Here is a 115343-nt window from a genome sequence, read left to right as displayed (position 1 = left end):
AGGAATGTAAGGCCTGTCACAGCTATGCCAGTATGCAGTTTGACAAGATGAGGCCAACGTCGCGCTTCCAAATGCAGCACGCGGCGCAAACCGATCAAAGCTGTATCGATTGCCATAAAGGGATTGCTCACGAACTGCCTGCAGAAATGGACTCAACCGGTGGCTTGCTCGGTAAGTTGATTTCCCGCTCTCACAGCACTGATTTCAACAAAGGCGCGCCGATTTACAGCATCAACTTTCTGGAAATGTACGTCGATAAAGATCTCAAACAGGATGGTGGCGTGCTCGAGCCCGCATCTATGGTGACCATTTTGGAAGAGGACGACAAGGCGGCGAAAGTCACCCTCACTGGCTGGCGAAAGATGAAAGGTTTTGGCCGTGTGATCTATGAAGACTTTGGCCTGAATATCGCCTCCGCCGCTTTGTCGAAAGAGGTGGCACAGAGCCAGACCGATATCCGCACATTTGAAACCAAAGAAGACGACCTGACGGGCCTGACCTGGCAACGTGTAGAAGTGGATCTTTGGGTGAAAAAAGCAGATTTCCTCGACACTATCGACCCCATCTGGACCGAAGCAAAACAGGCTTACGACACCAACTGTAGCCTTTGTCATACCCAACCTGATGTGGCGCACTTTGATGCCAACACCTGGCCGGGCATGTTCGATGGCATGATGGGCTTCGTTAACTTTGATCAGGCGACTCAGGCATTGGTGCTCAAGTACCTGCAGAAACATTCCAGCACCTTTGTAGAACACTGAGAGGGAAAACAGCATGACAATCAATAGACGAACTTTCCTTAAAGGCATGTTGTCTGTCAGTGCAACGGCTGTCATTGGTCCCAGCCTTCTCGTTGCTACAGACGCACACGCCAGTTCAGAATTGCTGGAGGGCACTTGGCGCACCTCTGGTTCTCACTGGGGCGCATTCCGCGCCCGCATCGTCGGCGGTGAAGTCGCCGAGGTCGTGGCGTTCGATCACGACAAACACCCGACCGAAATGCTCGAAGGGGTGAAGGGCCTTATCTACAACCCATCCCGTGTACGTTACCCCATGGTGCGCCTTGATTGGTTGAAACGCGCCGAAGGCTGGAACACCACACGCGGTGATAACCGTTTTGTTCGCGTGACCTGGGACCAGGCGCTTGATCTCTTCTATAGCGAACTTGAGCGCGTGCAGAAGACTTATGGTCCGTCAGGCGTGCTGGCAGGACAAACCGGCTGGCGTCAGACAGGTCAGTTCCATAGTTGTACGACTCATATGCAGCGTGCGATGGCGATGCACGGCTTCTTCGTGAAGAAAATCGGGGATTACTCGACGGGTGCCGGACAAACCATCATGCCTTATGTGCTCGGTTCAACCGAAGTATACGCGCAGCAAACCTCGTGGCAGTTGGTGCTGGATAACGCCAAGCAAATTGTGATTTGGGCGAATGATCCGGTGAAAAACGCACAGGTTGGCTGGCAGTGTCCAACCCATGATGTGTATGGCTACTTCGATCAACTGAAAGACAAAGTCGCCAGCGGTGATATCAAGGTGATCTCGGTTGATCCTGTGGTCAGCAAAACCCAGAAATTCCTTGGTTGCGAGCATCAGTACATCAACCCTCAAACTGATGTGCCGTTTATGCTGGCCTTGGCGCACACCCTCTATACAGAGGATTTGTACGACAAAGAATTTATCAAGATTTACTGCCTCGGCTTTGAACCTTTCATCGATTACGTCATGGGTAAAACCAAAGACAAGGTCGAGAAAACGCCTGAATGGGCGTCCAAGATATGCGGCGTAGAAGCTGATCGCATCCGCGAATTTGCCCGCATGTTAGCGAGTGAGCGCACGCAATTGATGTTTGGCTGGTGTGTGCAGCGCCAGCAACACGGCGAGCAGCCATATTGGATGGGGGCTGTACTGGCAAGTATGCTCGGCGGTATTGGCCTACCGGGCGCAGGTGTTTCTTACGCGCACCACTACAGTGGGATTGGTGAGCCAGCAACAGGCGCTGCCGGTCCTGGTGGCTTCCCTCGAAACCTCGACCCTGGTATGGAGCCGAAATACAACAACAGCGACTTCAAAGGCTATGCGAGCACCATTCCGGTGGCACGTTGGATAGAGGCGATTGAAGAGCCGGGCAAAGTGATCAACTACAACGGCAGCAAAGTGAAATTGCCGCCGATCAAAATGGTCGTGGTGAGTGGTAACAACCCATGGCACCATCATCAGGATCACAACCGGATGAAGAAGGCCTACCACAACATTGAAACGGCCATCACCATCGACTTTGCGTGGACAGCGACCTGCCGCTTCTCTGACATTGTGTTGCCAGCCTGTACACAATTTGAGCGTAACGACATTGACCTCTACGGTGCGTATTCAGCAACGGGTGTACTTGCTATGCACAAGTTGGTGGATCCACTCTATCAATCCCGCACAGACTTCGAGATTTTCAAGGGTTTGACTGCCCGCTTTGGTCTGAATAAAGACAAAGAGTACGCGCAGGAAATGACTGAGATGCAGTGGGTTGAGAAGCTCTACAACGAGTGTGTAACGGCCAACAAAGGCAACTTTGAAATGCCTGACTTTGAATCCTTCTGGAAAGAGGGTTATGTCGGCTTTGGTAAGGGCAGTACTTTTGTCCGTCACGCTTTATTCCGTGAAGATCCTGAGCTCAATCCATTGGGTACGCCTTCTGGCTTTATCGAAATCACCAGTCGCAAAATCGGCGGATTTGGTTACGAATATTGTCAGGAACACCCTATGTGGTTTGAGAAAGCCGAGCGTTCTCACGGTGGCCCGGGGTCAGAGAAATTCCCGATGTGGCTGCAATCTTGTCACCCGGACAAGCGCCTGCACTCACAGATGTGTGAATCACCAGCGCTTCGTGAAACCTACACAGTGCAGGGGCGAGAGCCTGCCTACATCAACCCTGAAGATGCCAAAGCGCGTGGCGTGAAAGATGGCGATCTGATCCGCGTGTTTAACGACCGTGGACAACTGATTGCCGGCGCCGTGGTGTCGGATGATTACCCACCGGGTGTTATCCGTATTCAGGAAGGGGCTTGGTATGGCCCAACAGGCTCTGAAATTGGCGCCATTGACACCTATGGTGACCCGAATACGGTGACACTGGATGTCGGTACCTCTGAGCTTGCACAGGCTTGTAGTGCATACACCTGTTTGGTGGATTACGAGAAATTCAAGGGCGAGGCGCCAGCCGTGAATGCGTTCTCAGGCCCAGAGATTGTTTCTTTGTAACGCTGTGATCAAAACTGTCTTAAGAGCCGCAATTGCGGCTCTTTTTTTGGGTATACACTTTATTGAATATCGAAAGGTAAAGGATATGCCATGTGCGGACGCTTTAACGTCACCGATGATCCTTACATGCATGCGCTGTTGGATAGCTTAGGCGTGAATTTAGGCCGGCTTCCGATTAGGACGAGCAACGACATTGCGCCAACTGATACGGTCAGTATTGTGGTGTCGAACGGGAAAGAGACGGTATTGAAAGACGCCTGCTGGTGGCTACTTATGCACCATGAAGACGGACGCATTCGCCCACTCACCAAATACGCCAGCTTCAATACCCGTAGCGATAAACTCAATGTTAAAGGCAGCGCGGGTTTTGACGCTTTTCGCAAGACGCGCTGTATTATTCCGGCGTCAGGTTTCGTGGAAACCCAACAAGGCAACGCCTATGCGATGGATCCTGTCGGGAGTGCCATTGCGTTTGGCGGTTTGTTTCGTCACTGGATTGATGGAACAACCGGACAAGAAGTCCTGTCATGCTCAATCGTTACTTTGCCACCTCACCCTAAAATCGCGCCTTACCATGCGAAGTCGATGCCGTTAATACTGCCGCTCAATCCTGAAGTGCAGAGGAAATGGCTAGACTGTCCAGCCGCAAATGTGGGGGAATTAGAAGAGATGCTCTCACCGCAATTACCGCTGCCAATAAGTGTGACGCCTATTGAAAAGGCGTCAGTAAGAAATGCGATAGGTGAAAGCGTTCACTTGGCGGCCGATTAAGCCGCCATTTTTGATTTCATGGTGTCTGCCACTATGTGTAACAGTGCCACCCAAGCGGCGCGAACTTCTGGCGTATATTCATCGCCCAGACCGACTTTCAGGGTATGCAGCAGTGCATTACCGACAGGGGTGAAATGGCTCTTTTTCACCCCATAGCCTTCGTGACGCTCAGCCAATTGGTGCAGCACGGGAACCAGAGAGTCCAAGTCATTCAATCCATTCACAGCGGCGCTCAGCATTGCCATCAGTTTTCTTCCTTGCAGCTTCATGTCGCTTTTGAACAGTGGCTTCAGCGTTGGGTCATAAGAAAACAGGGTGTCATAGAAAATCTCTGCAGCTTTGAGAGAGATAGGTTCCACCTTGCTAAAACTGGTTTGGATCAGTGTGATTTGTTGTTGTGTCAGCGACATTGCAGTATCCCCAAGGTTAACAGACCCAAAGTTCTGTTGACCTTCAATAGTGATGGTGCATTTTGTATGGATCTTTATTCATATAAACAAGCGTAGAAAAGCCTGCTCACATGTCCAATTGATAACTATCTCAATGAATTTGATCGCCAACAAAATGAAACATGATGCGCATTTGGGTGGGAAAACACAGTTTACTGCTGATAATAATCAATAATAACGTTTTCTGTTGGCTATCCTTTTAGGGCTGCGGTAGCTTGAGTATTAGGGTCTGTTGACTCTGGAACATACAAAAAGAAAAGACTGCGTAAACGCGGCGACATGAAAAAGGAGAGACATGTTAAAGCTTGAAGATATTTGCTTGCGACCCGCCCGGAATGATGAACGCGATCATCTGTGGCATTTCATTTATGTTCAAAACGAGTGGAAGGCTCACGATGCGCCCTATTTTCCGCTCGAACACCAATCTCGCTTTCAATTCCGGCGCCATCTTTTCAAGCGCCTCAAAGAAGCGCAAACCGCGATGGTGATTGACTACAACGGCGAAGCTATTGGGTATCTCTCTTGTTACTGGGAAGACCAATCTACCCGCTGGTTGGAAGTCGGAATCACGCTTTTCACCTCCCAATACTGGGGAAAAAAACTCGGACGCAAAGCGCTGACCCTTTGGATTACCCATCTTTTTGAGCGTTATGATGTTGCCCGTATTGGCCTGACAACCTGGTCAGGCAACCCCCGTATGATGAAGTGCGCCGAAGCACTGGGTATGCAGGAAGAAGGTAGGATTCGAAGCGTACGTTTCTTTGAAGGGAAATATTACGATTCGCTTCGCTATGGCGTGCTTCGCGAAGAGTGGCAGGCGCAAAGTAAAGACGATAATACACTTCGGTGTGTTAGTTAGCTTTACACTGTAAACATGGAATCTCATATTCACTATCTGCGTAAAGGTCAGGGGCGGCCGCTCCTGCTTCTTCATGGCTTGGGTTCGAGCAGTGAAGATTGGCAGCATCAAATCGATGCATTCAGCGACCGGTTTGATGTGATTGCGCCCGACTTCCCGCTGCACGGTGCCTCACCGGGCGATATTGATACCTTCAGTTTGCCGCACTGCGCGGTCATTATTGCTTCACTGATTGAGACACTGGAACTTCGCGAAGTGTTGGTCGTGGGGGTTTCAATGGGCGGTATGGTCGGTATTGAGTTAGCAACCCGATTTCCTAAGTATGTTGCGGGGCTATGTGTGGTGAATGCGCTCGCAGAGTGTCGTCCAAGAAAGCTCAATGAGTGGTGGATGCTCGGCTCCCGCCGCTTCCTGCTTAAGTTTGTCAGTGTGGAAAACATTGCCAAGCTGATGGCAAAGCAACTCCTACCGGGTGATGCTCTTGCTCAAACCCGGGATGAGGTGATCAGTCGCTGGTCGAAAAACCACAGGGAAAGCTACATTGCGGCCTTTAATGCCGTGGTGAACTGGGACGCATTGAACAAACTTTCCAAGCTGAAATGTCCGCTGTTTATGCTTACCTCAGAGTTTGATTACACCCCAGTCGCCTCGAAAAAAGTGCTCGCTTACCTTTATCCTGATGGGGAATTTGCTTGTCTTCCTAATGCAAGACATCTTGTTCCGCTTGAAAAGCCAACTGAGTTCAATGAATTACTCAGTCATTGGTTGGTTGAACGAACCTAGCGCACCTTTCTCACCCCTTTAGATTGTTCTGCTTCACTCAACTGCTAGAATTCTCGCAACGCATTTCAAAGAAAGTGCGATATATATCCAAACGATCTGAATGCTGCATCTTCACGTTGTTTGGATATCTACCCAAACAAAAAAGAAACCAAGAGAGTCACCATGAAATTGGAAGCAGTCGACTTCAACGCGCCAGACGCGGCTGAACGTTTTGTTGAATCCCTACGCTCAACAGGGTTTGGCGTCCTGAAAAATCACCCAATCAGTCAGGATCTGGTGTCGTCAGTGTATGAAAACTGGCAAGGCTTTTTCGATAGCGAAGAGAAAATGCAATATCGATTCAAGCCAGAAACACAGGACGGATTGTTCCCGGCCGAGGTGTCTGAGGTGGCGAAAGGCCACAAGAAGAGAGACATCAAAGAGTTTTTCCATTACTACCCTTGGGGTCAGTGTCCGGATGACCTGAGAGAACAGCTGCAAGGCTACTACGACGAAGCGAACGGTCTGGCGAAAATCCTGCTGGGCTGGGTAGAAGCGCACTCGCCGGAAAACGTGTCGTCACTATACTCGCAATCCCTCTCGAGTATGGTGGATTGCAGCGAGCAGACTTTGCTTCGCGTGCTGCACTACCCACCAATGAAAGGCGATGAAGATCCGGGCGCTATTCGTGCTGCGGCTCATGAAGACATCAACCTGCTGACAATCCTTCCTGCGGCCAATGAGCCTGGCCTGCAAGTATTGGGTAAAGATGGCGAGTGGCTGGATGTGCCTTGTGATTTTGGCTACCTGATTGTCAACATTGGCGACATGCTGCAAGAGGCATCTGGCGGCTACTTCCCATCAACCACGCACCGCGTGGTCAACCCAGAAGGGGCTGACATGACCAAGTCCCGCATTTCCTTGCCTTTGTTCCTGCATCCAAAGCCAGAAGTGGTGCTGTCTGAGCGCTATACGGCCAATAGCTATCTGATGGAACGTCTGCGCGAGTTGGGTCTGATCTAACGCTTCAATTCCAAGCTAAATTTATATACCCAAACTCGCTGAATCCTGCATCTTCAGGTTGTTTGGGTATAAGCCGGTGACACGATTCGTGCACCGGCTTTTTTATTGCTCCAGCTCGGGCTGCTTTCTCCCAGAAACCATTAAGTTAGCTTTTTCGATCAATTGCGTGTCTCAACAGGAATAATGGGATTTTTCAACTAGTATTCTATGAGAGGAACAGGAGTCTCAAAAATGCAAAACTCTTTCATGTCACCACTGAAACGAGCCATAAGCAGTATTTTTGGCTTCGATGCAGAACTCGAGTCGGAGGCGAACGCCAAGATCGCCGCCTTGGATAAGTCTCTCGCCATCATCGAATTTGATACCAAAGGGAATATTCTCTCGGCCAACGAGAATTTTCTGAAAGTTATGGGTTATACCCCGGACGAAATCATCGGCAAACACCATTCCCTGTTCGTAGAAAAGGCATTCGTTAATTCCAGCGAGTACAGAGATTTTTGGGCAAGATTAGCAAACGGTAAGTCTGTGTCCGGTGAGTTCAAGCGAATTGGAAAAAACGGTATCGATGTCTGGATTCAGGCAACGTACAACCCTGTGTATTCGCCTCAGGGTGGCGTAAAGAAAGTGGTAAAATTCGCGACTGATATTACTCAGGACAAAAACAAAAATCTCGATACATCTGGGCAAATTAAGGCCATCAACCGCAGTCAGGCGGTGATTGAGTTTGACCTCAAAGGCAATATTCTTCGCGCGAATGAAAACTTCCTTGGTGCCATGGGTTACGACGAGAACGAAGTGGTGGGCAAGCACCATTCTATTTTCGTTGAGCCTGCAATGGCGCAGTCAGGTGAATACAAAGCATTTTGGGAGAAATTGGCTAAGGGTGAATACCAAAGTGCCGTTTACAAGCGCGTCGCCAAAGGTGGCCGAGAGATTTGGATCAGTGCATCGTACAATCCGATTTTCGATGACAACGGCAAGCCATTTAAAGTCGTGAAATTCGCGACTGACGTGACCGAACAGAAAATGCGTAATGCCGATTTCGCGGGTCAAATACGGGCCATCGGTAAGTCGCAGGCAGTGATTGAGTTTGAATTGGATGGCACCATTCGTACCGCCAACGAAAACTTCCTGAATACCGTCGGCTATACCCTCGAAGAAGTGAAGGGCAAGCATCACTCCATGTTTGCCACGACAGAGCTGAAAAACTCACGTGAATACAAAGAATTCTGGAAATCGCTTGCGGCGGGTGAATTCTTTTCCGGGGAATTCGAGCGCGTCGGAAAAGGCGGCCGCCAAATCTGGATTCAGGCTTCTTACAATCCCATTCTGGATCTCAACGGTAAGCCATTCAAAGTCGTGAAATACGCCTCCGATATCACTGATCAAAAACTGAAAAATGCTGACTACGAAGGGCAGATTGAAGCGATTGGTAAATCTCAGGCAGTGATTGAATTCAATATGGACGGCACTATTCGCCAGGCTAATGACAACTTCCTGAATGCCATGGGCTACTCATTGAGCGAAGTGAAAGGGCGCCATCATTCGATTTTTGTCGACCCCGATTACAAAAACTCAGCGGAGTACAAAGCCTTCTGGGAGAAGCTGAATCGCGGTGAATTTGAGTCTGCGGAATTCTTACGATTTGCCAAAGGTGGTCGCGAGGTCTGGATTCAGGCGTCCTACAACCCTATTTGTGATGCAAACGGCAAACCGTTCAAAGTGGTGAAATACGCAACAGACATAACGGCGAAAAAACGCGCTGTAGCAAAAATCAGTGAATGTCTGGTGTCACTGTCCAAAGGGGACTTGAGTGTTGCGCTGACAGAGAGGCTGGATGATGAATTTGAGCCGGTAAGACAGGCGATGAATTCCACCATCGAGCGATTGAATGAGTTGGTGGTGGATATCAACCGCACGGCGACGTCTGTCAGTAACGCTGCCCGTGAGATCAAAACGGGCACCAGTGATTTGAGCGACCGCACTGAAACTCAAGCCAGTAGTCTGGAAGAAACAGCGGCCAGCATGCAGGAAATGACGTCGACTGTTCAACAAAATGCCGATACTTCGCAAAGCGCAGTAAAGCAGGCGAGCGAAGCGACTAAGAAGGCTGAGCGTGGAGGCACTGTAGTGGTTGAAGCGGTCAACTCGATGGCGGAAATCGAAGAGTCCAGCAAGCAGATATCAGACATCATTGGCGTGATTAATGAGATTGCTTTCCAGACCAACCTACTGGCGCTGAATGCGGCGGTAGAGGCAGCGCGAGCGGGAGAGCAAGGGCGTGGCTTCGCGGTAGTGGCGGGTGAAGTCCGCAATCTGGCCCAGCGAAGTGCGAAAGCATCAGTGGAGATCAAAGATCTCATCAATGCCAGCGTCAACAAGGTGAAAGATGGTACCCAGTTGGTGCGCGAGTCGGGTGAAAACCTGGTAGAGATTGTCGATTCGATTCGCAGTGTCTCTTCCATGATTGATGATATGAGCACAGCGACGCAGGAACAGTCGCAGGGTATCGGTGAAATCAATCGCGCAATCACCGAAATGGATAACATGACCCAGCAGAATGCTGGCCTAGCTGAAGAGGCGACGGCTGCCAGCGAAAATATGCTGGTGGAAGCGGAAAACTTACAGGAGCTGGTTAGCTTCTTTAAAACCCGCACAGCCTGACCTTTCATTAACAACTAATAAAAAGCCGGACTCATGTCCGGCTTTTTATTAGTTGTGCAGTTGATTGACGGGCTCAGCTTGTCGATGCTCTCTGCACCTAGTCGTCCCAACGTCTACTTGTGGTTATCGCCATCATAGAACTCGAATTCAATGTCGTCGTCATCGTCTTCCACATCGTCTTTTGTCTTTGATGCGAACTGGAACTTTGGTTTTGAAGGTGGGCTTTGCGTCTCGATGTCGTCATCCAGTTCGCGATAGCTGTCATCGCTGAATTCCAGGAAGTCATCGTCATCAAGATCTTGAGAAGTATCTCGCGCGATGACGTCGGTGTCGTCTTGCTCAGGAAGGTTAAAGAAGGCCACCATTTCTGTCATGTCCTGAGAAAGGCTCCACATTCCTTCACTGGCGGTGGTGACCTCTTCGACCAACGCGGCGTTTTTCTGGGTGACTGTGTCCATCTTGGTGATGGAGAGGTTTACCTGCTCAATGCCAATGCTTTGCTCCTGAGCCGCGTCGGAAATTTCAGCCATTTTTCCACCCATCTCTTCAACCATGGATACAATCTCGGACAGCGTTTTACCTGAATTACTGACATATTCCGCACCGACAGCTACTTTCTTGTTACTGGCTTCAATCAGCTCCTTGATCTCTTTCGCAGCGCTGGCTGAGCGTTGGGCGAGGCTTCTGACTTCCCCAGCGACGACGGCAAAGCCACGACCCTGTTCACCCGCACGTGCGGCCTCAACGGCGGCATTCAGGGCAAGCAGATTGGTCTGGAATGCTATTTCGTCTATCACGCCAATGATTTCCCCAATCTCGCTGCTGGCCGTGCTGATATCTTCCATGGCGTTGATAGTGCGTGTAATGGCTTCGCCACCTTCTCTGGCTTTTGCCCGTGCTTTCATGCTAACCAATTTGGTAGAGAAGGCGTTTTCGGCGCTCTGCTTCACGGTACTGGTCATCTCCTCCATGCTGGTTGCAGTGGCTTGCAGCGACGCTGCCTGCTCGTCAGTGCGCATGCTGAGGTCTTGATTGCCGGATACGATTTCTCTTGAAGAGACAGAGACAGTCGAGGCGGTTTCTCGGATTCGGCGGATAACGTCTGTCAACTTCTCTATGGTCTGGTTGGTGTCCTGCTTGAGAAGGCCCAACCTGCCAGCGTAGTTTTTCTCCATGCGTTCGGTCAGATCTCCTTTTGCCATGGCAGCGAGGATACGCTGCATGTCTGCCAGAGAATGATCGATGTTGCTGGTCAGCGTATTTAACCCCTCAGCGAGGTTGTAGAAGAATCCCTGCTTTCCTGACATTTCTATACGAGCACTGAAATCGCCGCGGGCGGCGGAGGAAATCACGTTATCGATTTCCCGTTCAATGGCCACTTCATCAGTGCGATCTGTCCATTCAATGACCGTGCCAATTCGCTCCCCCTCATCATCAAACATCGGCTGGGCATTGATTGCCATGACCTTGTTGCCGACGAAAAACTCGCTGGTGAATGATTCTGTCACGTTCTCCAGTATCTGACGCTGGTGGTGAGGGTCTTTATGGAACAAATCGATAGAGTGGCCGACCACATCTTCTGGATCGAAGTGGGGCAGTTCCTGTTTGAAATCGTCCTTCGCGTCTATCAGCATCTCTTGCGCCGCGTTGTTGATGTAGATCACCTGATGCTCACTATTGGCCATCATGATGTTGTTGGAAACGCAATCCAAAGCCTGTCTGACACGGGCATTTTCCTCAGCCACCCTTCGCGCTTCGTTTTCGAAAGACTGCTTCACATACTCAGCCTTTTCGGCATTGATGAGAGAGGCATTTGTAGCCTCTTTAATCGACAGCAGATCGCCCTTGTAATCGCCGTTGATACGAAGGCTAAGGTCACCCTCTGCAATACGCTCCATGACCTGGTTGATCTCGTTGAGCGCGTTTTGGGTTTCTGACATCAGGTTGTTGAAAGCAATGGCTGACTGACACACTTCATCAGACCCCCTCACGGGGAGGCGGATGGAATAGTCACCTTCCCGCGCGACACTTTTGAGGCTGCGTGTCATCCCGATCATAGGGCGTGTCACCGAACGGGTAATGGTGAAGGCAATAAACACACCCACGATGATGCCGACAATACCGGTGAGCTTCAGCACTTGGGCGATGGAGGCGTTCATTTCATCTAGCTGAGCCACTTCTTTTTTCAGTTGTGCGCGTTGCAGGGCATCAAGGTCCTGAACCAATTGCAGTGACAAAACAGAAAGGGGTGCAGCCTTGGTGCCAAGGAGGTATTGCGACATGTTCCAGCGTTTGGACTCCCTGACTTTAAACATTTTTTCGACTTCGTTCGAAAAGCGATCGCGCATCAATGAATAGCTGTCAAAGAGTTCGCGTTGCTCGCGCGTCAGAAGGTGGCGCTTGCTTTCTATTTCATAAAATGTGCTGCTGTTGGTGGTCCAATGCTGAAAGTAGGTTGCTTTGTAGTTCTCATCCCCCCCGATCAGATAAGAGCGCGCAGAGGCCAAGCCAAGCGAGAGGGAAGCGCTGGAGTTGGCAAACACGCCCAGAAGTTTTTTCCGCTCAGGTGTGGCGGGGAGAGATTGTTCTAATTGAGCGAGTTGATTGATGTCTTGCAGCAGGTTCATCACGATAGGGGCAATGTCTTGTTTGTACATTTTCATTGCCGGTTGCTCGTCTTCGGTGTGGGCAACCTGTTCAGCTTCATCCTGTGCGCTCCGATACTGCTTCAAGCTGACATCCAACGCCGAGAGCTTTTCTGCATAACCCACAATGTGTTGATTGTTCAGTTGGTTTTCTTTGAGAACCACCATTTGGTTATCGATGTTTTCCCACACATCCTGACGCTGCGTGATCAACTCTTCGTCACCAAGCACCAGATAGCCACGTAATATCGCCAGTGATTTGTTGATTTCGCCCACCAGTTCACTCGCAGCCAGCGTGGAAGGAAAAGTGGAGTTGACCAGTTCAAGCTCCAGCTTTTGAAGATCCCGCAACCTGTCATTGGAGATAACCACTGCCGTGACAAGAATGGCGAGGATAAGCCCGAAGCCGAACGCCAGGCGTTTACCTATGGTGATGCGAAATATTTTGTGTTTCATCTGTGCTCACTCTATCTGCTGCACTTGTTCACCAAGCAAAACAATCAGTTTCCGATCAATCAAATCGACCAAGGCATAGACATCTGACGGTGTTTTCGGACGGCGATAGGTCCGGTTGTTATAGAAATCGCCAAAGCTGTTTTCTGGCTCCATCACTGAAAGAATATGAGCCAGGGTATCCAGACAAGAGCCTGCCAGCAGGAAAACCTCTGCCGGAATGGCTTTGTTTTGCTCTCTCACTACGCTTTGTACTTTCGGAACGCCGTAGTCATCGGCCAACACATTGAGTCTTTTTGATAAGCCAGTAAGCGCGATAAACACGCGATCAGGGGTATAACCCTGAACAGGAATAATCTTTCTGGGCAGGGAACTCGCTAATTCAGGTTTATAGCGATAGGCGTAATGCATCACGATGGCATCAAGGTTTTTAACCAGTGAGAAGACTTCTGTGGGGGTCAGCTCGCCGTAACGATCGGAATAACCATATGCCTTGGCATCGTGTGTCTGTGCGTGCACTGGAGAGGACGTAAGGAAAATGAGCGCGAGTAAACCCGCCGTTGCCAGTGACGTTTTCGACCTTCGGGGCGACAGCATGTCACCGGACTTTGAAATAAATAAGCGCCAAGCTTCCTTCACGACGGCAATTACCCTGATTCAATAACGAGACGAAATGAGTGAAATCGTGATTTTGACTCATATTTAAGTCTAGACCGATATAGCGAAACGTGTGGCAGCGGGTGAATACCTAACTACCTGTTTCAGAATGGTTCGAGGATTGGTGAGAGGGAAGTGAACAAGATGAGAGGGAGGAGTATAGAAGCCGCACTAAAAAGCGGCTTCGTCGGCAGCGGCAATTTGCTGTAGCCAGCGCCCCAGTTTCAAGATTTCTGGCTGTCTTGCGCGGTGTTTTTTGTAGACGAAATAGAGGCTATCTCCGGTAGGAATTTCATGCAGAGGAATTCGAACCAATTGCTCGCGGTCTATCTCGTTCATGAAGTAGTGGTTGAGCAGGGTGACGCCATGGGAATAGCGCGCCGCTTCTGTGGCGAGCAACATATGGCTGAAGGTGTGAATTTTTACGTCTCTTGGTAGCGAGTAGCCTCCGACTTTACACCACTCTTTCCAGTCGTTTTCCATCAAGGATCTTACAGACAGCAAAGGATATTCCCAAAGCGCTTCAGGCAAGGGTTTATCTTTGATTTGTTGCCAGATTTTGGTGCTGCATACTGGGTAAATGTATTCGGTGTACAAAAGCTCGTATTCGTAGTTTTTACCGGGCGCAAAGTCGGTGATAAAGCAGTCGCCCATTTTGTCTGAGAGATCCGGGCGGTGAGCGTACATCTCAAGAGAAAGGTCGATTTCAGGGTGCTTAGTGCGAAAATCTGAAAGCTGGGGCATGAGCCACTTCACCGCAAGCGAGCTGAAAACTGCAAGACGAAGGTTGCCTGAAACCCCTTCACGAACCTGAAGACTGGCGCGGGCAATGGCTTGGAGCGGGTCGCCAATATCATCATAGTAACGCTGCCCCACCGGGGTTAAATGCAAGTTCCGACCCTGACGTTCAAACAGGGACTCTCCCAGAAAATCTTCCAATAAACGGATCTGGTGGCTGACGGCACTTTGGGTCACGTTCAAAGATTCTGCTGCGCGCGAGAAGCTGTTTAAGCGGGCAGTGGCTTCGAAATATTGAACGGCTCGGAGTGGTGGAAGTTTCATTATCTAAAAAACTCATAGAACCCGAATAATCATCATTATACGTCATGAAAAAGTGCCGCTACTATGAGGATTCTGTGAGCTATGTTGCTTTTTCTCGCTTAAAGGAGGCCTTAGGTATGCGCAATATCTCAGTAGGTTTCGCCATGACGTTGTTGGTGATAGGAAACCTCAGCGCAACGTTTTCCGATGCGCTGGTTAAAACCATGGAAGGAGGGCCAGACGGTGCCATCTTCCAGTTCGCGCTGTTTCGTCAGGTATCTGCCGTGCTCATTTTGCTGCCTTTCTGTTTTACGGCACCTGTGAAGAATTTGACGTTGGGACTGAAATGGCACGCACTGCGCGCGCACATTTGGTTGCTTGGTGTGTTTTTCTCAGTGATCGCGTTGACCACGATGCCCTTGGCGACAGCGAATGCGATTTTCTATGCAGCACCCTTGATCATGCTTCCGCTTGCAGCGATCTTTCTGCGTGAGAAGCTTTCTGCGCCGTCGATCGTGGCTGCGGTAGTGGGCTTTATTGGTGTATTAATTCTGGTGCGTCCAACCGAGTTTAGCTGGGCGGCGATGTCCGCACTGATTGTGGCGGTGACACTGGCCATCAACAACCTGTTGATCCCGAAAATCCCGCGCATTCAGACGGTGCCACAAACGCTGCTTCTGCATAACCTGATTGGTATTCCAGTCGCGTTTGCATTGGCACTTTATGAGGGCATGCCTTTCAGCCTGGACTTGTTCTGGCGCGCCGCTGGCTCGACCGCATTTATTCTGGTCTACGCTGCGACTTGTGTGATCGCATATCGCGCCGCGGAGAGCAACAAGATTGCCAGCGCCGAATACAGTGGCTTGGTGTGTGCTGTTGGTGTGGGTTTGGTGTTGTTCGGTGAAGTGCCGGATATGCTGATGGTGGTGGGCACGACCCTGATTGTTGTTCCACTGCTGTGGCTGGCAGGATGCGAGAAACGAAAGTCCCGCAAAGCCAAAGCGGCTGCACTGGAAAAAACGCCAGAAGAGATTGCTGAGCCAGCATAACTGAACGAAGAACAGCGAACCCAAAACGCTCCCCCGCTTGCAAAAGTGGGGGAGTTTTTTTATATCCAGCCGCAAATTCGCATGCATTTTTCTTAATTTGAATACTGGAAGGCGAAATGCCGGGCAGATTGGTTGAACTGTCTGTAAGCAGTCAATAAAGTGAGGCAAAACAAAAGAAAAGTGAGGGCAGGGATAACCCCTTCACATGGTTGGCAAAGGAATCTCTCATGTACAAATACGTCTTCGCAGCTCTGCTGCCAGTGATCATCGCTGGCTGTTCGTCTTCAGAAAAACCGACCTTTGATATCGCGGCTCAGCAGGAGAAAGAGCAGGAAGCTGCGAAAAAGGGCGAGGTGCTACCGGAGCCGGCTTCTCTGTATTTTGTGGGGAGCAACGACTCACAAGATTACGATCCTGAATGGGACGACACGCAAAAAACCAATCAACAGAAGCTTTTCATTGCTAACGGCGATCACGAAGTCACCCTCTTTACCGATCACCTTGAATGTACAGACCCGATGGGGCTGAACATGGAAAGTCTGGGCACCAAGAGCATGACCATGCCTCGGAGCGAGAAAGTAACGCTGAATGTGTCTTTTCACGCCAACAGCTTTGCCGCGGGTGGTGCGTCTTGTGTAAACACCTTTACCTTCAACGTCGATGAAGGGAAAAGCTACACAGTGAACCATAAATTCAGCTTGGAAGACGGCCTATGTACTGTGTCGGTGTTTGACGATGAAGCCAAATCTGAGATTGATGTGTTTGCCCGCAAAGGCCCTTACCTTTGTACGCCTGAAGATCTGAATGAAGACAACGCAGCCCAACGCATTGAACTCAATGCCGGCCGCTTCTAATCCTTTAATTTCGTCGGAACGTTAGCGACCAGGTAACTGATGAGCGCTTTCAGTCTGGCGGGTTGGTGCCGGTCTCTGTGATACAACAGATAGAGCGGCACCTTATCCACCTTCCATTCTGTAAACACCGACTCGAGTTTTCCTTCCGCTTCGTAAGACGTGCAATACAGCGCGGGCAAGCGACAAATCCCATTCCCCTGAAGGGCCGCATTTAAAAGCACATGACCGTTTTTACATTGTAAATGGCCGTGAACTTCCACATCGGTATGCTGTTCTGGGTCGTCGGACTTCACGTATCGCCACTTGGTAACAGACCCAGTCAGGCAGTCATGCTGCTGTAACTCTTTGGGATGTGATGGCCTGCCTTTGCGCGCGAAATAGTCTGGTGAAGCGTAGGTGCCTATCTTGATTTCTCCGAGCTCGCGGCCAATCAGAAGGGAATCTGCCAACGCGCCCATTCGAAGAACCAAGTCAAAACGGGACTGCACCAGATCAACCCGTTCTGAGCTGAAATCAAGCTCGATGCTGATCTCCGGGTTTTCGGCACAGAAGGCATGAATCACATCACCAATCAAAGACTCTCCCAAGATACCGCCAACACAGTTCACCGCGATATGGCCGCGCATCTGATCAGCATCGTTGCTGGCTAGAGTAATCGCCTCATCTAGTTGCGAAAGAGCAGCCCGGCAGCGACTAAAGAAGGTTTCTCCTGCCACGGTTAAGCGCTGAGATCGGGTTGTGCGGATGATCAGCTGCACACCCAACCTGGCTTCAAGCTGACTCAACTGGCGCGACATATGAGCGCGGGAAGCATTTAGCGATTCTGCGGCTTTAGAGAAGCTACCGGTTTCTGCAATAGCAACAAAGGCGCGGATGTCACTCAGGCTTTCGCCGAGGATTTCTTTATTGGTGTTCATTTAGTAACACTGAGTTTTATTGTGACATATATATCAACAATGATGACTTATTTAGAATGCAGCCTCAACCAAAACAACAAGGTCTTTGAGGAAGAACATCATGAAAAAGTTGGCTGTTATTACAGGTGCAAGTTCAGGTATCGGCGAAGCGATTGCAAAACAACTGTCTGCACTGGGTCATCCACTGCTGCTGGTGGCTCGCCGTGTTGAACGTTTAGAAGCATTGAACCTGCCAAACACTCTGTGTCGTAAAGTCGATGTGACTGACAAAGCCGCATTCGAAGCGGCAATTAAAGAAGCCGAATCGGAATATGGCGAGGTAGATCTGCTGGTCAATAATGCAGGTGTGATGTTGCTGGGTGATGTCGCGACACAGAACGCAGCAGAGTGGCAAACTATGTTCAACGTGAACGTGGTTGGTTTGCTAAATGGTATGCAGGCAGTGCTTGAACCAATGAAAGCTCGCAACGGCGGCACTATTGTGAATATCAGCTCAGTGGCTGGTCGCAAAACCTTCCCGAATCATGCTGCTTACTGCGGCACTAAATTTGCGGTTCACGCGATTTCTGAAAACGTGCGTGAAGAGGTGGCGGATGCCAATGTTCGTGTCATCACCATCGCTCCTGGCGCGGTAGAAACCGAGCTGCTTTCCCACACCACCAGTGATGAAATCAAAGCAGGTTACGACAGCTGGAAAGACGAAATGGGCGGCGTTCTGGCTGCAGATGATATCGCAAGCACCGTTTGCTATGCGTACTCCTTCCCACAAAACGTGTGTGTGCGTGAGATTGTGATCACCGCGACTCGTCAGCAGCCTTAAGTAACAGAAATGGCTAACAGCTTAAAAAAGCCACCCTTTCGGGTGGCTTCTTTCATCCATAGCCAAGAAAGAGTGTTGGTAAGAACAGTGAAATGCCTGGCACAAAGGTAATGATGAGTAGTGCGCCAATCAGTACGCATACCCAAGGGAGTATCCGACGGGCTATTCGTTCAAAAGGAATCTCCCCGACCTGAGCGGCCATGAATAGATTTGCCCCCAAGGGTGGAGTGACAAAGCCGATGGCAAGCGCCACGATCATCACAATACCAAAGTGCACCAAGTCCACCTGAAGTTTGGTCAATACAGGCAACAACACAGGCGTCAGGATAACAATGGATGCCAGAGTTTCGAGGAAGGTACCGATGATCAGGAGCAATACCAGAATCGCTACCAACACCAGATACTTGTTTTCTGTGATGGAAAGTACGAACTGCGCTAGTTCAGTGGGAATTTTCTCCAGCGCGATGATACGACCAAATGCTACTGATGCGCCGATGATGACCAATACAGCGGATACCAACATCGCTGATTCCAGCATGATTTTGGGTAGTGCTTTGAAGGGTAACTCGCGATAAACCAGGCAGGAGACGACCAAGGCATATACCACCGCGACAGCAGATGATTCTGTCGGCGTAACGATGCCACCGTAGATACCGCCCAGAATCACCACAGGCATGATGAGTGCGAGCTTGGCCTCGTTGAGCACATGAAAGATTTCCTTCCAGGTAGGAGCCGGACGTAATTCCGTCATGCTCGCTTGAGTGGCTTGCTTGCGGTAGAAATAGTTGTAAGTCATCAAGGTTAACGCGATGACCAAACCCGGCAGAATACCCGCCATAAAGAGCGCGGTGACTGATACACCGGCCGCTACGGCATACACAATCATGACTACTGATGGAGGGATCATCACCCCCAACCCGCCGGCGCTGGCGACCATTGCGCCTGCATAAGCGCGGTCATAGCCACGTTTTACCAACGCTGGAATCATCGCCAGTCCAACCGCCGCAACGGTTGCCGAACCTGTGCCTGAAATAGCGGCGAAAAACAGACAAGCCATGATGGTGACCGTGCCCAAGTCCCCCGGTGCACGGCCGAACAGTGTGTCAGCAACTGCAATTAAACGCTTGGAAATACCGCCTTTACTCATCACATTACCTGCCAGTGTAAACAGCACCACAGCAATCAGGGTGAAACTGTTGATGCCACTGACAAGTCCGAGTGCATAAAGGTCGGGTTTTAAAAACGGTATGTATATGATTGCCACGAGAGAGGCTGAGCCCAGCGCAATGCCGATGGGCACGCCAATCAGTAGCATGACAAAGAAGCTAAGAAAGAGGATCAGAGAGGTCATTGTGGCATCTCCTCATTCTGGTACATGGAGATATCGCCACGTACCCCAATCAGATAGAGAGAGTAAAGCAAACGCAGCGCACACAGGAGACCTGAAAAAATGATGGCTGCATAAAGCACAGACGTTGGCCACTGGGTGGCAGATAAGGTTTTACCCCGGGCAATGGCTTGCTGGGTGATCTCGATGCCCAATACGCAGACCGTGATGGAATAAATCAGGAAAATCGACTCACTGACAAGCAAGATCATGCGCTTGAACTTAGGGGGAAACTTATCGACAAAAAACGTCACGCGCATGTGCCTGTGCTCACGAATGGCATAGCTGATGCCAAAGTAGATGAGGTACACAAAACAGATCCTTGCGATTTCGTTGGCAACAACGATGGACGTCGAGAAAGCGAAGCGCGCTATGACGTCCGCAAAAACCATGATGATGATAGTGATCAGGCTGGCGACAATCACCGTGGGCTCAAAGTATTTCTCAAGAGCTCGGAACATACTGCCTTCCTTGTGCTTTTCTTGCTGGGTTTGGGATAGAAGCGGGCTTAAGCCCGCTTTGCTAACTGGGAGGGTTATTGCGGGTTCAGGTTCGACATGAACTCGTCGTAAAAATCGCTACCGACTTTCTGTCGGATATCCTGCTCAATCGCTGCATTCATGGTTGCTCCCAAACGCTCACGATCTGCCAACGGAAGTTCGTTCACCTTGAGCCCTTTTTCTTTCAGAGCGGCCAGCGTTTCGTTGTTGGTTTTCATGGTGAGGTCACGCTCAAGCACGATGGTTTCACGGGCGACTTCGTCGATAAGCTTGCGGTCTTTTTCACTGAGATCGTTGTACCATTCCAGATTCGCCATCCAGAGCTCAGGCCAATAGATGTGGTTGGTCAGGGACACGTAATCCTGCACTTCAAAGAAGCGCTCTACGAGCATGGAAGACAGCGCACTTTCCTGACCGAAAATCAGGTTCTGTTGAAGGGAGGAATAAATTTCACCCCATGCCAGCGCAATCGGCACGGCATCAACAGAGCGCCACGCTTTAATCGCGATAGGGTTGTCTGCTGAACGCATTCGTAGACCTTCAAAGGCTTCGTAGCTGTCGAGCGGGGCGCGGTTGTTCGTAAAGCTTCTAAAGCCCAGTTCCATAAAGCCCATGGATTTGAGACCTTGCTTTTCCATGGCTTTAGCGAGTGACTGCCCGGCCTTTCCGTCGAGTACATTGCGCGCAGTGTCTTCATCTGCAAACAGCAAAAACTGGTCAAGCACAGCAAGCTCGTTAACGGTGGAGGAGAGATGCACTGACGCGCCAGTCGCCATGGTGATATTGCCGGATTGAACCAGCTCGGTCATCTCGCGCACCCCACCAAGCTGGCCGCCTGGGTAGATTTCCACTTCGATCTCGCCGTTAGAGCGCTTTTCGATTTCCTTTTCGAAATACAACAGCGATTGGTGGATGGGTGACACTTCAGGGGTGGCATGGCCTATTCGAATCGTAGTGTCGGCAAAGGATGCGGTAGAGGTGAGTAGCCCGGCTATGACAGTGATCATCAGTGACAACTTCATGGTGTACTCCTTGTGTTTAGCCGTATTGCGTTGATTGTGAGGAAACGGGCAGCAACATGCTACCGTTGGAAATCAGGTACGAACGCGTTCGAACTCTGCCCAAGCCTGCTCAAACCGCTCGAAATCAAAGCCTTCTTCTTTGGCGGCTTGCAGGACAATTTGCTCATTGCGAAGCAAAGTTTCTATCGCGTCTTGAAGCTTGGGAATGATGTCTTTGGGAATGACGACAGCACCGTGTCTGTCTGCGTGGATCAGGTCGCCTTCATTGACGGTCAAGCCAAACACGGAAACGGGTTCGCCAATGGATTCGATGTGCACGAAAGCATGACTTGGACCAATGGAACCTGCCAGAACCGGAAATGCGTCGGGCAAATCGCCCAAATCCCGCATCACGCCATTGGTGAGCACGCCTGAAATGCCAAAGCCCTTGTGCACATTGGTATTAATCTCGCCCCAGAAAGCGCCCACTGCGTTGGGATAATCCAAGTCTTCAATCACAGTGACCGAGGGGAAAGGGCCTTGCGACATGTATTTGTAGTACTGCATGCGCAGGGCTTTCACCTCGTCGGGTGGAAGAGTAGAAGGTTCAATCGCAGCAATCTGTGCGGTTTTGGCATAACCCACCATGGCCTTGCTTTCAGGATCAGAGGCAAGCAGGGTGCTACGGGTGTATTGGTCAAAGCCGCGCTGACCTTGCGCCACTTCGATGGCATTGCAGACAGTGGGTGTGTCGACGCTTAACAAGAGCTTATAGAGTGGTTTATCCATTAACGTTTCAACCAGGCGTTCAGTGCGCGCGTGGTTGCCTCCGGTTTTTCAAGCGTGGGCAGATGCCCGGCAAAAGGAATGACGACAAAGTCTGCATGTGGAATCAGCAACTTCATGGTGTCGTGTCGGTCTCTGGGGCAAAGCTGGTCGTCTTCCCCCATTAAAATGAGTGTAGGGACAGTGACCTTGCTGAGGGTGTCCTGTTGGTCGGGGCGATCCCTCAGCGCCAGGGATTGATTGATAAAGCACTCATCCCCAAGATCTCTTGCCATTTCCATACACAGCTTTTCGATGTCGGGCCGGGGAATGTCGCGGTGAACGTATTTTGGGATCATGATTTCCCGCATGATATCGAGCATTTCCCCCTTGGCGGTTCGCTCAAGGTGAACCTTTCGTCCATCTTTTACTTCTTCGGCTTCTGCCCGCGGATTAGTGTCCATCAGGGCGAGCCGCGAGACACGATCGGGTGCTTGCCGAAACACCTCCATGGCGAGGATGCCGCCCATAGAAAGACCGCCGAGTGAGAATCTTTCGGGAGCCTTTTTCAGCACTTCTTCGGCGAGGATGGACATGCTGTCATGACCATGAATCTTCATGACGATGACTTCACGCTCCTCACCCAGAGAAGCAAGCTGATGCGCGAACAGCCGTTCATCACACATCATGCCGGGAAGCAGGACTAACGGCTCCTTCATGCTTCCTCTCCCGCCCATGTCAGACCTGCTGGGTCATCAGTGCGCGTCACGCGAAAAAGACTGGCTTCACCAGAAGCAGTGACCTTGAGTGAGTAGTTGGTGCCTTCGGGAAGCCAAACTGTATCACCAGGATTGAATATTTCTGTCTTGTCTTGCCAATTGACCGCCCAGTGTCCGCGCATCACCATCAGTACGACGTCTTTTTGTGCTTGAAGTGTTTCGGCGAGCGGAGAATGGCGGGAGAGAAAATCGACTTCAAAACCCGGTTTGTCGATTAATAACCCATGCTCACCAATCACTTTTACGGCTCCCTGAGCAGCCATGGCCATCATATCCCAGTAGCGGGCAACGTAGTGTTTGACGACGGTGGTGGCATCAGGACGCAGCAGGGCATTTAGCCAGTCCTGCTCTGGCAATGGCATCTCGAACTCGCCATCGGGCAGAGCTTCGTCTTTCTTGGTGTCATACAAGCGACCTGTTTCACCCAGCACTAATCCGTGGGCTTGAGCCGCTTCGCGAACGTGCGGCGCCCAAATGACGCCACCACCCGCATCATTACCGCCCAATATGGACATGATCATGCCGTAGTCACTGCCGATATTTTCGAAACCACGGAACAGGCGGGTAGGGATATTGAAGATATCGCCCTCTTCCAACACGACCTCGCCATCTTTCCCTGTTTCTCCCCAGAAGAATCGCCAGCGGCCTTTAAGGACAAAAAAGACTTCGGCGGTGTCATGAGAATGCAGTGAGTTGAAACAACGTGGTGGTTGACCTGCCGCGCCGATATTGAAACCGGGCGTGGCTTTGATGTGTACGTGCTGATCAGGGCTTTCAGAGACGCCACCGCCAATAATGGTGAAATTTTCTTTTTCAGAAGAGCCTGGCGTGTGCGCGTCTATAAATGCTGATCGGCACGGGATCAGTTCGCCAAATCTCACCCATTGTGGCTGTTTCATTGTTCACTCCTTGATGACTGTTATTCGTCGACCGCATTAACCTGTGTGAAGCGCGATCTGTTTCCATATCGCCGTTTCATCAAACAACACGAATTCGCGTCTTATGCCGTAAGGGCCAAACTCCACATGCGCTGCTGCCATCACGTAAACATCTGCACCGCTTGGCTGACCGAAGAGGCCCCAACCCTCATGCTTTCCGTGAAGGGAAAAGCGGACCGCCGCGCGAGGTGGCATCATTGGGTCGTCGCGCCCAATTTGGTGTTCAATCTTGAAGTTGGCATTAGGGAAGCTGGCGCGGAGGCCAATCCAGAATTGGTCGATTGCCCCCCATGAGTTGACTGTCAGCCCACCTGGATATTCCGCCTGACAAGCGCGGTCATAATCATCGGGAATGCAGGAAAACTCTGCATTCATCATGCGGGTTAATACCTCGGCGTAACGCTGTCCCCATTCGTTGTCGTTACCCTTACCGAGATAAGGGCCTTGCTTATCTATCGCGGGCGTGAAGGGACGGGCGCAAAGTTCGTGTCCCCCCTGGTCGGCGATTTGCTGAATAGCGAAAGCTTTGGGGTCGCGCCCTAACTGACGCACGATGGCGCCCAGATCCCGGATGAGCCATTCGTCGTTGATTTGATTGTTGATGGCGTGGCAGTCAGCAATGATGCGGTAACGAAGCTTTTTGCCCGTGGCTACGCCGAATTGTCCATCGCCCATGTGCGTTGCTTCGGACAAAATACGGTGTGATGAGAGCATGCCGTCTTCTGGCGTTCCGCTCCAAATAACATCTTCGCCATATAAGGTTCTGTCTGGGAATTCATTAAGTGTGCCGGCCGTTTGGGCAATCACATCTTTGTTGCCAATGGTCAGTCCTGCAGGGGAGCGGACGACGATGTCTTCACCATAGTAATTATGAAGCGAAGCGAGATTGCGCCCTTCCCAAATTTCATGCGTTATAGAGATGATGTAGTCGGGAAAGTCGACAAACTTTTCATTGAACCCCTTCATGATGTCCACCCCTCTGGAATTTTGGCTGAGCCTCTGACAATCAGTGGCGAGCCTATCGCCACTTTCTGCGCGCCATCGTTTTCATGTCGCACCTGCTGGAGCAGGATGCGTACTGTCTCGCTCACCATGATGTCGGCGCGCTGCGCAAGTGTGGTGAGGTTATAGCTTGGCCAAGTGGCGGCGGGGACATCGTCGTAACCAATCACGGAAACATCCTCTGGAATGCGAAGCTGCAAATCGAAGCGAATGGTATCCATGACTGCCAGTGCCATATGGTCGTTGGCGACAAAGATTGCGTCTGGCGGGTCGGCGTGGAACATCTCCAGCGTTGCCTCCCGCGCTTTTGCCATGTCGAACATGCCTTCGCCACGGGAATGTAGATCCATGCCTGCCTGCTGCAAGCCTGCGCGGAACCCAATTTCCCTGTCGCGTTGGGTCGATGTGGAAGCCAGTCCTGCCATATAGCTGATTTTCTTGTGCCCTCCGGCAATCAGAAATTCCGCTGCTGTCATGCCACCGCTGAAGTTATCTGAGGTAACGGAAGACAAGTCATCGCTTTGTTGCGAGCGGTTAAAAAGCACAATCGGAACGCCAACAGAGCGACAGCGGGCAGCAAGTTCAGAGGACAAATCCACTGAGGCGGCGATGATGCCGTCGACCTGATAATCGAGGATTTCCTCAATCACTTCTTCGATAACGGAATCAGTGTTATTGGCCATGAAGATCAGGACGTGGTAGCCCTGTTCTTGAAGCTGGTTGGAGAGTTTTTCCAGTGCATCCGGATAAAACTGATTGTTAAGGTAGGCGACCACCAAACCAATCACGCGGCTTTTGCCAGAGACCATGGCGCGCGCTAATACGTTGGGCCGGTAGCCCAGCTCCTCAGCGGCCTTCTTCACTTTATCTATGGTTTTCTTCGAGGCAGAGCCGCCCGGTGTAAACACCCGGCTGACCGCTGACTGGCTGACGCCTGCGCGTTTGGCTACATCGGTTGAGGTGACTTTTTCGTTTGCCATTATTCTGCTGTCCAACCTCCGTCAACTTTGATGGACGTACCCGTCACCATGGCTGAAGCATTGGAGGCGAGATACACCACCGCTCCCATTAAGTCTTCCACTTCACCGACGCGATCCAGTTTGATGTGGCTTTCTATCCACGCGCGCTTTTCCGGGTCGTTGAAGGTGGCAGCAGTGAGGTCAGTTTTGATGAAGGTCGGGCAAATGGTATTCACGCGAATGTTCTGTTTGCCCCACTCAATAGCCATTGCTTTGGTGAAGCCTTCAACAGCATGTTTGCTGGCGCAGTAAACGGCGCGATCAAGGCCACCAACGTGCGCCATCTGACTTGAAATAGAAATGAGGCTGCCGGGCCTGCCAGCATCAATGAGCTTTTTGGCCGCAAACTGAAACAGGAAATACGCCGCTTTCACATTGAGACTGAAAACGTGGTCGTAGTCATCGATTTGGGTTTCCAATGCCGGAGAGTGTTTCGCTAAGCCCGCCGAATTTAGCACGACATCAAAGGGCTCTTGCTGATTAATCGCATTCTCCAACGCATCGAGATCTGTCATGTCCAGCGGCAGCGCTTCAGCGTGCAGCCCCTCATCAGACAGTGCTTGTTGCAGGGCATTAAGCTGGTCTGCCCGCCGAGCCACCAAAGTGACATGGGCACCTGCTCTTGCAAGTGCAGTCGCACACGCAAGGCCAATGCCTGATGAAGCGCCCGTGACAAGGGCACGCATTCCCGTTAGGTCAAAAGAAGGGGTTTTAGGCAGCGCAATGGTCATAATTCTTCCTTGGGTAGCTCGACCGCACCGCGCGGTCTGGCTTTGTTGAATTCCTTCAGTCTGCCAAAAACATCGACGCCGAGCTGAGCGTAAAGATCTAAAAGATCAACCAAAACCCAGTTTTCAGCGATCTTCCCATCTTCGATACGCCAGAAGTCCAGACTGCGTAATGTGACGTGTTTTCCAGCAGGCGCGATTCCCAGCCAGCCATCGGCACTGAGTGTCTGGCGCATGTTTGGCCAGCCTGTAACAGCGACATAGTTATCCTGGGCAAACAGGTGCCAGTCAGCATCGCTGTGCTGTTTTCCCCGATCCGGCATGGCGTTGAGAAAAGGAATTTGGTGCCAGTTTCGAAAGCCAGCCAGCCCGCGACAGGTGCCAATACCTGAAGGGCCATACCATGTGAGGTTGCTGTGCCAGTAATCGGGAAGATTCATCACTTTTGGCCCGCCCTGTACGGGGTGGAGCATTAAGTGAGTCAGCATATCGAGCACAATGTGTGTATTGGTGGTGGCTTCTTCCGAACCCGGCAGCACCGAAGAAAGTGTTTTAACGCCATCACAGGTTGCAGGACCCGGCACCAGTCCTTCACGTCCAAGAGACGGTGCCATGGGCCAGGCATTCGCCTGCATCATGACTTCGACCAGATCCCATATCGCTTGAACTTCTGTAATGCGGTTTCTTGATAGTTGATAGAACTCGTGGAAACGCATGTGCGTGAAGTGCCCCGTTGGCGGAATATCGAGAAACGGGTTGAGAAAGGTGCCGCAGTAATACCCGCAGCAACCAATCCATGGCTCGCCATTCTGGTCTTTTCCATGAATGACGATGGTATCCCGACGCTCAAGATCCGGCATGGCTTCAAGCAAAGGTTGATAGCTTTGCGAAATCCATTGCATTGCTCCTGTCATGTCACCAAAGGGGTGGCACATATGGATAACCGCGTTTTCGTCAAACACGCATTGGACTGCTTGCTCAAGCCCGGCCAAGTCGGCCCGTCGCTGGCTATTTCGCCAGTCGGTGAAGGATTCGAAAATGCCAGACTCTACTGCCGTCATCGTCCGTTATCCCCTTGACGCAGCTTCGCCGTATGGCACATCTTTGTGGCCATAGCGTCTGACTCGGATGTTGCATTGCTCAGCGTGTCCGACAAAGCCTTCCAACATACAAAGGCGCGAACCATATTCACCCACCAAGGTTGCGGCTTCATCAGTTAGGATTTTCTGATAGCTGTGTGTTTTCAGGTATTTACCTACCCAAAGGCCGCCTGTGTATCTCCCCGCTTTTTGGGTTGGCAGGGTGTGGTTGGTGCCAATCACCTTGTCGCCGTTGGAGACGTTAGTGCGTGGGCCTAGAAAGAGGCCCCCGTAGCAGGTCATATTGTCGAGGAACCAATCGTCCCGGTCGGTCATCACCTGTACGTGCTCATAGGCCTTTTCTTCTGAGACGGCGAGCATTTCGTCATAGCTGTCACACAGAATGATTTCACCGTAATCGCGCCAACTGGCGCTGGCGGTGTCTGCGGTGGGAAGAATTTTCAGAATACGTTCGATTTCTGCCAGCGTGTCATTGGCGAGCTTTTCGCTGTTGGTAACAAGCGCGGCTGGCGAGTTATAGCCATGTTCAGCTTGACCAAGCAGGTCGGTCGCACACATTTCCGCATCTACCGTGTCATCGGCAATTACCATGGTTTCTGTCGGGCCAGCAAAGAGGTCTATACCCACGCGTCCGAACAACTGGCGCTTCGCTTCAGCCACAAAGGCATTTCCCGGACCTACCAGCAGATGGACAGGCGCAATGGTTTCTGTGCCTAGCGCCATGGCACCCACAGCCTGGATACCGCCCAAAACATAGATTTCGTCGGCACCACCCAAATGCATGGCTGCGACTACCGCAGGGTTAGGCTCGCCATTAAAGGGCGGTGTACAGGCAATCACGCGTGGCACGCCAGCAACTTTGGCGGTAGCGACAGACATGTGCGCTGAGGCCACCATAGGGAATTTTCCACCCGGGACGTAACAGCCCACGCTTTGTACTGGAATGTTTTTGTGTCCAAGAATGACCCCCGGAAGCGTCTCCACTTCCACATCGCTCATTGACGCTAACTGCACTTTAGCGAAATTAGTGACCTGCTCATTGGCAAAGCGGATATCTTCCATGTCTTCCGGCGAGACTTTGGCAATGATGGCTTCGATGTCTTCTTTTGAAAGCAGGAAAGATTCGGGTGCGTAATTGTCGAATTTGATCGCCAGTTCACGCACTGCGGCATCACCTTCTTGCTCAATTTTCTTCAGGGTATCTGCGACGATCTGGACGACTTTTTCATTGTCGCTCTCTCTATCAGATTCCGACTTCCCTGATTTTAAATATCTGACTGTCATGTGTTTTCCCTCTAAAGGCGGTAATGCGTGAGAATTAAGAAGCCGGTGATGGCGGGACTTTTTCGTTGCGATCAAACGCTTCCCATCCTTCGCCGTTAAAAACATCGACGCCGAGTTGGGCGAGTACATAGGGAAAGTCCACCATGACCCAGTTGTCGACGATTTTGCCGTCCTGTACTTTCCAAAAATCCATGTAGCGGATTTCGACTTCTTTTCCGGTCGGTGCCACGCCCATGAATGTGCCGGTATGTTTGGCGGTTTGATGACCAAATGCGGCTGCCCATTCGCCCATGTAAAGTCTCGCTTCGTCTATGCAAACTTTGTCTGAAAAGGCAGCTTGAAAGGGTTTTTGCCAGTTCCTCTGAAATGCTTCCAACCCATGTTTGGTGCCACAACCCTGATTACCGAACCAGCGAAACCCTTGCGAGAAGAATTCGCCGATGTCGGCAATGCGGTGATCGTTAAGGCCGTCCACCATTGATTCGATAACCTGACGGGTTTCATCCGTCTTGTTCATGTCTGTGTCTTTGGTCAGTGCCGCCTGTTCGGGCCTTGAGCCTTTCATTTACGCGGACTCCGGTTGAGAGAGCCGTTCACCAGTTTCTGCGTCGAAAAGGTGGCAAATGCCTGCGGAAATCGTGGCTGAGAAGGGTTGGCCAATGTCGGTGACATACTCCTTATCCGCTTTGATGGCGACAAGTTCATCATTGACCTTTACAGTGATCATGGTGGCATCACCCAACAGCTCGATGGAGAAGACCTTGGCATTAATGCCGCTGGCCGCTTCACTGCCATCAGTGACAACAGCATCTTCGGCACGAAATCCCAGCGTGATGTTGCCGGAAAGGCGCTTATCCAACCCTGTGATGGTGACGTTCTCTGCGGTAAATACTCCGCCTTCAATGGTGCCCTTCATCAGGTTCATGGCTGGTGAGCCGATGAAGCTGGCGACAAAGGTATTGGCGGGATAGTTGTAGATTTCGGTTGGCGTACCGACCTGCTGCACGTTACCTGCGCTCATTACCACCACACGATCTGCCAGTGTCATGGCCTCAATTTGGTCATGGGTGACGTAAATCGTGGTGATTTGCAATTCGTGGGAAAGGTTTTTGATTTGCGCCCGCGTTGAAACGCGTAGCTTTGCATCAAGATTCGAGAGCGGTTCGTCCATCAGGAACACATTGGGCTCGCGGACAATGGCGCGCGCCAAAGCAACACGCTGGCGCTGACCGCCGGACAGATCCGCTGGGCGGCGGTGTAGGAAATTGGTGAGCTCGACCATTTCGGCAGCACGCATGACTTTTTCATCATGGGTTGCTGGGTCAATGTTACGGACCTTGAGAGGAAAGCGGATGTTCTCGTAAACGCTCATGTTGGGGTACAACGCATAGCTTTGAAATACCATGGCGACATCTCTGTCTTTTGGCTCAAGGTCGTTCACCACCTTGCCATCAATCAGTATTTCCCCACTGGTCGCTTCCTCCAGCCCTGCAATCATGCGCATGGTGGTGGTTTTTCCGCAGCCTGATGGTCCAAGTAAGACCAGAAACTCTTTGTCAGGAATGGTCAAATCGAAATCTTTGACGCCGATAAAGTCGCCCCAGCGTTTATCGATATGACGCAACTGCACTTCAGCCATGATTGCTCTCCACGTTGAACGAAACCTGTTGGGTACGTATTCAAAATAAGCAGAGAAATATGAGTTTTAGAATATGAAAAATAGTGATGTTTGAGTGCTGTCACACAAATAAATTTACTTAGCATTCAATCTTAATAATAAGAAAATCAATAAAATCATTGTGTTGTAAATGAATGAAAAATATCATTATTTTAATATATCTTTCACTTATCAATAAGTTAAAAAGAAATATAGCCGCGCAATTTTCACTCAAATTAGAAAGAAAGATTTCTTGCTAAAAAAGAATAAAACTACAAACCTTCTTTTTGCATACGTATCTATTTTGATTCATTGCCAAACTGGCATGTTTGCAAAGGTTGCCGTTAGTTAATGCTTATCGGAAGAAGTAGGAGAGCGACATGAAATGCAGTGTGAAAGGGATAGCCGTAGCGGGCTTGCTCGCTGTCACCCATCAGGCCAGCGCCGCCGAGGGGTGTGGTGCCGGAGAAGGAACCGTAAACATATTGTCGAATGACTTTCCTGCGCTTCATGCTGTTGCCTCCATGGCTGAAGGTTGCGCAACAGACACATTGACCGTGACAAAAAACCAGACCAAAGACCATCGCGATCTGCAAAACGCAGCGTTGAAAGCCAACCCAGCTAAATACTCCACCGCGGTGGTATCTACCAGTTCGATTGTTCCTTTGTTAAATGAAGGTTTGATCCAGCCGCTTGATGATCTGGTTGAGAAGTATGGCCAGAGCCTTCAACCCACCCAATTGATCAAAATCGATAACAAGGTGATGGCAGTCGCTTTTATGGCGAATTCGCAGCACCTCTTTTACCGCAAAGACATCCTTGAAAAAGCCGGTGTCGAGCCACCAAAAACCTTTGATGACATGATTGCGGCAGGTAAGAAGATTCAGGAGATGGGACTGATGAAGTACCCCATTGCCCTGAACACCAAAACTGGGTGGAATTTGGGTGAAGAGTTCATCAACATTTTCAGCGCGACGGGCGAAGGGTTCTTTAAACCGGGTAGCGCAATTCCAAACCTCGATAATGCCAACGGCGTAAAAGCGCTCAACACATTAAAAGCCCTGACAGCGCTTTCCAACCCTGATTTCCTTACCTTCGATTCCAACAGCACTCAGGCACTTTGGGAAGACGGCAAGATTGCATTGGCGTTGATGTGGGGTTCCCGGGCGACCGCCATTTTGGATGACGAAGGGGCAAGTCCAGAGGTGGTTGCTAACACAGTGCTGACCAATACGCCGGCCTTCTCTGACGGAGGCACACCGGGCGCGACACTTTGGTGGGACGGTTGGACGGTTTCGAGCAACCTTTCTGCGCAAGACGCTGAAGCAACATTCAAAGTGATGACCCACGCCATTTCTAAAGAAATGATGCAGGAGAATCAGGAAAAAGCCGTTTGGTTGATTGAAGGTTATCAGCCCGATGCCTCCGCCATGGGGGTGGTTGCCACGGTGCAAGAGCAGGCAACCCCCTACCCAATGCTGCCTTACATGGGTTTGCTGCATACCGCACTGGGTGCGGAGCTGCCTGACTTCCTCTTAGGTAATGAATCTGCAGAACAAGCGCTTAAGGATGTAGAAGCGGCATATATGACTTCTGCACGAGAACAAGGTTTTCTGTAATCACTTAGCTTCTGTCATTACGACGGTTCTCTGGAACAAGGCCCCGGAAGGATTCGGGGCTTACCGAACGAAAGGTGGAGTTCATGCCACATCGCACATTCTTAAAATTCATGTGGCCATCGTTATTGGTCATGTTTTTGCTCATCGCATTGCCGATCGTTTCAGTATTCGTTCAGTCGCTTTATGTGGAACACGAGCAAATTGTGTTGGAAACGGAAAACTGTGGTCCGTTTGGCTGTAAAACCACGGTTGCGGTTGATCGCGAAGCGACAGACAAACTTCGCGAAGAGGAGCCGCTCGGGCGTTTTAACGGCATGGATACCTACACCAACCGAAGCCATCTGGCCTTTCAGGAGTTAGGCGAAGCGTGGGATGCTTCATCTTCCATGGGTGACTTTGTCGACCGCATGATGAATCTGCCGTTTTACAAAGCGCTGGTCTTTACGCTGGCGTATACCTTCATCGTCACGCCTTTGGTGATTGTGCTGGGGCTGGTGGTGGCGCTTTGCGTGAACGCATTACCCAAGTTAGTCAAAGGTCCCACGATCTTCCTCTCGTTGCTCCCCATGATTGTGACGCCATTGATTGGCTCACTGATTCTGTTCTGGATGATCGACGCCGATGGCGTTATCGGGGCGACCCTACAAATCTGGTTTGACGACGACAGTCTGTCATTGAAAGCCTCGCCGACACTGACCTGGATAACACTCTTTATTTACGGCATTTGGTCGTCGGTGCCTTTCTCTTTCATCGTCTTCTACGCCGGACTTCAGACCGTACCGACCGACACACTGGAAGCCTCGATGATTGATGGGGCTTCGCGTTGGGAAACGATTCGCTATGTGGTGATCCCGCATATGGCACCGCTGGTGACTTTCGTCGCCTTGATGCAGCTGATGGATAACTTCAGGGTGTTTGAACCCATTGTCGGCTTTGCCGCTGAAGCGCATGCGACTTCACTCAGTTGGCTTATCTACAACGACTTGCGTGGCACAGACTCCCAGCTCTTTGGCTCTGCTGCATCCACATCCATGCTCACCATTTTGGGTGTGGCAATTCTACTGATGCCTGTTTTCATTCGAACCTGGCGTGATTTCAACCGTAAGTCAGCCTAGGAGGGCATCATGGAAGAAGTACGTAAGAAGCCCATCTGGCTAAAAACCGTCTCGATTGCCTTTGTTATTGTTTGGCTACTCATTGCTGCAGGCCCGTTTCTTTGGACCGCTTGGGGCTCATTCAAAGTGCAGGCAGATTTCTTTTCCAAATCTGATTGGATGAACGCGATTTACGGTGTAAAGACCTTGCTGGAAACGGGTTCCGAGTTCACGGGGCAAGGTTACTACGGCGCGTGGATTGAGCAGGATTTCTGGCTCGCCGCCATCAATACCTTTGTGGTGGTGTTCTCTGTGGTCATCATTTCACTGACCATTGGCACCTTGGGTGGTTACGCGCTCGCCCGCTCGGGTTTTCGTTACTCTTTATGGATTTTGATGATTGCCTTGGTGCTTCGCGCCATGCCGCACATCACCTTGGTTTCGGGTTACATGCTGCCATTTTTCGAGTGGAATCTGTGGGGGCACCTTGGCACCACCATTATTGTGCTGGTGGCCATCAACCAACCCTTCACGCTGTGGATGCTGCACTCCTTCTTCCTCAACATTCCAAAAGACATGGATGAGAGTGCAATGGTAGATGGCTGCACCCGATTCCAAGCCTTTAAGCACGTGATTATCCCGGTGATGTGGCCGGGCGTGATCACCACAGGTTTGTTCAGCTTCCTGCTGGCCTACAACGACTTTGCCGTCACAGGCATGCTGCTCAGTCAGGAAAACCAAACCATGGTGCCGAAGATAGCGAGCTTCCTTGGCACCACGCAGGTGGAAGGTAATGTGATGTTTGCGGTTGCTGCGGTGGTGTCGGCGATGATCCCGCTGTTCTTCCTGGTTCTCTTCTTCCAAAAACAAATTGTGTCCGGCTTAACTGCTGGTGCGGTGAAAGGGTAGGTGGTGTCATCAGTGCTACAACAAGCGAAAGAGAAAGTGTGGTCGTTTTATCAGGCATTGGACGCTGCTACAAATGATCAGCTGGAGGCCGTGTTTGGCGAGTTTTGTGCGCCAGATTACTGTTTTCGGGGCTGTCATCCCTTTAACGAAATCGACAATGCCAGTGATGTCATCAAGACAGTCTGGCAGCCATTGAAAGCTTCCTTCCGTGCTATTCAGCGTCGTCAGGATATTTTCATGGCAGGTGAAAACAGCCTGGATGAGGATGGCAGTATTTGGGTGGTATCGATGGGGCACCTGATGGGCTTGTTCGATCAACATTGGCTCGGCATACCCAGAACTGGTCGTATGGCATTCTTACGCTACTGCGAGTTTACTCAGGTGGTAGATGGCAAGATCGCTCAGTCTGCTTTCTTTGCGGATATCCCCGGTGTGATGGTGCAAGCGGGGGTAAATCCTTTCCCACCTCAGAGTGGGGCGCAGCTTATACAACCCGGCCCGATCACCCATGACGGCATCATGACAACCCTTCAACCTGCACAAGAAGGGGCGAAGACGCTTGATGTCATCAACAAGATGATTTCCGACTTGGGCAATTGGGACAACAAACTGAGTTTGGAAGAAGAGCTGGCGCTCACCTGGCACGACGACATGATTTGGTGGGGACCGACCGGCATCGGCGCGAGTTATACCATCGAACGATATGCCAAGCAGCACTCTGGTATTTTCAGAGCCAGCTTTTCCGACCGCATCTTCAACGGTCATGTCTGTAAGTTCGCCGAAGGGCATTTCGGCGGCTTCTTCGGATGGCCGAATCTCAGCCTGAAACCCTCGGGCGGCTTTATGGGGATGGCGGCGAGTGACAATTACTTCGATATGCGCGTGATTGATATCTATCGCCGTGACGGAGACAAGCTCGCTGAAAACTGGGTGTTTATTGATTTACTTTATTTCTTCTATCAGCAAGGCATCGACATTCTGGCGAGAAACCAACAGCTGAGTGCAGAGAGTCAGAGTGATATGACCAATAGGTTTTACTGATTTCTACGTATTGGCAACACTATGCGTGACGCACCGCCTTTGGAATAGCACAAAGGCCATGCAGGCGAGCAGTAGTGGAATAAGTAGATATTGGACAGAAATGCGTTAGATTTGACGCTCTAAGATACAAGCTTCGCATGAGCTGACTTATGGCTAAATGGATTGTCAGTGTCTGACAAGGATTTATATCTTCCTGACGGCGCTCGCCTGTCATTCTGAGACGGGCGACCTACCTTCCTGTGCGCATCCGAGCAAATTACTAAATAAAGGACGGGTTTGTTCAACACCAAAATAAAGTGTCGGCTGCGCGACACTTATTCATATTTGTTATAGCTGCTTAGTACACGTATGAATAGTGACTGCTGTGCGAGCTATGGGAACTATGCGAGCGGTGAGAGCTATGGCTAGAGTGAGAACGGTGGCTGTAATGTGCCGCTAGTAGGTTCTCACCTTCAGTTGGAGCTAGGTTGATCACGCGAGCTTGGCCTTCTACTTGCAGAGTGGATAGGATAGAACTAGCGTCACTGATTGGTGCACTTGCTGGAGCTGCTGCTGCGCCGAAAGATAGTGTAGCTGCTAGAACGCCGGTAACTAGAGTTTTGATTTTACGAATAGGTGATTTATCACCACTTTTCTTCAGAGATGGTAGTTTCATTATGCCTCCACTGGCACGATATTAATGGTATCTGTTAACAAGAACTTTTCGTTTGTTGATGAGAAGAAACCGGCACATTCCGACTTCATACTGCACAACTCACAAGATGGGTGGTACGCAGTTTTGAAATCACTAATACTTTGACGGCAATGATTCCAAATCGATGGATCGACAAGGCAAAACGGTAGGTTGAAGACAGACACGTTCATACCAAACAGAGTGAGCATCCCAACCACATGGGATAGCTTTGCTTTATACTCAACCGGATCGATCCACAGATCTTTGTAGTTCATCTTCGCAAAACCCATGTTCTCCATCCCCATTAGGGCTATGTGGTTCACGAATGGTAAGTTGCGATGAATAAACTCAACTAATAGGTCCAACTCTTCTACAGTATGTTTGTGAAGAACGACCCGCAATTCTACTTCGATGCCTTGGCGCTTACATTCATAAATACCATTGATAGTTTGCTCAAATGCACCTTTGGCTTGAACAATGTAATCGTGGATATCTGAAGTTGCGCCGAACAGCGGGATACCTACGAACAATTTCTTAGTCGTAGCACCCAGCTCTTTCGTGTAGTCGCGGTAAGCAAAGAAACGACCATTTGATAGCAGTTGGATAACTGTTTCGGGAAATTTCTCTGATGCTTTGCTAATCACCTCGATCAAGCCTTCGCGAATCATCGTCGGCTCACCGCCAGTGATCCCAAGTGACTCTGGTGCATCGCATTCACGAATCAGAGATATAATCTCTAACAAGTAATCAGTACAGTGCTCAATTGAGACCGGCTTAGGTGGCTGCGGACACATAACACAATAGTTATTACACGCGTCCGTAGCGAACAGCGCATTGTTGCCTGACTCTGGATTAAACATCACGCGGATTTTACCACTTGGTGCGATCTGCAGTACTGAACCTTCTACCAAGTGATCGTAATCAATCTTGACCACTGGTAAACTTACTTCGCCTATTGGTTGTTTGGTAACAATAAGGGAAGCCTTCTCCAACATCGTTTGATCTAGCTCACCACCTTTGTAGTAGTACAGTACGTTTTTGCCCTGATAATCGTCAGACCATGAGCATACAGCTAAACCTAGCTGTTCGCCCTGAATACCAGTCGTCTCCGACTTCAGCGCTACTTTGAACTTTTCCACAATTAACCTCGCATCCAACGCAACATGATTGCTTTTGTTTCTGCATCACCATTCAACCACAAGTTAATAATGTGCTGGATGATAGCTTTGTTACGGTAGCAATATGAATCAGTTGGACGGTGGCCAACCACATCACCTTGAGTCTGCAGGCGACGAACCGGCTCCGAACCACAAAACGGTGCGTATGCACAATCGCTACAAGCCGGCAATGCTTCGTTTAAAGCTGCTGACGCGATTAGTTGCATTGGCTCACCAAAGAACATCTGCTCGTAGCTATCTGTCAAGACATTGCCTAAGCAGAAAGTATCATCGCCAGTTTCGGCCATCATGCGGGATTCATCGCTTGGGTAAACCTTGCCGTTGTAGTTGTATAGCGTTACGTTGAAGCCGGTTCCTGTTGGACTCTGTAGATCAACAAAGCCAATGCTCCAAGGTGTCATAAGTTTACGCAGAATCAGACCAGCGAAGCACTCTTCGAAAGGAATACCTTTCTTATTTATTTCAATGATGTAATCCAACATTTCCTTGTAGAAATGTAGAAATTCATCTGTTGTGTAGCCGATCTTACGCGCTGCTTTCTCCGCAAAACCGTAGGGGTTCAGTTCACGGATAAAGACTTGGTGTAGGCCTTGGCGAACGTACTCGTCAATAATCTCTTTCGGGTACTTCAGTGATTCTTTGGTTGTCGTCATAAGTGCAGACAAGCGAAGTTCACCATACATCTCACGAACCATATCAAAGCTACGGATTACTTTTTCGTAGCTGTTGCCGCCCGACGTAGGACGGTTGAGGTTGTGTAGCGCAGCATGGCCATCAAGAGAAGTAGAGATTTCTACGTTATGCTCTTTGAAAAATTCAAGATCTGCGTGCGTAACGTTCGTAAGGTTCGTACAGATAACAAATACGATTTCTTTACTTACGCGCTCATTCTTTTCTTTCGCCAGTAGTACCGCTTTTTTTACCTGACTCAAAGCCAGTAGAGATTCACCGCCTTGAAATTCCATAGTGACGGACATAGATGGACTCTGCAGCATGATGTCGATCGAGCGTTCTAGAACCTCATCGCTCATGTCATAGCAACCTTTGTCCGCATTCTCTGTCTTACGGCTAACCTGGCAGTAAGTACAGCTATGGTTACAACGTAATGTCATACAGAAGATGTGAAGCTTGCTGAAGCCGACAATGAAGTCTTTCTTGGTCTTCAGCTTAGATGCCAAGATCTCCATACCGAGCGTTATGTCACCACTGTAAATGAAGTACTTCGCTTTCAGTTCGCGGTAAAGCTTTGAAGTTGGGTCCAGTTGGTTGTTCACCACCGTTTGTATTGCTTCGTTGCTTAGGATCGTCCATTCGCCAAAGTCATTACTTATAAGGTGCTCTGTTTCCGAGAAGCGTGATAGCTTGAAAGGCATCAAGTGGTAACCTTCCACATCGGTGAATTCGGATAGTGGTAAGAACTTACTCATGTTCGATACTTAACTTTTTAATAGCCGTAGCTTGTAGAACATAGTTAAGAAAAGAACCAATTACTTGTTGCTTCTCTTCAGGGCCGTATTCCTGGTTCACTTGGAAATCAAGAGATACAGTGCCTTGGTTCTTCAGCACATCAACCTTAGTGTGCTCTTTAAATGCTTTGCGTGCGTCGCTGATAGCTGACATGTCGCAAGTTGCCAGAGATAGTGTGAAACTCATAACTAACCTTTCTGAACCAAGATATTTAGCGGATCATCTTTGTACTTATCATTAACGCCAGGTACTTGAGTTGGTTTGTTATAGATGCCCTTAGATGCTTCAGCGAACGCAGCGGATACGATAGCTTCACGAATAGCGCCAGTTTCTTTTAGAACGATCTGGCGAACTGCTTGGTCGCAAACTTCATTCATGAAGCGACCACACGCAGAAACCACATCATCTGCAGATGGATTACGGTTATCAGCAAAAGCGATGTTCACTTCGTAGTTCTCACCGCTCTCACCAATATATACGTAGAATTCGCCAGTGAAGTCATATGCTACTTTTAGCAATGCTTCAATTGGGTATGCAGTTTTGGAAAGAGTAACTTTGCCAGCTTCACCTAGCTCATTGTGAAGAGTTTCAATATTCATTAGTAAAGTCTTACATGTTAAAAATCGGCAGGATTATGTGCCCACTACAGACGCACAATCAATAGTAATCGCCTCATGACTCGCATTAGAAAACCTATCAAAACTCTCGGGAAGATATGGATTCCATTTGCTTTCGCCAACACGAAACGGGGCAAAAGACACTTACGCTAGCGCCCTTATCTTATCAGCACGCAACATGCCATTGCTGTCTGAAATTTTTGGCGGAAATGTAACACAAAGTTCAGAAAAGCAGATTTGATTTCGTTCGCATGGAAAACTGATTGGTTATTGATTAATCAGTCAGTAATTGATGTTATTTGCAAGGTGAATTCGTGAGTGTTAATGCATTAGTATAAATAATGGATGGTTTGTGTTTTTCAAGCTAAGTAAAGAACACCAGTAAATTGAAATGGGGCAAAATCGTGTCAGCTATTGATGGCATCTAGCATTCTAAAAAGCCACGCTTAGGTGGCTTTTCTGTTTTCCGCTAGCGCAAAGAGAGCAACGCCTTCCTCATAATGTCTATCGCTTCTTCGACGATATGATTTTCGACAGTGAGTGGAGGCAGCAATCGGATCGCGTTGCCGAACTGACCACAGGGCAGCAAGATAAGGCCTTTGCTACGGCAGGCTTTGATAAAAGGCGGCACATGGCGGGGTTCTGGTTGTCCATCGACGACGAAATCAAACGCAATCATGGCACCTTTGTGGCGGATATGATCGATAGGCAGCTCAGGGTTCAGTTCTTTTAACTCGGAAAAAGCCTGATGCAGGCGGCTTCCCACAGCCTCGGCACGGTCATTAAGGCATTTGGATTCCAATTCATCCAGCACGGCTAACGCGGCTGCGCATCCCACTGGGCTACCACCATAGGTACCACCAAGGCCGCCCGGCGCTGGGCTGTCCATGATATCGCGCTTGCCGATAATGCCAGAAAGTGGATAGCCACCTGCCAGCGCTTTTGCCACTGTGATCAAATCGGGCTGCACATCAAAATGCTCGCTCGCGAGGGTTTTCCCTGTGCGGCCAAAGCCTGTTTGCACTTCGTCGAAAATCAACACAATGCCGTGTTCATCGCAAAGGGCGCGAAGGTGCTCCATCAGCGCATTTGGCGCGGCATAAAAACCGCCTTCCCCTTGAACAGGTTCCAGCACAATGGCAGCAACCGAGGAAGGAGCGATGTCCGTCTTGAACAGTTTCTCCAGTTGTTGCAGCGAATAGGCGGTATCAATGCCCTGATAAGGAACCGGGAAGGGAATGTGGTAAATGTCATTTGGGAACGGACCGAAGCCCTCTTTGTAAGGGGCAATTTTTCCGGTCATGCCCATGGTCAAAAGCGTGCGGCCATGAAAGCCACCATGGAAGGCAATAACACCGCTTCGTTTGGTGTAATGACGGGCGATTTTTACCGCATTTTCCAATGCCTCAGCACCTGTGGTCATCAGGATGGTTTTGGCATCATCGATCGGGGCGATGGCATTTAAACGTTCGGCTAACTCAATGTAATTCTCGTAGCCTGCGACCTGAAAAGCAGTGTGGCTGAATTTCTCGATTTGCTCAGTGACTGCCTGCGTGACAGCGCGGTTATTATGACCGGTATTAACGACTGCAATTCCCGCCGCGAAGTCGATATAACGGTTGTCTTCCACATCCCAAAATTCTGCATTTTTGGCACGTTTTACAAACAGAGGGGTAGCCGAAGCCACGCCTCTGGGAACCGCCGCATTGCGGCGATCCATCAGTGACTGGTTGTTCATTGTTGGTTCCTGATACTGGTGAGTTACAAGAGTCCGCCAAAGCAGACGTATTTGGTTTCGAGGTACTCTTCGATGCCTTGTCGCGATCCTTCCCGGCCTAAACCGGAGGCTTTCACACCGCCAAAGGGGGCGACTTCATTGGAAATCACGCCTTCATTCACGCCGACCATGCCGTATTCCAACGCTTCGCTGACACGCAAACAGCGTTGGATATCCCGCGAATAGAAATAGGCAGCGAGGCCATATTCCGTGTCGTTGGCCATCGCAATGGCTTGCGCTTCATCTTCAAAGCGGAAAAGGGGAGCGACGGGGCCAAAGGTCTCTTCAGAAGCAATCCGCATGGCAGGGGTAACATCGGCCAATACGGTAGGTTGATAGAAGAGGCCACCCAGCGAATGGCTGGCTCCGCCGGTTAGCCGCCGTGCTCCCAAAACCAGTGCATCGCGTATGTGTGATTCGACTTTATCGAGTGCTGAGCGGTTGATGAGTGGGCCAATCTGGTTTCTGGGCTCAAGCCCTGCGCCGACTTTGAGGTTGCTGACGGCATTGGCAAACTTTTCTGCGAAGGCGTCATAGATGCCGGACTGTACCAAGATGCGGTTTGCGCACACGCAGGTTTGCCCTGCATTCCGGAACTTGGAGGCCAGAGCCCCTTCGACAGCTGCATCGATATCCGCATCATCAAAGACGATAAAAGGTGCATTGCCGCCGAGCTCCATCGACACCCGTTTAACGGTATCGGCACATTGCTTAATCAGCGTTTTGCCAACTGCCGTTGAGCCTGTGAAGGAAAGCTTGCGAACATCCGCGCTGTTGCAGAGCACCTTACCCACCTCGGCGCCGTGAGAAGCGGTCACCACATTAATGACACCATCCGGTATACCGGCTTCCTGCGCCAATGACGCCAGCGCCAACGCGGAAAGGGGGGTCGCTTCTGCCGGTTTGACGACGATGGTGCATCCTGCTGCAAGGGCGGGGGCGACTTTGCGGGTGATCATCGCGATGGGGAAATTCCATGGCGTGATAGCCGCGCAGACACCGACAGGTTGTTTGATGGTTTGCAAACGCCTGTCTATCGCGGTTGTCGGAATAACATCACCATAAGTGCGTTTCCCCTCTTCCGCGAACCATTGGATAAATGAAGCGCCGTAGCCAACTTCACCGATCGACTCAGCCAAAGGCTTGCCCGATTCCTGTGTAATGAGCGCTGCCAAATCGGACTGGTTTTCCATAATGAGGTTAAACCAATTCATCAGCTTTTCTGACCGCTGCTTAGCCGTGGTTGTTCGCCAGTTGCCGAATGCCTTTTGGGCTGCATCAATCGCGGCTTGGGTGTCGCTTTCACCCATCTCAGGGACATGGGCGATGATGTTGGTGTAAGCAGGGTCGAAAACGGGGTAGGTTTTCCCGCTTTCACTGTCGACCCAATCGCCACCAATGAATGCCTTATCTCGAATCAACGTCATCGTGCGGCCCCGCTTTTCTCGATATGCTGTTTGGCATACTTCAACAGCGCGTCATATTCCTTGCGGGCTTTCAGCGCATCTTCCAGCGAGATTTGCACAAACTGGGTCTGTGAATTGGGCTGCATCTGACCGATAAGATCCATGTCCACCGACACCACGGTGCCAATCATGAAGTAGCCTCCGCCTGAAACGGCGTCTCGGTGCAACACAATGGGTTCTTTCCCTGCTGGCACCTGAATTGAGCCATAGGGATAACAGCCGTCGACAATGTTGGAAGGGTCGGATCCTGCGCCAAACGGCTGCTCGCGCTCGACAAACTCTAATGGCGTGCCGTTTTTGAACCGGTAGCCAATGCGGTCTGCTTCTGGCGCTACCTGCCAGGTATCTTCGAAAAATTGCTCGCCAGCCGCTTTGGTGATCCGGTGCCAGTAAAGGCCGGGAACCACCCGCAACTGATTCAACCTTGGTCTGCGTAGAAAGTCGGGTAAATAGCGTTCTTCAAACGGCGCTTCATCGCCGCCGACAGGCAGTTCGTCCCCGGCTTGTAGCAATCTGCCTTCAAATCCGCCCAGCGCACCGAGCGTATAGGTCGAACGGCTTCCCAGTACCTCAGGCACATCAATGCCTCCAGCAATGGCGATATAAATTCGCGCGCCGCCTGTCAGATGTGAGAAGGATAGGGTCTGACCGGCTTTCACCTCAAAGCTTGCCCAATTGACCTGCTCTTCCCCATCAACGATGGGGGTCATATCTGCCCCTGTGACGGCTACGGTGGCGTCCTGATTGAACGTCAGTTTGGGTCCCATAAACACCGCTTCCAACACCGCCGCGTTTTCGTCGTTACCAACCAGCCAGTTGGCGCAGCGACAAGCGAATCTGTCCATCGCACCTGAGACCGGAATGCCAAGATGAAAATACCCTTTGCGGCCCAAATCCTGTACAGAGGTGGCGAGCCCGGGGTGGATAACATTAATGCTCATACAGCGCCTCCTGCATTGCTGCGTTATAGCCCGCCATGTCTTTTTCAAACTCAGACAGTGAGAATCGAACCGATTTTGTGCGAGGTTGGTAGGTACCGTCTTCGACCTGTTTGACGATCTCGTGATACTCATTTTCTGAGATAGGTTTGAACTTCACGATGTCGCCCGGTTGGAAGAACACCAGAAAATCTTTCAGGTGTGCCGCGTTTTGCGCCGGGTCGTAAATAGGGACAGGGGTGACACCGAACATTTGGTAGCCACCGGCGCCCCGCACGGAGTAAATACAGGAGAAACAGCCGCCGTAGCCGACCGTCAGCTTGGGTGTGTCGGTTCTGGGCCTGACGTATTTCGGTACCTGTATTTGCTTGTCGCGTTCAACCATTTGGAACATGAACGGCAGACCGGAAACGAACCCCACCATGGTGACAAACCAGGGGGAACCGGAATGCGCCTCAATAAAGGCTTCAATGGAGTCATAGCCGTTGATTCTGGCTGCGTAAGAGAGATCGGTGCCTTCTGGATCCTGATGGCGATCGCGAAACCGCATCAGGGTTTCATGGGTCCAGGGATCTTGGTAGAAAACCGGCACCTCAACGATGCGGGTATCGATTTCTGCCTTTCCTGCCGCTTGCGCTTTTTCGATGTCCTGAATCGCGGCGAGCATGGTTTCAGGCGCGCAAACGTCGGGATTGTACTTCACCTGAAATGAGGCGTTTGCCGGGCAGATTTCCTCAACGCCGGGCAGGTTCGCTTCACGGATGGCCTGGGTGATCGACAAGCTTTTGAAAAAGGCAGCGAGCGACATTTCTTCGCTGACTTCGACGAAAATATGCTCGTCGCCGCCGTATGAATAGCGTGTTTTCATTGTCCTTCCTTAGCTTGCTTGTGGCAGCGAGCAATCCTTTTTGTTGTCTGACTGACCTTGTTCAGGCTTTGGGGCGTCGAGTGTCTCCAGCCATTGTTCAAGCCACGCCGTGTGGAAATTGCCGTTTATCACATCAGGCGCTTCACACAGCTTTTGAAACAGCGGTTGTGTGGTTTTCACACCTTCAATCGACAGTTCGTCCAGTGCCCTTGCCATGCGGTGAATCGCGCTTTCCCTGTCTTCGTCCCAGACAATCAGCTTGCCGAGTAATGAGTCGTAATAAGGGGGAATGGCGAAGCCGGAGTAGATGAGCCCGTCAAAGCGCACACCGCTGCCCATCGGTGGGGTGAAAGATTTGATGACGCCGGGGAAAGGGAGGAAGCCGTTGAACGGGTCTTCCGCATTCAGGCGAATTTCAATGGCATGGCCGCGACGCTGAATGTCCTCTTGTTTGAGAGAAAGGTGCTGACCCGACGCGATCTGAATCATCTCCCGAATCAGGTCAACACCAGTGATGGCTTCGGTGATCGGGTGCTCGACCTGAATGCGGGTATTCATCTCGATGAAATAGAAAGACTCAGATTCATCATCGTAGAGAAACTCAATGGTGCCCGCGCCTTTGTAGTTGACGCTTTTTGCCAGAGATACCGCAGACTGACACATAGCTTCTCGCACCAAATCCGGCAAGACGGCGCAGGGTGCTTCTTCCCAGACTTTCTGGCGGCGACGTTGCAGCGAGCACTCTCGCTCGAACAGGTGCACCGCATTCAGGCCATCCGCAAGAATTTGTACTTCCACATGGCGGGATTGGCGAATGAATTTTTCGAGATAAAGCGTGCCGTCACCAAACGCCGACTGTGCTTCAGCAGATGCCTGATGGTACTGGGTCAGGAACTCGCTTTCGTCTTCAATCACACGAATGCCGCGTCCACCACCGCCCGCTGACGCTTTGATCATCACTGGAAAACCGATGAGTTTGGCCTGTTGAAGCGCCGCTTCCGGGTTATCAGAGGGCGCACTTCCGGGTACCACGGGTACACCGGCTGCCATCGCGGTTTCACGGGCGCGGGCTTTATCAGCCATCTTAGTCATGGTTTGGCCGGACGGGCCGACAAAGATAATGCCTGCCTTACGCACGTCATCTGAGAAGCTGGCATTTTCAGAGAGAAAGCCATAGCCGGGATGAATAGCATCCGCGCCAGACTGCTCTGCCGCCTTAATGACTTTGTCACCGCAAAGATAAGATTGGTTAGCCATCGGGGCACCGATACAAATGGCTTCATCAGCCAGTTTTACTGCAAGGGACTCTTTGTCCGCCTCGCTGTATACCTGCACGGTATGGATCCCCATTTCCTTGGCCGCGCGGATAATGCGCACGGCTATCTCACCGCGATTGGCGATGAGCAATTTTTCGATTGTCATACTGACTCCTTGTGTGCATTCAGAGCGCTTACTTCAGACGGACAATAGGTTGTCCTGCGTTGACCGGGCTTTCGTTCTCAATCAAAAAGTCGTCAATCACACCGGAAGTTTCCGCTTTAATTTCATGGAAGGATTTCATCACTTCCACCAGTCCAATCACGTCACCCGGTTCGATAGCATCTCCCGGATCTTTGTATCGGGGCTGATCGGGAGAAGCCGAGCGGTAAAAGATGCCAGGTAACGGGCAGATAATTTCTTTGTCAGACATGGTTCACTCCTTCGAACGTCTATTCTTTTTCGGCGATGCAGACATCGCTTTGGCGGGAAAGGTGAGGCTGTAACACCTCATTGACCGCTTTGGCGATATCCACCGCATTCGGGGTATCTGAATGCACACAGATGGTTTGGGCGACAACCGGGATCTCTTGACCGTTGTTGGCCGTGACCTTGCCGTGTTCCACCGCCTTCAGAACGCGCTTGGCGGCATAGACAGGATCAGTGGCGTCATGGGTTTGGGTGATCACCAGATGCCCATCTTGATCGTAGTCGAGGTCGGTAAAAAACTCGGGGGTGAAGCCTGCACCGTGTGCACTGTAAATGGTTTCATGGCAGGTGCCTGACAGCCCAAACACTGGCACCTGATAGTGGTGTGCAATCCGGGCAATCGTTTCAGCGATGTCAGGATCAGATGCTGCCATGCCGTAGAGCGCGCCATGCGGTTTGAGATGGTTCAGCGGCATATCGAGCATATCGAGGAAGCCTTTCAGCGCGCCGATCTGGTACACAATCATGTTGTGCAGCTCGCCTTGGCTGAGATGCATTTTACGGCGTCCAAACCCCTGCAAATCAGGTAGCGAGAAATGCGCCCCGACTTTCACGCCGTATTGCTTGGCAAGCTCTACGGTACGTTTCATATGGTTGGGGTCTGAGGCGTGAAACCCGCAGGCGACATTGGCTTCAGTGATGTAAGGCATCAGCGCTTCATCGTCACTGAGTTTGTAGATGCCAAAGCCTTCACCCATGTCGCTGTTGATGTTGATCATAGTGAGACCTTCCTTTTGAAATGTGTTGGTAAGGCGCATATCAGTGGGCTCCCAGCTTGGCGCGCAATCGAATACGAATTTGGTCGACGATGACGGCAAAAATCAGCAGCGCACCGATCACCACGGTTTGCAGGTAAGATTCCACGCGGGTCAGGTTCATGCCGTTTTGCACCAGACTGATAAACACCGCGCCCAAGACGACATGTTCCACTCGCCCGATCCCACCGCGAAGACTGACACCGGCGATGACGCAGGCTGCAATGGACTCGAGGGGCATGGCTGCGCCTATGTTGGCCTCGCCGGTGTCAAGACGGGCGGTGATCAACATCCCTGCCATGGCTGCGAAGGACGCGCAGAGCAGGTACGCCAGAATCAGCGTTTTGTGGGTGTTGATCCCTGAGAGACGGGCGGCATTGATGTTTCCACCAACTGCATAGAAATAGCGGCCCAGACGGGTACGGTTGACGATGGCCATGGCAAAAATCGTCATCAGCAAGGCAACCAGAATCGGTGTGGGCAAGCCAAAAATGTTGCCAAAGCCAAAGGTGTTGCCGAACTCCATCGGCATGCCATACACCGGCGATCCGCCTGTCATATAAAGGGCGATACCAAAACCAATGGAGGAGATGCCCAGCGTCATCACAAAGGGTGAAACCTGAAAATGCGCGACGCCGATGCCATTGATAAATCCGACGACCAAGCCAACGGCAACACCTGCAGCCATCCCTACAAGAATGGCGAGATACACAGATTCCGGGAAAGCGGCATAGGTTGCTGCCATGGTGGTGGCCCCGACCACGGACGAGAGGGCGATAATGGTGCCGACGGAAAGATCAAACCCTGCGGTTAACAGCACAAACATCTGTCCGATGGAGACCATCACCAGATACGAAGACTGGCGAAGCAGGTTCAGCAGGTTGCGTGCTGTCAGGAAGTTTTCTGATGCCGATGCAAAGATAGCGACGGCGATCACCACAAGGATAGGCAGGACACCCACCTTCACAAATAACCGTGTCATCCGGTTGGCAAATTGCCCTTTGGAAGCGCCCAGATCGGCGCCTTGGGAACTGGCCTTCACTGGCTCACTGTTCATTTTCATACTCCATTGATTCAAAAAAGTGGCTGAGCGCCTTGGTTTCCGTTATCTCTGCTCTCTGAAGGTGGGCGGCGATTTGTCCTTCACGCATCACGTAGAGACGGTGGGAGAGGTGCACGACCTCGGGCAGATCGGAAGAAATGATGACGACTGCTGCCCCTTGCTCGCACAAACCGGCAATAAAGCGATAGATTTCCGCGCGTGTCCCGACATCCACCCCCACGGTGGGTTCGTCGAACACATACAGCGAGACATCGCGGGTCAGGCATTTCGCCAACAGCACTTTCTGTTGATTACCACCGCTGAACTGGCCGACATCGCGCTCGGTTTGCATCGGGTAGAGCTTGAGCCTTGTTGCAAGGCTTTGGGTTTGCTTGCGTTCGTGGGCAAGATTCAGCGCGCCGTGGCGATGGGAAAGGGGATGAGAACCCAAAGAGGGCAAACTGATGTTTTCCCGGCAACTGCGGTTGAGCACCAAACCTTCGTCTTTGCGGTCACGGGAGTTATAGAAAAATCCGCGGTCCAGCATCTCGCGGATGCTAAGCCCTGTGACATTTTCACCGTTGAACACCACGCAACCGGCAGTGACCTTCTCTGCACCAAAACAGGCTCTGAGGGCTTCGGATTTGCCGCAGCCAACCAACCCGGCAAAGCCGACGATCTCCCCGGCTCTGACGTGGAAAGAAAGGTCTTCGACAAGTCGGTTGTCGATGGTGAGGGATTGCACGTCCAACACGGTTTCAGTGGGTAAAAAGGGCACGTGCGGATAGACGTTGTCGATTTCCCTACCCGTCATCATAGTGATGAGGTCTTGCTCCTCGACAGTATCAACCTCACGGGTGCCGATGTATTTTCCATCCCGCAGCACTGTAATCCGGTCTGCAATCTGGCGGATTTCGCCCATGCGGTGAGAGATATAGATGATGCCGACGTCTTGTGCTTTGAGCTGATCAATCAGCGAAAATAACTGCTCGGTTTCCTGATGCGTCAGGGACGCTGTCGGCTCATCAAGGATCAGTACCGACAATTCGCCACGAAGCGCTTTAGCAATTTCCACCATTTGCTTTTCAGCACGGGAAAGCTCGCTGACGGGCAGATGTGCATCAAGGTCAAACCCCATTTTTTCGAGCAGGACCTGCGCTTCGGTGTGCAGGGTGGCATTATCGAGAAAACGTCCGGTCAACGGCTCTTCGCCCAGAAACAGGTTTTGGGCAATGGAGAGGGTGTCGACCAGAGAAAACTCCTGAAACACCGCACTGATGCCTTTTTGCCTCGCGTCGTAAACGCTTTTGAAGCGCACGGTGTCTTCGAAAAAGCGCATCTCTCCGGCCGTTGGCTGGTTGGCGCCGGAGATAATGGAAATCAGCGTTGATTTCCCCGCGCCATTCTCGCCAAACAACACGTGAACTTCGCCGGGCTCAAGGGTGAAGTCCACCCCGTCGAGCGCTTTTACACCGGGATACTGTTTGTGTATCCCGTGTAGGCTGAGAATCGGTGCGTCCATCACTGCGGCTTCACTGTAAACGTGGGTTTAAAGTTCGCTGGCGCGAGGGAGCTGTTACGATCAAAGCTGCTGATGTTGCTGTCATCGATGACATAAAGCTGTGGTCCCACATGTTTGGTGTAGGGTTTGCCTTCGAGAATACGGATAGCTTGATCAATCGCGACACGGCCTTGGATAACCGCCGAGTCTGTTGGCGCAGCAACGATAAGGTTACGTTTGATCCCCTGATAAACGCCGGGTGTGAAGTAGTAGGAAAGGACGCCGATTTGATCAGTGAGACCACGGGCACGGAGTAGGCTGGTGGCGGCTTCTGCGGTCACTGCTGTGCCGACGATGTAATCCAGATCTGGATGCGCTTCGAGGGTGTCTTCCACCAGTTTGAGCTGCACTTCTTTACCAGTATCGCCGTATTTGGTTTCTACTACGTCAATGTTTGAGCCTCCTACGGCAGACTGAAAACCCTTGTTTCCGGCTTCAACCCAACCTGCGCCAGGAGGTCCCGGAAACCAGCCGACTTTAACTCTCTCTTTATCGTTCTGGTGGCGCTCCGCCAGATACTGGCCAATCTTTGCGCCCATCTCGCCAAATGAGACCAGAGACTTCGCCGAGATATCTGGCGATGACATGCCGTTGACGATGTCGATAACCGGCACACCGGACTGGGCGATATTCTTCACCAGATTATTGAGACCATCGTAAGAAATGGCGCCCACTATCACGGCGTCTGCGCCGGAAGCCACACAGTCTTCAATCTGTGAAAGCTGAGTATTGAGGTTGGTGTAACCGCCAGCCTCCACCAACTGCATTTCGACGCCGGCGCGTTTTGCTTCATCCACAACGCCGTAGTTCACTGCGGTCCAATAGGCATCTTTGAGGTGCGGGAAGGAAACGCAGATGTCCCACGCCTTGCTGGCCTTTTCAACGGGCTGATATTGCATCACGTCGCGGGCACTGCTCATGTCGAACGGAGTCGTCCAGACATCAACCGTGTACGGGTACCAGCTTTCGCTGTTTGCAGCGCTGCTTTGAGCCAGCGCCATTGCACCGACCAAGGTTAACCATGGGACAGCAGAAGGTTTGCCGTTCATGTTTCTTCTCCCTGTTACTTCAACCAATGTTTGCAATGGTCATGGCGAGAAACGCCGGATTTGACTATTGCTCGATGTGTTAATAACAGGTTAAATTTGCATCACTGGTATGTAAATTATAGAGTTTTGTCTAGTGTTATTAGAAAAAAAGATAACAAAACGCGCTGTGATATCACCTAGTGAAACTGAGTTATTTCATTGATAGTTAAAGGTTAAATGGAGCTTTAATGTCGTTTTTCAAACCTGTCGACAGGTCTGGATATCAGAAGAATGGATACAAGACTTAAGGAAAACAGAACATGCTTCCAACCATGAAACAGATTCGCTATTTCATCGCGACGGCGGACTCCGGGCAGGTCTCTCAAGCGGCCAATGCCATGCACGTTTCCCAGTCAGCGATTACCACCGCCATCAAACAGTTGGAAGAGATGCTTAATGTGAACCTGTTTGTGCGTCAGCCTCATGGCATGTTACTAACTTATGAAGGGAACCAGTTTTATCAACATGCTACGCACATCGTGAAGGAGCTGGAAGAAGCCATGTTGCTTTCGCACCGCTCCGCCAATCAGGTGGAAGGCACCATTACTGTGGCCATGTCCTACACGGTGGCGGGATACTTTGTACCGCCCTATCTGACACGGTTTCAGCGCAGCTATCCCAATGTGAACCTGAAGCTGGTGGAAGCCACCCGGGGGGATATCGAAGAAGGCGTGGTATCAGGGGAATTTGATGTTGCCTTTATGCTGACCTCCAACCTGATTAACCAGGAAGACATCAGCTTCCAAACCCTGTTGAGTTCGCAGCGTCGACTGTGGCTCAGTTCCAGTCATCCTCTGCTGGAAAACAAAATGGTGACCTTTCACGATGTGGCTCAATATCCCTACATTATGCTAACGGTCGATGAGGCAAGTAACACTGCCCTGCGCTACTGGAACCAAACGCCCTATCAGCCCAATACCATTTTCCGCACCTCTTCCGTGGAATCTGTGCGCAGTCTGGTCGCGAACGATTACGGCATCACTATTCTGTCAGACATGGTTTATCGCCCTTGGTCACTGGAAGGAAGGAGGGTGGAAGTGCGTCCACTCGCTGATCATGTACCACCGATGGATGTGGGTTTGGTGTGGTCCCGAAAGCGTGAGCGTAGTGATGCAGTCACTGCATTCTGTGAATTTATGGAACTTTCAGTGACACCGGATAATGGGTTTTCGCAACGGTACTGATCAGTTTCTAAGGATTAATCTGGTTTCACCTTTCAGGCCAAAAATTACCCAACGGGCAAGAATTGCGCAAAGTTTGAGCGGTTTTTTGCCCGGGTATTTGGTTGAAATTCTCAAGTGTCTGTTTATCTGAAAAAACCTAATTGGCATATGTGTTGCCTGTGTGTATTGGTCGATACATACACTCGCTGCAGAAGGAATACGCAATGCCAACTCCATGCTATATCGCGATTGAAGGTCAAACCCAAGGCAATATCACTGCCGGTGCATTTACCGCCGATTCTGTCGGTAACATCTATGTTGAAGGTCATGAAGATGAAATGCTGGTACAGGCATTTGATCACATCGTGACTGTTCCCACCGACCCACAAAGTGGTCAGCCGTCAGGTCAACGTGTCCACAAACCATTCAAGTTCACCGTGGCGCTGAACAAAGCGGTACCCCTCATGTATAACGCGCTGTCATCGGGTGAAATGCTGCCGAAAATTGAACTCAAGTGGTACAGGACGTCAGTAGAAGGTAAGCAGGAACACTTTTTCTCGACCATTTTGACAGACGGCACCATTATCGATATTGACTGCAATATGCCGCACTGTCAGGACTTAGAGAAAAAAGAGTTTACTCAGCTAGTGACTGTGTCCGTGGCTTACCGAAAAATCGATTGGGAACATACCGTCGCAGGCACATCAGGTGCCGACGACTGGAGAGCGCCAATCGAAGGGTAAAACACTGGGTAAGTGTCGACTTCAGTTGATGCTTACCCGTTATCCATCGAACAGATACCGCACAAGCGTCTAGGGATGGTTTAACGATGGCGAACGCGACAGGGCTACAGTTCACTTTTCAGACCAGCAGTCTGGATCTTTCATTGTTTGGTGTTCTTGGCTTTTCCGTTGAGGAGGGGCTTTCGACGCCCTTCATGGCAAAAGTTGAGCTGGTAAGCCGTGAAGCAGGCGTTTCGCCTGACCAACTGGTAGACAAAGATGGTTTACTTTGCGTATGGAAAGACGGTGTACTGTACCGGCAATTTCATGGCATCGTCAGCCGTTTTACCCGCGGGGACACCGGTCATTCGCAAACTTACTACTTTCTGGAGCTGGTTCCTGCGCTGAAACGGTTGAGCCTGCGCCAGAACAGCCGGATCTTCCAAAGTGCTGATGCTGTTCAAATCATCTCTACACTGCTGGAGGAGATGGGCGTTGATGATTTCGCGTTCTCACTGACACACACGCCCGCTACCCGCGAGTATTGTGTGCAGTATCGAGAGTCGGATTTAGATTTTGTCGAACGCTTGGCAGCCGAAGAGGGAATGTTTTACTTCTTCGAGCAATCAGGCGGTAAGCATTCGCTGGTGTTTGCGGACGACAGCTCCGTACTATCTGCTATTTCTACCCCACTGACTTACGAGCCTAACATTGGCGGCGTGGCTGAATATCCCTATATCCGTAGCTTCAAACCCTCCAGCGAAATGGGGGCGTCCAGTGCAACTCTAAAAGATTACAGCTTTAAAAAACCCGACTATGGGTTGGTGCACAGCCACACAGGGACAGACCTCAGCTTTCAGCGCGCGACTTATGAACATTACGACTATCCCGGACGGTTTAAAGACGACGGTTCGGGGAAACCTTTCACTCAGTTCCGGCTTGAGTCTCTGAGGCGCGAAAGTCTGTCCGCTTCTTTGCTGAGCAATATTCCCGCCATCTCACCGGGTCTGAAAATGACGGTTGAAGGGCCTGAAGACGCGTCTGACGTCAACATGGAATGGCTTGGTGTCAGGGTTATCCATATAGGTACCCAGCCTCAGGCAGCACAGGAATCGGGGGGCGAAGGCCAAACGACCTACAACAATGAGGCTGTGGTGATTCCGGCAACCAGAACCTGGCGCCCGATGCCGAATATCAAACCCCGCGTCGATGGCCCTCAAATTGCGATTGTTGTGGGGCCAGCCAATGAAGAAATCTTCTGTGATGAGCATGGGCGGGTCAAAGTCCAGTTTCCTTGGGACCGAGTGGGGGAGTGGAACGAAAACTCTAGTTGCTGGGTGCGCGTGGCGCAGGGCTGGGCTGGAGCGAGCTATGGCGCTGTGAGTGTACCGAGGATCGGTCACGAAGTGATTGTGAGTTTTCTAGAAGGAGATCCTGACCAGCCGATTGTAACGGGAAGAACCTATCACGCTGCCAACCTTGTTCCGCAGTCTTTGCCGGCGCATAAAACACAGACTGTGTTGCGGACGCAAACCCACAAAGGTGACGGCTTTAATGAGCTGCGCTTCGAAGATGAGTCAGGCAAAGAAGAGATTTATGTCCATGCTCAGAAGGATGTTAACCGAGTCATCGAAAACAACGAGGGCGACATTGTTGGTAATGACAGGCAGCGGGACGTTAAGAATAACGAAACGGTAAAAATCGGTGATACCCAGAAGATCAGTGTCGGCAATGATCAACACATCAAGGTCAACCGCTTCTTGACGGAAACGGTAGGGATAGCCAGCACACTTACGGTGGGCGGGGCGTATCAAGTGACCGTCGGGGGTGCAAAAAATGAATCGGTCGCGTTGGTCAGCGCAGAGCAAGTTGGGACGATTAAATCCATTGTTGCGGGTAAATCGATTCACTCCAACACCAAGAAATACGTCGTTCAAGCGGAGAAAATCGTGCTCAGTACAAAGGGTGCCATGATTGAAATGGATGCATCCGGCATTTTGATTAAGGGCAATCAAGTCAAAATCAAAGGCAACGCAATTGATTTTTCGAGTGCGGGCGGTGGCGACAAAGAGGACAAGCCATTTAAAGAAAAATGCACCAAGGGGAAAGGGTAATGACAGTAACAAAAACCCTCAGTGCATCCTTACTCGAAGCCAAAAATCAAAGTGAAGAATGTCGCCTTTATGTCCTTCTCGACCCTTCACACAACGAGCAGCTTATCGCCGCGGTTCAGGGCATGTCGACGCGTCATCGCTGCCTGTTTGTCGGGGAAGATTTAGAAGAATTTCAGGAAGAATCGCCCTGGATAGCTGAAATTCTTGAAGGAGAGCCGCTTTTTGACTGGCTACTCAAAGAAACCTTTGGCAAACAGCAGGTCCTTTACTTTGTCAGCAATCAGGGGATAGACAGCCTCTTCATCAAGCTTCAAAGGGTCAAAGAAGTTGTCGAGCCGAGTGGGGAGTTGGTTTATTTCCGGTTTTACGATGCCAATACTCTGAACCGTTATTTACCTGTGTTTTCAGAAGGACAGCGACGTGAGTTTTTCAGCGCCATGAACAGTGTTTACGCTGAGGAAGGGGAAGAGGGCTTCTTTACGTACACGCTTAATGCGGACGCGACCATGAACTGGTCGGTATCTGGCAACATTGAAGATTCAGGTATTTATCCACTTCCGGGGTTAAAAACCGAAGAGCATGACCCGTCTCTACCTTGGTTTTTCACCGAGGAGCAGCTTCAGTATCCGTTATTTGCCCATCGTGACGAACTGATCGATGACTTGATTGAATACCTGGAGTATGAAGAAGTCGAAACGGTGCACTTCTATCCAAAAGGGTTTGTCCGGGCCATGGTTAATCAGGGCATAGAGCACTGTTTTACCTACAAGGTTTTGGACCTTATCCATATGCGGCTTTTCATTAACCTGATGTGGACGATCAACCCTCAGTTTCATCTGCAACCCTCCATACATCAGGTGTTATCCCAATCATCCAGCACAGAAGAAAAGTTCGATACGCTGCTGTCTGATGACTTTGAGGAAGTCTGGATACGTGCTGGCGCAGAAAAATACAAGGATTGGTGGCCTGAGGGTGAGGGGGCGTCATGAGTAACGAATATACGCGTTTGTTAGAAGAAGCCAGAGACAAAAAGCTTTGGGAAGAAGCGGGAGAAATTGCCAAAAACAACCCGCAGATCATCACAGATATCACAGGGATTTTTGACCCGACGCCGGCAAGTGATGGGATTTCCGCCGTCATTTCAGCGGCAAAAGGAGACTGGCTGGGAGCCGGTTTGTCATTGGTTTCCATGATCCCTTATGCGGGGGACGCACTGGCAAAGCCTGCTAAGTTTGCCAAATATGGGAGCAAGGTTCAGGGACTGGTCGGACTGATGTTTAAGAAGTTCGACAATGTCGCCTCGATGACCAAGTCTTACGCCAGTATTTTGTCAAAACAGCAAATTGTTAAAGCTAGGATGCAGGCGCTTCAGAAAGCTCGAACTCAAATGATTAATGCACGTAAAAACGCGTTTAAGTGTAAAAAATGCGAGCAATTTAAGCGGAAACACAAAATGCCCTCTAGCCGAAAAGGAACGTGGAACCCTCCAGGAGCTAACGATCCGAAAAGTCCGAATTTTGGCTCAGGTAAATTCACGTTCAATGATCCTATCAATCTTCCTAATCCTCCGGGAGGACAGGTCAACTCGGTTAATTACAGGAATGGTTTTCCAGATTTCAGACCAGAGCATGTTCAGGGTAAAACGTACTTAACTGAAGTTACGAATGATGTTGGGAAAGATATGAGAGCGCTGAGCAATGTCGGTGTAAAAAACCCTGGTGATGGTTGGACGTTACACCATTTTGAGGACGGTGCAGTGGGCTATGTGCCCTCAGATCTACATAGTGTTTCTTCACATGCAGGTAGTAGATCACTGATGGATACTGAGGTGTTTTGAGATGGAAAAATCCAGAAAAAACAAGATGATAGAATTTTGGATGAATGAGGTTTCGACACTGGATAACGATGTTGATGAAAAGTTATCGACCAAAGATGATGTGGAAAGCTTTGAAGCTCGACATGAAGTGGCACTGCCAAGTTCTTTTGTGGATTTTGTTGTGAATTGCGGGGCGTGTAGCTTTAACGAGTTAGATTGGCATTGCAGCATTATTAATATTGATTTGGGTGAGAGGGCAGCTAAAGAGGTACTGCTACACAACTATATCCGCAATATAAGGCAAATAGATGATGCTTTAGAGCAATTAAATCAAGAGCTTCCCGATTTCTGGGAAACAGGAGGCGCATTGATTCCCCCCAAAATGATTCCTATTGGGGATAGCCTTTGGAAAGAAAACGGATTTTTGCTCATGGACCTATCCGAGAACCATTACGGGTCACTATGGCATTGGCGTTTTATTCAAGAGGCATGGGGGGATGAAGAAAACAGTATGCTCCTGAAAGTATCTGACAGCTTTGACATTTGGCTTGATGAGCTAAAAAGTTGGGATGAGGCTGATTTAATCGTTTCTCAAGAGGATGGTAAGGAAAATGAAAGCTGAGCTGATAGAACATTTGTGTGAAGGCATCTCTTGGGCGGAGATTGACGAAGAGTTTGGAGAAAGCAGATCTGTTTACTGTTCGACAGAGAGTGATTTGAACGCAATTGAGACGTTTTTGAATCGCGAGCTTCCAAATGACTACCGGTGGTTTATGAAAAACTATGGTATGTGTGAAATTGAGGATGAGCGTGTTCATATTACATTGAACGGAGTGTCACTTTCCTTTCTTGCGGCATTCAAATCTGCTGACCAAGCACTTGTTTTAACCCAAATGTTGTCTGAAAACGGTCCAGATAAAAGAATTCCGGATGAAAGCTTGATCATTGCGGATTCCATTTCAGGCGATTTTTTAGTTATGGATCTTAGTAATACTCGATTTGGTTTTATCTACTTTCTCAGCAATTTGAAACCATGGGGGGCTTTTGAGGACAGTGACTATCTTGTTTTAATTGCCAAATCGCTGACAGATTTGCTGTTAAAGATTGTAGAAAATGACTCGCCTGAGGAGCCTGATTTCAACATTCCCGAAGATATGATTCGATGAGTCTGAGTGTTGATGAGTTAGCTGAGCAGATTGCTTGGAAGCCCCTTGATGAAGAGAGCGGAGAAACACCAGAGCTGTTTTGTTCGACAGAAGAGCAAGTGTTAGCTTTGGAAGCCTTTCTCAATACCAAGTTACCCCAAGATTACAGATGGTTCCTAAGAAGTGTTGGGATGCGCTTGATTGAGGATCGTAGGATTGAGGTCAGAGTGAATGGTATTTCACTAGAGTTTTTAGACTGGTTTCGGGATGCAGTTGATGTACTCACATTCACTATGATGGCAAGTGATGTCGATGACGATGGGGATGCTCGTATCCCGCCGAATTTAGTGGTGATGGAAAGCTCCATTTCTCGAGATTTATTGCTGCTTGATGTTTCTGAGAGGAACTACGGAAAAATCTGGTACATGAACGGATTTCAAGGTGAAAAAGATTGGTCTGGACACGATTATGAAGGGCTTGTGTTTTTGGCTAATTCATTCACCGAGTTATTGGGAAAAATTGTCCGGTGTGGCGATGAAATCGAACTTGATGCGTACGATAGCGAATAAACTTTGGGTAACTAGGAAGAAAAAGAGCCATTTCGAGCAATGGCATAGGAAGCTGGTTCCTCTGTTTCTTTGTCTGTTAATTCATCGCTAGTCTGAAGAAATCTCGCAATGCATGCCCTAGAAAAAATCGCAAAATGTTCAACAGCAATCATCGCGACAGAATATGGAAATCTCCCCGATGTTTTCCAGCGTCATTATTTTCTGCACCCGTCAGCGACACTGGCGATTTCAAGTGAGATTTTGTTAGCAGGACTTTCAAACAATACGAGTTACCGCCGCCTTTCGGGGCTACCTAAAAGGGCGGTGAAATTTACGGCTGATAGCATCATCGAGCCCCAAGATTACTTGCCCAAATTAGGCGTAGTGAGTTGGAAAGATTGCGTTGGAATGGCAATGCTGCCCAAAGGGTTGCTTCACCCAGAAAGTCAAAATGAAGTGCTATCTTGCTGGCTGACAAATCTATCGGATCGAATGGCGCAGGTACTTCATGCGTATGTCGTAGATCAGGTAACACCGAGGCTGTATTTGTTTCCATATCATGATTTTTCTGCGCGCTCTGAATACCGACTGGCAGTTTCCGGAGGGGTGTTATTGGACGCTCGTTGTTATCGGCAACGGCAAGATTTCCAAGCCGGGTACCGAGAAGCGATAAAGAAGTGGTGGCACGGCATTGGGGATGATGTCGCGCAACTTGAACAATCTTTACTGATAGATGTTGTTATGGATACATCGAGAGGGTTTGCGATCATTGATGTGAACCCAAACCTTCACTTACACCAATGAGGTTTTGCTATGGGTAAACCTGTTTCTTTACTTGGCCACATGCATGTCTGCCCCAAAGTAGAACCCGGCCCAGTACCTCATGTGGGCGGTCCAATCATCGATGCTGGCCAATCGCTAGTGAAGGTCAATGGTATTCCTGTCGCAGTGGTCGGAGGTAAGGCAATTTGCACCGGTGTAGGTATGCCTGATGACCTGAAGCAAGGCTCCTCTTTGGTGAAAATTGACGGAAAAGCCGTGGTGAGAATGGGAGACGGTTGCGCGCATGGTGGTCAGGTGGTGCAAGGATGGCCGACCATTACCATGAGCTAACCTGAAAGATTCTTTTCTTAACGTGCTTTCGTGAGGCTTTGACTCCCTTCAACTTTTCCGGGAATGGGCGCTGCCATTCTCTGTTTTATGACGCTCCGAAAGACTCGTTTTCCTGCCTATTGACAAGTCTACTTATATAAATGATATGTTATAACATATCAATTCAATCCGCGGGCATCAGATGAAAGGAACTCATCAACCCATACTTTCAATGGCTGACTTCTGTGCTGATAGCCTCTCAGGTTGGCGCGCTGTGTCTGACGTGACGTTTTCTGTTTCCGCAAACGAATGCATCGCTGTTATCGGACCTAATGGCAGTGGGAAATCGAGTTTGCTTAAAGCCATCACGGGTGAATACCGGAAAGCGGCGGGGGAACTCTCGCTTGAAGGCTGCGCGGAAGAAAATCTGAATCGCTTATACCGGGCGAAAAGAGTGGCGGTGGTTGCCCAGCATGAACATGTCGACCCAAGGTTGAGTGTGAGTGAATATGTCGGTTTGGGTCGGGTGCCACATACCTTCTGTTGCACTGAAAAAGAGCATCAACGTGCCGTCAAACAAGCCATTCATGACACAGGTTTGTCTGCCAAAGAAAATCGCCTGTTCGGCTCTCTATCCGGGGGTGAAAAACAACGTGCCAGCATTGCCCGCGCATTTGCTCAAGAGCCCAAACTGTTGCTTCTGGATGAGCCTACCAATCACCTTGACCCATTGGCGCGTCTTGAGCTGCTCGACTTGATTAAACAGCGCGGTATCGCGTCGATTGCTGTGCTGCATGATTTGCCTCTGGTCACGCCTTTTGCGGACAAAGTGATTTTGATGTCCGGCCAGAAAATGGTGACCTGCGCGTCTCCCAACGAGGTGTTGCAGGACGCATTCATTACCCCCGTTTTTGGCCTTCGTGTGTATCCACTCAGCCATCCCCAAATCAACAACACGGTGCATCATTTTGAAGCCGCACCGTCCCATTAAGCCATGCCATTAATAGGAGCTGCACAATGAAGTGGTCAGTCGTATCGACGCTGTTCTTCCTTTTCCCCATCGCAATCGCTAATGCCAAAAGCACGGAATATCCGGTCACGGTCGATAACTGTGGAAGTCCACTGACAATTGAAAAGCGCCCAAGTGCTGCGGTGTTTCACGACATCAATATGACGGAAATGGCATTTGCACTTGGCTTGGAAGACAGCATGGTGGGTGTGACGGGCATTACAGGTTGGTACAAGATGTCCCCTTCTTTTGAAAAAGCGCTTGGCGACATTCCTGAACTGGCACCCAAGTATCCTTCGCTGGAAACCCTGATTGCGGCTAAAACCGATTTCTTCTTTGCTGGCTGGAACTATGGGATGAAAGTAGGCGGCGAAGTGACTCCGGAAACCCTCAAGCCTTATGGCATCGATACCCTTGTACTCTCGGAAAGCTGCATTCACACCAACAAGCTGGAGCAAGGTGCCAGCATGGCGTTGCTCTATGATGACATCAAAAAGCTGGGTGTGATTTTTGACAAGCAGGATGAAGCGGCAGCTTTGGTGGAAGCCTGGCAAGCCAAAATGAAAACGGTCACTTCTCAAAGCAACGCAGAAAACAACGCGCCGAAGGTCTTTCTGTTTGATTCCGGTGAAGACAAGCCATTCACCGCAGGTAAATTCGCGATGCCTAGTGCAATGATCAAAGCGGCGGGTGGGGAAAATGTCACTGACGACATGGAAACCAGCTGGGCCAGAACGTCATGGGAGCATGTCGCGACAGAAAACCCTGATGTGATTATCCTTTTGGATTATCAAACCGCCAGTGGCGCAGATTCATTGAAAACCTTCCTTGAACAACACCCTTTGATGAAACATACCAATGCGGTGAAGGACGGTCGCTATGTGAAGCTGCGTTATGAGCAGTTAACGCCGGGACCCGCCAATATTCAGGCAATCGAAAAGCTCGCTCAGGCCTTCTATCCGCAATAACCTAGAAAGCACCTAGATTGATTTCAGGAATCAACAAATACCGCGCAGCATGGCTACTGGGTATCAGTACCATGCTGATTGCTTTTGTGCTGAGTTTGCAGTTTGGAACTGTGCCGTTGTCCTTAGCACAAGTGCTTGAAGGCTTGAGCTCGTTCAACGAAGACGATGTCAGCATGACAAGCCGTATCCTGATGGATTTGAGGTTACCGAGAGCCATACTCGCACTGATTGCAGGTGCTGGTTTAGCCTTGGTGGGTGCTTTGCTTCAAACCACCACACGCAATGATTTGGCGGATCCTTTCCTATTTGGCTTATCGTCTGGGGCGTCGGCGGGGGCGGTATTGGTGATTACCAAGCTTGGTGATGCACTTGGGGTATGGTCACTGCCTATCGCTGCATTTGCTGGGGGAATCGTCTCAGCCGCTGCGGTATTGATGCTCTTTTCCCTCCAGAAAAAGCAAGGCGACAACAACATTGTCCTTTGTGGATTGGCTATCTCCTTTCTGTTTGGCGCTGTGACCAGCTTTCTTATCTATTCTGGTGACCAACGTGCTGCGAGCTCAATTTTGTTCTGGACGATGGGCGGACTGGGTTTAGCGCGTTGGGATAACCTGATTTTTGCTGCTGTGGGCCTGCTCTGCTTGGTGGTTCTGATTCTGGTGCGATATCGGGAGTTGGATACCTTGCTTGTCAGCGAGCAAACGTCCCTTTCGCTTGGTATCAATGTTCACAGGCTGCAAAGTGAAGTGTTTCTGTGCTGCGCTTTTTGTACGGCTTCGATTGTTGCACTCACTGGTGTAGTTGGGTTTGTGGGATTAATGGTGCCTCATCTGGTGCGTCCTTTTTCAGGGATGACCCACAAGCGCGCGTTGCCCCTCATTGCATTGTGGGGCGCGGTAATCTTAACCCTTGGCGATCTTGTCAGTCGCACCATCTTGGCGCCACAGGAGTTGCCAGTTGGCATTGTTACTGCCGCATTGGGCGGTTTGTTTGTGCTCTACCTTGTTTGGAAAAAGCCAGCCCGTTGAAAGAATGGGGAGTGTGGTCAAGTTTTCCTCAATACTGTTGAGAGTGCAAAAACTGTAATGGCGACAATCTCACTGTTTTGTTGTTTTCTTGATCATTTGGTAAATGAAGACGCTAAGCTCTTCGGTTTAGATGGCATCTCATTGAGGCAGCAAAGGACACGTTGCTTTTTCAATGGAACAATCACGGAAGAATTATGCAAAGAAAAACGCTCTCAACCATGCTCAGCACAGTTGTGCTGATTTTGGTTGCAATCAGCAGCTCAGAGGCGTTTGCACATGCCGTCGCGGAAGGCGACAAAGGTTACATTCAGGAAATCACAGGCACACATATCATCGCTTTTATGTACCTTGGTGCGAAGCATATGGTGACGGGTTACGACCACATCCTCTTCCTGTTAGGCGTTATCTTCTTTCTCTACAGACCAAAGCACATAGCGCTTTATGTCAGCCTGTTTGCGCTGGGGCATTCAACGACAATGCTACTGGGCGTCTATTTCAACATCGGTATCAACAGTTACATCATTGACGCCATTATTGGCCTTTCTGTGGTGTACAAAGCCATGGATAACCTCGGTGCCTTCCAGCGCTGGTTTGGTGTCCAACCCAACACCAAACTTGCCACCTTGCTATTCGGCTTCTGTCACGGCTTTGGTCTTTCATCCAAAATCATTGATTACGACATCTCGCTTGATGGGTTGGTGCCGAACCTTCTGGCTTTCAATATCGGGGTCGAGATAGGTCAACTCTTGGCCTTAGGGGCGATACTGATTCTGATGGGGTTCTGGCGTCGGCATACCCACTTTTATCGCCAGGCTTATTCTGCCAATGTTGTGATGATGAGTCTGGGTTTTATGCTTATTGGATACCAGTTAACGGGCTACGTCGTGGCGCAGTATTAAGAGAAGGAATTCAACATGTATAACTCCGATATGCCCACCCGCGCGGAATTGCCCACGTCGAAACAGCTTATCCGCTCAACGCTGATTGCGCTGGTCACGGCTATCGTCTTGCTGGTGACAGTGATTTTTCCAGCGGAGTATGGCATTGACCCAACGGGAATTGGCCGGGTATTGGGACTTAAAGAGATGGGGGATATCAAAACGCAGTTAGCCCAAGAGGCAGCAGCAGATAAAACCACCAATAGTTTGGTTGTCACGTCAGATATCAAGGAAATAGAAACACCCGCTATCACCGAGTTTCAGGGCGAAAAACCCGTCTGGAAAGACCGGGTGCTGTTGGCACTTAAACCCGGACAAGGGGCGGAAGTGAAGCTGATGATGCAGCAGGGAGAACAAGCCACCTTTGAATGGAAAGCTAAAGGTGGAGCTGTGAATTTTGACGCACATGGTGATGGGAATGGCAATGCAATCAGCTACGAAAAGGGTCGCGGCGCGATTGAAGATCAAGGTGTGTTAACGGCTCCATTCACGGGTAACCATGGCTGGTTTTTCCGCAATCGCAATGACCACACTGTGATGGTGATATTACGCACCAGCGGCGAGTATGCCGAAGTTAGGCGAGTGTTTTAACATTAGAAAAAGGGTGGGATAAGGCTCTCCTATTTGGGAGAGAAACATTCCTGGATTCGACAAGATGTACGGAGGCTCGTCTAAAAATTAGCGAGTCCTAAAAATGGTTCAAAAAATCGTCACATTCATTTGCTAGCCTCGAATTTAGGTTTAAGGAAAAGCCTAAACGACGAGAGGTATGCAGTATGAAGCTGGTGAATGTACTTAGCGGCGATATCGTCAGAGAATCTGATAACCTGGAAGAGCTCAAAGCGCTGGGTGTCAGTATCGCGATGCGAGAAGGTGCGAAATCGACTTACTGGAGCTTTGAAGAAGCTTCCAGACATCGAATCTCGGGCAAACGGGCTCTCAGTCTGAGAGATGAAGAAGGCGCGATCTATCGTATTTTCCTTCCAAAATAGAATTTCAAAAGGCAGCGTTCCCGCTGCCTTTTTTGTGCCTGAAACCTTTCCGCCTATCATTCATTAAGTGGCGCAATAGCAAAAATTATAAAGCATGAAAAAGGCAGAATAATCAGTAAGTAAATAAAGTTAATCTGCGCGCTGAATTCTCGGCGAGATTCACAAATCACCTTTCATTTCTGGCATATGATGAAGTCATCCAAGGTCGACATGAGGAGTGTATGGAAGCTGTTGTAGGTTTGATTATCCCGACTGGTGTTGACGACTTTATTATGCGAAAAGCGGGTCTCCACGGCTGACTGGGAAACCAAACAATCACAGAAACGTGAATAAAATAATCATCGCTTTTTGGTTTATTCGCTTTTACCTCTTTACCTCGTAATCAAAGGCCACCTTTATCGGTGGCCTTTTCTTGTTGGCATATGGGTGTTGTTGTTTTTTAGCCGATCATTAGAAGTGGGAGTGTTGATTTTCGCAGCAAGGTTTTGGTGACATCGCCAAACATCTGCTGATGGATTCGCTGATGCGCGTAAGCCCCACACACAATCAAGTCCGCATTGTGTTGGTTAGCGGTTTCTAACAGCGCTTGTGGTACGCGCATCCGTCCTGATTTGAACACCACGCATTCGCCATCGATACCATGCAGCGCCAGGTAATCCCGCAGCCCTTTCTGGGTCGGGCGTTTTGTCTCTGAACGCTCACTGGTGATGATGGTGACCTTCTCCGCACGTTTCAGTAAGGGCATGGCCGCAGCCACAGCACGCACGGCTTGTGTGTCGCCATTCCATGCAATGACCACGCTCTTAGGTGAAAACGCGGTCTGTGTACGGGGCATCACCAGTACAGGTTTTCCGCTGTGAAGAATGGCTGCCTCAAAGCTGACGCTGGTTTTGCCACGCTTAGGTTGAGGCACCACAGTGAGGTCAGAAATCTTCCCCCTCTCCGCCACAACTTCACCGCGAAACCCGGGCACATCATGCCAAAAAGAGGTGCTTTGAGTCTGTCCCGGTGTGGCTGCCTGTTGGGAAATCCCGAGAGATTTGCAGGCTTCATCAAACGCTTCCCGCACAGATTCAAAATCTTCACTGACGTAATCCGACACGATTTGGTCGATGCGTTTGTAGAACTCATCTGAGATCAACTGGCTCTCTTCCGGCAGCAACTGGCGCGGATTGATCTTGGCGTGCAGCACATCCAGATGCGCCCCGAAATAGCGCGCGACATTCAGCGCGCCTTCCAGTCTTTCCCTGGCATACGCGTGAGATGCAAAGGGCATGATGATGGTTTTGATAGTCATACAGGCCTCCAGTTAGTAGCCAAATGGCCACGGCAGTTCAACACTTTCCTGCAGCAAGCCTATTGGCAGCTCCAACACCATGGCGTTGGTCAGGAATAGGAGGAAACCGACGGCCAAGAATGTCAGTAACGATGCGCGTAGCAGACTGAGGCCGGCTTTCACCACCAGAAAGGCAATAAAGAACACGGTAATCGCGATCACATAGCCCAGGAAGTAGCAGCCAACCACTAAGCCAATCAGCCAATAGAGGTAGTGCATCATGCTGATGGCATCTTTGTTGAACGCATAGCCTTGCACGTACTCAAGGTCAAAGTAGATCGGATCGGTGCTTGGTTTACTCAGCAGTTGCCAAAGCACGATCCCAGAAAGCACCCACATCAAACAGCCAATCACTATGGTGAAAACTCCGCCAAGGAAGCTTTGCTGAAAGCCGTCATAGATGCAGTAAAGGAACGACACATTGATCAACGCAGCGAAGATGATTTGCGGCTTGCGGTTATAAGCCGTTGGCGTTTCTGCGTCGTTTTTCTCCTGAGTCTCTTTTTGTTTCTTCGCGTTTTGGCGATACATAAAGACCAGAGAAGCTATCGTGATAAGGCCAATAATGATCACGCCCGGGCGAGCCAGGAATCCTACACCATCAAACTGCACTGCTTGATAGAGGTAGGTTTCCATTCCGTTAGCGAGTACAAAACCAATCAGGAAAGCAGGGCGCGGCCAGTCGAAACGCTTCATCAAAACACCGAGGAAACCTATCGAGACGAGGGTTATGAGGTCTCCAAGATCACGCGTTGCCTGAAAGGCTGCAAAGCAAATTACCATCACCATAAATGGCGCTAACAGGGTGTAACGAATGGTAGTCAGTTTCGCAACCCAAGGTGAAATGAACATACATGCGCCAGCACCAAACACATTGGCGAGTGCAAGTGACCAGACGATGGTATAGGTGATATCGAGATCTGTACTGACCATAGCGGGGCCCGGTTCAAGGCCCACAAGTACCATGCCGCCAAGGAATACGGCCATACTGCCGGAGCCGGGAATACCGAACAGCAAGGTCGGCACCAATCCACCACCTTCTTTGGCATTATTGGAAGATTCCGGTGCAATCACACCCCGTACATCGCCGTGGCCGAATTCGGATTTGCCTTTGGTGGTTTGCACGGCATGACCGTAGGCAATCCAGTCCACTACGCTGCCCCCAAGACCTGGCAGGGCACCAATCACACAGCCAATCACACTGCAGCGAATCGCCAGCCATTTGTTTTGCACAAAATCACGGATACCTTCCATCCAACCTGTTCCCAGATTGCTGGCATTGGCGATGGGTTTGTTCTGGCGCAGTAAATCAATGATTTCCGGCAGGGCGAAAATACCCAGACCTACCACCACCAGCGGCACACCATCCATCAGATAAAAATTGTCGAAAACCATGCGGTATTCACCCGTGGCTGGCGCACTACCCACGCTGCCGAGCAGTACACCCATGCCACAGGCGGAGAGGCCTTTCACGAAACTCTTGCCTGCTAAAGCCCCAACCATGCTGAGACCGAGAATGGTCAGCATGAAAAGTTCGGCTGAGCCAAATGCCAGGATCACCGGACGGGCAATGAGTACAAAGCCAGTCAGTATGAGAGCCCCGAACAATCCGCCAAACAGTGATGAGGTAAAAGCGGCGGAAAGCGCCCGCGCGGCCTGACCTTTTTTTGCCATTGGGAAGCCATCAAGCACGGTGGCTTGCGAGCCACTGGAACCGGGAATTCCCATCAACACGGATGTAAAGGTGTCAGAAGTTGGGATAACAGCCACCAGACCAATCAGCATTGCCAGAGCAGAAATCGGATCCATGCCATAGAGAAACGGCAATAACAGGGAAAGCCCGGCGATACCGCCAAGGCCGGGAAAAATACCAATCGCCAATCCCAAAATCACGCCACCAAGCATAAAAGTGATGTGGTTCAGGCTGAGAATGGTTTGGAGAGAATCAAGTAATTCGCTGAACATACAACGTCGCCTTTTGAATAAAAAGGAGGCTCAATACACGCAGGCATCAGCGTATAGAGCCTCAAGTGGGAAAAGGTTAGATCTGGGTGTTGTACTCTTTTGGGAGTTGGCCGTTTAGCCTCAGGCATGACGTGCCGTCCCGGGAAACGTGTTTTGATGAGAGCGCTGGAAAAGCTCCTTGCTTGCCTTTGCTGTAAGTAAACATCTTTTCACCTTCTGCTTTGCTCAAACCGCTCTGTTGGCGGTTGGGATATGTGATTCTTTTGAATTCACCATCCAAGCTAAGGGGCGAAACTGTCACGAAGCTGACAGCGTTACAGCTCGATAACAAAATGTTTACATTGATCGATTTGGGAAACCAAGTCGGCGTTTTAGATGTGATCTGAAAGGATGGGGCGTTTGCGGATTAACAACTACTCAAACTCTTTGAGCGCGTTCTCCCATTCAGTGATGACGATTTCCCGTTTGTTCTGATCTGAACTCACCAGCAAGGTGACGTCCATTGGGATGGGCTTGAGCTGGTCAATCAGATTTGCACGCATAAAGTTGGCTGATTTGGGGCTGTCGATGTCGAGACGGATAGGTGGCATGTTGGTTTCCCGTGCCATCATCTGCTGGCCTTTGTAAGACACCAGATAATTGAGAAATCGTTTGGCGGCATCAGGCACTTCGGTGGTTTTGTTGATGAATGCAGAACGGATCACCACGGGTGTGTAGTCTTCGGCGGCGACCACAATGATATCGCCATAACGCTCTTCCCAGCTTCGGGCGTAAGAGCCCATGATGTTGTAAGCCAGCAGCAACTCTTCTTTCCTAAGGGCGCTGAGCATGGAAACTGAGCTGGGAAAGGTGCGGGCGTTGTGTTGCTTAAACAGCTCAAGGATTTGGCCATAGTTCGCAGCCTGAATACGCTCGAAAGACCACAAGAGGTAGCCAATGCCTACCGCGCGGATGTCATAAGTGCCAATCTTGCCGTTTAGCTCATCCCCGTAGCGGCGGATAAAACTGAGCAATTCGACACGGCTTTTCGGCACCACTTTGTCTTTCATGAAGGCTTTGTTCAGCACAATCACCGCGGGTTCGAAGCTGAAACCGTACAACTCATCCCGCCACACTGCCCATCTTGGAAGCAGATCCTGTGTGTTGGTCGCGCGTCTGGCCACAGGCCGATAGGGAAGGGCATAACCATCGTTGACCAGCCTGAACTGCAGATCCATGACTGAACTGATGGTCACATCTGGCTGAGGCTGGGTGCCATTGCGAATGTATTGATTGAGCTTGTTACTATTGAAGACTTTGTATTCAAGATCGACATCGGGATGGCGTCGCTGAAAGTCAAAAAGCAGCGGCTGCATTTCGGAGACTTGTGCTGCGGCATAAACTCGCAGTGTCTCGGCATAGGTGAAGGACGAGGTCAGCAACAAGGCCAGAAGCCATATTCTCAATACGGTCATGCGTGCCTCCAACTGCCTTCCGGGAAAACGACTTTAACCCTTAGTCCGTGAGGCTCATTGTCTTCAAGCGTCAGCGAGGCATTGAAGTTCTTGGCGACATCCAGGGCAATGGCCATGCCTAACCCCGTTCCTTGGCTGGTGTTGTTTGGACTTCGGTAAAAGCGCTCGAACACGTGGGGTTTGTCTTCGTCAGAAATGCCATTGCCATGGTCCTGAATCAGCAGCACCGCATTCTCTTTTTCCGCGCTCAACTGAATATCAACCGCGCTGTTATCCGGGCTGTACTTGATGGCGTTTTCGATCAGGTTTTGCAGCATCTGGGAAAGAGCAAAGTCATCGCCATTCACCAGGACAGTGTCGGATTCGTGATAGCCGAGCTCAACGCCCCGCGACAAGGCATTCATTGCCAGATCTCTGCACACGGTTGTTACCTGATCGTTCAGATTAATCGCACTCGGTGCCAGGCTGCGGTGACGGTGCGTAATGGTGGCCTGATTCAACAACTGGGTGATGGTACGGTCGAGGTGATCACAGGCTGAGAGAACATGCGCGAGGCGCGATTTGGTCTCTTCATCCTGGGCGTTATCGCGCGCTAATTGTGCCTGTGCTTTCAAACCAGAAAGGGGCGTTTTCAGCTGGTGGGCCGCTTCGCCTGTGAAGTTTTTGAGGTTGCGAAGCGTAGTGTCCAACTGCTCCATAAAGCGGTTGATGGTGGTGATAAGGTGATCGACTTCCTGAGGACCTTGATGGCTGATTGGGGTTAAGTCAACATTGGAGCGCTTCGCAATCTTCTTATTGATGTTTCGGATTGGGCGAATGATCTTCCATGTCGATAGCAATGTCAGGGTCAGTGACGTCAGAATGACCAGAAAAACGAGGTTTCGCGCCTGAAAGGTGATTTCATCTTGCAGTGAATTACGGGAGTTGAGTGTTTGTCCCACCAAGACATACACATCCTTTAAACCGCTTGGCGTATTGATGGAATTACTGACGATGGTGAATCTAAAGGGTTCCCCACGGTAGGTCATGTCGAAAAACAGAGCGCTGGGCTCCAATTGATCGGGATAGTCATCAATATGTTCCACAACCTCAGCCTGCTTCATGAGATCGTCGTAGCCGGTAATCACTTTTCTGTCTTCGTTCACTACCAAGTAAAACACCCGGTCGGTAGGAGACTGCGCCAGTACTTTGAATGCTGAGATGGGAATATCAACAATCCAACTCAGATTGATATAACGGACGTTATCGATGATTTGGAACGCCGCACCGCCTAAAGAGCGGTCATACGAGAGTTGCGCTGTATGGTGGGCATAGCGGTTGGCAGCCCAAAGTGTTACCACACTGACTGCAAGCAGCACGGTGAAGGCAGTCGCTAACATTTGAAACCGGAGGCTTTTGCTCGACCAGCTGAATGGGATAAATCCGGCTGACTTCGGCGTGCTCATGCTCAGGCCTGTTTGTCGATAGCGTAGCCCAGGCCGCGCAGGGTTTTGATTTCGACATTGCTGTGGGAAATGGCTTTGCGAAGCCGTGCAACATAGGTTTCGATGGCATTAAGGTTGGGCGTGTCATCAAACCCATAAAGGTGGTCAATCAGCTCTTCTTTGCTCATCACGCGGTTGGTGTGGCTAAGGAAGATCTCAAGCAGGCGAAGTTCGCGTTGTTTAAGAATGATTTCGTCACCTTGAACAAATACCTTGCAGCGCGCGACATCAAACTCGATATCGCCGAATACCAGATTGTTGGTGTCTGTGCCCTGCCTGCGTCTCACCACCGCCCGGCACCTTGCTTCGAGCTCGCCAAAATCAAACGGTTTGGTTACGTAATCATCTGCGCCCAAGTCCAATAGCTGAATACGATCCTGCACCTCAGTGCGGGCGGTGAGTACCAGTATTGGGCAATCTGATTGATGGCGGATTTTCTTCGCGATTTGCTCGCCGGATTTGTTGGGAAGATTGAGGTCGAGAATGACAAGATCGTATTCCGTCTGGCTGACCATTGCGTGCGCAATGTTGCCGTCATAGGCGCAATCTACGCCATGGCCTTGTTTGGTAAAGCGCTGCTCAATGGCTTCGCTGATCAATCTGTCATCTTCAACAATAAGGACTCGCACGCTACAACCTGATACGTCATGGAGGAATGTAAAGTATTGGTTGGCAAAATGTTAATTGCAATGGTTGTAAATTGAAACTGAGCGGGTGCTTACGTTGCTCACACTTCGTAACAACAATTTGAATGCGGCTGACGCGTGGCATTCAGACTCGCGCAGCTCTTCTGATATTATCGGGGAAATGGAAAGCGTGTGCTTTCGACAAGATGTTTTTGGGAGAATCTCTGAATGGATCTGAAAGGTCTGGAAAAATACCTGGCGCTGAACCACATCGACTTTAAAGCAGCAACTGATAACGATGGATTGCTGATAAACCTTGGCTTTCTTGTAGGGCGCGTGCATGTGCGCTATGAAGAAGATACCAAGACTTTCAATTTCAATGATAAACCCCGCTGGGTTATCCAAATTGTGCTGATGGCACTGATGCTTTACTTCCTGGCAACCAACTTCACTATCTACTCCCAGTTGCAGCTTTATACCTGTATTGCTGTTACCGTCGCGATGTTCGGCATCTTTGGTTACAAAGAATCCCGCATCAAGAAGCTGAAAGATGCGGTGAAGGAAGACAGTTCATCGGCTAGTTAGCCTTGATTGAGGCTCAGGGAGGAGTGATGGAATATCAGGTTGTTGCCAACCCAACAGAGCAAGACATCATGGATGTGCGTGGCGGACTCCGAACGTTCAACGATCCCTTTGTTGAGCATCTGAATGAATTGCAAATGGCCGTGTTTGTCCTCGATGAAAACGGGCAAAGACGTGGTGGTATTGTCTCGCGTTTTTGGGGGAACTGGATGCACATCCTTTTCCTCTGGATTGACCCGGCGCTGAAAGGGGAAGGTGTAGGCAAAACTCTGATGCAGAAAATGGAAACTGAAGCGGTCGGCAAAGGCTGTAAAGCTGCCATGGTCGATACTTTCAGCTTTCAGGCCAGACCGTTCTATGAGTCAATGGGTTATCACAATCAAATGACGCTGGATGCCTTTCCCGGCGATGAACATCAGCTTCACTTCCTTACCAAAAAACTGGTGGGTTAAACCATGTTAAAAGGGTTGAATCACATCACGCTGGCGGTATCTGATTTGGAAAAATCGTTGGCGTTTTACGTTGATGTGCTGAGCTTTAAAGGCCATGCCAGATGGGATGGAGGCGCCTACCTTTCTTTGGGTGGGCTTTGGCTTTGTCTCTCTGTAGATAAGCCCTGTGAGAAAAGTGATTACTCACATATTGCTTTGAATATTGACGCTAAAGACTTTAGTGCGTTTGCCGCATCGCTGCGTCAAAAAGGTGTGATCGAATGGAAGCAAAACCGGAGTGAGGGAAGCTCACTTTACCTTCTGGATCCGGATGGACATAAGCTTGAAGTGCACGCTGGCGACCTGCAAAGCAGGTTGGGTAGCCTGAGAGAAAAACCCTACTCGGGGTTGGAGTGGCTTTAACAGCAAACCGTATTTCTCAGGCATAACTTTAGCGGTTTCATCCTGATGTGTGAGCCATGCCATAATGCTATCGTTGTAATTAGCGGCCACTTCACGGTAGCGCCCATTCTTACTTCCTTGTAGCCCATTAAACCGATATCATTTGCACATCAACTTCATGCATTTTAGCGTGCGTTTCTAAGCGCCGGGTTATGTTGGCAACCCAAAGATTTCGCGTTGGTTAAATCACTCTAATAATCACTTTTCATTGCATCGCGAATTCCAGCTCTAAATTGCCTGAGTCGATTGTTTTTCACGTCTGAATGTTTGTCGACGTGGCTTTTCTATTTTACTGGAGAGATTCGAATTGCATTACTATCGATGGTATGCAGTTTATACCCACTTCAACGAGGAAAACCTTCTCCTTGATTACCTGCTTTCACAAGGGTATGAAGCCTATTTACCAGAACGCAGGTTCTGGGAAACGGTTGGCAACAAGCGCAGAATCGCTTATGAGCCACTTTTTAAGTGCCACCTGTTTGTGCGTACAACTCAGGCAGGTCTGCAGAAAGTGAAACAAGCACCGGGCTTCTCCCATTTGGTGCGCCATGGAAAATATGTGGCGACGATTCCTGAATCGCACATCGTCAAAATGAAAACGATTCTGTATTACTACGAAGATGCGACATCCATTTCCAATAATGATGTGGATGGTGTGACGGTTGGTGTGGTCAGTGGCCACTTAACGGGTATGACTGGCATTCTTCTCCATGGCGAAGGAGAAAGACCGGTTGCGATGGAAATCGACCACCTTGGCTATTCCATCAATGTGAAGGTGCCGATGGAAACCATTTTCCAAACGAGAGTGCCCTCGCTTATCTCGTAGCGAACCTAATAAGAGCAAGCTGACGGCTTGCTCTTTTTGATCGTGGCACCAATATCCTTCCTCCAAGTTTTCCTTTCATAAATCCCGCCTTCTGCGCAGATTGATTTAGATTTCAGCGCTAAGCTCATGACATTCAATTCGTATTGTTCAATCTATCAAGGATGCGATCATGAGAGTGATTCGAAGCGCGAAGTTCACAGCGGATAATGCTTGGGGGGCGATGAATATCGCCAATATGAATGGCATCACTACCAAACTGCACTGGACCGACAAACCTTATAAGTGGCACATCAACGAAGGTGAAGAAGTTTTTGTGGTGCTCAATGGTATGGTTGAAATGCATTTCCGGGAGGCGGACGCCGAGAAGTCAGTGATGCTTCAGGCGGGAGATATTTTCTACGCTTCTGAAGGCGCTGAGCACGTTGCCAAGCCATTGGGTGAGGCGCGGGTATTGGTGATTGAAACTGATGGTAGTGTGTAAGTTTTTCCCCGAATTGCCTTCCTGACGGGCGTCTGTCGCATCGATGACGTCCCGATTTGATAAACAGCAAACCTACGCTAACCTACTGTTTTAAAAGTACTGTCATGTGTATGTCGGGGTCGTGACGTTCCTGACTATAAGGAAATTTAGGTAAATTTTGAAGCGTCCACAGCGAAAAGGAAAAACAAGATGATTGTCAGAAAATTACGATTACAGCGTGGCTGGTCGCAAGAGCAACTTTCTGAAATGAGCGGCCTGAGTGTTCGCACTATTCAGAGAATAGAGCGTGGCGATAAAGCAGGGCTGGAATCGCTGAAGTCTCTGGCGGCTGTCTTTGAAATCCAAGTTTCTGACCTTCAAAAAGAACCGGAGCCCGACATGACAGAAGAAGTGAAATACACCGCCGAAGAAGAACGAGTGATTAACCAGGTGCGAGAAATCAAAGGCTTCTACTCCCACCTGACCACCTACGCGCTGGTGATTGGATTGCTGTTTATGATCAACTTCCTCACCAGTCCTGATTACATTTGGGCATGGTGGCCAGCCATGGGTTGGGGGATTGGTATTACCGTGCACGCTCTAAATTCCTTTGAAATCCTGAACTTCTTTGGTCCTGATTGGGAAAAGAAACAAATAGAGAAGCGCCTCGGTCGCAAGCTCTAAGCGCACCCTATAAAGCTTCAGAGGCCAGCATTCTGCTGGCCTTTTGCTTTTCAAAGCCTAACAACTCCGACCTCACCTTCTTGAACCCACTTGGTGCATTTTTTCTCGCTAATGACACATTCATCATTTGCCGAAACCGGTTTCGTTAAATAGTTTTTAAATTATCAGTACGGAACAAGGTTGTTTATGACGTTCAATCAGAGGGTGTCAGCGGTGGGTCGAGGTGTACGTGAGAAACGTCCCACGATCAACGAACTATCCAAGGCATTGGGGCTTTCCAAAGGCACGGTTTCCCGTGCACTCAATGACTATCCTGACATTTCTCCGATAACCAAACAGCGCGTTCGTGAAAAAGCCAAGGAAATGGGATACCGCGCACTCAGCTATGCGCAGGCAATCAAAACCGGGCAGGTTTGCGCCATTGGATTGGTGTTGAACCTCGGTAGTGACAATGCCCACAGACCCTTCCTGACAAACTTTATTGATGGTATCAGCCGGGCGGTGAGCCGCCAGAACTGGACGTTAACTGTTGCGACCGCCAATGGAGAAAAAGATGAATTGCTAACGCTTCGTCGCCTGATTGAAGAGCACAAAGTGGACGGGTTCATCCTCCCTAGAAGTAAAGCGCATGACCCACGTATTGCCCTGTTAAGGGATGAGGGAGTGCCCTTCGTGATTTTCGGTCGCTCACAGGATTTGGACAACGTCAGTTTCTTCGACATTCGCGGTGAAGCCGCGATGCGTGAATCGGTGCAGATCCTGGCAAGGCGCGGCCATACGCGTATTGCCTTTGTAAACGGTGGTGATGAATACAACTACAGCTATTTGCGGGAAGAAGGTTTCCGCCAGGGCATGCAATTGTCTGGGCTGACAGTTGATGAAAACCTGATGCTGTCAGGTGGCATAACCAAGGCGGCGGGTCAGCGTTTGGGAGAAGCCTTGCTGTCCCAAAGTGAACCGCCAACTGCCATTGTATGTGCGCTTGATATCGCCGCTCTTGGGATTTATCGCGCCGCAGCAGAGCGCGGTTTTGAGGTTGGGAAAGACCTGGCCGTGATTGGCTACGATGGCTTGCCAGAAAGCGAATTTGCCTCTCCACCGCTCACAACTTTTTCTGTCGACATGCGTTATTCGGGCGAGCAACTGGCGACACTGCTGCTTCGCCAAATCAACGGGGAAAAACCGGAAGATCTCCGGAAACTGGTGAATGCCCAGCTGATTAAGCGCCTGTCCCATCAAGGAAAGTAAGTAGGTACTACTCTAATTAATAAAAGTAGTAATAGACGACGTAATGAACGCGCACAAAAAGGAGTAAACCATGAACAATCAGCAGACTGGCAAGCGCCGTTGGCTGGCGGGTATCGTGATAACAGCGATGTTTGGCGCCTCATCTGTATATGCTGACTCTATCCGATTCTGGACGACGGAAGAGCAGCCGGAACGCCTGGAGCGTCAACAAGAGATGGCGAAAGACTTCGAAAAGCTGACCGGTACCAAGGTTGAAGTGATTCCGGTGACTGAGAGTGATCTTGGCACCCGCGCGACCGCAGCTTTCTCTGCGGGTGACCTGCCTGACGTGATTTACCACACTTTGCAATACTCCCTCCCATGGTCAGAAGCGGGCATTTTAGATGCGGATGCCGCTACAGAAGTCATTGAAGAGCTGGGCGTTGAAACTTTCGCACCGGGCGCATTGGAAATGGCGACGGTTGAAGATGGTTACTCAGCGGTTCCGGTTGACGGCTGGACGCAGATGATTGTTTACCGCAAAGACCTGTTTGATGCCAACAAACTGGCAGCGCCGGACTCTTACGAAAACGTATTGAAAGCGATCGAAAAACTCCACAATCCGCCAAACATGTTCGGCTTTGTGGCGGCGACCAAGGTGGACGAAAACTTCATGAGCCAAGTGCTGGAGCATGTTTTCCTCGCCAATGGCGTGACGCCAGTAAACAAAGATGGCATTCAGCAACTTGATAAGAAGAAAACCATCGAAGTGCTCGATTTCTACAAAGGGATTGCTGATGCCTCGCCAGACGGTGAGCTGTACTGGAAGCAATCACGCGAGCTGTACTTTGGTGGCAAAGCAGCAATGATCATCTGGTCTCCGTTCATTCTTGATGAGCTGGCAGGACTGCGTGACAGTGCGCCGCCAACAATTAATGACGACCCAACCAGTCGCGAGCTGGCATCGAAAACCGGTGTTGTGACCCGTTTCTCTGGTCCATCCAACCCGGAAGGTGCTGCTTGGGGTGATGTGCGTTACTTCGGTATTACCACAGATGCAGACATCGACAATGCCATGGCTTTCGTTCGTTACTCGATGAGTGATGGCTACACCAACACCCTGGCAATTGCACCGGAAGGTAAATTCCCGGTTCGCCGCGGTACTGAAGATAACGCAACGCTTTATACCGAGGCGTGGTCAAAATTGCCTGTGGGTGTTGATCGCAAAGCGCCACTGTCTGAGCTCTACCAAGCCGAGATGATTGATGAAATCGTTGGTGGCTTGAACAACGCACAGCGTTGGGGCGTGGCAGAAGGCCAACTGGCGCTGGCATCAAAAGTCATCAATAGCCAGGTGATAAACCGACTGGTGCGCGAATATATCGACGGCACGCGTGATGCTTCTGCCACGGTCGACGCCATGAATAAAGCACTGGCTGAGCTTTACTAAGCAACGCATTCATTCCCGAACACAATCACCCAACGGGAGCGGAGAAATTCGCTCCTGACGGGGAAGTCATATCCAAGGAACTGGGATGAGCGAATCAATTAACACTGTAAAACCTGAGCCGCCCAAGGGTGTCGGGCCGCTGCAAAAAAGGGAAACCCGGCTGGCATGGGGCTTGTTGTCGCCCACGTTGATTTCGGTCGCGCTGGTGGTTCTGCTTCCATTGCTGTCTATCTTTTGGATCAGTGCCAAGCCGATAGAATTGGCCGATTTGCGCCCTGTAGAACCGAATGTCTATGAGCGCTTCCGCGGCAAGGCGAAAGCGGCGGGCGATGAAATCAAAATCGAATACCGCCTGACAAACCGTTCGAAAGAGAAGGTGATCGAGAGCGTCACGCTGCGTGATGTGCTCCCAGAAGGTCTTACCGCACAATCTGTACCCGAAAACTGTACCCTGAATGGCCGCGAGATTTTCTGTGAACTGGGCGATTGGGAGCCGGGCTATAAAGAGCGCATGCAAATCCCGGTTGTGGTCGAAGAGGCTTATATCGCAAACCCAGTGGGAATGCGTGATTATCCGGCCGAAATGGCAGGTATCAGTAGTTCTGATCTCTTCAATGCCAGTTTTACGTTCGACAACTTCACCAAGGTGTTTGACAGTGATGAGTTTGTCGAAGTCCTCTGGGTCACTATTTTCTATACCGTTTTCGGCACCATTGGTGCACTTGTCGTCGGTATGATGGCGGCGTTGCTGCTCAACAAAACGTTCAAAGGTCAGGGTTTCATACGCGGCTTGATGTTGTTTCCTTATGTCGCGCCCGTGATTGCCGTTGCCTTTACCTGGGTGACACTGTTTGACCCGTTTTCCGGTTCGGCCAACGCGCTTTTGATTCAAATGGGTGCAATCACTGAACCCATCAACTTCTTCGGCGAAAAGCCGTTGGCGCTGATCAGCGTAACAGTGTTTGAGATCTGGCGTTACTTCCCACTCTCTTTCCTGTTCATTCTGGCAAGAATGCAGTCGATAGACGCCGACATGTACGAAGCTGCTCGGATGGATGGCGCGTCGCCTTTCCAGCAGTTCTGGTATCTCTCGATTCCCCAGTTGCTTGGCATTCTGTCGGTCCTTTTCCTGCTGCGCTTTATCTGGACTTTCAACAAGTTCGACGACATCTTCCTGCTCACAGGGGGTAATGCCGGAACGCGAACACTGACAGTGAACGTGTATGAGCAAGCCTTTGCGCTTTCCAACATTGGTGCGGGTGCCGCTGTAGCGGTGGTGATTTTCGTCTGCCTGCTGATTTTCTCGTTCTTCTTCTTCCGCTATGTCAGCCGTGAGGAGGGTTTATGATGACGGCTTTGGATAAACGCTGGTATCGTCAGGCGGACTTTGTTGCCGCCACCATTGGTGCTGGCTGGGGCATCAGCGCCGCCATCACCGTGACCGTAGCTCTGGCATTGATGACGGGTGCTGGTGTGGCACCGTACGTATTGATTTCCCTTCTGGCTGGAGCGGTATGTGCTGTCTATGTGCTTCGCATGCAACATCGCCTGGAAGGTACTTCTTTGGTGGTCAGTGCTACCACCGTCTATTTGCTGATATTCATGGTGCTGACGCTCGGTGCACCGTTCACTATTTCGCTGGCTGAGCATACGGTATCGCAGGCTGTGGCGTTTGTCGTGATGGCACTTTTCACCGTCTGGCCGCTTTCCCGAATGCTGGTGGAAACCCCTAAGGGCTGGCTGGATCGACACGAATTTGAAAGTGCGATCATCAACTTCATGTATTGGTTCGGCTACCTGTTTTTCATCATCATTGTGGCAGTACCTTTCTACGTGATGGTGATGACCAGCCTGAAAAGTCAGCAAGCTCTGCTCGCTAATCCGCTTGATTTCAGCTTGGATCTCGACAAAGGATTTGGTCTGTTCCGCTCTTATGTCGAACTCTTTGAGCAGTTCAATTTTGGCGAATACCTGCTGACCTCCTTCAGCGTGTCGGTCGCGACCGTGATTGTCACTTTGCTGTTCAGTGTGCCTGGAGCCTATGCCGTTGCCCGTCTCCGTTTCCGTGGGCAAGCAGCGATGTCCCGCTCGATTCTGCTGATTTATATGGTGCCGATGATCGTCCTTGCGCTGCCCATCTATATCGGATTCAGCATGTTAGGCCTTCGCAATTCCCTATTTGGCATTCTGCTGATTTATCCGGTGACCACTATTCCTGTGGCGCTCTATATGCTGCAGGGCTACTTCCGGGGATTGCCTGCAGAAGTGGAAGAAGCGGGCCTGATGGATGGGCTGTCGCGTCTCAAAGTGATTCTGAAAATCACGCTGCCACTCAGTTTGCCCGCCATGGCATCGGTATCGCTGTACGTCTTTATGATCGCGTGGAACGAGTTCCTGCTTGCTTTCATGTTGCTAGACGATCCTTCCAAATTCACCCTGACCCGTGGTGTCGCCATGCTCAACAGCTCGGAAATACCGCGTCAGCATTTGATGGCCGGGGCAGTGATTGCCACCGTGCCTATCATGATGATTTTCCTTGGTCTTGAGCGATTTATGGTGAAAGGCCTCACGGCGGGATCGGTGAAATAACGATACATCCAGAGGCGCTGTAATCGCGGTAAAGCGCTTTTGGGTCAACAGCTTAATTTTTTGGGAATTTGATTATGGAAGCTCTGGATAAACAAGCCATCGACATACTGACAGATAACGATCGAGGCGGTTACACCATACCAACGGCGGGTTTGTACCCGTATCAGTGGAACTGGGATAGCGCCTTTGCAGCATTGGGTTTTTCAACCTTCGACTTACCGCGCGCTTGGCAGGAGATTGAAACCTTACTGACTGCCCAGTGGGACAACGGCATGGTGCCACACATTGTTTTCCACCAACCTGATGAAGGTTACTTTCCAGGGCCGGAGGTCTGGGGGGGGAAAGGGCCAATTGCGTCGTCAGGCATTAGCCAACCGCCATTGGTAGCAACCTTTGCGCGCAAGATTTTTCATCGTGACGAAGCGTTAGGTCAGGAGAAACTTAAAGCCATTTATCCGGCGTTGGTTAAATGGCACCGCTGGTACATGGAATGCCGCGCGGAATCCGGCGTGGTGGCAAGCACTCACCCATGGGAAAGTGGCCGCGATAACGCGCCGGATTGGGATGAAGCCTCAGACGCCATTGATATCTCAAATGTCGGTGAATACCAACGTCGTGATACGTCTCATGTGGACGCATCGATGCGCCCGACCAAACTGGATTACGACCGCTATCTGTCGCTTTTGTACTTAGGGCGTGACTGCGGCTGGGATGAGAAGGTGATAGAGCAAACCAGTCCGTTTCGGGTCGCCGATCCCAGCCTGCATTTCACCTTGCTTCGTGGCCACCGCGATTTGGCGGAGATCGGAAAATTGTTAGGTGAAGATGTCTCCGAGATTGATGGTTGGATCTCTACGCTGGAAGAAGGCTGCAAACAAATCTGGAACAGTGAGATTAGCGCATTCGACAGCGTGAATCTGCGAAACGGCAAGTTCGCGGGAAGCCTGTCCAATGCCTCTTTTCTTTGTTGGTATGCAGGCATTGAAAGCCCGGAAATGGTCGGTCATCTTGAGCGGATTCTTGGAAATGGGCATTACATTGTGCCGAGCTATGACCCGGCAGGGGAGAAATACGACGCAATGCGTTATTGGCGCGGCCCAGTGTGGGCGATCATGAACGCGCTGATTGGCTGGGGACTGGAAGAACAGGGACACGTGACACTGGCGCGAGCAGTGCGCCAGCAAACGGCGGGTTTGATTTCAAATTATGGCTTCGCCGAATACTTCAATCCGGACAATGGAACGCCGGCAGGCGGCGGGCATTTTACTTGGACAGCAGCCGTTTGGCTTTCCTGGTCGCTGTCTGACTTAGCAGGAGGCTGACATGGGCTCAATTCAACTGAACAAAGTCGAAAAATGGTATGGCGACACGCAGGTGATCAAGGGAATCGACCTTTCTGTAGACGAGGGCGAGTTGGTGATTTTTGTTGGGCCTTCGGGTTGTGGCAAATCTACGCTGCTCCGGATGATTGCCGGGCTTGAGGAAACCAGCCGCGGACAGATCTTGATTGACGGCACTGACATGACAGATCAACCGCCAGCCAAACGCGGTTTGACCATGGTGTTTCAGAGCTATGCCCTGTATCCACACATGACAGTGCGCGACAACATGGGTTTTAGCCTGAAAACCCAAGGGCGTCCGCAATCTGAAATCGACGAAAAAGTGAATTACGCGGCGCAGGTGCTTAAGCTTGAGGATTATCTCGACCGTCGTCCAAGACACCTTTCCGGTGGTCAGCGACAGCGCGTGGCGATAGGGCGCTCTATTGTGCGTGACCCAACAGCGTTCCTATTTGATGAACCCTTGTCGAATCTGGACGCGGCGCTTCGTGTGGAAATGCGATACGAAATCGCCAAGCTTCACCAGTCTTTGCAATCCACCATGATTTACGTGACACACGATCAGGTAGAAGCAATGACGCTTGCCGACAAAATCGTCGTGCTGCAAGGCGGTGTGATTGAGCAGATTGGCAGCCCGAAAACGCTATACGATCACCCTGCTAACCTGTTTGTCGCGCAATTTATCGGCAGCCCTAAGATGAACATCATGCCTTGTGTGACAGAAGGTGGTGAATATGGGCTGGCAGGCGGCAAGGGCGGAGAATATCCGCATACCCGTTCTGCAACCCAGCTTGGCATCCGTCCAGAGGCAATAAATCTGGTTTCTCCGGAAGAAGGTAACTGTCAGGGCATCGTAGATGTGACTGAATACCTTGGTGCGGATATCTATGTAGTTGTTGATTGTGGTGAGCTCGGCAAAATAACCGTTCGCACCGATGGGGAAAGCGAGGTAAGAGCTGGCGACAACGTGGGTCTCCAGTTCCATACTAACAAGCTTCACTTCTTCGACGCGGAAGGATTATCTGTCGCGCAATCATGATCAAGTGTCTTCGGTTTTTCGAGTTTACTGAAGGCACACATTCTCCATTTGATGCAGTTCTTTCTTCCAGTGAACTGCAAAACACTCCCCCGGCATTTTCTCCTTGGATGTCGGGCTTTTTTTTTATCTAAACCGGACAAAAAAGTACCGAAAGCTCTGTGCATCTCACTTCAGAAACAAATTTATCATGATGAATTAAATAACCTTTCTTTGAGTCAGGGGAATGCACTGACTGACATGGATAATAAAGAGAAAGGATAATTGATGAATCTTAGACATCTAAAAATATATACAAAAATTGTAGGGAGCCTTGGCTTGGCGCTTTTCTCTGCAACGGCATTGGCAGGAAACTATACGGCAAAGGACTTTCCCGATGGGCAATTGCCGAATGACGACAACAACATCACTTTTACTACCTACAACGGAAACTGGGTTGGCGAGATAAAGTTCCCAACAGCACCGCAGGACAAAACCATTGTAAATTTGGTTTCCAAGGCAGGTTATACCTCTTCAATCAGCCATGACTCACTGGATTTTGAAACCGTTTACCTCTACACCAATGACTCCGTGACGTTCCGCTATGATGCCGCGACTAAAGCGTGGGGTATGGACATGGATTTCCAGACGCCAAACAAGGTGGGCGATACGATCCGGAATGATGCGGGACAGCGCTTTGTTCGCTATCACATGTACAACAGCAATTGGACGCGGGCGGTGAAATTGCCCGAAACCGTTAATCAGCTTCAGGGCATTGTGATCACGTCCAACGCGTCGTGGACATCACGTATTGATGACGCGCAATTGGGGACCAAGAGTACGGCGTCTATCCGCACCAAAGACAAATATGTGTTGATCTACAACAAGCAATATAAAAAGTGGTTCTTCAAATCTGCGCCGGAGCGCTTTATCAATGCGCGTGATATTAAAGACGGTGTGGTGCCAACTCCTTATTCGCCAATGACAGTGGTGCAATTTGCCAATGCTAACTACATCGGAAACATTTCGTTGCCCAGAGAGGGCAAAGAGGGAGACACAGTTTCAATCCGTTCCCGCGCTGCCTGGAATGCAACCATTATGAATACGCGTACCGATGTGGGTGCACCTCTGACGCTCAGAAACGGTCAGGAATATGTGTTCGTTTATCGTGGTGACCGTAATCTGTGGAGTTTGTATAAGAGTCCAGAAGTAAGCCTGAATGCGCGTGATGTGAAAAACGGTGAGTTGAATATCACCACGCCCGATACCCACGTTTATTTTGCCAACGCAAACTATGTGCGAAACCTGAAGTTGCCAAACAGTGGCGAAGGCACACGCGTTCATGTAAAAACGGATGCCGCATGGTCGTTCGTCGTATCAGGGCAGGGGATGAGCCCAAACAGGCTTTACCGTGGCGAATGGGCAACCTTTGTGGTCAATGGCAGTGGAAACTGGGAACGCGACACTGTCACCATCGATTTGCTGGCTTACTACAGCCATCGCAACGTTCAGAAAATTGGTGAAGCGAAATCGCGCTCGCGCTTGGTAGAAGGTTATGTGAAAACCAATGAAGCCTTGTTGAATTCCGGGGCAAATTTCCGTTTCCGCATGGTTTCTCTCGAAAAATTCCAGACGCCGGATACCTGGCTGAAGCTCGGTGATGCGTTGCGTGAACTTCGCTCAAATCCGATTGCGCAGCAACGACGTAATGCCCTTAAAGCGGATGCGATTTACTATGAAGGAACCGAAAGCGGGTGTGGCCTGGCATGGGTGAAATCCAGCCGTTTCAACATGGTGGCGACGGGCTCGCTGAACTGTGGCACCAATGTTATGCGCCATGAGCTGGGACATAACATGGGATTGAATCATGGTGTACTGACGCCGGATTTAGCACGCAATATCGCGGTTGGTTACTCTGCGGAACGCACCGTGATGGGCGGCAATGCGATCCCGTATTTTTCGACGCCAGAAAAGCTTTCTCCAAACACTAAGCTGCCGCTGGGTTTTGACAACCAGATCGACGGTGTGAAGGCGATGAATAACTTCTCGAAGCAAGTGTCGGGATACAACTAAGCTGTTTCCTTTCGATCGAAAAAGCCCTCCTATGTTTCCAAGTTTTGGGGGGCTTTTTATTGATTAAATTTCCGCTTCGGTTTCTGCGCGCTCTTGGGTCACTTTTACCTTGGCGATGCGGTTGTGTTTGACCTTGAGGACCTCAAATCGCCAGCCTTGATGGACGAGTACTTCTCCCTCGCCAGGCACCTTTTCTGCTAACCAACTCAACATGCCATTTAGCGTCTGGAAGCCTTCGGTTTCTTCTCCCTCCAAAGTCGAAACCCCAAGCCTGTCTTTTAACTCGTTCAAAGGGATCAGCGCATCCATCACCCAACCACCTTCTTCCAGATCCTGCGCCCACAAATCCTGTGGTGAGAGTGAGAGCTCACCGGCAATGGCTTCCAGTAAATCATAATGGGTGACGAGGCCTTGAATGTCGCCATATTCATCAACAATAAACGCCATTTCTGTCCCTTGGCGCTGCATGTGATCGAGCAGTGTTAATCCTTTCATCGACTCTGGCACATACATAGGGTGTTTAAGCAATTTGGCAATGACGGTGGTGTTGATGTCGCCGACATGGTTCAGCAGCAGCTTCGAAGAAACCGTGCCGATGACATTATCCAGATTGCCACGACAGATGGGGAAGACACTGTGTTTGGTGCTGCGGATACGCACCAGTACCTGATCGACAGGCTGGTTGATGTCGAGATAATCGATGTCGCGTCGCGGTGTCATCAGCGAGCTGACCAGTCGATCATTGAGATGAAGGATGTTGCGGATCATGATCTGTTCACGCGGCTCTATCGCACCGGATTCCGAACCTTCATTGAGGATGGCCTGAATATCATCCTCGGTGACGGTTTCTTCACTGTCTTCGCGCACACCAAGACCTTTAAGCAACGTTTGCGTTGAGACACTTAGCGCCACCACAAACGGCCGGGTAACAATAGAAATCCAGCGGATGGGACGAGCAACCAGTACCGCAATAGCTTCGGCATGAGATTGTGCAATACGTTTTGGCACCAACTCGCCCACGACGATGGCAAAGTAGGTGATGCCCAGCACCACGCAAGCGGTGGAGAGATAATCTACCGTTTCGATGTGCATGCCAGCTGAAACGAGAAACTCTGCGAAAGGCTTGGAGAGAGTGGCTTCACCAACAATACCGCTCAAAAGCCCGATAACCGTGATGCCGATTTGGATAGTAGAAAGAAAAGTGTTGGGGTTTTCTTTGAGGGAAAGCGCCACTGAGGCGGCCTTTCGGGTTTCCGCCATGCGTTTAAGTCGGCTGGTTTTAGCGGCGACGAGCGCAATTTCAGACATGGCAAACAAGCCGTTAATGAAAATTAAACCAGCGAGCAGTAATACGTCCATATTGTCCTGAATCTAATGAAGAAATCAGCTCCAGAATATGCCGCATTCGCATTTGGAAATGTGATTAATCACTGTATTTTAAATGAAGGTCAGGAGGCGACACCGCGCCCCCTGACCAGTTTTTAAATGGCATTCCAGTTACTCAGTTCAACACAGCGGCCTTCATACAAAACCTGACTATCCGGCGTTTCACCAATGGTGACGATCAGCTCTGAACTGTTCTTCAATTGTTGCCATTCTTCGGGGGAAAGAAAACGTGTGTCGTTGATGTTTCTCAGCGTGTCGATACGGGTAACTTCTCCGGATTCTTTGTCCCGCATCCACACCGTGGCTGTTTCCGGCGGCAACTCGGATTCACGCAGGTTTCGCTGCAGACGCAGTGTTGACTTTGCATCGCCTAATCCGCGATACGCCACAATGGCAAACAGATTGTGTTCTTGCTCAGAGGACATCAAAGCAAAGTAGTTAGCAGGCTGAACAATAATTGGCCCTTTCTTTGGAGCCTCTGGTGGCATGATACTGGGGCTTATCAGCACACCAATAACCAGAGACAAAGCCAGTGACATGGGTGTGGTGATAGCCTTCCACCAAGGCGTTTTCGAGCGGGTTCGGGCATTTTCCCGCTGAGGGTAAATAGCGTTGGTGATATTGCGCCAGACCCGTTCAGGCGGCTTGGTAAATTCCCAATCTAAATTTGCATCGATAGATGGGGTGATGCCGGCAAAATGCTGCTGCCAGTGCTCAATGTGTTCCCACCAACTTGGGTCTTGGTTCATCAGGTATTCCAGACGACGCTGAACCCTGGGTGTGAGTGTGCCAAGCACATATTCAGCAGCAAGCTTGTCTCGTAACTCCGCGGATTGGTAGCGCTTGGCAACGGTTAATTTAGGCATCGTTTCAGCTCCATCAGTCCGCGTCGAATCCACGATTTCACTGTTCCTAGTGGAGATTTTACATGTTCGACAATTTCTTCATGGCTCATGCCATGCTCATAAGCGAGGACTATGACACTGCGCTTTTCTGGTGTGAGGGCTTGGAGGCAGTAACTCAGCTTCTGATGTTCAGGATGTGCGCTGTGTTCCAGCGTCGCCAGACCTTTATCGGCCTCTGACATGGGGTCAGAGACCGATTCTTCCTTTGAATAGCGGGCCTTTCTCAGTTCATCGATGGCGAGGTTCCGCATACTCTGGCATAGCCAGGCCCAAGGATAATCAATAGGGTAGCTGTGCTGTCTGAACCAGAGTTTCAGAAAACCCTCCTGTAGTAAATCTGCAGCCAATCCTTCGTCTTTGACGATAGAAACCAGTAAATGATAAAGGCGCGAACCTGTGAGCGAATAGAGCGCTTCAAAAGCGCTCCGATCTTTCAATGCAATGCGGGAGAGCAACTCACCGACTTCCTTGGTATCGAGACTCAAAAATCACCTCATAGCGGCACCATGTGCCAGATGTCCTTCACGCCATCTCCTGTCGTTTGACCCGGCGCGGTATCTTTAATCCATCGGTAAAGCGGCATACCTTTGTATGTCCACTGAACGTTCCCATCCTTGCGCTCTGTTACCCCAAAATCACCGGACAATGTCAGTGATGCCATGTTCTGCGTGTCCACCAAAGCGGGTGGCCAATAAGCGGCGCAGTCGCCATAGCAGTTGGAGATACCCTTTTCATCGTTATCAAAGTTATATACCCAAATAACCTGCACATGCTCGATTTCAGAGGTCATCAATGTGTTCAATTCAAGGCAAATTTCGCTAGGAATAGTAGTCTATTTCAGCGAAATTTAACGAAGAAGTGGACACATTGAGGTCCTCCCTTCGGGCGAGTTGACTGGCGTCGTGCTCTTTGTTGTCCCTTTTTGATGTAGATGGCTACATCTACAAAGCGACGCCGCGATCACAACGCCAGTCAAGCTCGCTGAAACCGGCATCTGCAGGTTGTTTGGGTATAATGGGTAAAGTTGTTGTCATCCACCAGATAGCGGCGGTTATCATCGTTATATAGTCGGACTGTCACATCATCGGCACGCGCTAAAGGCCAAACACCTTTGATACCTGCTCCTTCGATATCGCCTGCCTTCATGTCTTTAAACCAGCGGTAAAGCGGTGCGCCCTGATAAGCCCATTGTTCACTGCCATCGTCGCGACGAATAACGCTGAATCCAGATTGACTGCCATACAACATTTCGGTCGCTGGATTGACTGGGAGGGGCGGCCATTTTGCTGCGCAGCCACCATTACAGATGGACTTGTCCTTTTTGTCTTTGCTGAAGGTGTAGAGCGAGCGTCCGTTCGGATCGACAAAAACCTCACCTGCAGCGGTGTTGACAGTGTTGTCTGCGGCAATAGCCAGCGCTGGAAGCGCCAACAAAGTGCCGACAAGCATGTGTTTGTACATGGGATTTCCTTCTCATTGTTTTTGACATCATGAGACAGCGCTGTCAGAGAAGGAGACGGTGGGAAGGGGGGGATTGGATGCAGGTTATTCGAAACTTTTTTCCACGGTTAATTTTGGCCAATGTGAGAGCCAATTTTTAGACTGAATGCGCTGGTGGAAGAGGGTGATATCGCGCCTGGGGTTAGGCGTGATTTTTAACGCGAGAAGGGATTCAAATCCAAACGAAGATATACAGTCCAGCGTGTTATTGTCATTGAGACGGATTGCTACGGCAGTTTCTTTTTCCGGCCAGAAACTCATGGCATCCAGAATACTCTGATAGGGTTGGTCACCATTTCTCAGGTGCATTTTGGCTTGATTACGCACCTGCCAGTTGAGCGATGGCATGATGGTTTTTAGCTTTAGTTCATAGGTCAGATAAGCATTTTTATCAGATTCATCAGTATCGAAATAAATGACATCGACATCATTAAGTGGTGTTGTATTTTCTTTTTGATGGAGGCGATCCCACACCAGATTACGGACAAAACCCGCAGCAAGATAGCACTGGGGTAACTCTAGAGTGCGAACACTTTTGAGCGCCTGCATGCGCAAAGAATCTTCCTGAACCCAGTCAATGATGGTTTGCATGATGGTAGAGAATAAAAATGACTTATGTGCAGATATTACCATTGAAGTCGGTAAAGAACGTCAGCCTTTTATAAACGATTGGGTTCGGAGAGCGCTTGAGAGGAAAGGTCAAAGAAGGGGCCACGGATTGTTTAGGTATTTTTCATTCTATTTTAATTGAAGCTAAAAACTGTTTTGGATAAGTGGATGGCTAAATCTCCAGCTCTGGATATAGGAATAGAGTGAAAAGAGACTGAAAATTTTCTGGGAGTAAGGTTTAGAAAGCTGAAAAGCTGGTCAGAATCCAGTACAGATTGAAGTATTTCTTAGAGTGAAGAGAAATAAATAGAGCCCACCAAGGGCTCCACTTTTTATGCGTTAGCAGTGAGGCTCTGCACTATTTCTATTTCAGCCTTCGATGCTCTAAGACATCATAGGAACAAAAGAAAACGGACTTAATTAAGCCACACATCGCATATCGCATCTGTCCATGTGTTTCTTAATTTGGTGCTCACTTCATTATCAAACAGTAAGCCTTCAATTGAGTCGACGTCGCATCGGTCCCGATATTTCTCAAAGATTTCACGGGTTACGCATTGCGCCTCATTTCTCAGTGCGTCGCTGATAGAGTCGCCCACGCGCAGTTGTCCCAATACGTCTACTGCTTGCATGTATTCTAAGTCCATGTTCCCTCCCCTTTCGGGAAATATTCCACTAATACCAATGTGCCAAATATGTAGCCAAAAGACAGATGTCTACTTATTAATAATTGTTGTATTAATAGTTGGCGCATATCTAAAGTTTCGTCAACTAATTTGTCAAATTAATATTATGGGTGTTTTCAATGTGAGACGAATTGCTGGTGATTTATGCGCGTGATTGCATCTCTTGCTTTTAAGCCGAATAGCGCTTGATGAAAAGAACGGGAAAGGGAATGAACTTTATAAGAAGGTGTTGATGACCTTTGTTACCAAACGTGAGCTTGTAACTATTACATTTAAATGAAAAGCCCTGCTGATCAGCAGGGCTTGGAAAGAAATTATTAAAACGATTAATCTTCGGATGTCGCGCCGATTTTGTGAATAGCTAAATCAGCACCGTTATATTCGTCTTCTTCGCTTAGACGAATACCTGCCGCTTTTTCAGCCAGAGTATAAACAACCCAGCCACCAACGAATGCCACGACCACACCAGCAACGGTACCGATGATTTGAGCGATCAGGCTAACGCCGCCAAGACCGCCCAGCGTTTCTGAACCGAAAATGCCCGCTGCGATACCACCCCAAACACCACATACACCGTGCAGTGGCCAAACGCCTAACACATCATCAATTTTGAAGCGGTTTTGGATAAGGGTGAATAGCCAGACGAACAACACGCCAGCCACACCGCCAGTAATCAGTGCGCCGATTGGGTGCATCAAATCAGAACCCGCACATACCGCGACTAAACCCGCCAGCGGACCATTGTGTAGGAAGCCTGGGTCATTCTTACCGGCAATGAGGGAAGTGACGATACCGCCAACCATAGCCATCAGGGTATTGACGGCAACCAAACCGCTGATGCCGTCCATGGTTTGTGCAGACATCACGTTAAAACCAAACCAGCCTACTGTCAGGATCCATGCGCCAAGTGCCAAGAACGGAATATTAGAAGGTGCAAAGGCAATCAGCTTGCCACCGCGATAACGGCCTTGACGTACGCCAAGAATCATAATGGCTGCCAGCGCAATCCATCCGCCAACAGCGTGAACCACGACCGAACCAGCGAAATCATGGAAAGGCGCACCAAAGGTTGCTTCTAACCAATCCTGAAAACCAAAATTACCGTTCCAGATCAGCCCTTCGAAAAATGGATAAACAAAAGCAACAATGGCTGCGGCAGCAATCAACATAGGGTAGAACTTTGCACGTTCAGCAACACCGCCGGAAATGATGGCTGGAATCGCCGCGGCGAAAGTCATCAAGAAGAAGAACTTCACCAATTCATAACCATTACCTTCGGAAAGGACGCTGGCGCTGCTGAAGAAGTTAACGTCGTAGGCAACCCAGTAGCCAATGAAGAAATAGGCAAGAGCTGAGAAGCCAAAGTCGGACATAATTTTCACCAGGGCGTTTACCTGGTTGCGATGGCGGACGGTACCCACTTCCAAAAAGGCAAAGCCTGCGTGCATTGCCAAAACCATGATGGCACCGATCAGAATAAAGAGCGTGTTCGCGCTTTCTGACAGCGTTTGAATCGCGCTACTAATATTTTCCACGTTGTAATTCCTCTACTTCCTTGAGATTGCTTTCCTTGCTGAAGAGTTGCTTCTTCAGGCCGCAGGGGAATAAGCACAAATCGTGCCTGCATGAACCATGAATGTGCATTGTGGCGCTAATTAAGTGCGAAGTGTTTTTAATTTATTGTTATTTAACAAATTAAATATGCACCATAAAGAAACTCTCTATCCTTCATTCTCTTAATCTAATGCATAGAAATGCTTCATTATGGTGCGATTGCGCAATAGGTATGCACCATGAAAGTGCGATAATTTTGAATTTAACAGAGTTTAAGGCAGGTAGTCGGTATTTCATTTTTTCTGTCTATATATCTATCCACAAAAAGACAAATAGAGCAGATTATCAATGAGTTAAATTATGTCTAAGCAATTGTGTATTAGTTTGGAGAATCATAAAACTCATTAAAAACAGTATTCTATGAAAATACCTTGCCAGTCGTCTAAATTCTGCCCATTATGGGTGGGTGTTTAATTTTTATGACATGTTAAGGAGAGAAATGAAAGAACATACGTTCACATTAGGTAGGCGGACAATTCTCGATGTCAATGCGCCGGAATACCATTGGGTGCAAATGCTTCATGCTGATGGCATGGAAAAAGAAGCCATTAACACCACGATTATTCGGTGTTTGGGTGGCGACCTTCAAATCGCAGATGTCTTCCGACAAGTCGCGCTTAGCGAGCTTCCACCAGCAGCCTTGCTCAAACTGATTGTTCCTGAAGACTGCCTTTGGGAATGACAGGCCGAATCGCCCAGGTCATCTAACTCTTTTTACACTACGCATTCAATGCCTGGCGAATAAACCCTTTGTGCTTTTCCAGTCGCGCTTTGGCGTCATTTGCATCAATACCTGCCAGAATCATTAAGATCGCTGTTTTACAGTGACGCCCGCAAGCTTGAAGTGCGACTTCAGCTTCATCTGCGCCGACACCTGTGGCTTCTACGACGATATTGATCTGACGCTGCACCAATTTGGCGTTTGTTGCTTCTACATCCACCATCAGGTTGCCGTATACTTTGCCGCTGCGGATCATCGCGCCTGTTGTCAGCATGTTCAGCACCAGCTTTTGCGCCGTTCCTGCTTTCATTCTCGATGAGCCAGTTACAATCTCAGGTCCCACCACAGGGATGATGGAGATATCTGCTTCATCTGCCATTGCGCAGACAGGGTTGCAAACAATAGTGGCAACCGTTGCACCGACAGACTTGGCGTAATGCATCCCACCTAGTACATAAGGTGTGCGGCCACTGGCTGCAATCCCTACCAACACGTCTTTAGCGGTCAGGTTCAAATCCACCAGATCTTGCTTGCCGAGTTCGACATTGTCCTCGGCGTTCTCAACTGCTTTCAAGATGGCCTGATGTCCTCCTGCTATTAAACCCACCACAAGTTCAGGCTTGGTCCCGTAAGTGGGTGGACACTCACTGGCATCCAGAATACCCAATCGCCCTGATGTGCCTGCTCCCATATAAATAAGGCGACCGCCCTTTGCGAATGCCTCAGTAATGGCATCGACAACCTTGGCAATTTGTGGGAGTTCAGCTTTCACCGCGAGCGCGACTTTCTGATCTTCCTGATTAATCACTTCGAGCATTTCCAGCGTGGAAAGTTTGTCGATTTCTGCGCTTGCAGAGTTACGGCTTTCTGTGACCAGTCGGGTGAGATCTATTTTCATCAGTAGTGTGCTCATTTATCAGCGGATTTTAGTGAGACCAGTATTCCTGAAGCGCGGGGATAAACTCAAGAAAAAAGGTATTTTTCCCATGCTTGAACCGGGCTTCAATGTGTCTGGTTTCTACCATCAATATATTCGATTTTAACGAATAACAACGTGAATGGTTATTTTAGTCAGGATGCTTAGACTCTCCCTTCTTTTTCTGCGGTAGAGCGTTATGCATTGCAAATTCTTCGATCAGCACAAGTGCCGTTCATGCGAGTTGAGGGGTGTCCCCTACACCCAGCAAGTCGCTGACAAAGACAACGGGCTGAAATCCCTGTTTGAGAACCGACTGCCAGAGCAGTGGTTATCGCCGGTATTGAGCAAAGAAACGGGCTGCCGTAACAAAGCAAAGATGGTGGTGCTGGGTGCAGCGCACCAACCTGTGCTGGGGGCAGACGTGAAGTTTGGGGATAACCTCGAACGGGTGAGCCTGACCCATTGCCCACTCTACACCGAAGACATGATGGCATTGCTGGATTACCTGCAGGATTGGATTCGCACCTCTGGTATTCCGCCTTATAACAAAGAAAAGAAGAAGGGTGAACTTAAGTACATTTTGCTAACCCGCTCGGCACATTCTGGCGAGTTCATGCTGCGATTTGTCATGCGCACCCGCGATGCCTTGCCGCGTATAGAAGCAAACTTAGCGAGGCTGCGCGAGGCGTTTCCGAAAATCCGTGTGGTGTCGGTTAATTTGCAGCCCGTACACATGGCGCGTCTTGAAGGCGATGAGGAAATTTTCCTCACAGACGATGAACACATTATCGAGCAATTCAACGACGTACCGCTGGTGGTGCGTCCGAAAAGCTTCTTCCAGACCAACCCTGAAGTCGCTGCCAAACTCTATGCGACAGCGCGTGAATGGGTAAGAGAACTCAAGCCCAAACGCATGTGGGATCTATTCTGTGGCGTCGGTGGTTTTGCTTTGCATTGCGCGTCGGTGACCGAGTCAGTCACCGGTATTGAAATCGAACCGGAGGCCATTGCGAGCGCGAAGCGTTCTGCGGCAGAAATGGGAATTATCAACCTAAACTTTGATGCGCTCGATTCAGCGAAATTCTCGCTACTGCAAGACAGAGCACCTGATCTGGTGCTGGTCAACCCGCCCCGTCGTGGTTTGGGTAAAGAGTTGGTGGCACAACTTGGCGAGTTAGCACCCAAGCACATTGTCTATTCCAGCTGTAATCCAGAAACGCTGAAAATAGACCTCGATGGTTTGGTGAACTATACAGTCAAACGTCTGCAATGGTTTGATATGTTTCCGCACACGGAGCATGCCGAAGTCATGGTTTTAATCGAAAGAAAATAAAGGGCATATGTCCCTTTATTTTTATATTAATATTATTGAAAATAGTATTATTTTCCGCCTTTATAACACTCCAAATATCGTTGTTTATTTCTTCTAATTCGCACTGAAGCGAAAATCTTTAACAAATCCTCTCAGGGAAAGCGCTGTCTAAATAGCTATGCGATCTTGATGAGGATTTACTCATCATATTTAGTGGTTCTAGCCTGATTTTGGCACAGTTTGTCAGGGTTTTTTGAGGTTTTTTGCCATGATAACGAAAACTGTTGGAAATCAGGACTATAAGAAATTAGTTATTACTTCCTAACATTTGGCTGCTTTTCTGGATATTTATATGCGAGTCATATCACACCTATGACGTTTCTAAATTCATTTTTATCCGATATTAATAAAAGCGAGCGTTGATTATTTGCTCAATATTATCGTTTGTAACTTTTTGTGGGATTAATAATGAATAAGAAACGGATTATTGCACTAGCAATTGGCTCGGCCATTGCTTATTCGGGGGCCGCGTCTGCGACGGACAGATTTTATGAAAATCGTTGGCTGATCCCTGGAGACCCTCTGCTTGAACATCAGTGGAATTTACTCAATAACGGGCAGGCAGCATTTTCTGCCACTGGCGGACGCACTGGATACGATCTGAATCTTTGGCAAACACATCTGTTTGGTATCCAAGGACAGGGCGTGACTGTGGCTGTTGTTGATGATGGTCTTGAAATTGCCCACCCAGACCTGGCAGCGAATGTTAGGCCCGGCTCGTGGGATTTGGTGAACAAAGATAACGACCCTACACCTTGGGACCCCAATGCTTCTCACGGCACTTCAGTAGCGGGCATCATTGCTGCGGTTGGGAATAACAATGAAGGGGTTCGCGGTGTAGCACCACGAGCAGGCCTGAAAGGGTATAACTACCTTGAAGAGCAATCTCTAGAAAGTTGGTTGATAGCTCACGGCGCAGACTCACGTTCTGCAGATGCCCGTATTTTTAACCAAAGTTACGGCAGCAATGTGTTGTTCAGCCGTCCATTTGATCTGGAAAACGACCTTTCGCTTGCTACGCAAGATGCCGTTTATCAAGAGCAAAGTACCAAGGCGCATCAAGGGCGAGGTGCGCTCTATGTGAAGTCAGCAGGTAATGGCTTTGGCCGCACTTCCATCATGCTGGGAGACAACGTTTACCGCATATTACCGAAAGACTACGATACCGCGGATGCGCCAAACCAAGGGCTGCCTTGGCAAAACAGTAATCTCTCACACAACAACTCAAACTATTGGAACATGACGGTCAGCGCGCTGAATGCTGATGGCCTGCTTGCTTCCTACTCCTCTGTTGGTGCCAACGTGTTCTTGACGTCGCCAGCGGGTGAATTCGGTCGTGATAAACCGGCGCATGTCACCACTGACCTGACAGGCTGTGATCGTGGCTACAACACCATTGAGAAGACTGACAGAAATGGCCTTCATGGTGGAACAGCAGAAGATCCGAACTGTAATTACAACGGGGTGATGAACGGCACGTCATCTGCCGCGCCAAATGCATCTGGTGCTGCAGCACTGCTGATGACGGTGCGTCCTGATCTGTCGCAACGCGATATTAGACATATCCTGGCGAAGACTGCCACCAAGGTAGATGAAACCCACGTAGACACAGTGATTAACTATGTCTCGCATACCGGTGAAAACAAAACTGTGGTGGGTCTGGAAGGCTGGTCGGCAAATGCGGCAGGTTATGAATACAGCCCGTACTACGGTTTTGGTCTGATTGATGTTGATAGAGCCATGTTTGAAGCACGCACTTATCAGGCATTGCCTCCAATGCAACTAACGAAGTGGAAATCAGAAACAACCGACGTTGTTGTACCTGATGCCAGCAACGAAGCAGTGGGCAGTGGCATCGTGATTGACGGCAATCTAACCGTGGAGTCTGTGCAGGTCAAAATCGATATCGACCATGAACGCACGAGTGACCTCTTGATTGAATTGGTATCTCCTTCGGGCACCAGTAGCGTGTTGATGTCACCAAGTAACAGCATGGTAGGCCGCTCTTTGCTTCAGGGTATCGGTCAGGATATTGGTGAAGAGAGCCGTGGTTACCGTGATCACCTCATGTTGAGCCATAAGTTCTATGGTGAGCCTGCCGCAGGTGAATGGCGCATTCGCGTGACTGACGTGAGCAACGCATTCGACTATTGGATCTTGCGCAATCGCGAAAATGAAGCGGAAGAGTATAACTTCCCTCGTTGGAACAACAGCATTGACGGTGTGCTGAATCACTGGTCAATCCGCGTTATCGGTCATCAAGGTTAAGGGAGTGAATAAAATGAAACTTAAAACAATTTTGCTCAGCAGTGCGTTACTTTCCGCTCCTGTTATGGCAACCGGTGAACTGGCAGAACTAGCGGTCGCAACGCCTCAAGGAGAAGCAGTCGTCATCAACGGTAAAACCTTTTACAAGGATGCACCACAAGCCTTCTCTTTGCTCCGCTTCTTCGGTTTAGAGGACGCGCCAAAAGTCTATGCCGGCGAAACGCTCACGGACGCAACAGGTTTGGTTAGCCACAAGACCAGTGGCCTGATCCTGGTTAAAGCCGACAAGACGACAGCGGAGTCACTGGCGAAAGAAAATGATCTGTCGTTGGTTTCCAGTGCAGGTGGTATCGCAGTATTGAAAGCGACATCAGGCGCGGAGTTGACTGAGCTGATCTCCAATCTGGAAGCGCAAGGTTTGAGGGCACAGCTTGAAGTATTCAGTGAAATGAAAAAGCCTGAGTAACTGACTCCTATATTTTAAGGCCTCGAAAGGGGTCTTTTCTATTTTTCCTTTATTGTTCTAATTTGAAGAACAATCATTTCACTTTACTGCTGTTTTTCCTTCACTCAATAACATCTATTGTTAGCCCATCAGCAAATTACACAGCTTGGAGGCACGGCAATGGGCTTATTGGTAGACGGTGTTTGGCGCACCGATTGGTATGACACCAGCAAAACAAACGGACGCTTTACCCGAAAAGCGCCGAGCTTTCGAAACTGGATCACGAAAGATGGTTCGGCGGGGCCAACAGGCGGAGGCGGATTTAAAGCAGAGCCGGGTCGTTATCACCTTTATGTTTCACTGGCGTGCCCTTGGGCGCATCGCACCCTGATTTTCAGAAAACTGAAAGGGCTGGAAGCGATGATTTCCATTTCGGTGGTCAATGGCTTTATGGGTGATGACGGATGGACCTTCCTGCCGGGTGATGATGTGGTCGAAGACGCGATTAACGGCGCGACCTATTTGCACCAGGTGTATACGAGCGCATTACCGGATTACACGGGGCGTGTCACGGTGCCAGTACTTTGGGATAAGAAGACCGGAACCATCGTGAGCAATGAGTCTTCAGAAATCATTCGCATGCTCAACAGTTCGTTTGATGACATCGGCGCGCTTCCGGGTGATTACTACCCAGAAGCATTGCGGGAAGCCATTGATGAGATGAACGATTTTGTCTACCCGAACATTAATAACGGTGTGTATCGCGCTGGGTTTGCGACCACTCAGGAGGCTTACGATGAAGCAGTGGAAGACGTATTCAGTGCGCTGGACAAACTGGAAGCGCATCTGGCGACCAATCGCTACCTCGTGGGCGGACAGCTTACTGAAGCAGACTGGCGCTTGTTCACCACACTTATCCGATTCGATGCTGTTTATGTCGGACACTTCAAGTGCAGCCGTCGCCGGATCAGTGAATACCCAAACTTGTCGGGCTACCTTCGAGAGCTCTACCAGTTCGCGGGTGTCGCAGAGACAGTAAATATCGACCATATCAAGGCGCACTATTACGCCAGTCATGAAACGGTCAACCCAACCCGCATTGTGCCGATTGGCCCGGCGTTGGATTTCGATGCACCGCACGGACGTGAAGACGTCGGCACTACGCAGTAAGGAGGTTAGAGATGGGTAAGTTAATTGAAGGCCGTTGGCTCACCGATGACCAACTGCGTGAGTGGGAAGAGAAGCAGTATTCAGAAGCAAACGGACGTTTCGTTCGCGGTGTCGCTAAGTTCCGTAATTGGGTCACCGCAACCGGGGAAGCGGGATCAAGTGGTGAAGCGGGTTTTAAAGCCGAAGCGGGTCGTTATCACCTGTTTGCAGCTCTGAACTGTCCTTGGGCGCATCGCACCCTGATTTACCGAAAAGTCAAAGGACTGGAAAACGTGGTGGGTTTGTCGCTGGTGGCACCACTTCGGACCGAGCAAGGTTGGGTGTTCGATAACACCGAGGAACGCTTTACCGACAATTTGCTCGGGCTTGAAGCCATGCACCAGCTTTATGTGAAGTCGAATCCCGATTTTACCGGCAGAGTCACAGTGCCCGTGCTTTGGGATAAAAAGACCCAAACCATTGTGAGCAATGAATCGTCAGAAATTATCCGTATGTTCAACAGTGCGTTTAACGACATCACTGGTGATACACGGGACTTCTATCCGGAAGCGTTGGCTAAAGAGATTGATGACACCAACGACTGGATTTTTAACACAGTGAACAATGGCGTGTATAAGTCCGGTTTTGCCAGAACGCAGGATGCGTATGACGAGGCAGTGACTGCATTATTTGCATCACTTGAAGAGATTGAAGCGCGTCTCGGCAAACAAGCGTTCTTGCTGGGTGATGCCATTACCGAAGCAGACTGGCGATTGTTGCCGACACTGGTGCGCTTTGATGTGGGTTATTTCACCGCCTTCAAGTGCAATCTGAAAGCACTGCGGGATTACCCGAATATCTCAGCGTATTTGAAAACTCTGGTACAGCAGCCTGGTGTGAAAGACACCATAGATTTGGATGTTTATCGCCGAGGCTATAACTCGAAAAGCCCACTTAGAAACCCGCACGGCATCGTGCCCGTTGCGCCATACGTGAGCTTTCTGGATTAAACCAACAGCAATCAACGCAAGGAGGATCCATTATGTTGTTCTCAACCAAAAACAAAGAAAGACGCTTCAGCGCGGCAACAGAAATGTCTGCGTTGGTCAATGACGAAATGCAGCGCGACAGCGCATTCCACCCCAACCTTGGTGGCGTTACCAAAGGCGGTATGTCGAACCATTACCCAATGACGATTATGTCGCTTCAGGGATTAGGTGCGACCGATGATGAAATCAAAGCATTTCGCAGTAGCTGGCCACGTTATCGTGCGCGTATTGAAGAAGATCTTCACCTGCGCGACACCGGCGTCGTGACCGAAGAGAATTGGACGGAATACCTGGGGAAAGCGGAATACCTTGCCGATTTCCAACGCCTTTTCTTCGAAGGGCAGCAAGCTGCGAGCGACCAAACTGCGTATCTGATGGGCGTACTTGAAAAGCTGCAATACGCGCTGCCAATGGGCTTATTTCACCCGGTTATCCGTTTGAGCTTTGCCATTATGCATGGCGACAAAGGGCTGATTGCTGATGCCTTAGCGTACTGGGCGATCCGCTTTGAAGACATGTACAAGCGCATGTTGCCGCCGCGCATTGATATGTCAGCACAGTCTATCACTGCAGAAGAGCAATGGCTGAGAGTGCATGCTGCCAAACCTGAAATCACGCGTTTCGGTGGTAGCTTGCAAATCTGCGAGATGCTCTGTTCTGATACTGTGCTTCATGATATTTCAGTAGCAGATGAGTTCTTTATTACGGAAGAAAACATCGAGCTTAAGAAGCGCGAAATTGGTGACAGGGCGATCGGTTTGTACTTGTATGAACCTGCGTTGACCACGCTTCATGCCGTGACGAGCTTTCAGGCGCTGGCAGACATCACCATGCGCGTGTTGGCAGAAGGGAATGGTTACCGTCCTTTGCTGGCTGAGCTGTGGCAACGTTATTGGATTTGGTTAACGGGTCTTTACATCGAGAAGGGTTATCCGAAAACCCTGCCGACGTTGGATGAAGATGCGCTGGCATACGTGAATGCCATCGACTGGGCAGACATTGCCAGTGGAATCCGCAAGGTACCTGAAGTGCATGCGATCAAAATGGTATTCAGCTGCAAATGGCTGTTTGAAGAACTGGATGAAAATCCTTTGTTTAAAGCTTCAGCCATCAATGTGTTGGCGGATCACACCCATGTGAAGCCAGTGACATTGAGCTTATAAATTTGCAGATCTGCAAAAATAGAGGTGTAAATATAAAGAGCGGGCATTGCCCGCTCTTTTCACTTCAGAAGTTATATTAACGCTTTTGCTTTTTCGCCTGATTGGTCAGGTCGAAGTCAAATTCATCTGGGAACAGCACCACACCTTCCAGATCGGTATTTGGGAAAGCTACGATAGAAAGCTCATCGTCCAAAAGACCATTGGTCCAGCGGCTGTGCCATTTATTCAGCCCAATTGGCTCTGGTTTGCAGTGTTCCCACTCGCCAGTTGCCCATTCTTGCGCGAACTCTTCATTTGGCCACACCGGCACACAGTCTTCGTCTTCGGTGTTGAGCATCACGCAGCCATGCTCGTCGGTCAGGATCCAGATTTCGCGGTTTTCCACCACTTCCTTCACCAGGTATTTGTAACGTTGGTCTACGTCGAATTTCAGGATTTCAGCAATACGTTCCTGAGTCAGCGTCTTTGCCATTTTGATTTCCACCGGGCAATGAGAAAGGAGTGCAGTATATCTCAATCTACGTGGTGAGGCGCTAGTGGTGTGCAATGCCACTGAGTAATTTGGGGTGCTGCTGTAATAGTGATGACGCAATGCGGTCAATTTCCTGCATTCTTTGTATGTCTCCCAACAGCCTTTTCGGCGGTTGGTTGATGGAAAGGGTATGGATGACCGTCGTGGGAGGGCGGCTCAAAAACCAGATCTCATCTGCCATTGAAATCGCTTCACGAAGATCGTGGGTGACAAACACCATAGTCGATTGTTGGCGCTGCCACAGCGCAATAAGTTGTTGCCTAAGCTGATCGGCTGTCGGGGCGTCAAGCGAGGTGAAAGGCTCGTCTAACAGCAGTAGTTCTGGTTGATAAACGAATGCTCGGGCAATACTGACTCGACGCTGCATGCCACCTGAAAGCTGAGAAGGATAGCTATCCAGTTTATCGAGAATACCCATGGCACTGAGTGTTTCCTGAATGGCGGGATTGCTCTTCCCAGCTATCAGTTCAAGGTTTTCCTTGGCGGTGAGCCATGGCATCAATCTCGGCGATTGGAAAATGTAACCCACCCTTGGCTTTATTTCTGATGTTTCAGAAAAGCCGACTTCTCCTTTTTGTGAGCTTTCCAACCCCGCAATCATGTTGAGTAAGGTGGATTTACCACAACCAGAAGGGCCAACAATCGCGGTGATTTTTCCTAGTTTAAATTGACCACGCAGTGAGCCCAGCACTGGCGTTTCAGAGCCATAGCTTTTTTCCTCGATATTCAGCGTAATCGAAATCATGCTCGACCCCTTGAAACAACTTTATCGAGAGGGCGGAAAAGCAGAGATTCGAGCAGGAAAATCACAGTGACAAAGGCGAAGGTGTAGGCAAGAATGCCTGCAATATCGAAGAACTGGAACATGGTGTGAAGTTTGAACCCGACGCCATTGCTGCGACCTAACAGCTCAACGACCAGTACTATTTTCCAAATCAGCGATAACCCGGTGCGAGCCGATGCCATGATGTATGGGTAAAGCTGTGGAAGGAAAACGATGAAAAAGCGCTTGGTCGGGGAGAGGCGGAAAACCTTGGCGACATCCATCAAATCATTATCAACCACCCGAGCACCTTCTCGGATCATCGCGACGACTGTGGGGATTTTGTTTAGCGCAACGGCGGTGACCGCGGCGGTTTCTACCAAGCCAATACTCAAGTAACAAAGCAATATGGTTACAAGGGCAGGAATATTGAGTGCGAGAATCAATAAGGGATCCGATAGCTCATTGAGCCTTGGAAAGCGACCCATCAGGATGCCAAATATCACTCCGAGCACCATGGAAATAATAAAGCTCAGAAACACCCGCCAAAGCGTGATGCCAAGATGAGAAAGCATCTGCTCATTGAGCAGCTCAAAAACAAAAGCGTTGTAGACCTGAACAGGCGTTGGATATTCGGCGCTGTTAACCAGCGCCGCTGACCACTGCCAAAACACCAGCAGCAGAACTGGGAGTAGGTAGCGTTGGTAGCTTGATAAGCTCACTCGTTAGCCGTTTCCGTTTATGGCTTTAGCCAGAACGTGCCGTCACTCAGTGTGGTTGATTTACCCACAAGTTTCGGCCCGCCTTCTTTGGCGAGAATATCGAAGATTTTTGCGGCGGCATTCAGCTGTTCCTCGCCAAACACGCCTGAGAAGCCGCGCCGATAAGCAGTTTTAAGCGCATTGAACACCTCGTCATTCTCTGCCTTGGTGAGTGGCCTGATGACATCCCATTCCGCATCGGAGGATCGCAACATAGCTCTCGCGTCGGCAGATGTTTTCAAAAACGCTGAGACCAAAGATGGATTCGCATTCGCCCACTTCTCATCGAACACCCAACCAAGCATAGGCACCTGAGTATTGATCCCTAAGCCTTTGACGATTTCGTCAAGACTGATAACAGGCTGAAACCCCGCAGCTTTGAGTCTTGCGCCGTAATGCCAGAAGTTGATTCCGACAGGAACTTTGTTTTGCATCAGAAGCTTGTTTAACAGTGGAGGCGCAACGAACTGTTGTTCAGTCAACGCGCTGATTGCTTTGTTTTCTTTGGCTTCGCAATAGGCTTGGTAAAGGAGCCAGGTTTTATCGACCGCGCCACCTGCGATGCCGAGTTTCTGACCGCCTATATCGCAGGGTGAAGAGAGCTGAATGTCGGCAGCCGCGAACATACCGCCTGCCGTCGCAGAAGTGGGTGAGAGGGTGTAGGTTTTGCCCGCTGCACGTTGCCTGCTAACCCAAACCCAATCAGAGAAAATGACGTCGACAGCCTCACCTTGTAGCGCGACGGAAGAGGCATTCTTGGAAGCCAGAGGTGTGATATCAAGGATAAAACCTGCTTTTTCATCCAGCTTGTGACGTTTAATGACATCCATTTCCCAGTTAATGGTGCCGAACTTCAAAACCCCAACTTTGACCACAGGGAGTTCGCTAGCGAGTGCTGATAAAGATACTGCCATCAGTGTGATAGCCACGAACAGACTACGTATTAGCGTAGTAAGAGAGATGCTGACCATAACTGCTTAACCTCTTGATTCCGGTGGGAACAGATTTAAAACTAAGCAGTTAAGTGTTCATGCACAATGCTACTTTGTGACGAAAAAACACTTTACCTGCACTGCAAAGGTGTACTTACGGATACGCTTCCGTATGCTGAGTAGCGAATCCCTCATTGGTAAAGGAATACCTATGTCTGACATTGCGAAAACCCCTAAACCCCCTTATTACGCGGTGATATTTACCAACGTAAGAACTGATGTTGAAGATGGCTATGGCGATATGGCTGAACGCATGGTTGAACTGGCCGCTCAAGAGCCGGGTTTTCTTGGCATAGAATCAGTCAGAGATGGTTTGGGGATCACGATCTCCTACTGGAAGGATCTCGACTCCATCAAACAGTGGAAAGCGAACGTTGAGCATGTGCGAGCTCAGAAGCTTGGGCGGGAAAAATGGTATGCCGCATTCACGACCCGCATCGCTAAAGTAGAACGCGACTACAGCCTTTAGATACATTGAGTAATGGACGGGTAGAGTAGAGGTGAAAGGCTGAGGCTCTAGTCTTTCTCACTGTGTAGGGTTTTAATCTTTACCATCCGTTTCTTCAGTGCTTTTTGAAGGGTGTTCTTGTCGTAGGGTTTCATGCCTTTCCATGTATGGCATTCTTCGCGTGTGCGGCCACACCCCAAACACCACCCTTTGGGGCCAGAAAAATCACACACATCAATACAGGGACTTTGATTCCGCTTCATCGTTATCCTGCTTCAGAGCTCACTCAGTGTCTGCTCAATACCGCCTTCAAATTGTCGGAGACGATTAAACTCTTCATACAGCTTTTGTTCGAGGTTTTTAAAGTTGAGAGGCAGGTTGCGCTGACAAATATGATAACCGCCCCCTATGGTTTGATAGCCTTTCCAGTCCTTTATTTTCTCACCTTCAAGTTGCAGAAATTTGCGGACAAATTCAGATTGTGAAGGGCAGTCTTCTTCTGCGTGCATACAGATAGGAAACTCTTTCTGCTTTAACTGCGGCGCTTCAATATAGGTTTCAAAGTGGATGCCGCCTTGAGCCTCATTGTGCCAATTTTCCTTATAAAGCTGCATGTACACGCCACGGTTATATATTTCCCAACCATCATCAAACCATGACGACTGCCGGAGCATTTTCTCGAGATTCCGGAAAATAGGTTTAATGTCTTTCATTCATATCCCTTGAAATACAGACCCAACACGAGCATCTAACATGCTTCTCTACGTTCTGGATTCGCATCCTAGCCAAACTGAGTTGTTATGTTATAACGTAACCTATCAATGGCGCCAAATAGGTGTCAATAGGCGAGGAACAGCAAAAGCAGTAAGAACGAAATAGAGAACGTGAATATCGAAAATGTCTCTTTAGTGTGACGCGTCTGGAGTCTAAATCGGTGCAGAAATGATACCCTCCAAGCTAGGTTTTCAGCTTGCGATTGGCTCCGAATTAGCAAGCAATCTGCTTCAACAATGAAAGGGAAATGAATGAGAATTGCCGTAATCGGTTTAGGTGATATTGCTACTAAAGCCTACCTTCCTTTGCTCACCCGCATGCCAAATCTCGAGCTTATTTTTTGTACCCGGAACCCAGAAAAACTAGCAGCAGTCGCTAGCGAATATCGCATTGCGGAAACCTGCCGCGATTATCGCGAGTTGCTTAAGATGAATATCGATGGCGTGATGATCCACACCAGCAGTGAGACGCATGCTGCTATTGCTACGTTCTTTATGGAGCAGCACATTCCCGTTTTCGTTGATAAGCCTGCCACGCTGAATTTTGCCGACTACCAAAAGCTTCATGAGCTGTCAGAGCATAAATCCGTCCCTTTGTTTGTTGGCTTCAATCGCCGCTACATTCCACTTTGGAACACGCTGGTGGGCCGAGCTGATCTTCGAACGCTTACTTGGCACAAACATCGACTCAATCTGACAGGCAAAGCACAGGACTTTATTTTCGATGACATGATCCACGTGATTGATTCGCTCAATGTCCATGGAAATATTGACCAGCAAGACATACAGGTGGTGTGCCAGAAAGCGGGCGATGAAATCGCCATGATCAATCTCTCGTGGGAAGAAAATGGCACTCTGTTCAATGGCCAAATGAACCGCCAGTTTGGCAAAACCTGCGAGTCAGTGTCGTTGGCCTTTGAAAACGAAGCTTATCAATTTAACAGCTTTTTGAAAGGCGAGAAATTCGAGAACGGCATCACCCAAACTGTCGAACTGCCCGATTGGACAAATACCCTAGAAACCAAGGGCTTTAAAGCCATGCTGGAAGAATGGGTGAGTGTGGTGGCATCAGGCCGAATGGATGAGGAAACTAAGCAACGAAACCTATCGACCCATGCATTTTGTGAGTGGTTGTTGGGGGCTTGTTAAAAGCGCAAGTATGCCTACATCGAGAAGCGCCACAGTAGTTAAATAGGTATGAAAAAAGTTACTGATATTGCTTAAGCTCTGAAATCATATGTAGAAAAAGCTCTTTTAAGTCAGGCCAAGCTAAGTCGCCTCTATATTCGGGGTCACCCGCATACGTATAGTCATATACAACTACTGCACTTTCGTTGGTATGAAAGCCTCGTATATCTAGGCAAATTGGGCCTGCGTCATTTTCGTCATATGCGAACGGGAACAAGTCTAACGATTTAAATTTTTCGTTATAAAGAGTTACATACTCCATAAACTCAAAAAGAGGATTATCACAAGGGGTTTGAGGAAGGCGAACAGAAAAATCTGTCATCAGAAGACATTTATAAGTCAGGTACTCTGAAAGGAGAAGCGGAAGTTTGAAACCCAATCCATCCTCTATAGCTTGTATGTCCTCGCTGGTGACAGAGCTGTCAGTAGATTTCCATTCACACCATCCATCATCGTCAACATTGCCAATACGCATGTCTGCAGGCACGTTTAATGCGTATCCATCTCCAGATGTTCCAAGAAATGTGTCGACTAGCTCTTTAACTATTAGGAAGGCTTCTTCCTTTTGCTTTGACCCTGATTCCATGTTTTTTACTCTTCGAATCTCTTATGCAAGAGCTTTTGCTTGAACATATCTTTTTTGAATATATTGAGATGTTCTACGATGTAAGCGTCGGCACGGTTCCAACGATCAAATGTCACCTGTAGAGCATGAAAAACGCTGAGAAGACAGGCTCGAAAGTGTCTACTGAGTCGGTAGCTATTCAGTTGATAAGGCTGTAGTGACTCTTTTGATTACCAAGGACGCCAGTCTTCAGGCGCGAAAAATTTAACGCCACCAATATTTTCGTTTACTAAGGCTGCCGCTACTTCCTCACGTACAAGTAATATATAGTCATCAACGTCCAAGAAGCAGACATTTGAAGAAGCATCATTATCCATTAGACGCAAAGAAGATATGTCCTCAATCTCTCCATCAAACTCCTCATAGACTGAATTGTTGCGGTCCAAGATATCTTCGCTGATCACAACGTTAGCGAAGTAGTAGCCGTTATATACGTCGCCTCTCAACTTAACGCTGACAGAGAGGAACTCAACATCATTAGTGAAGCGTTCCAAGAGCTGTCTAATTCGTTCATTTACGATAAGAAGTGGGCCACATTTGAACGTGTCGCATGGTGGCTTTTCATCGACAATGTTAATGGTGACATCTTCGGGCCAAACTGCACTTAAACGCTTGCGCGATAGGACTTTTACTCCAGATAATTTCGCTGCGTTTTCCAGCTCCGCCGCTGTGAAATTGCTATCACTATCAGTCTTTTGCGTCCATACTTTGTAGGACATTACAACCTCATAGATACGTAGTCCGAGAAGAATTCACCAAAGTTATTCGCGATTACAGGGCCAACCTTTTTCTTGAACACATCGTAGCTGACGACTTGCCCGTTCGGAGAGCATGTGTCAATGCACCAGCAAATTTCATCATCTTTGTAGAAAATAACTACCAAGTGTTCAGGCAGTTCGAAGTCTTCTCGTGCGCCGAGAGTGTCTCCGTATACAGTTCCGCCAAAGTCGAGAGCTGCATTATTATCTTCAATGCCTGAGATCTCCGAGTCAGCCACGCCGCCTCCTCCTGGAGATTGGAGAAATTCTTTAAAAACAGAGGGAAGCTTAATTCCTAGAAGCTGCTCTAATTTTTCTATCTGAGCTGTGTCAGCCCCACCTTGCCAAAAGGTATCGCTATTATTGTTTGCTAATTCATTGAAGTTCATATGTCAGGTCCTCATTTGAAATCGTTGGCCCTTAGCTTCCAATATTCTTTTCTAAACTTTTCATACTGATATTGTAAAGATGTATTGTTTCTAAAGCTGTTTCCATCTTCAATTAGGCCGTGCAAAGGTTTGTGATATTTTTTATGTGTTGAACTAACGATTTCTACCATAGGCCCGGGTTCTTGACGCTGTATGTGATGCAAATTTATTTTTTCCGTCTGGTCCAATCGGAGCATGGCTATTTTCCATTAAGTTCAAGTTAGCCCATCCGTTTTCTATTTTTTGCTTCATCTAAAGGCGGCTATCCTAGTTATTTGGCGGTATTTTCGTGTTCCTACACCATCATAAGAAATACTTATCAAGTAGTTATACATGTTAATGGAAATAGAGGAGGGAACACTGTCAATGTATGAGGTGGTGGAGCATAATGTTATATTATCTCTAGTAAGCTATTATATATTGACAAAAGACGATGTTTATTCTTCTCATGGTCTTTTTCTTTTTGAATGAAGTGGTCTATATCTTTTATGTCAAAATATCTCTTATCCAGTCTTGTCTCTTTTTTTAATAGTAGTTCAATATTTTCTGGTTTGGTTCGATGGATTAGGTTATATGACTTAGTTATTATTTCCTTTAACATGCACCTTCTTTCTTTTTTGTTATAGAATCCGTATCCATCTTCTTTTTCCAAGTAAAATGATTTGAATTCATTGTTAAGGCTGTCTAGATAGATGTCATCAATGTATTCATCTATCCATACATCTCTGCATTCGATATTTTCGTTTGTAAATTCCAATATTATTATTCTCTGTGCTTGAGAGATATAAAATATTTTCTCCTCAAAGCTTCCTTTGTAGGATTTAATTTCTACGATTGACATTATATATTTACTCCGTGACGTCAATTATTTTATTTCTATTTGGATGTGTTTTTAAAAAACCCATCGTTCTTTCATAAAGGTCTGAGTGTTTTGACTTCAGTACTGTCAGATTCAAAACGACATTATCAGATTGCTCAAGGTGTTTATTCAAGGACTCAAAAAATTTCCTTTCGGTTCTAGCCGGCTTTAAAGATAGTTGCCTTATCATACCTTCAGTAATTTCGCTGCCAAAGTCGTCAAACGTTTGCCCCTTGTAAGGACCAGATATAGAGACAAAGTCTCCTTTGGAAGCGTCTGGACTTTGTCTCTGATATCTTTCAAAAAAACCGAACCTTTCTTCAATTTTATACGCTGTCAGTGCTTCTTTATTACGATATCCACCAGTGTCTGGATCGAATGCTAGCTGTTTTATTCTCGCTTCTGGCTCATTTTTTCTGAGTGATTTTATCTCATTTATTTTCTGTAGTGTTTGCTGACTGTCTCCAGTTGGGCAGTTTCCTTCACTCTGGGTCAATCCCGTTGGGTCTATCCACCTCATTGGGTTCTTTACATATTGATAGCTATTCAGGCCACCAGCTAGTCCAATAGGGTCGCATGTTATAAACCTTCCTGTTGCTGGACTATAGTATCGATGTCGGTTGTAATGTAGACCGCTTTCTTCATCGAAATACTGCCCTTGAAAGCGTAAATTGCTGGTGACTTTCTCTGCCCGCTTTAAAGCTAAGCTGCCATACGCTTTATAGTCTACGGACCAGACAACTTCTCCCGATACGCTCGTAATTTCTAGTGGGGTACCGAGCTGATCGACCTGATAGAAATAGGTCTCTTGGTTGGTAGCGCCTTCACCATCTATCAGAGCTAAAGGACGGAAGCTACCATATTCATAGAGGTAGGTTTGGTAGTGCTCAATGTTATCTGTTTCTACCAATAGTTTGTCGGCCTGCCAGATAAACTCCGTTGAGCTTTGGTTGCCCGCTTTATCCGTGATGGATTTGGAAATCCTTCGCCCAAACGCGTCGTATTGATAGGATGCCGTTGAGCCATCGGGCTTTTCCAATTGAACAAGCCTGTGTTGACAGTCGTAAGTATAACTGGAAACGAGCTTGCTGCTCTTTCCTCTGGCTTCCTTTGTTAGCCTGCCAAATTCGTCGTACTGATAATGGCTGTCTCCCTGAAACAGCAATTTGTTGCCTTCAACATTGGCCTGTTTATTCAGCAGCAGGTTTCCAGCAGGATCATGGTGGAAGTCTTCATTTAGAGCACCTCTTACCGCAGTAAGGCGATCAAGGGGGTCGTAGTGGAATTGCTTCTGACCACGTTCGCTGTCTTCTATGTTCGTCAGGTTTCCAACGCTATTGTAGTGATACTTACGGTGGATTTTTTCAAGCTGCTTTTGCTTAACGCGATGTTCGAGTAGCCGACCTTGATCGTCATGTTGATAATAGCTGGTTAAGGCACCTTGCTGGCGTTGTAACTCAAAGCCGGAAGCCTGGTAAGTATGCTTCGACAGCAATTGGTCATTGAGGTTAACCTGACTTAGCTGACCGTTGTCAAAGCAGTAGTCGATAGTTTGGCCGTCAGGCAACATCATTGCATTGAGCCTACCGGATTCATCGTAGCGATAGCCCAAGGTTGCCCAGCCCTGATGTTCTTGAATGAGTCTACCCAAAAGATCATATTGGTAGGCAAGTGGCCAATGGCCATCATCAACCGAAACTAGCCTGCCTTGAGCGTCATATTCATAACGTACTTCATTATCATCTGGTAGCGTTTTGACGATGACATTGCCCAAACTGTCATACTGGTATTGAGTGGTGAGCTCAGCACCGTTAACCCCTTTTTCTGTTTTTGAAATAAGTTGGGTATGTTTGTCATACTGATACGTCAACTCACGCCCATCAAAAGTGACTTCACGGCTGACGTGGCCTGTTGGTGCGTAATCAATATGATAGTGCTCGCCATTTTCATTGACGATATCGCTAAGGAACTGGAAAGCATTCTCGTACTGATAAGAAACTTCCGTTCCATCTGGGTTGATCTTCTTTGTGATCTGATGAGAGGGCCAACGATATTCATATTGGGTTAGACGGCCTTGTTCATCGATGTACTTGGTGACTTTGCCGTAGGCGTTGTATTCATAAAATCTTGTTTTACCACCAGGCAATACATGTTTAGTGAGGCGATCGCTGCGGTCATAATGCATTTCATGAACGCCGAGGCTGTCTTGTCGGTATCTCAGCCTTCCCAATATGTCGTAGCGGTAGCGGATCTTTTCTCCTTGAGGCGTTGTTTCTTCTACCAGCTCACCATTGATGTTCCAAATCAGTGAGTGCTGTGTGCCATCAGGATAGTGAATGGCATTAATGAGCCCATGAGTGTTGTACCCGTAGCGAGTGACATGTCCTAATGGGTCGCGTTGCCATGTGACATTCCCCATCGCATCATGTTTATAATCCCACTGCGCTTCATCTTGGCGTATCTGGATCAGCAGCCCATTGAGATAGGTGTAATTCGTTGCTAACCCGTTTGGCGCTATCTTAGTCTGCAGCTCACCAGACCTAGCGTAGATATACTCAGTGGTATTACCTAGGGGGTCGATTTCTTTTAGAAGCAGGCCTTTGTCATCGTATTCTCTTAAGTACTCACCACCGCCAGCATCAACCTCCTTAATGAGTCGCGCATTTTCATCATGTTGATAAACCTGTTGCGTCCCATTACTGTTTGTTAACGTAACAGCGTTGGATGATTCATCCCAAGCGTAGGTCGTATCAATATTGGAAAGGTTACTGTACTGACGTATCGCTTTAGATGACTTACCTTCCCCTTGCCACTCCCAATAAAATATAGCGCCGCCTGCTAATTCGCGGGACTGGATAACATTGTGGTCGTTGTATTGATAGTGTTCGGTTTCTCCACTGGCATTGGTTGCTGCGATGAGCTGATCAGATTCGTTATAGAAGTATTCCGCTTGTGTGTGTATGAATACCCACACAGGGCGTTCATCTTGTTCTTTTTTGTGATAGAGGTCGACGCGAGACAACAATAGATCTTGGTAAATGAGTCTGAAACGAAGGCCAGACTCTGTTGTTACTGTTTCCACTCTATTATGGTTGTCGTGTTGTATAAGCAAGCGATGGTGATATTTGTCGCTTATCTCATCTAGCAGCCATTCATCCTCTTTTGCTTTGAAATGAAAGCGCTGACCATTTTCTGCGATGGTGACGATTCGCTCATTTTCATCAAAATAAGCGGCAGCATGGGCTGTCGTGTTGGTGATAATAGGGAGCTTGCGACTAGGTTTTGTGAACCGTGTTTGTTTGTTTTCAGCATCAGTCCAAATGACATCTTTACCAGCACTGTGTAGTTGATGTGAGAGGCTATGTGACCAACCAAAGCCTAAACCTTGGTTTAATTCTGCGGCACTCGTGCGGTAAAGCCTTTTCCACTCAAAGGGAAGTAGCCCAGGTAGATGACCATCTTGGAGGGACAGCAGTTCTTCACCTGTGGCCATTGATATTGGGTCTTTGTCAAGCTCAGTATTTTTTTCGCTTTGTGTCGGTTTGTCATCTGGATTGGTAGATGGACTGCTATCGTCAGGTATGTCGTTGTCACTGTCTAATTTAGAGGTTTTCTGGTTGTCTGCTTTGAGTTGAACCTTGCCGTTTCGATAACTTCCACCCTTTCCATCGTTAATGGCAACGCGTTTGAACTTACCAGATGCTTTGTTTATTAGTTTTTTGACCATATCAAATACATCGGTCATAAAATTCGCAATGGGCTTTAGAATCTTGTTAACAATTTTACCCGCGGTTTTTCCTGCTCTAAATAGAAAATAAGCCCCTCCCACGACTGGCGTTGCGATGAAAGAAATAATCAGGCCACCAAGAATGCCGATGATAATATCAGCGATTGCAGCACCTGATAGTTTTGAAAGTTCGTTGATCATACCGCTAACTGGAATGATCGAGAGGTAGATCATTATTGCTCTGGTTAGCAGATACAACGCAGCCTCATCTGAGGCGAACAACATGGCTTTTTCAAGTTGTTTGGGTGCATTCGACGCAGCATTTTTTATTGCTGAAATGATTTCACTGGCACCCTCTGACATGTTTTTAAGTGCTTTTTCAGGATCTTTTAGCAAGTCATATACTTCGCTAATGCCATTCCAAAGCGACTTTAATGCATCCCAAATACCTTCAAAAAACTTGCCGAGATTCTCTAAAACACTATCCACAGCTGATTGAGCAAAATAGCGATCCCATTCTGGCTTAAAGCCTACCCATTTATTCTCTAGCCACTTAACAAGATCTTTCCCCATCGAATCATAATGAGAGAACAATGCATCCATCTCTGATTGCGTTGGTTTATGGTCGACAACGATTTTATATTTCACGCCTGGTGTGAGGCCAGTGACTAAAGCTTGTCCTTGTTGGTCCAGCATGACAGAGCGGTTTTCTTTACCGTCTTCAGACTTAACGTAAACTTGGATTGCGCCTAACGGTACGTGATAAATGGACTGAAAAACGCTCTCTATACGGAGCTCTCCGCTGCTCGGACAAATTGCTTTTACCGCGTAATCATCATCTGAGGAACCAACTGTCGTTGATGCTCCTCCTGCTACGATCTTTTTATCCATCGCAAACAAGGAGGGGAGATCAAATGCGTTGGTTGCATAATCCGCAGACTTAAAGTACCACGCATTAAGTTGTTTTCTATATGTACTGAGGAGGTTAGGGAAACCTTCAAATTGGCCTTCTATATAGCTGTAGTACTGTTGTTTCTGGCTCATCGTAAGTTCCCTAAATGCATTTGTTCGGCCTCTATGAGTTCAATGAAGCTGGTAAGGTATGTACTTTGCGGGCCATCAAAGTTTTTAATGAAGCGAGCTACCTTTTGATTGAGGATCTTTTCGGGGTAGCAACAAAACAAATCTGGGCGTTGTTCTTGAAATTCCTTGATAAGATTGGTAGCTAGAGTTCTAGGGTCGTTGCTGAGTTTTTTAACGACGGCCTCAGGCACTTCCCACCACGGAAAGGGTTTCTCAACGACTGAAGATGCAGGGGTAGAGTTGGTCACTGTGCGTTGTTTTGAAACCCATTGTTGGCAAGGACCCATCACTTGGTTGCGTTGTTCTTCATCGCAGAAGTTTGCTAGATCGATACTGAATCTTGGGTCATAAAAACGGAAAAAGGCATGGTTGCCTGAGGGCATCCACACCAGTGTTAGACTGCGAAAATGTTGGAATATGTCCGGCAAGTGGAGTGTACTTGCAACGAGAATGCCCCAGTCCTCATTCGCTTCCTGTTCAGTCCAGGTAATGAAATCAGGCATGTGTGAAACGTCAGCGATATAGGGCATCACCTCATGCCATTCTGCGTAGGGGGTTCCGCTCCAAAGTGGTTTGGCGTCATTACCGCCAAAGCGATAGAAATCTGCCAATGCTTTGTCATCGCAGGTTCCGTTGAATATGGCATACCAATGGAGAGGAGCCTCTGTCTCTTGGGCTAGATCTCGCATTGGCCATCCTTACATTTTTCACATTCTTCGCAGAATGGCGCTGCGGACTTCATGGTGGCGATCTGTGCCGGTGTCAGCATAGGGAGTGGGTTTTCTGGCTTAGGTGGCAGTTGCCCTGGCAATGTGGGTGCTGCACCGCCGTATCCACTTCCGCTTCCTGCTGCGCCTCCTGCATTTAGATCAACTACGGGGCCTGATATATGTACCCCTGACGTATCAACAGTGACGAAACAGCCCCCCGCTTTTAGCGTGATCTGGCTACCTGCTTCAATCACCAGCTTGGCACCGGACTTTTGATGTATTTCATTGCCTGCATCGACAAGCTGTCCTGTACCTTGTTTGATGTGGACTTTGTTGTCACTGATGACTGTTTTGTCACCTTTCACATGCTCTTTGGATTGCCCGTCGACGGTCAGGTGGTCATCCACCTTGATATGCTGGAACCTTTCATTCTCCACATCCAGATGGAGGTCATGTTTGATGTTGTCCTTGCGGTCATTCTCAACCAGCAGGTTCATGTCCTTCTGGGCATGGACATAGATTTCTTCCTGCCCCGCCTGGTCCTCAAAGCGAAGCTCATTAAAGCCTTCCCCCTGATGGGTTTCGGTTCTAAGTACCGTGCGCGTTTTGTTAGCGGGCAGCGGATAGGGAGGCACATTGGTGGTGTGATACGTGCGCCCGGTAACAATCGGCTGGTCAGGGTCACCTTCAAGGAAAGACACAATCACCTCATGACCGATGCGGGGAATGGCCATCATGCCATACTGACCGCCCGCCCAGCCCTGAGAGACCCGTACCCAACAGCTTGAGGCATCATCACTGTTGCCATAACGGTCCCAGGGGAACTGCACCTTCACCCTGCCATGTTCATCACAGAAGATTTCCTCACCATCGGGACCGGTAACCATCGCGATTTGCGGGCCATGAACACAAGGTTTCGGTTGCGGTGTCGGACGCCAAGGCCGGTGAGCAGGAATGACCGAAAAGGTATTGTGGAACGTGGTCATGCCCTCACCGCCAGCCTCTTCCAGTGCCTGAGGCTGAGTGCCTTCACACTGGGCAGAGACCACCACCCAGTCACGGTTCGTGGCGTCATCCGGATGGTCCACGAGGTCAAACAACATGCCCGGCTGAACCTGCGGGACATTGCTTTGCGCCGTCGCCGTGATGGCATCACGTCTTAAATGCTCAAGACGGTACTGGGTAAAGGGCTTCCCGGCGGCATCACTCTTATAGCGCCCCGGGTAGTCATAATGCTCATACGTGCCACGCTGAAAGGCCATTTCCGTGCCCGCGTGTTCATGTAAAAAGCCATAGGCTGGCTTTTTAAAACTGTAATCTTTCAGCTGCGCGGAAGACGGTCTTGCCTGCGCCGAAGACTGCCAGCCTTTAACAAAATTCTCTTTGGAGATACCACCCACATTCACGTTATAAGGCAGCGCAAGGCCCGAAGCTGAAAGGGTCTGGGTATCATCTGAGAACAGCACCGTGTGCTTATCTTTACTGTGCAAAAAGCAATAGAAAATGCCTTCTTCCGCGGCTATACGTTCTAAGAACTCGAGGTCCGTCTCGCGGTACTGGACACAATACTCACGGGTCTGCGGGCTGCCGGATAAAGAAAACGCATAATCATCAATGCCCATCTCCTGCAGGAGAATACTCATGATTTCCGGGGCAGACTGCTGCTGGAAGATACGGCTGTTCTGGCGAAGGGACAGTCTGGCAAGGGACGGCACCATCTCCAGTGCATAACGGGTGTGATGGAAACCCGTGTCGCCTCTTGAGAAACGGCGGACAATGCCATGGAAGCGTTGCTTGAGCTCCCCGTCCTGCCAAATCACCAGTGTGACATGACGGTCCACCGTGTCATTTTCAGAGACGGCTTCATTACGGCTGGCCAGCTTGATATCAAAACAGAAAGGGGCCGAGAGATGGGCGTCGCCCTGAAAGTCGACCACCACAAAGGTGTCGTCAGGCAAGCCTTCGACGTTAAGAGTAAATTGGAGACCGCTTTCCGTAGCCATAGAGATACCCAGCAAGAACTATCCATTGCTTCTGAGAGACTTCAGAAGCTTCATCAGACGTCACTGTCTGACGACAAAACCCGCCGCGAGGGCGGGTGGGGTCAGAAAGGCCTGCTTCACAAAGAAACACGCCTTCTGCCAGGAAGCCTTAGG

At 49.4% G+C, this 115343-nt stretch carries 114 protein-coding genes (1 of these 114 running past the window's edge); 52 read left to right on the top strand and 62 right to left on the bottom strand.

Annotated features, from left to right (window positions below; all coding sequences use genetic code 11):
• The 3 genes from torC to GCE9029_RS10835 form a co-directional block, all read left to right on the top strand.
• Positions 1 to 761, top strand: the 3' portion of a protein-coding gene (gene torC / locus GCE9029_RS10845) for a pentaheme c-type cytochrome TorC (RefSeq protein ID WP_062663292.1). Its footprint begins 418 nt before the window's first position; the window shows 761 of its 1179 coding nt (coding positions 419-1179); its start codon lies off the left edge, out of view; the stop codon is at positions 759 to 761.
• Between the two features lie 13 nt (positions 762 to 774).
• Positions 775 to 3252, top strand: a complete 2478-nt coding sequence (gene torA / locus GCE9029_RS10840) for a trimethylamine-N-oxide reductase TorA (protein WP_062663291.1) — start codon at positions 775 to 777, stop codon at positions 3250 to 3252.
• A gap of 90 nt (positions 3253 to 3342) precedes the next feature.
• Complete coding sequence (locus tag GCE9029_RS10835) at positions 3343 to 4023, top strand: SOS response-associated peptidase (protein WP_062663290.1); 681 nt, start codon at positions 3343 to 3345, stop codon at positions 4021 to 4023.
• Here GCE9029_RS10835 and GCE9029_RS10830 read toward each other — a convergent pair.
• Entirely contained in the window at positions 4020 to 4433 is a 414-nt protein-coding gene (locus GCE9029_RS10830) for a globin family protein (protein ID WP_062663289.1), read from the bottom strand. The genes GCE9029_RS10835 and GCE9029_RS10830 overlap by 4 nt on opposite strands.
• A gap of 334 nt (positions 4434 to 4767) precedes the next feature.
• Between GCE9029_RS10830 and GCE9029_RS10825 the strand changes: the two genes are divergently transcribed.
• From GCE9029_RS10825 to GCE9029_RS26925, 4 genes are all read left to right on the top strand, one after another.
• Positions 4768 to 5331 carry a GNAT family N-acetyltransferase gene (locus GCE9029_RS10825; protein WP_062663288.1) on the top strand — a complete coding sequence of 188 codons (564 nt, stop codon included), beginning with the start codon at positions 4768 to 4770 and terminating at the stop codon, positions 5329 to 5331.
• A 15-nt stretch (positions 5332 to 5346) separates the two neighbouring features.
• Entirely contained in the window at positions 5347 to 6114 is a 768-nt protein-coding gene (locus GCE9029_RS10820) for an alpha/beta fold hydrolase (protein ID WP_062663287.1), read from the top strand.
• Positions 6115 to 6276: 162 nt separating this feature from the next.
• Positions 6277 to 7116 (top strand): isopenicillin N synthase family dioxygenase, encoded by an 840-nt coding sequence (locus GCE9029_RS10815; RefSeq protein WP_062663286.1) that lies wholly within the window; start codon positions 6277 to 6279, stop codon positions 7114 to 7116.
• Between the two features lie 231 nt (positions 7117 to 7347).
• Entirely contained in the window at positions 7348 to 9780 is a 2433-nt protein-coding gene (locus tag GCE9029_RS26925; RefSeq protein WP_062663285.1) for a methyl-accepting chemotaxis protein, read from the top strand.
• 113 nt (positions 9781 to 9893) lie between these two features.
• Here GCE9029_RS26925 and GCE9029_RS10805 read toward each other — a convergent pair whose 3' ends face one another.
• The 3 genes from GCE9029_RS10805 to GCE9029_RS10795 all read right to left on the bottom strand — a co-directional run bounded on the left by GCE9029_RS10805 (position 9894) and on the right by GCE9029_RS10795 (position 14597).
• Positions 9894 to 12881, bottom strand: a complete 2988-nt coding sequence (locus tag GCE9029_RS10805) for a methyl-accepting chemotaxis protein (protein ID WP_062663284.1) — start codon at positions 12879 to 12881, stop codon at positions 9894 to 9896.
• A gap of 6 nt (positions 12882 to 12887) precedes the next feature.
• Positions 12888 to 13517, bottom strand: a complete 630-nt coding sequence (locus GCE9029_RS10800) for a hypothetical protein (protein ID WP_231870081.1) — start codon at positions 13515 to 13517, stop codon at positions 12888 to 12890.
• Between the two features lie 189 nt (positions 13518 to 13706).
• On the bottom strand, positions 13707 to 14597 hold the full coding sequence (locus GCE9029_RS10795) for a LysR substrate-binding domain-containing protein (protein ID WP_062663282.1): 891 nt from the start codon (positions 14595 to 14597) through the stop codon (positions 13707 to 13709).
• 116 nt (positions 14598 to 14713) lie between these two features.
• On the opposite strand from GCE9029_RS10795, the gene GCE9029_RS10790 reads away from it, so the two are divergent.
• Both GCE9029_RS10790 and GCE9029_RS10785 read left to right on the top strand, forming a co-directional pair.
• Positions 14714 to 15625 (top strand): DMT family transporter, encoded by a 912-nt coding sequence (locus GCE9029_RS10790; RefSeq protein ID WP_062663281.1) that lies wholly within the window; start codon positions 14714 to 14716, stop codon positions 15623 to 15625.
• Between the two features lie 227 nt (positions 15626 to 15852).
• Positions 15853 to 16479 (top strand): hypothetical protein, encoded by a 627-nt coding sequence (locus GCE9029_RS10785; protein ID WP_062663280.1) that lies wholly within the window; start codon positions 15853 to 15855, stop codon positions 16477 to 16479.
• Here GCE9029_RS10785 and GCE9029_RS10780 read toward each other — a convergent pair.
• Positions 16476 to 17396 carry a LysR family transcriptional regulator gene (locus GCE9029_RS10780; protein WP_062663279.1) on the bottom strand — a complete coding sequence of 307 codons (921 nt, stop codon included), beginning with the start codon at positions 17394 to 17396 and terminating at the stop codon, positions 16476 to 16478. The two genes, GCE9029_RS10785 and GCE9029_RS10780, sit on opposite strands and share 4 nt — an antisense overlap.
• 100 nt (positions 17397 to 17496) lie before the next feature.
• On the opposite strand from GCE9029_RS10780, the gene GCE9029_RS10775 reads away from it, so the two are divergent.
• Positions 17497 to 18216 (top strand): SDR family oxidoreductase, encoded by a 720-nt coding sequence (locus tag GCE9029_RS10775; protein ID WP_062663278.1) that lies wholly within the window; start codon positions 17497 to 17499, stop codon positions 18214 to 18216.
• A gap of 52 nt (positions 18217 to 18268) precedes the next feature.
• Here the strand turns inward: GCE9029_RS10775 and GCE9029_RS10770 are convergent, their stop codons facing one another.
• The 13 genes from GCE9029_RS10770 to GCE9029_RS10710 all read right to left on the bottom strand — a co-directional run bounded on the left by GCE9029_RS10770 (position 18269) and on the right by GCE9029_RS10710 (position 30358).
• Positions 18269 to 19567 carry a TRAP transporter large permease gene (locus GCE9029_RS10770; protein WP_062663277.1) on the bottom strand — a complete coding sequence of 433 codons (1299 nt, stop codon included), beginning with the start codon at positions 19565 to 19567 and terminating at the stop codon, positions 18269 to 18271.
• A complete protein-coding gene (locus GCE9029_RS10765) occupies positions 19564 to 20064 on the bottom strand; it encodes a TRAP transporter small permease (RefSeq protein WP_062663276.1) in 501 nt (166 codons plus the stop codon). The genes GCE9029_RS10770 and GCE9029_RS10765 overlap by 4 nt, the downstream gene beginning before the upstream one ends.
• A gap of 74 nt (positions 20065 to 20138) precedes the next feature.
• On the bottom strand, positions 20139 to 21125 hold the full coding sequence (locus GCE9029_RS10760; RefSeq protein WP_062663275.1) for a TRAP transporter substrate-binding protein: 987 nt from the start codon (positions 21123 to 21125) through the stop codon (positions 20139 to 20141).
• 72 nt (positions 21126 to 21197) lie between these two features.
• Complete coding sequence (locus GCE9029_RS10755; RefSeq protein WP_062663274.1) at positions 21198 to 21893, bottom strand: RraA family protein; 696 nt, start codon at positions 21891 to 21893, stop codon at positions 21198 to 21200.
• Positions 21893 to 22588 carry an alpha/beta fold hydrolase gene (locus GCE9029_RS10750; RefSeq protein ID WP_062663273.1) on the bottom strand — a complete coding sequence of 232 codons (696 nt, stop codon included), beginning with the start codon at positions 22586 to 22588 and terminating at the stop codon, positions 21893 to 21895. Before GCE9029_RS10750 ends, GCE9029_RS10755 begins: the two co-directional genes overlap by 1 nt.
• The gene (locus tag GCE9029_RS10745; protein WP_062663272.1) at positions 22585 to 23547 is read right to left on the bottom strand and encodes a cupin domain-containing protein; all 963 of its coding nucleotides are present in this window, start codon (positions 23545 to 23547) and stop codon (positions 22585 to 22587) included. Before GCE9029_RS10745 ends, GCE9029_RS10750 begins: the two co-directional genes overlap by 4 nt.
• A 36-nt stretch (positions 23548 to 23583) precedes the next feature.
• Positions 23584 to 24552 carry a nuclear transport factor 2 family protein gene (locus GCE9029_RS10740; protein ID WP_062663271.1) on the bottom strand — a complete coding sequence of 323 codons (969 nt, stop codon included), beginning with the start codon at positions 24550 to 24552 and terminating at the stop codon, positions 23584 to 23586.
• The gene (locus GCE9029_RS10735) at positions 24549 to 25568 is read right to left on the bottom strand and encodes a LacI family DNA-binding transcriptional regulator (protein WP_062663270.1); all 1020 of its coding nucleotides are present in this window, start codon (positions 25566 to 25568) and stop codon (positions 24549 to 24551) included. The genes GCE9029_RS10740 and GCE9029_RS10735 overlap by 4 nt, the downstream gene beginning before the upstream one ends.
• Positions 25568 to 26338 (bottom strand): SDR family NAD(P)-dependent oxidoreductase, encoded by a 771-nt coding sequence (locus GCE9029_RS10730; protein WP_062663269.1) that lies wholly within the window; start codon positions 26336 to 26338, stop codon positions 25568 to 25570. Before GCE9029_RS10730 ends, GCE9029_RS10735 begins: the two co-directional genes overlap by 1 nt.
• Entirely contained in the window at positions 26335 to 27396 is a 1062-nt protein-coding gene (locus GCE9029_RS10725) for an ester cyclase (RefSeq protein ID WP_062663268.1), read from the bottom strand. Before GCE9029_RS10725 ends, GCE9029_RS10730 begins: the two co-directional genes overlap by 4 nt.
• A gap of 6 nt (positions 27397 to 27402) precedes the next feature.
• Positions 27403 to 28719, bottom strand: coding sequence for a histidinol dehydrogenase (gene hisD, locus GCE9029_RS10720; protein ID WP_062663267.1), 1317 nt, complete (start codon positions 28717 to 28719; stop codon positions 27403 to 27405).
• Between the two features lie 34 nt (positions 28720 to 28753).
• Complete coding sequence (locus tag GCE9029_RS10715; protein WP_062663266.1) at positions 28754 to 29284, bottom strand: ester cyclase; 531 nt, start codon at positions 29282 to 29284, stop codon at positions 28754 to 28756.
• A complete protein-coding gene (locus GCE9029_RS10710) occupies positions 29285 to 30358 on the bottom strand; it encodes an ABC transporter ATP-binding protein (protein ID WP_062663265.1) in 1074 nt (357 codons plus the stop codon).
• 398 nt (positions 30359 to 30756) lie between these two features.
• Here GCE9029_RS10710 and GCE9029_RS10705 point away from each other — a divergent pair, with 398 nt between their 5' ends.
• From GCE9029_RS10705 to GCE9029_RS10690, 4 genes are all read left to right on the top strand, one after another.
• A complete protein-coding gene (locus GCE9029_RS10705) occupies positions 30757 to 31995 on the top strand; it encodes an ABC transporter substrate-binding protein (RefSeq protein ID WP_062663264.1) in 1239 nt (412 codons plus the stop codon).
• A gap of 83 nt (positions 31996 to 32078) precedes the next feature.
• Positions 32079 to 33110: a carbohydrate ABC transporter permease gene (locus GCE9029_RS10700; protein ID WP_062663263.1), complete on the top strand. Its 1032-nt coding sequence runs from the start codon at positions 32079 to 32081 to the stop codon at positions 33108 to 33110.
• 9 nt (positions 33111 to 33119) lie between these two features.
• Positions 33120 to 33998, top strand: coding sequence for a carbohydrate ABC transporter permease (locus GCE9029_RS10695; protein ID WP_062663262.1), 879 nt, complete (start codon positions 33120 to 33122; stop codon positions 33996 to 33998).
• A gap of 3 nt (positions 33999 to 34001) precedes the next feature.
• Positions 34002 to 35039, top strand: a complete 1038-nt coding sequence (locus tag GCE9029_RS10690; RefSeq protein WP_062665587.1) for a nuclear transport factor 2 family protein — start codon at positions 34002 to 34004, stop codon at positions 35037 to 35039.
• A gap of 337 nt (positions 35040 to 35376) precedes the next feature.
• On the opposite strand, the gene GCE9029_RS26325 is transcribed toward GCE9029_RS10690, so the two are convergent.
• From GCE9029_RS26325 to torT, 15 genes are all read right to left on the bottom strand, one after another.
• On the bottom strand, positions 35377 to 35694 hold the full coding sequence (locus GCE9029_RS26325) for a hypothetical protein (RefSeq protein ID WP_157487803.1): 318 nt from the start codon (positions 35692 to 35694) through the stop codon (positions 35377 to 35379).
• Positions 35694 to 36851 (bottom strand): His-Xaa-Ser system radical SAM maturase HxsC, encoded by a 1158-nt coding sequence (gene hxsC / locus GCE9029_RS10685; protein WP_062663261.1) that lies wholly within the window; start codon positions 36849 to 36851, stop codon positions 35694 to 35696. The genes GCE9029_RS26325 and hxsC overlap by 1 nt, the downstream gene beginning before the upstream one ends.
• 2 nt (positions 36852 to 36853) lie before the next feature.
• Entirely contained in the window at positions 36854 to 38317 is a 1464-nt protein-coding gene (gene hxsB, locus GCE9029_RS10680; RefSeq protein ID WP_062663260.1) for a His-Xaa-Ser system radical SAM maturase HxsB, read from the bottom strand.
• Positions 38310 to 38543 (bottom strand): hypothetical protein, encoded by a 234-nt coding sequence (locus tag GCE9029_RS10675; RefSeq protein WP_062663259.1) that lies wholly within the window; start codon positions 38541 to 38543, stop codon positions 38310 to 38312. Before GCE9029_RS10675 ends, hxsB begins: the two co-directional genes overlap by 8 nt.
• A gap of 2 nt (positions 38544 to 38545) precedes the next feature.
• Positions 38546 to 38956, bottom strand: coding sequence for a His-Xaa-Ser system protein HxsD (gene hxsD / locus GCE9029_RS10670; protein ID WP_062663258.1), 411 nt, complete (start codon positions 38954 to 38956; stop codon positions 38546 to 38548).
• A 487-nt stretch (positions 38957 to 39443) separates the two neighbouring features.
• Positions 39444 to 40712: a 4-aminobutyrate--2-oxoglutarate transaminase gene (gabT, locus tag GCE9029_RS10665; protein ID WP_062663257.1), complete on the bottom strand. Its 1269-nt coding sequence runs from the start codon at positions 40710 to 40712 to the stop codon at positions 39444 to 39446.
• 23 nt (positions 40713 to 40735) lie between these two features.
• Complete coding sequence (locus GCE9029_RS10660; protein ID WP_062663256.1) at positions 40736 to 42178, bottom strand: NAD-dependent succinate-semialdehyde dehydrogenase; 1443 nt, start codon at positions 42176 to 42178, stop codon at positions 40736 to 40738.
• Entirely contained in the window at positions 42175 to 43158 is a 984-nt protein-coding gene (locus GCE9029_RS10655; protein WP_062663255.1) for a 5-oxoprolinase subunit C family protein, read from the bottom strand. The genes GCE9029_RS10660 and GCE9029_RS10655 overlap by 4 nt, the downstream gene beginning before the upstream one ends.
• Complete coding sequence (locus GCE9029_RS10650) at positions 43148 to 44023, bottom strand: 5-oxoprolinase subunit B family protein (protein WP_002540640.1); 876 nt, start codon at positions 44021 to 44023, stop codon at positions 43148 to 43150. Before GCE9029_RS10650 ends, GCE9029_RS10655 begins: the two co-directional genes overlap by 11 nt.
• Before the next feature lie 9 nt (positions 44024 to 44032).
• Positions 44033 to 45445 carry an acetyl-CoA carboxylase biotin carboxylase subunit gene (locus GCE9029_RS10645; protein ID WP_062663254.1) on the bottom strand — a complete coding sequence of 471 codons (1413 nt, stop codon included), beginning with the start codon at positions 45443 to 45445 and terminating at the stop codon, positions 44033 to 44035.
• Between the two features lie 28 nt (positions 45446 to 45473).
• Positions 45474 to 45713 carry an acetyl-CoA carboxylase gene (locus GCE9029_RS10640; protein ID WP_046303945.1) on the bottom strand — a complete coding sequence of 80 codons (240 nt, stop codon included), beginning with the start codon at positions 45711 to 45713 and terminating at the stop codon, positions 45474 to 45476.
• A gap of 19 nt (positions 45714 to 45732) precedes the next feature.
• Positions 45733 to 46488: a 5-oxoprolinase subunit PxpA gene (gene pxpA, locus GCE9029_RS10635; RefSeq protein WP_062665585.1), complete on the bottom strand. Its 756-nt coding sequence runs from the start codon at positions 46486 to 46488 to the stop codon at positions 45733 to 45735.
• A gap of 40 nt (positions 46489 to 46528) precedes the next feature.
• Positions 46529 to 47581 carry an ABC transporter permease gene (locus GCE9029_RS10630; protein WP_197475352.1) on the bottom strand — a complete coding sequence of 351 codons (1053 nt, stop codon included), beginning with the start codon at positions 47579 to 47581 and terminating at the stop codon, positions 46529 to 46531.
• Complete coding sequence (locus GCE9029_RS10625; RefSeq protein WP_062663253.1) at positions 47571 to 49088, bottom strand: sugar ABC transporter ATP-binding protein; 1518 nt, start codon at positions 49086 to 49088, stop codon at positions 47571 to 47573. Before GCE9029_RS10625 ends, GCE9029_RS10630 begins: the two co-directional genes overlap by 11 nt.
• Complete coding sequence (gene torT, locus GCE9029_RS10620) at positions 49088 to 50176, bottom strand: TMAO reductase system periplasmic protein TorT (RefSeq protein ID WP_062663252.1); 1089 nt, start codon at positions 50174 to 50176, stop codon at positions 49088 to 49090. Before torT ends, GCE9029_RS10625 begins: the two co-directional genes overlap by 1 nt.
• A gap of 299 nt (positions 50177 to 50475) precedes the next feature.
• Between torT and GCE9029_RS10615 the strand changes: the two genes are divergently transcribed.
• The 16 genes from GCE9029_RS10615 to GCE9029_RS10540 all read left to right on the top strand — a co-directional run bounded on the left by GCE9029_RS10615 (position 50476) and on the right by GCE9029_RS10540 (position 63750).
• Positions 50476 to 51399 carry a LysR substrate-binding domain-containing protein gene (locus GCE9029_RS10615; protein WP_062663251.1) on the top strand — a complete coding sequence of 308 codons (924 nt, stop codon included), beginning with the start codon at positions 50476 to 50478 and terminating at the stop codon, positions 51397 to 51399.
• Between the two features lie 203 nt (positions 51400 to 51602).
• A complete protein-coding gene (locus GCE9029_RS10610) occupies positions 51603 to 52121 on the top strand; it encodes an Hcp family type VI secretion system effector (RefSeq protein WP_002540653.1) in 519 nt (172 codons plus the stop codon).
• Between the two features lie 86 nt (positions 52122 to 52207).
• Complete coding sequence (locus tag GCE9029_RS10605) at positions 52208 to 54214, top strand: type VI secretion system Vgr family protein (RefSeq protein ID WP_062663250.1); 2007 nt, start codon at positions 52208 to 52210, stop codon at positions 54212 to 54214.
• Positions 54214 to 55203 carry a DUF4123 domain-containing protein gene (locus tag GCE9029_RS10600; RefSeq protein WP_062663249.1) on the top strand — a complete coding sequence of 330 codons (990 nt, stop codon included), beginning with the start codon at positions 54214 to 54216 and terminating at the stop codon, positions 55201 to 55203. The genes GCE9029_RS10605 and GCE9029_RS10600 overlap by 1 nt, the downstream gene beginning before the upstream one ends.
• Positions 55200 to 56051 (top strand): hypothetical protein, encoded by an 852-nt coding sequence (locus GCE9029_RS10595; RefSeq protein ID WP_062663248.1) that lies wholly within the window; start codon positions 55200 to 55202, stop codon positions 56049 to 56051. The genes GCE9029_RS10600 and GCE9029_RS10595 overlap by 4 nt, the downstream gene beginning before the upstream one ends.
• A 1-nt stretch (position 56052) precedes the next feature.
• Positions 56053 to 56652 (top strand): SMI1/KNR4 family protein, encoded by a 600-nt coding sequence (locus GCE9029_RS10590; protein ID WP_062663247.1) that lies wholly within the window; start codon positions 56053 to 56055, stop codon positions 56650 to 56652.
• The gene (locus tag GCE9029_RS10585) at positions 56642 to 57196 is read left to right on the top strand and encodes an SMI1/KNR4 family protein (RefSeq protein ID WP_062663246.1); all 555 of its coding nucleotides are present in this window, start codon (positions 56642 to 56644) and stop codon (positions 57194 to 57196) included. The genes GCE9029_RS10590 and GCE9029_RS10585 overlap by 11 nt, the downstream gene beginning before the upstream one ends.
• Positions 57193 to 57744, top strand: coding sequence for an SMI1/KNR4 family protein (locus tag GCE9029_RS10580; RefSeq protein ID WP_062663245.1), 552 nt, complete (start codon positions 57193 to 57195; stop codon positions 57742 to 57744). The genes GCE9029_RS10585 and GCE9029_RS10580 overlap by 4 nt, the downstream gene beginning before the upstream one ends.
• Positions 57745 to 57852: 108 nt before the next feature.
• A complete protein-coding gene (locus GCE9029_RS10575) occupies positions 57853 to 58527 on the top strand; it encodes a hypothetical protein (RefSeq protein WP_062663244.1) in 675 nt (224 codons plus the stop codon).
• 9 nt (positions 58528 to 58536) lie between these two features.
• Positions 58537 to 58836 carry a PAAR domain-containing protein gene (locus GCE9029_RS10570; RefSeq protein ID WP_062663243.1) on the top strand — a complete coding sequence of 100 codons (300 nt, stop codon included), beginning with the start codon at positions 58537 to 58539 and terminating at the stop codon, positions 58834 to 58836.
• Positions 58837 to 59017: 181 nt separating this feature from the next.
• Complete coding sequence (locus GCE9029_RS10565; protein ID WP_062663242.1) at positions 59018 to 59806, top strand: ABC transporter ATP-binding protein; 789 nt, start codon at positions 59018 to 59020, stop codon at positions 59804 to 59806.
• A gap of 26 nt (positions 59807 to 59832) precedes the next feature.
• Positions 59833 to 60792, top strand: coding sequence for an ABC transporter substrate-binding protein (locus tag GCE9029_RS10560; protein WP_062663241.1), 960 nt, complete (start codon positions 59833 to 59835; stop codon positions 60790 to 60792).
• Positions 60793 to 60863: 71 nt separating this feature from the next.
• Complete coding sequence (locus tag GCE9029_RS10555) at positions 60864 to 61820, top strand: FecCD family ABC transporter permease (RefSeq protein ID WP_062665581.1); 957 nt, start codon at positions 60864 to 60866, stop codon at positions 61818 to 61820.
• A gap of 194 nt (positions 61821 to 62014) precedes the next feature.
• Positions 62015 to 62719 (top strand): HupE/UreJ family protein, encoded by a 705-nt coding sequence (locus GCE9029_RS10550; protein ID WP_062663240.1) that lies wholly within the window; start codon positions 62015 to 62017, stop codon positions 62717 to 62719.
• 15 nt (positions 62720 to 62734) lie between these two features.
• Entirely contained in the window at positions 62735 to 63349 is a 615-nt protein-coding gene (locus GCE9029_RS10545) for a hypothetical protein (protein ID WP_062663239.1), read from the top strand.
• Between the two features lie 185 nt (positions 63350 to 63534).
• Positions 63535 to 63750 (top strand): hypothetical protein, encoded by a 216-nt coding sequence (locus tag GCE9029_RS10540; RefSeq protein WP_062663238.1) that lies wholly within the window; start codon positions 63535 to 63537, stop codon positions 63748 to 63750.
• Positions 63751 to 64189: 439 nt separating this feature from the next.
• On the opposite strand, the gene GCE9029_RS10535 is transcribed toward GCE9029_RS10540, so the two are convergent.
• The 6 genes from GCE9029_RS10535 to GCE9029_RS10515 all read right to left on the bottom strand — a co-directional run bounded on the left by GCE9029_RS10535 (position 64190) and on the right by GCE9029_RS10515 (position 70618).
• Complete coding sequence (locus GCE9029_RS10535) at positions 64190 to 65047, bottom strand: universal stress protein (protein WP_062663237.1); 858 nt, start codon at positions 65045 to 65047, stop codon at positions 64190 to 64192.
• 12 nt (positions 65048 to 65059) lie between these two features.
• Positions 65060 to 67051 (bottom strand): tripartite tricarboxylate transporter permease, encoded by a 1992-nt coding sequence (locus tag GCE9029_RS10530; protein WP_062663236.1) that lies wholly within the window; start codon positions 67049 to 67051, stop codon positions 65060 to 65062.
• 76 nt (positions 67052 to 67127) lie between these two features.
• Entirely contained in the window at positions 67128 to 67256 is a 129-nt protein-coding gene (locus tag GCE9029_RS26920) for a hypothetical protein (protein WP_269449274.1), read from the bottom strand.
• Between the two features lie 208 nt (positions 67257 to 67464).
• Positions 67465 to 68505: an ABC transporter substrate-binding protein gene (locus tag GCE9029_RS10525; protein WP_082804331.1), complete on the bottom strand. Its 1041-nt coding sequence runs from the start codon at positions 68503 to 68505 to the stop codon at positions 67465 to 67467.
• Complete coding sequence (locus GCE9029_RS10520) at positions 68502 to 69950, bottom strand: sensor histidine kinase (RefSeq protein WP_062663235.1); 1449 nt, start codon at positions 69948 to 69950, stop codon at positions 68502 to 68504. The genes GCE9029_RS10525 and GCE9029_RS10520 overlap by 4 nt, the downstream gene beginning before the upstream one ends.
• A gap of 2 nt (positions 69951 to 69952) precedes the next feature.
• A complete protein-coding gene (locus tag GCE9029_RS10515; protein WP_062663234.1) occupies positions 69953 to 70618 on the bottom strand; it encodes a response regulator transcription factor in 666 nt (221 codons plus the stop codon).
• 225 nt (positions 70619 to 70843) lie between these two features.
• On the opposite strand from GCE9029_RS10515, the gene GCE9029_RS10510 reads away from it, so the two are divergent.
• The 13 genes from GCE9029_RS10510 (at position 70844) to GCE9029_RS10445 (ending at position 83754) form a co-directional block, all read left to right on the top strand.
• Positions 70844 to 71200, top strand: a complete 357-nt coding sequence (locus GCE9029_RS10510; protein WP_062663233.1) for a hypothetical protein — start codon at positions 70844 to 70846, stop codon at positions 71198 to 71200.
• A gap of 26 nt (positions 71201 to 71226) precedes the next feature.
• Entirely contained in the window at positions 71227 to 71649 is a 423-nt protein-coding gene (locus GCE9029_RS10505) for a GNAT family N-acetyltransferase (protein WP_062663232.1), read from the top strand.
• Between the two features lie 3 nt (positions 71650 to 71652).
• On the top strand, positions 71653 to 72051 hold the full coding sequence (fos, locus tag GCE9029_RS10500) for a fosfomycin resistance glutathione transferase (protein ID WP_062663231.1): 399 nt from the start codon (positions 71653 to 71655) through the stop codon (positions 72049 to 72051).
• A 346-nt stretch (positions 72052 to 72397) separates the two neighbouring features.
• Positions 72398 to 72916: a transcription termination/antitermination NusG family protein gene (locus GCE9029_RS10495; RefSeq protein WP_062663230.1), complete on the top strand. Its 519-nt coding sequence runs from the start codon at positions 72398 to 72400 to the stop codon at positions 72914 to 72916.
• A gap of 169 nt (positions 72917 to 73085) precedes the next feature.
• Positions 73086 to 73397 carry a cupin domain-containing protein gene (locus tag GCE9029_RS10490; protein ID WP_062663229.1) on the top strand — a complete coding sequence of 104 codons (312 nt, stop codon included), beginning with the start codon at positions 73086 to 73088 and terminating at the stop codon, positions 73395 to 73397.
• Between the two features lie 189 nt (positions 73398 to 73586).
• A complete protein-coding gene (locus tag GCE9029_RS10485) occupies positions 73587 to 74060 on the top strand; it encodes a 2TM domain-containing protein (RefSeq protein ID WP_062663228.1) in 474 nt (157 codons plus the stop codon).
• Between the two features lie 186 nt (positions 74061 to 74246).
• Positions 74247 to 75308: a LacI family DNA-binding transcriptional regulator gene (locus GCE9029_RS10480; protein ID WP_062663227.1), complete on the top strand. Its 1062-nt coding sequence runs from the start codon at positions 74247 to 74249 to the stop codon at positions 75306 to 75308.
• Positions 75309 to 75378: 70 nt separating this feature from the next.
• Positions 75379 to 76737: an ABC transporter substrate-binding protein gene (locus GCE9029_RS10475; RefSeq protein ID WP_062663226.1), complete on the top strand. Its 1359-nt coding sequence runs from the start codon at positions 75379 to 75381 to the stop codon at positions 76735 to 76737.
• An 85-nt stretch (positions 76738 to 76822) separates the two neighbouring features.
• Positions 76823 to 78085 carry a carbohydrate ABC transporter permease gene (locus GCE9029_RS10470; RefSeq protein ID WP_062663225.1) on the top strand — a complete coding sequence of 421 codons (1263 nt, stop codon included), beginning with the start codon at positions 76823 to 76825 and terminating at the stop codon, positions 78083 to 78085.
• Positions 78082 to 79326, top strand: a complete 1245-nt coding sequence (locus GCE9029_RS10465; protein ID WP_062663224.1) for a carbohydrate ABC transporter permease — start codon at positions 78082 to 78084, stop codon at positions 79324 to 79326. The genes GCE9029_RS10470 and GCE9029_RS10465 overlap by 4 nt, the downstream gene beginning before the upstream one ends.
• A 74-nt stretch (positions 79327 to 79400) precedes the next feature.
• Positions 79401 to 80648, top strand: a complete 1248-nt coding sequence (locus tag GCE9029_RS10460; RefSeq protein ID WP_062663223.1) for an MGH1-like glycoside hydrolase domain-containing protein — start codon at positions 79401 to 79403, stop codon at positions 80646 to 80648.
• Between the two features lies 1 nt (position 80649).
• Positions 80650 to 81705 carry an ABC transporter ATP-binding protein gene (locus GCE9029_RS10455; RefSeq protein ID WP_062663222.1) on the top strand — a complete coding sequence of 352 codons (1056 nt, stop codon included), beginning with the start codon at positions 80650 to 80652 and terminating at the stop codon, positions 81703 to 81705.
• Between the two features lie 315 nt (positions 81706 to 82020).
• Positions 82021 to 83754: a zinc-dependent metalloprotease family protein gene (locus GCE9029_RS10445; protein WP_062663220.1), complete on the top strand. Its 1734-nt coding sequence runs from the start codon at positions 82021 to 82023 to the stop codon at positions 83752 to 83754.
• 63 nt (positions 83755 to 83817) lie between these two features.
• On the opposite strand, the gene GCE9029_RS10440 is transcribed toward GCE9029_RS10445, so the two are convergent.
• The 8 genes from GCE9029_RS10440 to GCE9029_RS10405 all read right to left on the bottom strand — a co-directional run bounded on the left by GCE9029_RS10440 (position 83818) and on the right by GCE9029_RS10405 (position 90375).
• Positions 83818 to 85113 carry a hemolysin family protein gene (locus GCE9029_RS10440; protein WP_062663219.1) on the bottom strand — a complete coding sequence of 432 codons (1296 nt, stop codon included), beginning with the start codon at positions 85111 to 85113 and terminating at the stop codon, positions 83818 to 83820.
• Positions 85114 to 85235: 122 nt separating this feature from the next.
• Positions 85236 to 86006 (bottom strand): hypothetical protein, encoded by a 771-nt coding sequence (locus GCE9029_RS10435; RefSeq protein WP_062663218.1) that lies wholly within the window; start codon positions 86004 to 86006, stop codon positions 85236 to 85238.
• On the bottom strand, positions 85994 to 86530 hold the full coding sequence (locus GCE9029_RS10430) for an RNA polymerase sigma factor (RefSeq protein WP_062663217.1): 537 nt from the start codon (positions 86528 to 86530) through the stop codon (positions 85994 to 85996). The genes GCE9029_RS10435 and GCE9029_RS10430 overlap by 13 nt, the downstream gene beginning before the upstream one ends.
• A gap of 8 nt (positions 86531 to 86538) precedes the next feature.
• Positions 86539 to 86835 carry a COG4315 family predicted lipoprotein gene (locus GCE9029_RS10425; RefSeq protein ID WP_231870080.1) on the bottom strand — a complete coding sequence of 99 codons (297 nt, stop codon included), beginning with the start codon at positions 86833 to 86835 and terminating at the stop codon, positions 86539 to 86541.
• Positions 86836 to 87017: 182 nt separating this feature from the next.
• Positions 87018 to 87506 (bottom strand): COG4315 family predicted lipoprotein, encoded by a 489-nt coding sequence (locus GCE9029_RS10420; RefSeq protein WP_231870079.1) that lies wholly within the window; start codon positions 87504 to 87506, stop codon positions 87018 to 87020.
• Positions 87507 to 87590: 84 nt separating this feature from the next.
• Complete coding sequence (locus GCE9029_RS10415; RefSeq protein ID WP_062665577.1) at positions 87591 to 88136, bottom strand: nucleotidyltransferase family protein; 546 nt, start codon at positions 88134 to 88136, stop codon at positions 87591 to 87593.
• A gap of 434 nt (positions 88137 to 88570) precedes the next feature.
• Complete coding sequence (locus tag GCE9029_RS10410; protein ID WP_062663216.1) at positions 88571 to 88801, bottom strand: hypothetical protein; 231 nt, start codon at positions 88799 to 88801, stop codon at positions 88571 to 88573.
• 365 nt (positions 88802 to 89166) lie between these two features.
• Positions 89167 to 90375 (bottom strand): ammonium transporter, encoded by a 1209-nt coding sequence (locus GCE9029_RS10405; protein WP_062663215.1) that lies wholly within the window; start codon positions 90373 to 90375, stop codon positions 89167 to 89169.
• Positions 90376 to 90893: 518 nt separating this feature from the next.
• Here GCE9029_RS10405 and GCE9029_RS10400 point away from each other — a divergent pair.
• Complete coding sequence (locus GCE9029_RS10400; RefSeq protein WP_062663214.1) at positions 90894 to 91136, top strand: hypothetical protein; 243 nt, start codon at positions 90894 to 90896, stop codon at positions 91134 to 91136.
• A 37-nt stretch (positions 91137 to 91173) separates the two neighbouring features.
• Here GCE9029_RS10400 and murQ read toward each other — a convergent pair whose 3' ends face one another.
• Complete coding sequence (murQ, locus tag GCE9029_RS10395) at positions 91174 to 92073, bottom strand: N-acetylmuramic acid 6-phosphate etherase (protein WP_062665575.1); 900 nt, start codon at positions 92071 to 92073, stop codon at positions 91174 to 91176.
• A 217-nt stretch (positions 92074 to 92290) separates the two neighbouring features.
• Here murQ and rlmC point away from each other — a divergent pair, with 217 nt between their 5' ends.
• The 6 genes from rlmC to GCE9029_RS10365 all read left to right on the top strand — a co-directional run bounded on the left by rlmC (position 92291) and on the right by GCE9029_RS10365 (position 99540).
• Positions 92291 to 93427 (top strand): 23S rRNA (uracil(747)-C(5))-methyltransferase RlmC, encoded by a 1137-nt coding sequence (rlmC, locus tag GCE9029_RS10390; RefSeq protein WP_062663213.1) that lies wholly within the window; start codon positions 92291 to 92293, stop codon positions 93425 to 93427.
• Positions 93428 to 93874: 447 nt separating this feature from the next.
• Positions 93875 to 95734 (top strand): S8 family serine peptidase, encoded by a 1860-nt coding sequence (locus GCE9029_RS10385; protein WP_062663212.1) that lies wholly within the window; start codon positions 93875 to 93877, stop codon positions 95732 to 95734.
• A gap of 13 nt (positions 95735 to 95747) precedes the next feature.
• Positions 95748 to 96200, top strand: coding sequence for a serine protease external chaperone (locus GCE9029_RS10380; RefSeq protein ID WP_062663211.1), 453 nt, complete (start codon positions 95748 to 95750; stop codon positions 96198 to 96200).
• 159 nt (positions 96201 to 96359) lie between these two features.
• On the top strand, positions 96360 to 97349 hold the full coding sequence (locus GCE9029_RS10375; protein ID WP_062663210.1) for a glutathione S-transferase family protein: 990 nt from the start codon (positions 96360 to 96362) through the stop codon (positions 97347 to 97349).
• An 11-nt stretch (positions 97350 to 97360) separates the two neighbouring features.
• Entirely contained in the window at positions 97361 to 98338 is a 978-nt protein-coding gene (locus GCE9029_RS10370; RefSeq protein WP_062663209.1) for a glutathione S-transferase family protein, read from the top strand.
• A 32-nt stretch (positions 98339 to 98370) separates the two neighbouring features.
• Positions 98371 to 99540 carry a questin oxidase family protein gene (locus GCE9029_RS10365; RefSeq protein ID WP_062663208.1) on the top strand — a complete coding sequence of 390 codons (1170 nt, stop codon included), beginning with the start codon at positions 98371 to 98373 and terminating at the stop codon, positions 99538 to 99540.
• Positions 99541 to 99616: 76 nt separating this feature from the next.
• On the opposite strand, the gene GCE9029_RS10360 is transcribed toward GCE9029_RS10365, so the two are convergent.
• The 4 genes from GCE9029_RS10360 to GCE9029_RS10345 form a co-directional block, all read right to left on the bottom strand.
• Positions 99617 to 100012 (bottom strand): DUF2750 domain-containing protein, encoded by a 396-nt coding sequence (locus tag GCE9029_RS10360; protein WP_002540717.1) that lies wholly within the window; start codon positions 100010 to 100012, stop codon positions 99617 to 99619.
• Between the two features lie 61 nt (positions 100013 to 100073).
• Positions 100074 to 100817: an ABC transporter ATP-binding protein gene (locus GCE9029_RS10355; RefSeq protein WP_062663207.1), complete on the bottom strand. Its 744-nt coding sequence runs from the start codon at positions 100815 to 100817 to the stop codon at positions 100074 to 100076.
• On the bottom strand, positions 100814 to 101557 hold the full coding sequence (locus GCE9029_RS10350; protein WP_062663206.1) for an ABC transporter permease: 744 nt from the start codon (positions 101555 to 101557) through the stop codon (positions 100814 to 100816). The genes GCE9029_RS10355 and GCE9029_RS10350 overlap by 4 nt, the downstream gene beginning before the upstream one ends.
• 17 nt (positions 101558 to 101574) lie before the next feature.
• Positions 101575 to 102567, bottom strand: coding sequence for an ABC transporter substrate-binding protein (locus GCE9029_RS10345; RefSeq protein WP_062663205.1), 993 nt, complete (start codon positions 102565 to 102567; stop codon positions 101575 to 101577).
• A gap of 172 nt (positions 102568 to 102739) precedes the next feature.
• On the opposite strand from GCE9029_RS10345, the gene GCE9029_RS10340 reads away from it, so the two are divergent.
• Entirely contained in the window at positions 102740 to 103057 is a 318-nt protein-coding gene (locus GCE9029_RS10340; protein ID WP_062663204.1) for an antibiotic biosynthesis monooxygenase family protein, read from the top strand.
• Positions 103058 to 103104: 47 nt separating this feature from the next.
• On the opposite strand, the gene GCE9029_RS25845 is transcribed toward GCE9029_RS10340, so the two are convergent.
• Together GCE9029_RS25845 and GCE9029_RS10335 are read right to left on the bottom strand one after the other, a co-directional pair.
• Positions 103105 to 103299 (bottom strand): DUF1289 domain-containing protein, encoded by a 195-nt coding sequence (locus GCE9029_RS25845; RefSeq protein WP_082804329.1) that lies wholly within the window; start codon positions 103297 to 103299, stop codon positions 103105 to 103107.
• Positions 103300 to 103311: 12 nt separating this feature from the next.
• Positions 103312 to 103749 carry a hypothetical protein gene (locus GCE9029_RS10335; RefSeq protein WP_062663203.1) on the bottom strand — a complete coding sequence of 146 codons (438 nt, stop codon included), beginning with the start codon at positions 103747 to 103749 and terminating at the stop codon, positions 103312 to 103314.
• A 312-nt stretch (positions 103750 to 104061) separates the two neighbouring features.
• Between GCE9029_RS10335 and GCE9029_RS10330 the strand changes: the two genes are divergently transcribed.
• Positions 104062 to 104958 carry a Gfo/Idh/MocA family protein gene (locus GCE9029_RS10330; RefSeq protein ID WP_062663202.1) on the top strand — a complete coding sequence of 299 codons (897 nt, stop codon included), beginning with the start codon at positions 104062 to 104064 and terminating at the stop codon, positions 104956 to 104958.
• A 58-nt stretch (positions 104959 to 105016) separates the two neighbouring features.
• On the opposite strand, the gene GCE9029_RS10325 is transcribed toward GCE9029_RS10330, so the two are convergent.
• The 8 genes from GCE9029_RS10325 to GCE9029_RS10290 form a co-directional block, all read right to left on the bottom strand.
• Positions 105017 to 105583 carry an SMI1/KNR4 family protein gene (locus GCE9029_RS10325; RefSeq protein ID WP_062663201.1) on the bottom strand — a complete coding sequence of 189 codons (567 nt, stop codon included), beginning with the start codon at positions 105581 to 105583 and terminating at the stop codon, positions 105017 to 105019.
• Between the two features lie 209 nt (positions 105584 to 105792).
• The gene (locus GCE9029_RS10320) at positions 105793 to 106341 is read right to left on the bottom strand and encodes an imm11 family protein (RefSeq protein WP_062663200.1); all 549 of its coding nucleotides are present in this window, start codon (positions 106339 to 106341) and stop codon (positions 105793 to 105795) included.
• On the bottom strand, positions 106341 to 106769 hold the full coding sequence (locus tag GCE9029_RS10315) for an SMI1/KNR4 family protein (RefSeq protein WP_062663199.1): 429 nt from the start codon (positions 106767 to 106769) through the stop codon (positions 106341 to 106343). The genes GCE9029_RS10320 and GCE9029_RS10315 overlap by 1 nt, the downstream gene beginning before the upstream one ends.
• A gap of 11 nt (positions 106770 to 106780) precedes the next feature.
• Positions 106781 to 106939 carry an HNH/ENDO VII family nuclease gene (locus GCE9029_RS27000; RefSeq protein ID WP_438356870.1) on the bottom strand — a complete coding sequence of 53 codons (159 nt, stop codon included), beginning with the start codon at positions 106937 to 106939 and terminating at the stop codon, positions 106781 to 106783.
• A 260-nt stretch (positions 106940 to 107199) separates the two neighbouring features.
• Positions 107200 to 107649, bottom strand: coding sequence for a hypothetical protein (locus GCE9029_RS10305; protein WP_062663197.1), 450 nt, complete (start codon positions 107647 to 107649; stop codon positions 107200 to 107202).
• Positions 107650 to 107656: 7 nt separating this feature from the next.
• Positions 107657 to 112438 carry an RHS repeat-associated core domain-containing protein gene (locus tag GCE9029_RS10300; protein ID WP_062663196.1) on the bottom strand — a complete coding sequence of 1594 codons (4782 nt, stop codon included), beginning with the start codon at positions 112436 to 112438 and terminating at the stop codon, positions 107657 to 107659.
• Positions 112435 to 113166: a DUF4123 domain-containing protein gene (locus tag GCE9029_RS10295; RefSeq protein ID WP_062663195.1), complete on the bottom strand. Its 732-nt coding sequence runs from the start codon at positions 113164 to 113166 to the stop codon at positions 112435 to 112437. Before GCE9029_RS10295 ends, GCE9029_RS10300 begins: the two co-directional genes overlap by 4 nt.
• Positions 113154 to 115190 carry a type VI secretion system Vgr family protein gene (locus tag GCE9029_RS10290; protein ID WP_062665573.1) on the bottom strand — a complete coding sequence of 679 codons (2037 nt, stop codon included), beginning with the start codon at positions 115188 to 115190 and terminating at the stop codon, positions 113154 to 113156. Before GCE9029_RS10290 ends, GCE9029_RS10295 begins: the two co-directional genes overlap by 13 nt.
• Between the last annotated feature and the right edge of the window lie 153 nt (positions 115191 to 115343).

Origin of the sequence: Grimontia celer, from assembly GCF_900055185.1 — a bacterium.
In the GTDB taxonomy this organism is placed as follows: Bacteria; Pseudomonadota; Gammaproteobacteria; order Enterobacterales; family Vibrionaceae; genus Enterovibrio; species Enterovibrio celer.
Note: the sequence above shows the minus strand (reverse complement) of the source record. Positions and strands in the feature narration are given on the sequence as shown.

Bases quoted from the DNA above. Each gene is read 5' to 3' on its own strand.
- torA (WP_062663291.1), top strand. From the start codon at position 775: ATGACAATCAATAGACGAACTTTCCTTAAAGGCATGTTGTCTGTCAGT.
- GCE9029_RS10835 (WP_062663290.1), top strand. From the start codon at position 3,343: ATGTGCGGACGCTTTAACGTCACCGATGATCCTTACATGCATGCGCTG.
- GCE9029_RS10830 (WP_062663289.1), bottom strand. From the start codon at position 4,433: ATGTCGCTGACACAACAACAAATCACACTGATCCAAACCAGTTTTAGC.
- GCE9029_RS10825 (WP_062663288.1), top strand. From the start codon at position 4,768: ATGTTAAAGCTTGAAGATATTTGCTTGCGACCCGCCCGGAATGATGAA.
- GCE9029_RS10820 (WP_062663287.1), top strand. From the start codon at position 5,347: ATGGAATCTCATATTCACTATCTGCGTAAAGGTCAGGGGCGGCCGCTC.
- GCE9029_RS10815 (WP_062663286.1), top strand. From the start codon at position 6,277: ATGAAATTGGAAGCAGTCGACTTCAACGCGCCAGACGCGGCTGAACGT.
- GCE9029_RS26925 (WP_062663285.1), top strand. From the start codon at position 7,348: ATGCAAAACTCTTTCATGTCACCACTGAAACGAGCCATAAGCAGTATT.
- GCE9029_RS10805 (WP_062663284.1), bottom strand. From the start codon at position 12,881: ATGAAACACAAAATATTTCGCATCACCATAGGTAAACGCCTGGCGTTC.
- GCE9029_RS10795 (WP_062663282.1), bottom strand. From the start codon at position 14,597: ATGAAACTTCCACCACTCCGAGCCGTTCAATATTTCGAAGCCACTGCC.
- GCE9029_RS10790 (WP_062663281.1), top strand. From the start codon at position 14,714: ATGCGCAATATCTCAGTAGGTTTCGCCATGACGTTGTTGGTGATAGGA.
- GCE9029_RS10785 (WP_062663280.1), top strand. From the start codon at position 15,853: ATGTACAAATACGTCTTCGCAGCTCTGCTGCCAGTGATCATCGCTGGC.
- GCE9029_RS10780 (WP_062663279.1), bottom strand. From the start codon at position 17,396: ATGAACACCAATAAAGAAATCCTCGGCGAAAGCCTGAGTGACATCCGC.
- GCE9029_RS10775 (WP_062663278.1), top strand. From the start codon at position 17,497: ATGAAAAAGTTGGCTGTTATTACAGGTGCAAGTTCAGGTATCGGCGAA.
- GCE9029_RS10770 (WP_062663277.1), bottom strand. From the start codon at position 19,567: ATGACCTCTCTGATCCTCTTTCTTAGCTTCTTTGTCATGCTACTGATT.
- GCE9029_RS10765 (WP_062663276.1), bottom strand. From the start codon at position 20,064: ATGTTCCGAGCTCTTGAGAAATACTTTGAGCCCACGGTGATTGTCGCC.
- GCE9029_RS10760 (WP_062663275.1), bottom strand. From the start codon at position 21,125: ATGAAGTTGTCACTGATGATCACTGTCATAGCCGGGCTACTCACCTCT.
- GCE9029_RS10755 (WP_062663274.1), bottom strand. From the start codon at position 21,893: ATGGATAAACCACTCTATAAGCTCTTGTTAAGCGTCGACACACCCACT.
- GCE9029_RS10750 (WP_062663273.1), bottom strand. From the start codon at position 22,588: ATGAAGGAGCCGTTAGTCCTGCTTCCCGGCATGATGTGTGATGAACGG.
- GCE9029_RS10745 (WP_062663272.1), bottom strand. From the start codon at position 23,547: ATGAAACAGCCACAATGGGTGAGATTTGGCGAACTGATCCCGTGCCGA.
- GCE9029_RS10740 (WP_062663271.1), bottom strand. From the start codon at position 24,552: ATGAAGGGGTTCAATGAAAAGTTTGTCGACTTTCCCGACTACATCATC.
- GCE9029_RS10735 (WP_062663270.1), bottom strand. From the start codon at position 25,568: ATGGCAAACGAAAAAGTCACCTCAACCGATGTAGCCAAACGCGCAGGC.
- GCE9029_RS10730 (WP_062663269.1), bottom strand. From the start codon at position 26,338: ATGACCATTGCGCTGCCTAAAACCCCTTCTTTTGACCTAACGGGAATG.
- GCE9029_RS10725 (WP_062663268.1), bottom strand. From the start codon at position 27,396: ATGACGGCAGTAGAGTCTGGCATTTTCGAATCCTTCACCGACTGGCGA.
- hisD (WP_062663267.1), bottom strand. From the start codon at position 28,719: ATGACAGTCAGATATTTAAAATCAGGGAAGTCGGAATCTGATAGAGAG.
- GCE9029_RS10715 (WP_062663266.1), bottom strand. From the start codon at position 29,284: ATGAAAGGCTCAAGGCCCGAACAGGCGGCACTGACCAAAGACACAGAC.
- GCE9029_RS10710 (WP_062663265.1), bottom strand. From the start codon at position 30,358: ATGGCTGAAGTGCAGTTGCGTCATATCGATAAACGCTGGGGCGACTTT.
- GCE9029_RS10705 (WP_062663264.1), top strand. From the start codon at position 30,757: ATGAAATGCAGTGTGAAAGGGATAGCCGTAGCGGGCTTGCTCGCTGTC.
- GCE9029_RS10700 (WP_062663263.1), top strand. From the start codon at position 32,079: ATGCCACATCGCACATTCTTAAAATTCATGTGGCCATCGTTATTGGTC.
- GCE9029_RS10695 (WP_062663262.1), top strand. From the start codon at position 33,120: ATGGAAGAAGTACGTAAGAAGCCCATCTGGCTAAAAACCGTCTCGATT.
- GCE9029_RS26325 (WP_157487803.1), bottom strand. From the start codon at position 35,694: ATGAAACTACCATCTCTGAAGAAAAGTGGTGATAAATCACCTATTCGT.
- hxsB (WP_062663260.1), bottom strand. From the start codon at position 38,317: ATGAGTAAGTTCTTACCACTATCCGAATTCACCGATGTGGAAGGTTAC.
- GCE9029_RS10675 (WP_062663259.1), bottom strand. From the start codon at position 38,543: ATGAGTTTCACACTATCTCTGGCAACTTGCGACATGTCAGCTATCAGC.
- hxsD (WP_062663258.1), bottom strand. From the start codon at position 38,956: ATGAATATTGAAACTCTTCACAATGAGCTAGGTGAAGCTGGCAAAGTT.
- gabT (WP_062663257.1), bottom strand. From the start codon at position 40,712: ATGAACAACCAGTCACTGATGGATCGCCGCAATGCGGCGGTTCCCAGA.
- GCE9029_RS10660 (WP_062663256.1), bottom strand. From the start codon at position 42,178: ATGACGTTGATTCGAGATAAGGCATTCATTGGTGGCGATTGGGTCGAC.
- GCE9029_RS10655 (WP_062663255.1), bottom strand. From the start codon at position 43,158: ATGAGCATTAATGTTATCCACCCCGGGCTCGCCACCTCTGTACAGGAT.
- GCE9029_RS10650 (WP_002540640.1), bottom strand. From the start codon at position 44,023: ATGAAAACACGCTATTCATACGGCGGCGACGAGCATATTTTCGTCGAA.
- GCE9029_RS10645 (WP_062663254.1), bottom strand. From the start codon at position 45,445: ATGACAATCGAAAAATTGCTCATCGCCAATCGCGGTGAGATAGCCGTG.
- GCE9029_RS10640 (WP_046303945.1), bottom strand. From the start codon at position 45,713: ATGTCTGACAAAGAAATTATCTGCCCGTTACCTGGCATCTTTTACCGC.
- pxpA (WP_062665585.1), bottom strand. From the start codon at position 46,488: ATGATCAACATCAACAGCGACATGGGTGAAGGCTTTGGCATCTACAAA.
- GCE9029_RS10630 (WP_197475352.1), bottom strand. From the start codon at position 47,581: ATGAACAGTGAGCCAGTGAAGGCCAGTTCCCAAGGCGCCGATCTGGGC.
- GCE9029_RS10625 (WP_062663253.1), bottom strand. From the start codon at position 49,088: ATGGACGCACCGATTCTCAGCCTACACGGGATACACAAACAGTATCCC.
- torT (WP_062663252.1), bottom strand. From the start codon at position 50,176: ATGAACGGCAAACCTTCTGCTGTCCCATGGTTAACCTTGGTCGGTGCA.
- GCE9029_RS10615 (WP_062663251.1), top strand. From the start codon at position 50,476: ATGCTTCCAACCATGAAACAGATTCGCTATTTCATCGCGACGGCGGAC.
- GCE9029_RS10610 (WP_002540653.1), top strand. From the start codon at position 51,603: ATGCCAACTCCATGCTATATCGCGATTGAAGGTCAAACCCAAGGCAAT.
- GCE9029_RS10605 (WP_062663250.1), top strand. From the start codon at position 52,208: ATGGCGAACGCGACAGGGCTACAGTTCACTTTTCAGACCAGCAGTCTG.
- GCE9029_RS10600 (WP_062663249.1), top strand. From the start codon at position 54,214: ATGACAGTAACAAAAACCCTCAGTGCATCCTTACTCGAAGCCAAAAAT.
- GCE9029_RS10595 (WP_062663248.1), top strand. From the start codon at position 55,200: ATGAGTAACGAATATACGCGTTTGTTAGAAGAAGCCAGAGACAAAAAG.
- GCE9029_RS10590 (WP_062663247.1), top strand. From the start codon at position 56,053: ATGGAAAAATCCAGAAAAAACAAGATGATAGAATTTTGGATGAATGAG.
- GCE9029_RS10585 (WP_062663246.1), top strand. From the start codon at position 56,642: ATGAAAGCTGAGCTGATAGAACATTTGTGTGAAGGCATCTCTTGGGCG.
- GCE9029_RS10580 (WP_062663245.1), top strand. From the start codon at position 57,193: ATGAGTCTGAGTGTTGATGAGTTAGCTGAGCAGATTGCTTGGAAGCCC.
- GCE9029_RS10575 (WP_062663244.1), top strand. From the start codon at position 57,853: ATGCATGCCCTAGAAAAAATCGCAAAATGTTCAACAGCAATCATCGCG.
- GCE9029_RS10570 (WP_062663243.1), top strand. From the start codon at position 58,537: ATGGGTAAACCTGTTTCTTTACTTGGCCACATGCATGTCTGCCCCAAA.
- GCE9029_RS10565 (WP_062663242.1), top strand. From the start codon at position 59,018: ATGAAAGGAACTCATCAACCCATACTTTCAATGGCTGACTTCTGTGCT.
- GCE9029_RS10560 (WP_062663241.1), top strand. From the start codon at position 59,833: ATGAAGTGGTCAGTCGTATCGACGCTGTTCTTCCTTTTCCCCATCGCA.
- GCE9029_RS10555 (WP_062665581.1), top strand. From the start codon at position 60,864: ATGCTGATTGCTTTTGTGCTGAGTTTGCAGTTTGGAACTGTGCCGTTG.
- GCE9029_RS10550 (WP_062663240.1), top strand. From the start codon at position 62,015: ATGCAAAGAAAAACGCTCTCAACCATGCTCAGCACAGTTGTGCTGATT.
- GCE9029_RS10545 (WP_062663239.1), top strand. From the start codon at position 62,735: ATGTATAACTCCGATATGCCCACCCGCGCGGAATTGCCCACGTCGAAA.
- GCE9029_RS10540 (WP_062663238.1), top strand. From the start codon at position 63,535: ATGAAGCTGGTGAATGTACTTAGCGGCGATATCGTCAGAGAATCTGAT.
- GCE9029_RS10535 (WP_062663237.1), bottom strand. From the start codon at position 65,047: ATGACTATCAAAACCATCATCATGCCCTTTGCATCTCACGCGTATGCC.
- GCE9029_RS10530 (WP_062663236.1), bottom strand. From the start codon at position 67,051: ATGTTCAGCGAATTACTTGATTCTCTCCAAACCATTCTCAGCCTGAAC.
- GCE9029_RS26920 (WP_269449274.1), bottom strand. From the start codon at position 67,256: ATGTTTACTTACAGCAAAGGCAAGCAAGGAGCTTTTCCAGCGCTCTCA.
- GCE9029_RS10525 (WP_082804331.1), bottom strand. From the start codon at position 68,505: ATGACCGTATTGAGAATATGGCTTCTGGCCTTGTTGCTGACCTCGTCC.
- GCE9029_RS10520 (WP_062663235.1), bottom strand. From the start codon at position 69,950: ATGAGCACGCCGAAGTCAGCCGGATTTATCCCATTCAGCTGGTCGAGC.
- GCE9029_RS10510 (WP_062663233.1), top strand. From the start codon at position 70,844: ATGGATCTGAAAGGTCTGGAAAAATACCTGGCGCTGAACCACATCGAC.
- GCE9029_RS10505 (WP_062663232.1), top strand. From the start codon at position 71,227: ATGGAATATCAGGTTGTTGCCAACCCAACAGAGCAAGACATCATGGAT.
- fos (WP_062663231.1), top strand. From the start codon at position 71,653: ATGTTAAAAGGGTTGAATCACATCACGCTGGCGGTATCTGATTTGGAA.
- GCE9029_RS10490 (WP_062663229.1), top strand. From the start codon at position 73,086: ATGAGAGTGATTCGAAGCGCGAAGTTCACAGCGGATAATGCTTGGGGG.
- GCE9029_RS10485 (WP_062663228.1), top strand. From the start codon at position 73,587: ATGATTGTCAGAAAATTACGATTACAGCGTGGCTGGTCGCAAGAGCAA.
- GCE9029_RS10480 (WP_062663227.1), top strand. From the start codon at position 74,247: ATGACGTTCAATCAGAGGGTGTCAGCGGTGGGTCGAGGTGTACGTGAG.
- GCE9029_RS10475 (WP_062663226.1), top strand. From the start codon at position 75,379: ATGAACAATCAGCAGACTGGCAAGCGCCGTTGGCTGGCGGGTATCGTG.
- GCE9029_RS10470 (WP_062663225.1), top strand. From the start codon at position 76,823: ATGAGCGAATCAATTAACACTGTAAAACCTGAGCCGCCCAAGGGTGTC.
- GCE9029_RS10465 (WP_062663224.1), top strand. From the start codon at position 78,082: ATGATGACGGCTTTGGATAAACGCTGGTATCGTCAGGCGGACTTTGTT.
- GCE9029_RS10460 (WP_062663223.1), top strand. From the start codon at position 79,401: ATGGAAGCTCTGGATAAACAAGCCATCGACATACTGACAGATAACGAT.
- GCE9029_RS10455 (WP_062663222.1), top strand. From the start codon at position 80,650: ATGGGCTCAATTCAACTGAACAAAGTCGAAAAATGGTATGGCGACACG.
- GCE9029_RS10440 (WP_062663219.1), bottom strand. From the start codon at position 85,113: ATGGACGTATTACTGCTCGCTGGTTTAATTTTCATTAACGGCTTGTTT.
- GCE9029_RS10435 (WP_062663218.1), bottom strand. From the start codon at position 86,006: ATGCCTAAATTAACCGTTGCCAAGCGCTACCAATCCGCGGAGTTACGA.
- GCE9029_RS10425 (WP_231870080.1), bottom strand. From the start codon at position 86,835: ATGACCTCTGAAATCGAGCATGTGCAGGTTATTTGGGTATATAACTTT.
- GCE9029_RS10420 (WP_231870079.1), bottom strand. From the start codon at position 87,506: ATGTACAAACACATGCTTGTCGGCACTTTGTTGGCGCTTCCAGCGCTG.
- GCE9029_RS10415 (WP_062665577.1), bottom strand. From the start codon at position 88,136: ATGCAAACCATCATTGACTGGGTTCAGGAAGATTCTTTGCGCATGCAG.
- GCE9029_RS10410 (WP_062663216.1), bottom strand. From the start codon at position 88,801: ATGGACTTAGAATACATGCAAGCAGTAGACGTATTGGGACAACTGCGC.
- GCE9029_RS10400 (WP_062663214.1), top strand. From the start codon at position 90,894: ATGAAAGAACATACGTTCACATTAGGTAGGCGGACAATTCTCGATGTC.
- murQ (WP_062665575.1), bottom strand. From the start codon at position 92,073: ATGAAAATAGATCTCACCCGACTGGTCACAGAAAGCCGTAACTCTGCA.
- rlmC (WP_062663213.1), top strand. From the start codon at position 92,291: ATGCATTGCAAATTCTTCGATCAGCACAAGTGCCGTTCATGCGAGTTG.
- GCE9029_RS10385 (WP_062663212.1), top strand. From the start codon at position 93,875: ATGAATAAGAAACGGATTATTGCACTAGCAATTGGCTCGGCCATTGCT.
- GCE9029_RS10380 (WP_062663211.1), top strand. From the start codon at position 95,748: ATGAAACTTAAAACAATTTTGCTCAGCAGTGCGTTACTTTCCGCTCCT.
- GCE9029_RS10375 (WP_062663210.1), top strand. From the start codon at position 96,360: ATGGGCTTATTGGTAGACGGTGTTTGGCGCACCGATTGGTATGACACC.
- GCE9029_RS10370 (WP_062663209.1), top strand. From the start codon at position 97,361: ATGGGTAAGTTAATTGAAGGCCGTTGGCTCACCGATGACCAACTGCGT.
- GCE9029_RS10365 (WP_062663208.1), top strand. From the start codon at position 98,371: ATGTTGTTCTCAACCAAAAACAAAGAAAGACGCTTCAGCGCGGCAACA.
- GCE9029_RS10360 (WP_002540717.1), bottom strand. From the start codon at position 100,012: ATGGCAAAGACGCTGACTCAGGAACGTATTGCTGAAATCCTGAAATTC.
- GCE9029_RS10355 (WP_062663207.1), bottom strand. From the start codon at position 100,817: ATGATTTCGATTACGCTGAATATCGAGGAAAAAAGCTATGGCTCTGAA.
- GCE9029_RS10345 (WP_062663205.1), bottom strand. From the start codon at position 102,567: ATGGTCAGCATCTCTCTTACTACGCTAATACGTAGTCTGTTCGTGGCT.
- GCE9029_RS10340 (WP_062663204.1), top strand. From the start codon at position 102,740: ATGTCTGACATTGCGAAAACCCCTAAACCCCCTTATTACGCGGTGATA.
- GCE9029_RS25845 (WP_082804329.1), bottom strand. From the start codon at position 103,299: ATGAAGCGGAATCAAAGTCCCTGTATTGATGTGTGTGATTTTTCTGGC.
- GCE9029_RS10335 (WP_062663203.1), bottom strand. From the start codon at position 103,749: ATGAAAGACATTAAACCTATTTTCCGGAATCTCGAGAAAATGCTCCGG.
- GCE9029_RS10330 (WP_062663202.1), top strand. From the start codon at position 104,062: ATGAGAATTGCCGTAATCGGTTTAGGTGATATTGCTACTAAAGCCTAC.
- GCE9029_RS10325 (WP_062663201.1), bottom strand. From the start codon at position 105,583: ATGGAATCAGGGTCAAAGCAAAAGGAAGAAGCCTTCCTAATAGTTAAA.
- GCE9029_RS10320 (WP_062663200.1), bottom strand. From the start codon at position 106,341: ATGTCCTACAAAGTATGGACGCAAAAGACTGATAGTGATAGCAATTTC.
- GCE9029_RS10315 (WP_062663199.1), bottom strand. From the start codon at position 106,769: ATGAACTTCAATGAATTAGCAAACAATAATAGCGATACCTTTTGGCAA.
- GCE9029_RS27000 (WP_438356870.1), bottom strand. From the start codon at position 106,939: ATGGTAGAAATCGTTAGTTCAACACATAAAAAATATCACAAACCTTTG.
- GCE9029_RS10305 (WP_062663197.1), bottom strand. From the start codon at position 107,649: ATGTCAATCGTAGAAATTAAATCCTACAAAGGAAGCTTTGAGGAGAAA.
- GCE9029_RS10300 (WP_062663196.1), bottom strand. From the start codon at position 112,438: ATGAGCCAGAAACAACAGTACTACAGCTATATAGAAGGCCAATTTGAA.
- GCE9029_RS10295 (WP_062663195.1), bottom strand. From the start codon at position 113,166: ATGCGAGATCTAGCCCAAGAGACAGAGGCTCCTCTCCATTGGTATGCC.
- GCE9029_RS10290 (WP_062665573.1), bottom strand. From the start codon at position 115,190: ATGGCTACGGAAAGCGGTCTCCAATTTACTCTTAACGTCGAAGGCTTG.